This window comes from Mycobacterium sp. NPDC003323 (assembly GCF_053589535.1).
Genome location: NZ_JBSFSB010000003.1, coordinates 55,906 through 167,192, shown reverse-complemented (window position 1 = coordinate 167,192; position 111,287 = coordinate 55,906). Strand labels below are relative to the sequence as shown.

Genomic DNA, 111,287 nt, shown 5'->3' with positions numbered 1-111,287 from the left:
ATAGGTGCACAGCCCGTGCAGGATGGGTCGGTCGAACCCGGCGGCCTTGGCGAAGCCGGGATCGGAATGCAGTGGGTTGCGGTCACCACACAACCGGTACAGCAGCGCCTGCTGCGGCAGCGTCGGCAGGGCGATCTCGGCGTCCGGCGCGCGATCTGGCAGTTCCACGGAGGTGGACGGGCCGCGCTCACCGCCGAAACCGCCCTCGCCGCGGGCGAAAATGGAGCGCCTCGTCGTCCACAGCACGGTGCCCGACTCATCGGTGACCGTGGACTCGCTGACGATCACGGCCGCCTTGCCCTTGTCCCAGATCTCGGTGAACCGCTGCTTGGAGAAACCCTTGCCGCTGGTCGGGATCGGGCCCGGGACCGTCACACCCTCGCTGGCGTGCAATACCTTCGACAACTCGATGTCGATACCTGGGAACTGCACCGTCGGCGCCTCGGTCATGTGGAAGCTGACCGCGACATTGCCGAAGGTCGGCAGCACCTGCGGGGTGTTGTCGGTGAGATAACGCAGTTCGCGCTCGTCCATCGGGTCCGCGCCGGCGCCCAGGCCGAGGTGGTACAGCTGGATATCGCTGCTGTTCCAAGAGAATTCGATGGGATCCAGGTCGGCGGCGAGCGCCTTTTCGACGTCGATGGGCATATCAGGCCTTTCCAGCCAGATGAAGGGCGGCGAGGTAACCGAAGGTCATGGCCGGGCCGATGGTCCCACCCGGACCGGGATAGGTGTGGCCCATCACCGGCGAGCTGACATTACCTGCGGCGTAGAGACCTTCGATCACGGAGTTGTCATCGCGCAGCGCGCGGCCGTGCACGTCGGTGCGGATACCGCCCTTGGTGCCGAGATCACCCGGCACCATCTTCGCCGCGTAGAACGGCCCGTGCTTGATCTCCCCGAGGTTCGGGTTCGGCTTGTTGGTCGGGTCTCCGTAGTAACGGTCATAGGCACTCTCACCGCGATGGAAGTCCTCGTCGATGCCCGAGCGGGCGAAACCGTTGAACCGCTCGACGGTGGCCTGCAGGGCATCGGCGGCCAGACCGGTCTTCTCGGCGAGCTCGGTGAGGCTGTCGGCCTTGACGACCACGCCGGATTCCAGCCACTTCTTCGGGATGCGTTGTCCGGGCTGCAATCCGGCGAAAATGTAGCGGTCGCGGTACTGCTGGTCGAAGACCAGCCAGGCCGGGACGTTCTCACCCGGACCCGGCCCTTGGCCGTACTCACCGCCGTACATGTGGTGGCAGGCCTCCACATAGGGCATCGATTCGTTCATGAATCGCTTGGCGGCCATGTTCACGATGATCGAACCGGGCGAGTTGCGCTCCGACAGGGCGAACCACGGTGCGTCGACCAACGGGACCGTCGGCCCCCACCAGGAATCCTCCATCAGTTCCAGTGCGGCGCCGAGTTTCTCAGCGGCCAGGATGCCGTCGCCGGTGTTGGCGGCCGCACCGACGGTCCATTCGGTGGTGATGGGCTGGCGCTGGTACTTGGTGCGCATCTCCTGATTGTGTTCGAAGCCACCGGAGCCCAGGATCACGCCCTTGCGGGCCCGGATCAGCGTCGGCTCGGCACCCGCAGAGTCACCGGATGCGACCACGTAGATGCCGCGCACCACACCGTCCTCGACATACAGGTCGGTCAGCGCGGTGTTCAGCAGCACCGGCACCCCGGCCTTCTGCAGGCCGATGCGCAGCGGTGCGATGAGCGCGCGGCCCATGCCGACCAGGTTCTTGCCGGTGGCGTTGGCCCACACCGAACGCACGCCAACCTTGATGCTGCGCAGCACACCGCGCGGGTGGCGCTTGAGCTGGTTGAGCCGAACGTAGTCCTGCTGTAGCACCACCATGTTCAGCGGCACCTTGCCATAGGGCGGCTCCAGGCCCTTTTCGTCGGGCCCGAGCTTCTTGGCATTGAACGGCTTGGGTTCCACCGATCGGCCGGTGGCCTTGCCGCCCGGGGTCTCGGGGTAGTAGTCGGAGTACCCGGGCACCCAGCCCAGCTTCAGCGGGGAGTTCTTGAGCACGAACGACAGCATCTCCGGACTGCGGTCCAGGTAGGTGTCGATCTTTTCCGCGGGAACCACGTCGCCGATGATGGCGTGCAGGTACTTCCGCGCCTCGGCGGCCGTGTCCTTGACCCCGTCGCGTTTGAGGACCTCGTTGTTCGGGATCCACACGCCGCCGCCGGAACGCGCCGTCGAACCGCCATAGTGCGCCGCCTTCTCAACGACTACTGTCGAGAGACCCTGGTGAGCAGCGGTTAGGGCGGCGACCATGCCGGCGGCGCCGCTGCCGACCACGATGACGTCGTACACCTGTCCAGTCATGTAGAACACGTTATAGAATTGCGGTGCCTTTCGACAACAGGCCAGCAACTGTGCCGGTCGGAGGCTTAATAAGCTTATGAGGGGAATTCACCAGCATGCTTAGTGACGAGGTCCGCGACGAACTCGCGGCCGACCTGGCTCAGGCCGAGCGCAGCAGGGTTGCGACCACGCCGTTGACAGATCGGTATCCCGACATCGATGTGGTGGATGCCTATGAGATCCAGTTGATCAACATTCGTCAGCGGGTGGCTGAGGGTGCTCGGGTGGTGGGCCACAAGGTGGGTCTGTCCTCGGAGGCGATGCAGAAGATGATGGGTGTCGATGAGCCCGATTACGGTCATCTGCTGGCCGATATGGAGGTTTTCGAGGACAAGCCGGTGACGGCGGGACGGTTTTTGTATCCGCGGGTGGAGGTCGAGGTGGGGTTCATCTTGGCCGATGATCTGCCTGGGGCGGGGTGCACCGAAGATGACGTGTTGGCCGCGACGGCGGCGTATGCGCCCTCGATCGAGTTGATCGATACCCGGATCACCGATTGGAAGATCAAGTTGTGCGACACGATCGCCGACAATGCGTCCTCGGCGGGGTGGGTGTTGGGGCGGGAGCGGGTGTCGCCCAAGGATATAGACATCAAGAACATCAACGCGGTGCTGCGGCGCAACGGTGAGCAGGTCGCCGAAGGCCGCAGTGATGCGGTGTTGGGTAATCCGGTGACGTCGGTGGCGTGGTTGGCGCGCAAGGTCGATCAGTTCGGGGTGCGGTTGCGTGCGGGGGACATCGTGTTGCCCGGTGCGTGCATGCGTGCGATAGATGCAGCCCCGGGTGACGATTTCGTAGCTGAGTTCGACGGGCTAGGTTCGGTCCGTCTTTCTTTCGAGTAGGAGCCTGGTATGGCCGAGAAACTTTCTGTTGCCATTGTCGGGTCGGGCAATATCAGCACCGACCTGTTGTACAAGTTGTTGCGCTCGGACTGGCTGGAGCCTCGGTGGATGATCGGGATCGACCCGGAATCCGAGGGGTTGGCCCGGGCGCGCAAGCTGGGGTTGGAGACCTCCCATGAGGGTGTGGACTGGCTGCTGAATCAGTCGCAGCTGCCCGATGTGGTGTTCGAGGCGACCAGTGCCTATGTGCATCGTGATGCCGCGCCGCGGTATGCCGAGGCCGGGATCACCGCGATCGATCTGACCCCGGCCGCGGTGGGGCCGGGGGTGATCCCGCCGGCGAATCTGCGCGCGCATCTGGATGCGCCGAATGTGAACATGGTGACCTGCGGCGGGCAGGCGACGATCCCGATGGTGTACGCAGTCAGTCGCGTGGTGGATGTGCCGTATGCCGAGATCGTGGCGTCGGTGTCTTCTGCGTCGGCGGGGCCGGGCACGCGCGCGAATATCGATGAGTTCACCAAGACCACCAGCGCCGGGGTGCGCGATATCGGCGGGGCGGCGCGCGGTAAGGCGATCATCATCTTGAATCCGGCCGAGCCGCCGATGATCATGCGTGACACCATTTTCTGCGCGATTCCCGAGGATGCTGACCACGACGCGATCACCGCCTCGATCAAGGAGGTGGTCGCCGAGGTGCAGACGTATGTGCCCGGGTATCGGCTGCTCAACGAGCCGCAGTTCGATGAGCCGTCGGTGGTCAACGGCGGCCAGCATGTGGTGACCACGTTCGTCGAGGTCGAGGGTGCCGGGGACTACCTGCCGCCGTATGCGGGGAATCTGGACATCATGACCGCGGCGGCGACCAAGGTCGGCGAGGAAATCGCCAAGGAACGCGTCGGAGCGGGAGCACAGGCATGAGTGACATTTTCTTCAACCCGGTGTGGGACGTGCGGATGACCGACACGTCGTTGCGCGACGGGTCCCACCACAAGCGCCATCAGTTCTCCGCCGATGAGGTGCGTTCCATCGTTGCCGCGTTGGATACCGCGGGGGTGCCGGTCATCGAGGTGACCCACGGTGACGGCCTGGGTGGCTCGTCGTTCAACTATGGCTTCTCCAAAACCCCTGAGCAGGAGTTGATCAAGCTCGCGGCGCAGACCGCCAAGGACGCCAAGATCGCCTTTTTGATGCTGCCGGGGGTGGGCACCAAGGAGGACATCAAGGAGGCGCAGAACAACGGTGGGGAGATCTGCCGGATCGCCACCCACTGCACCGAGGCCGACGTGTCGATTCAGCATTTCGGGCTGGCCCGCGAACTCGGGCTGGAGACCGTCGGGTTTCTGATGATGAGCCACACCATCTCCCCGGAGAAGCTGGCCGCCCAGGCCCGCATCATGGCCGATGCGGGTTGTCAGTGTGTGTACGTGGTGGATTCGGCGGGTGCATTGGTCCTCGACCAGGTCTCCGATCGGGTAAGTGCCCTGGTGGCCGAACTCGGTGATGATGCGCAGGTCGGTTTCCATGGGCATGAGAACCTCGGGCTCGGGGTCGCCAACAGCATTGAGGCCGTGCGGGCCGGGGCCAAGCAGATCGACGGGTCGTGCCGCCGTTTCGGTGCCGGTGCCGGTAACGCGCCGGTGGAGGCGTTGATCGGGGTGTTCGACAAGATCGGCGTGAAGACCGGGATCGACTTCTTCGATATCGCCGATGCCGCCGAAGAGGTCGTCGCGCCCGCGATGCCGGCCGAGTGCCTGCTCGACCGCAACGCCCTGATCATGGGCTACTCCGGGGTGTACTCCAGCTTCCTCAAGCACGCCATCCGCCAGTCCGAACGCTACGGCGTACCCGCACACCAGCTGCTGCACCGCGCCGGCCAACGCAAACTCATCGGCGGCCAAGAGGACCAACTCATCGACATCGCCCTGGAGATCAAGCGCGAGCAGGAGGCGCAGAACGCCTGACGCGCGGCTAGCTTGTCGGCGTGTAACCGGGTTTGGCCATCAGTTCGCGTAGCCCGGCGTCGATGAAATCGGTGTCGACGGTGTTGGCGCCGCCGCCGGCGAAATGTCCCCAGATGCCCGGGATCACCTTGACCTCACCGTGGGGGATGAACTGGCTTGCCCACTGTTCGTCCTCTGGCGGAAAGTACAGATCCTTTTCGGCGGGCATGGCCAGCAGGGGGCATTTGATCGAGGCCAGTGCCTTTTTCACATCACCGTCGAAACCGGGTGTGTCGCCGACGTTTCCGCTGTGCCAGGTGCCGATCATGGTGATCAGGTTGTTGGGGTCGCGCCCATCCCGGAAGAACGCCTCCCAGAAGCCGTAGAGGAAATCGTCGAACGAGGAGAACCCGAGTTCGCGCCACGTCTCCTCCCAGTAGAACGCCTGCGAGTAACCCCAGCCCGAGTACACACGTGCGAACGCGCGTAAACCCTTGAGCGGCGGCTTCTCGGGGTCGTAGGCGCCTTCGGCGAAGGCGGCATCGGCGGTCAGCGCCGCGACCAGCGACTCCAGGAACACCTTGTTGTGTGGCGCGGTGATGCTGGACCCGCAGAACGGTGCCGCGCGCTGCACCATCTCGGGATGGCTCACCGCCCACTGGTAGGTCTGCCCGGCGCCCATCGACCACCCGGTGACCAGCGCGATCGACGTGACGCCGAACTTCTCGGTGACCAGCCGGTGTTGCGCCCGGACCTGGTCATAAAACGTGACCGCGGGAAAGCGCGGCCCGTCGTAGGGCGCCGGCGTGTTCGACGGTGACGACGACAGCCCGTTGCCCAACATGTTCGGGATGATGATGAACATCTCGGCGGGATCGAGGACGCGACCGGGGCCGATGAGCCATTCGTTGTCGGTGTGCCACCCCGAATACCAGGTGGGATAGACGATCACATTCGACTTGTCGGCGGCCAGCGTGCCGTAGGTCTTGTAGGCCAGCGTGGCGTCCCGCAACGTGGCACCGCTTCGCAGGGTGAAGTCCCCGAGCGCGAAGAACTCGGCATCGGTGGGGGCGGGCATCAGCTGCTCACCGCGCACTGGCCGCGGTCCACCCGCTGCGGTGGGGTGCTGGACGGGCGGACGTCGACATCGAAGATGGCGGTCGGAATGTAGAGCGTTGCACACGAATTCGGCACGTCGACCACTCCGGAAAGGCGACCTTCGACCGGTGCGGCGCCGAGAATCAGATACGCCTGCTCACGGGTCCAGCCGAACTTGGACAGGTACTCGATGGCGTTCAGGCAGGCATTCTGGTAGGCCAGCGTGCTGTCCAGGAAATGCTGGGTGCCGTTCTGGTCGACGGAGAATCCGACGAAGGTGAGGAACTCCGAGTACCGCGGCTCGACGTTGCCGGGCATGAAGATCGGGTTGGTGGTGACGCCGTAGGTCTCCATGCCACCCTTGATGACCTCGACGCGGAGGTCGATGTATCCGCCCATTTCGATTGCGCCGCAGAAGGTTATCTCACCGTCTCCTTGGGAGAAGTGCAGATCGCCCAGGGACAGGTTCGCACCGTCGACGAAAACCGGGTAGAAGATGCGGCTACCCTTGGACAGGTTTTTGATGTCCTGGTTACCGCCGTTCTCCCGCGGTGGGGCGGTGCGGGCGGCCTCGGCGGCCACCCGCTCGTAATCGGCACCGGTCAGGCTGCCGAGCACGGCATTCGACGGTTGAGGCGGCAAAGCCAGCGGCGGCACCCGATCCGGGTCGGTGGCGATCAGCTGAGCTTCGCGGTGATTCCAGCTGGCCAGCAGGTCGGCGCTGGGCGCGGTGCCCATCAGGCCCGGATGGATCAGACCGGTGAACTCCACGCCGGGGACGTGCCGGCTGGTGGCCTTCTGGCCGGTGAAATCCCAGATCGCCTTGTACGCGGCGGGGAACCAGTCGGTGAGGAAGCCGCCGCCGTTCTCCTTGGCGAAGATTCCGGTGTAACCCCAGCCCTGGCCGGCGACCGGTCCGCTCTGTTGGGGAACCGGGCCGACATCGAGGATGTCGACGACCAGCAGATCACCGGGCTGTGCGCCCTCGACGGCGAAGGGCCCGGACAGCTGGTGCACCATCGACAGGTCGCAGTCGCGGATGTCGTCGGCGTCATCGGAGTTGACGATGGTGCCGTCGAACCATTCCTTGGACTCGACGCGGAAGCTGTCTCCGGACTTCACCGTCGCGACGGCCGGGATGTCGGGATGCCACCGGTTGTGGCCGACGATTTGCTGCTCACGGAACGGCTTGCTCTGGTCGACGGGGAAGATCACATCGGGCATCGTCGGCTCCTCGGTTGTCGGAAAAGTGTTTCAGTGCAGAGGATTTCAGGGTTTGGGCAGCATTCGGTGGCGCGGATCGGCGTAGCGGCGGCGGGAAGGATCGGAGGCGCCGGCTGCTCTGCGGACCACGGCCGGTGCGGATTGCGATTGTGCGTGCAGCTGCAGGGCGCGGGTGCCCGCGGGATCCGAAGTCAGGATGGCGCCCGCGGTGAACACCCGTCGACTTGTCGCGCAACATGTTTGGCACTCGGTCGCAGTCGGTGCGGTACCGAGTCCGAAGTGCACGTCGAACAGGCCGTCGACTGGACAGCGATAGCGATAGCGTGGCACAGGACCCTCCGCCGGTCGTCCGAATGTTCCCATTTGGGAATAATGACGAACCTACACCCACTGGCCGCCCCGTCAAGGGACAACTCGGCGACAGCGCGGTCGTTCACACGATTGTCACGGCTGTGGCCGATCGCCCCATCCGCGGGGCCCGATCGATTTACAATGGCGAAACACGCACGTCCTAGATTGGCGTGGGGTCACTTTCCCGGATGAAAAGCATTGGGGCGATTGCTGACTCCGCGGTTCGGAGGAGTTCGGCACCATGCGACGACGCTCGCAGCGTGGCTCGGCGGCGGTCCTGCGGGGAGACGGTCCGATAAACCGCGCCGAGTTCGACCAGCGCATCGATGATGCGTGTCGCCGAGGTGGACGGGATTGCCAATGCCTCGACGATGTCGGACATCGAGCATCCGGGGTGCTGCTGCACAACGTGCAGCGCGCGCCAACGGTCCACGGTGAGATCGGTGCCGGCGAGCGCGTCGTCGATCGTCGCGGCGACGACGGCGGCGCGTCGCAGCAACGCGAGGGTCTCGACGACGTCGTCCATGGCTGGCCTTTGCGATCGGGCTGTTCGCCGGTGCAGGAGATTGCGGGAATCAACAGCATGCCAGATACCGCCGATCGGGTGAAACGGTCCAGGTCGGAATTTCGGGTGGCACTGGCGCTGCCCGGCCGCGGGCCGGCCGGGATCTTCGGGCTGGAGTGCCGCGCGGCCGCCGAGCTGGCGGCCGCCGAGATCGACGCCGCGGGCGGTGTCGCGGGCCGCTCGGTGCACTTCGTGCATGTCGACGCCGGCGGCGAACCGGCCACGGTGGCCGCCACGATCCGGGACCTGGTGGACAGCGGCGCCGTCGATGCCGTCACCGGATGGCATCTGTCCAACGCCCGGCAGGCCATCGCCAAGGTGGTGGGCGGTCGCGTCCCCTATGTGTACGCCGCGGCGTACGAAGGCGGCGAACGCAGCGACGGCGTGCTGTGCAGCGGCGAGGTCCCCGGCGATCAGATCATCGCCTCGCTGCGCTGGTTGCGTACCGAACTGCGATTGCGCCGCTGGTTCATCATCGGCAACGACTATGTCTGGCCGCGAGGGTCGGCGCGGGCCACCCGGGCGGGCCTGCAGGGTTCGGACATCTGCATCGTCGGACAACGGTTCGTCCGCTTGGGCCTCGATGATCCGCAGGGCTGGTCCCGGGTGCTGGCCGAGATCACCGCCGCCGAACCGGACGGCGTCATCACGCTGTTGGTGGGCTCGGATGCGGTGCGGTTCAACCGGGCGTTCGCCGACGCCGGGCTGGACGCCACGATGACCCGCTTCAGCCCGTTCACCGACGAGACCGTCGTGCTGGCCAGCGGAGCCGAGGCGACCGGCAATCTGTTCATCTCGGCGGGGTGGTTCGCCGGACTGGCCTCGGCGGCGGCCGCGGAGTTCAGCACCGGGTTCGCTCGGGCGTTCGACCTGGTCAACGGCACCGGGCCGGCCGGCGAATCGGCCGCACCCGTGCCCGGGACCATGGCCGAGACCACCTACTCCGGGGTGCATCTGCTTGCCGGGATCGCCACGACGGCACTGCCGACGGTGCAGGACGCCAGGCGGGCGTTCGACGACTGGGGTTGGGATTCCCCGCACGGCCCGGTGGACCTGCGGCGCGGCGCGGCCAGGCATCCCGTGCACCTGGCGGTGGCGCGCGGGGTGGATCTGGATGTCATCGCCAGGGTCCGCTGAGCGGGGACGTCGTACCCCATTGGCACGATGGTCCGATGACCACCCGCATCGAGGCGCAGGCGATCCTGGAACAGCTGGCCGGGCCGCACGCGGTGCTGCGCGATGACCAGTGGACGGCCATCGAGGCGCTGGTCGTGCACCGCAGACGTGCGCTGGTGGTGCAGCGCACAGGCTGGGGCAAATCCGCGGTGTACTTCATCGCCGCCAAACTGCTGCGCGCGGCGGGTCGGGGTCCGACCGTGATCGTGTCGCCGCTGCTGGCGCTGATGCGCAACCAGGTGCAGTCCGCGGATCGGGCGGGCGTGTGCGCCGCGACCATCAACTCCAGCAATGTCACCGAGTGGGAGGACGTGCACCGGCGCGTAAGTGCCGGGGACCTCGACGTGCTGCTGGTCAGCCCGGAACGGCTGAATAACCCCGACTTCCGGGACGCGGTGCTGCCCGCTCTGGCGGCCGACGCCGGCCTGGTGGTGGTCGACGAGGCGCACTGTGTCTCGGACTGGGGGCATGATTTCCGGCCCGATTACCGCCGTATCCGCACCCTCATCGCCGAACTGGGCGCCGACATCCCCGTGCTGGCGACCACCGCGACCGCCAACGACCGGGTCGTCGAAGATGTCGCGACACAGCTGGGCGTCGGCGGCTCCGGAGACGGCACGCTCGTGCTGCGCGGCGGACTGGACCGCGAGTCGCTGCGGCTGTCGGTGGTGCAGGCCGGCGGACCTGCGCAGCGGGCGGCTTGGCTTGCCGCACATCTGGATTCGCTGCCGGGATCGGGCATCGTCTACACCCTGACGGTCGCGCAGGCGCGTGATATCGCCACCCTGCTGCGCGAGCAGGGGCACACCGTGGCGGCCTATACCGGCGGCACCGAGGCCGCCGAACGTGAGCAGCTCGAGGACGACCTGCTGAACAACCGGGTCAAGGCCTTGATCGCCACCTCGGCGCTCGGGATGGGATTCGACAAGCCCGATCTCGGGTTCGTCGTCCACCTCGGTGCGCCGTCGTCACCCATCGCCTACTACCAGCAGGTGGGGCGTGCCGGCCGCTCCACCGACAGTGCGGAGGTGATCCTGTTGCCGGGCCGCGAGGACGCCGATGTCTGGCGCTACTTCGCCTCGGTGGCCTTTCCGTCGGAACCCATGGTGCGCAACGTGATCGGCGCGCTGGAGTACGACCGACCGTCGTCCACCGCGGCACTGGAGCCGCTGGTGGACCTCAACCGGTCCCGGTTGGAGATGGTGCTCAAGGTGCTCGACGTCGACGGTGCGGTCCGGCGGGTGAAGGGTGGCTGGATCGCCACCGGGCAGACCTGGGAGTACGACGAACCGCGCTATCGGCGCCTGGACGAGGCACGCAAGCGCGAGCAGCAGGCGATGCTCGATTACCAGAGCACCGGAGAATGCCGAATGGTGTTCCTGCGCAAGCAACTCGATGATCCCGAACTCGGCCCGCAACCCTGCGGACGGTGCGACAACTGCGCCGGCCCGCGCTACCGCGCCGAGGTGGATCCCGGCGCCGCCGAGGCGACCCGCGAACAGCTGATGCGCCCGGGTGTCGAGATCAGCCCGCGCAAGCAATGGCCCACCGGGATGGCCAAGGTCGGCCTGGACCTGTCCGGGCGTATCGGCGACGGGCCGGCACCCGGTCGGGCGATCGGCCGGCTGACCGATCTGGGCTGGGGCGCTCGACTTCGCGCATTGCTCGACACGCCGGATGCGGCCGTGCCCGATGAGGTGTTCGCCGCCGCCGTCTCGGTACTCAAGGCCTGGGACTGGTCGCGGCGACCCACCGCAGTGATGGCGTTGGATTCGGTGCGCCGCCCGGAGCTCATCCGCACCCTGGCCGCCCGACTGGCAGCGGTGGGGAAGCTCAAAGACCTTGGCGTCCTGCGCTATGCGCCGCAGCATCGGCCGGTGACGGCGGCCAACTCGGCGTACCGGGTGGCGGCGCTGCACGACGCATGGGAGCCTGTCGCGCCCATCGACGGGGACGTCGTGCTGCTCGTCGACGACCTCACCGACACCGGCTGGACGTTCACGATGGCGGCCCGCAGCGTGCGAGCGGCCGGCGCGACCGACGTCTTACCGTTCGCGCCGGCCGTCGTGAGCTGACTACGGCAGCGGGATGTTGATGAAGATCCCGTCTCCGACCCACACGCCGAAGGCGTTGTTGCCCGGATTCCACACCACCGGCAACGGGCCGCCCGGCACCGGGTAGCCGACGGGCAGCAATTCGACCGGCGGCAGCCAGAACGGCGGCAGCCCGACCTGGACCGGGTCGCCCCAGTGCCCCGGCGGCGTGCCGTAGAACGGTGTCGGTGCCTTCTTGACCTGCCCCGGCGGACCCCACGGGTTCTGCCCGGGCGGATCACCCGGCAGCCAGATGTCGTCATGTTTCGGATCGGCGCCGACCGCTCCGGCGGACGCGATGGCCCCGAGGCTCAGCGCCGTTGCGGTGACCAGACCCCCCATGAACGTCTTGATCTTCATGTTGAACTCCTGAACTCGGATTTTCTCGAAGACCCCCAGACGCCGTCGAGGTTACCCGCGCCGGCGAGCCGCGAAACGGGCTACCCGTGGCCCTTGCGGCCACCGAGTGCGAGGGTGACCGCGTCGGCCGTTTGAACCAGCGCCGATGCCCGCTCGGTGATCTCGTCATCGGTCAGTGCCGATCCGACCTGCATGGTCGCCACCATCACCTGATGTCGGTGATGGTCATACACCGGGGCGGCGATCACGCTGATGTCCTGGCGGGTGTGCGGCCCGTCCTCTCCGGGCAGATAGACCCGCTCGCCGATATCGGACACCAGCTCACCCAACAGCGCCCGCAGTTCGTCGGGCAGTGTGTTCGACATGCCCGCCATCAGGGCATACAGCCGCCGCCCGCCCGGGGTGAGGCGCTCCACGAGGTAACCGCTGGCCCGGCATCGGGCGACGACCCGGTCGAAACGCGCGGTATCGGTGCGCAGCGGGATCGTCGGCTCCTTGCCCAGCCAATCGGTGACCGCACGGTCGTCCCACAGCACGAACATCAGACCCACCGGTGGGGCGAACGGGTAGCTCTGTCCGACACGCACCGTCACCGGTGTGCCGGGCGGCGCGACGAGTTCCAGCAGGGTGATGCGATCGTCGACCACGCCGGACAATGCGGCGGTGACGCCGAACGCCTCCGACAGCCGGCGCAGTTCGTCGCGCGCGGCCGGGCTGACTCGCAGCGACTCCTGTGCGGTGTGTCCGAGCGTGATAAGGGCCGGTCCCAGCCGGTAGGTCTTGTCGCGCGCGCCATCACCGGCATCGCGCACCAGATAGCCGGCCTCGGTGAGGGTGGTCAGGATGCCAAGGCAGGTCGGCTTGCTCAGCCCGATGCGGCGGGCCAGCTCGGAAAGCCCGAACCGGTCGTGGGGGTGGGCGGCCAGGAAGTCGAGCACCGCGACCACCCGCGCGGTGGGCGGCGAAGCGCGCGTGACGGTCTTGTCCGCTGGCATCGGCCACCTCCACGTTGACGCATTTTAGAACGCGTTCTAGTCTCGGGTCGGAAACTCTACCACTGCGGTCCAATATTGGAACGAAAGGCAGTTGTCCGGTATGTATTCACAACCCTTGGCCGACGCCATCGCCGAGGCGGAGCGCCTCGTGTGCGAGGCCCCGTTCATCGAATCGGAAGCCGACCTGCTCGAAGGTCTGCAATACCTTGCCGGTTGCATCGCCGCATGCACCCACGTGGCGTTCGACTACGATCGCGACCACCCGTTCCTGCACAGCGGCACCGGGCCGTTCACCAAGATGGGCCTGGACAATCCGGACACCATGTACTTCGGCACCCGGGTGCAACCCGGCCACGAGTACGTCGTCACCGGCCGCCGCGGCACCACCACCGATGTCAGCTTCCAACTGCTCGGCGGCGAGTACACCGATGAGGTGGTGCCCGACAGTGAGACGGCCTTCGACGACCGCAAACTCGACATCGCCGCCGACGGCACCTTCGAATGGCGGTTCACCCCGGACACCCCGTCGCAGTTGGTGATTCGCGAGGTCTACAACGATTGGTCGGCTCAGCGCGGATCGTTCGCGATCGCCCGCACCGACACCGCCGGCACCGCACCGCCACCGCTGACCAAGGAGCTCATCGAGAAGCGGTACTCGGTGGCGGGCAAGCAACTGATCCAGCGGGTCAAGACGTGGTTGCAGTTCCCGAAGTGGTTCTACGACAACCTGCCGGTCAACACGTTGACCGCTCCGCGGCTCACGCCGGGCGGACTGGCCACCCAGTACTCGTCGGTCGGGCATTACGACATCACGCCGCAGCAGGCCATCGTCATCACACTCCCGGTCACCGACGCGCCCTACCTCGGATTCCAGCTCGGCAGCCTGTGGTACATCTCCCTGGACTACATCAACCACCAGACCTCGCTGAACGGCACGCAGGCGCAGGCGGATCCGGACGGCAAGATCCGCATCGTCGTCTCCGACGCGAATCCGGGCGTGACCAACTGGTGCGAAACCCTCGGGCACAACAAGGGATATCTGCAGTTCCGCTGGCAGCGGGTGTCGCGTGCGCTCACCGAGGGCGACGGCCCGACGCTGGAGATCGTCGATGTGGCCGATATCGCCGCGGCGTTGCCGCACTACGAGTCGAACAAGATTTCCGATGAGGATTGGCGCGCGCGGATTGCGCTGCGGCAGAGGCAGATCGGCGAGAGGATGGTGGGCTGAACATGCTTGAGGGAAAGGTTGTGGTGATCAGCGGGGTGGGCCCGGCGCTGGGCACCACGCTGGCTCGCCGGTGCGCCGAGGCCGGCGCCGATGTGGTGCTGGCGGCTCGCACCGTGGACCGGTTGCGCGACGTCGCCGACCAGGTGACCGCGCTGGGCCACAAGGCGCTGGCGGTCGGCACCGACATCACCGATGAGGCGCAGGTGGACAACCTGGTGTCGACATCGCTGTCCGAGTTCGGCAAGGTCGACGTGCTGATCAACAACGCGTTCCGGGTGCCGTCGATGAAACCGTTCGCCAAGACCAGCTTCGAGCACATCCGCGAGACGGTGGAACTGACCGTGCTCGGTGCGCTGCGGCTCATCCAGGGTTTCACCCCGGCGCTGGCCGAGGCGAAAGGCTCGGTGGTGAACGTCAATTCGATGGTGGTCCGGCACTCCGATCCCAAGCAGGGCGCCTACAAGTTGGCCAAATCGGCGCTGCTGGCGATGTCGCAGTCGCTGGCCAGTGAACTCGGCGAATCCGGTATCCGGGTGAATTCGGTACTACCGGGCTATATCTGGGGCGGCACGCTGCAGGGCTACTTCGAGCATCAGGCCGGCAAGTACGGCACGACCGTGGACGAGATCTACAAGGCGGCCGCGATCAACAGCGACCTGAAGCGGCTGCCGACCGAGGATGAGGTGGCCTCGGCGATCCTGTTCATGGCCAGCGATCTGTCCAGCGGGATCACCGGGCAGACGCTCGATGTCAACTGCGGGGAGTACAAGTTCTGATGACACGCACCAACGTCGGCACCGTCGAGGACCTGCACGCCTCGGCCACCAAGGCCTGCGGCCTGACCGATTTCGGTGATGACGGCGACAACTACAAGGAAGCGCTGAGCGTCCTATTGGAGGCATATCAGCGTGACGCCGACCTGACCGAGCTCGGCAGCAAGATGCAGCGCTTCTTCGTGCGCAACGCCTTGGTGGCTCGGCTGGTCTCGGAGGCCGCGTTCACGCAGTACCCCCAGCATGCCGACGTCCCGATCGAACGACCGATCTTCGTCACCGGACTGCCGCGCACCGGCACCACCGTCATCCACCGGCTGCTCACCGCGGACCCGCGCCATCAGGGCCTGGAGCTGTGGCTGGCCGAGTTCCCCCAGCCTCGTCCGCCGCGTGAGACCTGGTCGCAGAACCCGGTGTTCCAGCAGCTGGACGCGCAGTTCTCTAAGGCGCATGCCGAGAACCCGGACTACACCGGTCTGCACTACATGACGGCCGACGAGGTCGAGGAGTGCTGGCAGCTGCTGCGGCAGTCGCTGCACTCGGTGTCCTACGAGACGCTGGCGCACATCCCGACGTACTCGCGCTGGCTCGCACAGCAGGACTGGACGAAATCGTATGCGCGGCATCGTCGCAACCTGCAGTTGATCGGGCTGAACGAGCCCGAGAAGCGCTGGGTGCTCAAGAATCCCAGCCACCTGTTCGCCCTGGACGCGCTGTTCGCGACGTATCCGGACGCGCTCGTCGTGCAGTGCCACCGCCCCGTCGAGACCATCATGGCGTCGATGTGCTCGCTGGCCCAGCACACCACCGAGGGCTGGTCGAACACCTTCCGCGGCGAGGTCATCGGTGCCGACTCGATGGAGACCTGGTCGCGCGGGCTGGAGTTGTTCAACGCCGAACGCGCCGAACATGATCCGGCGCAGTTCTGCGATGTCGACTACTTCGAGTTCGTCAAGGACCCGGTGGGCGCGGTGGAGGGCATCTACCGCACTTTCGGTATCGACTTCACCGACGAAGCACGGCAGGCGATCACCGACAGCCATGAGGAGAGCAAGAAGGGGCCGCGCGCACCCAAGCACAGCTACTCGCTCAGCGACTACGGGCTGACCGACGAACAGGTCAAGCAGCGGTTCAAGGGACTGTGATTTCGGTGAGGATACGTGCGGCGCGCGCACGTATCCTCACCGAAACCGCAAGAGAAAACCTAGCCGTCGCCGGGGGAGGGGGCGCTGGAGAACTCCTCCAGGCACCCTTCGGCGATGGCGTGCTTGATGCTGTCGGTGAGCCGGTGACACGACCGGGCCCGGGCCGGGTCGCCACCGGCGGCCCGGATCTCGTCGAACACCGCACACCGCTTGGCCGCCGCGGTATTCCACTGCACCGAGGTGTGTTCGGCGCCCAGCTTCTTGACCTGCACGGTGGCGTGGCAGAACCGGCAGTCGACCTCGACCAGCCCGGAGGTCAGATAGCGCTGCTTGTCCCGCTGGGTGGCCTCGTGGACGGCAGCCGCCCGCTCGGGATCGGAACCGAAATCCGGTGCCTTGGACCAATTGCCGGTACCGGGCCGAGCCGGCGGGTGGTCGTGGTCGTGGTCGTGGTCGTGGTCGTCGTCGTGCCCGCCGTGCAGGAGCAGCATCGAGCGGGCCAGATCATCAACGTCGGCGGGGCCGACATTTCGACCGCCGTCTGGCGTTTCGGTCCGCTCGTCGCTGGTGGTCATCAGCTCGGTTGGGCCGGTTCTTTTTCAGGAGAGCCCTGTTCGGCCGCGTCCCGCTCGGCGGCATCCTGCTGGAGTTTGAGGTTCTCCTCGACCTCGACATGCCACTTCTCGTTGGCGATGGTGGTGTCGACCTCCATCTCGAAGCGGTCCGTCATGTCCGGGGTCACATCGGCCACGTCGACGTAGAATTGCTGATACCAGCGGCGCATCTGGTAGACCGCGCCGTCCTCCTCGACCAGCAGCGGATTGTCGATGCGGGTCTTGTGCTTCCAGATCTCGACGTCCTGCAGGAAGCCCTTGGAGACACCCTCGGTGAACACCCGGGCCAGCTTGTCGGTGGTCTTCTCGTCCAGCCCCTTGGGCTTCTCGACGATGACGCCCCACTGCAGCACGAAGCTGTTCTGGCTGACCGGGTAGTGGCAGTTGATGAGGATCGACTCGGCCTTGAAACCGCCGTAGTTGTTGTGCAGCCAGTTGATCATGAAGGACGGACCGAAGTAGGACGCCTCGGAATCCAGGTGCGCCTCGCCGTAGGTGGTGCCGAGGTCGTTGACGTCGGGCCGACCCACGTTGTGCAGGTACTGGCTGGCGATGTGACCCTCGAAGACATTCTTGAAGTACGTCGGCAACCCGTAGTGGATGTAGAAGAAGTGCGCCATATCGGTGACGTTGTCGATGATCTCGCGGCAGTTGGAACCCTCGATGAGCATCGTGTTCCATCGCCAGTCGGTCCAGCCGTCATCACCGAACTCGGGGATCTCCGGGATCCGGACCTCGGGTTGGGGTGGGTTGCCCTCGTGATCGTGCCAGACGAACAGCAGGCCGCCGCGCACGTCGGTCTCCCAGGCGCGGGTGCGCGCCAGCCGCGGGGTGCGCTTGGCGTAGGGGACCAGCTTGCACTTGCCGTCACCGCCCCAACGCCAGTCGTGGAACGGGCAGGCCACGGTGTCACCCTTGATGCTGCCCTGGGCCAGGTTGCCGCCCATGTGCCGGCAGTAGCCGTCCAGCACCTTGAGATTGCCCTCGGAATCGGCGAAGACCACCAGCATGGTGCCGAAGATCTCGATGCCGTGCGGTTTGCCGTCCAGGAAATCCTTCACCGGTCCCAGGCAGTGCCAACCGCGCGCGAAGCGGTCGGGCAGGTCGCCGGTGTCGATCTCACGAATGCCGGCTGTCTCGGTCGTCACGGCGGGCCTCCCGTATCTGGTCTCTCTAACTAGAACACGTTACAGTTTTGCCCCGCCGTCGCGCAACGCAAACTCGGCTACCTGCAAGGATCACGCGGTATATCCAGACGATGCCGGTTTACTCCTTCGAAGGCCGTATACCCAGGATCGACCGGGAAGCATTCGTGGCGCCGGCGGCGACTTTGATCGGGGATGTCGTGGTCATCGGCGGCACCCAGATCCCCGATGATGTGGTGGTCGCCGGTGCGCCCGCCGAGATCCGCGGGCCGGTGGCCGGCACCGGCGCCGAGAACTGGGTGCGCACGAGCGCGGGGATCTATCAGAACCTGGCGCAGCGGTACCGCGACGGTCTGCAGCAGCTGGACTAGTTGGCGTCGCCCAGCCCGGCGCGCAGCGCGATCTGCTGCATCTTGCCGATATTGGTGACGAACCCGTCGGTGGTGGCGTCACCGCCGGCGCTCTGGAACTCCAATCGGACCAACGCGCGCCCCTGGGTGAACATCAAGACGGTGATGTCCTTGGCCTCGTTCGGGTCGCTGCCCCGGACCATGACGCTGTCGGCCCCGATACCGGCCGGAACGGGAGTCCCGGTCACGCGGGTGTCCAACGTGCCCTGAGCTTGCTTGAGTGCCGTCGCCGCGGTGCCCGGGTTGTCATAGACCAGGATGGTGGAGCTGATCGCCCGGGTGTCCTGCGCGTTGACGAAGAACGCACTGGCTCCCGGCAGACCGCCCGGTGAGCTCTCCTTGTGCCGCTCGGTGAAGGTGTCCTCGGCATCGCTGAGATCGGCCGCGGTCAGCAGCAGCCGGGTGTAGTCGGAGCCCTCCGGGGTCGCGTTGGCGGTCGGTGCCGCGCTGGTGGTGGTGAACGCGGGCAGCGTCGGCGCAGCGCTGCTGGGCGCGCCCGGCTGCGAGGGCGCGCACGCCGTCAGGCCTGCGACGAGCACGGCGGCGGCAACGAAATGTGATCGGGACAACATCGACTACGTTCGGTTCGGGAATGAAATCGGTTCCCAGACTACGCGATCGGGCGGTTCAGATCGGTTGCGCAGTGGCCGCGGCCTGCTCCAACTCCCAGTACGCACGCAGCGCGGCGATCTTTCCGTCGGCGTTCACCCGGTAGGTGAACACGCCCTCGGCCACCACCCGGTAGCCGGCGGCCACGATCACGATGTGGCCGACATTGGCCTCCTCGTCGCCGCAGACATACGTCTTCTCGAAGTGGAATTCCAGTTCGCTGGGCGCGATCGCCTTGTCGAAGAATGCGGCGATCGCCTCCTTCCCGCGATGGCCGTTACCGTCCGGATCGAAATGCGACGGCCCGATCGGATCCTCGACGATGGCGTCATCGGCGAACAGCGCCAGCCAGGCGTCCTTGTCGCGGGCGACGGCCGCTTCGCGCGACCGCCGCCCCGCCAGGGTGACCGGTGCGGTCACTGCTCCGGCTTGTCCGCTCCGACGACCCACATCGAGTAGTACTGCGCGCCACCGCCATAGGCGTGCCCGAGCGCCTTGCGGGCACCGGGCACCTGGTGATCGCCGCCCTTGTTCATCACCTGAATGGCGGACTCCGCGAACCGGATCATGCCCGAGGCGCCGATCGGGTTCGACGACAGCACGCCGCCGGACGGATTGAACGGGATGCGACCGCCGATGGCGGTTTCGCCGGCCTCGGTGAGCTTCCAGCCCTCGCCCTCGGGGGCGAAGCCCAGGCTCTCCAGCCACATCGGCTCGTACCAGGAGAACGGGACGTACACCTCGGCGGCGTCGATCTCGTCGATCGGGCTGGTGATCCCGGCGTCGCGCCACAGCGCGGCCGCGGCGTCGCGGCTGGCCTGCGGGTTCACCTGATCACGCCCGGCGTAGGCCAGCGGTTCGGTGCGCAACGCGGTGGCGTGGATCCAGGCGACCGGATGGCCGTCGGCCAGATGCGCCTCGGCGGCCTCCTCGTTGCCGATCACCAGGGCCGCGGCGCCGTCGGAGGACGGGCAGGTCTCGTCGTAGCGGATGGGGTCCCACAGCATCGGGGACTGCATCACCTTCTCGACGGTGATATCGGGCTGGTGCAGGTGCGCCAACGGGTTCTTGGCGCCGTTGAGCCGGTCCTTGACGGCCACGATGGCACCGATGTGGTTGGGGGCACCGGATCGGCGGATGTAGGCGCGGATGTGCGGGGCGAAGTAGCCGCCCGCGCCCGCGCCGACCGGCTTGGTGAACGGCACCGGAATGCTCAACGCCCACATGGCATTCGATTCCGACTGCTTTTCCCACGCCATCGTCAGCACGCGCTTGTACTTGCCGGACTGCACCAGGCTGGCCGCCACGATGGCCGTCGAGCCACCCACCGAACCGGCGGTGTGCACCCGGATCAGCGGCTTACCCGTGGCTCCGACACAATCGGCCATGAACAGCTCGGGCATCATCACGCCCTCGAAGAAGTCGGGCGCCTTGCCGACCACCACGGCGTCGATATCGTCGAACGTCGAGCCGGAGTCCGCCAGCGCCCGGTCGATGGCCTCACGCACCAGGCCGTTCATCGACACATCGTGGCGCTTGGCGACGTATTTCGTCTGCCCGGTTCCGAGAACCGCTGCGAGCTTGCCCGCCATGACTATTTCCCTTCCAGGACGGCGACGAGATTCTGTTGCAGCGCAGGACCGCTGGTGGCGTGCGCCAGCACCCGCGACGCGGAGCCGTCGAAGATGTGCTGAGCGGCGAAACCGATGCGTTCCAGGCCCGCCGAGAACATCGGGTTGGCGGCCAGCGTGCCGCCGGAGGGGTTGATCTTCGTCTTCGAGCCGAGGCCGATGGCCTCGGTGAGGATGAGCTGCTGATGGGTGAACGGCGCGTAGATCTCGGCGACGTCGATCGAGCCGGCGTCACCGTTGGTCGCCGATGCCGCCGACGCGGCTGTCGACGGGGAGGTGGTCAGGTCGCGGGCACCCAGGATCGGGGTCTCGATGCGGTGCTCGATACCGGTGATCCAGGCCGGGTTCTCGCGTAGCTCGCGGGCCCTGTCACCGGCGGCCAGCACGATCGCCGAGGCGCCGTCGGTGATCGGGGCGATGTCGTGGCGGCGCAGCGGGTCGGCGAAGAACGGCTGGGCCAGCAAGTCCTCGATGCTGCCCGTGACCTCGTGCTTGTCCGTGCGTCCGCCGGCGGCGTAGGCGTCCAGCGCCACCTGAGCCATCTGCTCGGCGGTCCACTTGCCGGCGTCCAGGCCGGCGCGGGCCTGCAGGCCGGCCATCGACACCGAGTCCGGCCACAGCGGCGCCACGGTGTACGGGTCGGTCTGCAGCGACAGCACCCGGCGCAGGGTGCCCGCCGAGGACTTGCCGAAGCCGTACACCAGCGCGGTCTCGACCTGGCCGGTCAGCAGCTTGATATAGGCCTCGTACAGCGCCCAGGCGGCGTCCATCTCGACATGCGATTCGTTGATCGGTGGGATGGCGCCGATCGAGTCGATCGCCGAGATGAACGAAAAGGCCCGGCCGGCAAGGTAATCCGAGGATCCCGAGCACCAGAAGCCGATATCGGTCTGCTTGATGCCGAGCTCTTCGTAGAGCTGGTGGAAACACGGCATCAGCATCTCGACGCCGTTGGTGGTGCCGTCGGTGCGGCGGACGTGGGGCGCGTGCGCGAAGCCCACCACTGCGATATCAGTCATGTGAATGCAGGCCTTTACAGGTGGTGCTTGTAGGAGTCGTAGTCGGCGTCGGGTTCGCCGGTGGGCTTGAAGTAGTCGATGTTGTCGATGCCGAGGCCCCACTCCTCGCGGGGCTTCCACACCGCCTGCACCCGCATGCCCATCCGCACGTCGGCCGGATCGATCTCGGTGACCAGGTGCAGGAAGGGAATATCGGCACCGTCGAGCAGCACGTAGGCGGCCACATACGGCGGTTTGATGCGCTGCCCGGGGAACGGGATGTTGATGACGGCGAACGTGGTGACGGTGCCCTTGTCCGGCAACTCGATGAACTCGTCGAGTTCCAGGCCGGTGGCCGGATCGGCTTCCTTCGGCGGGAAGTAGACCTTGCCCGGCTGCCCGTCGCGACCGTTGCGCGTGCGCCCGCCGAGCAGCTTGCCCTCCTCCAGCGCCTTGAGGAACGTCGTCTCCGGCAGCGAAGCGGTGTGCTGGATCTCGATGAAGCTCGGCGTCACCTGCACGGTGACCGGCTCACGGTCGTCGGGCTGCCCCTCCGGCTCGGCATCCTCGCCCGGCAGGAAGTAGGCGATATCGGTGATCGCGCCGACGGGCTCGTCGACCCAGTGCACATGTACCCGGTCACCGGTCTTGATGGCGCCCTCGGCGGTCTTGACCGCGTGCAGCAACGGGGTGTCGGCACCGTCGAGAAGGATCAGCGCCCAGGCGAACGGCTGGTCCAGCGGCTGGCCCTCCAGCGGCGTGGACTGCCAGGTCCAGGACTGCACCGTACCGACCGCGCTGACGGGCACCACCTCGGTCAACGCCGCGTAGGTGACGGGGTCATACTCAGCGGGAGGGACGTGCACCCGGCCATCGGAACCGCGTACGCCGACGATGCGTCGCTCGCGCAGTGCCGTGAAGAACTGGGACAGGAGCGGTCCGACTGAACGGGTGTAGTCGAATGAGAGCCTCAGCGGCGCCGAGAGGGGCCGCTCATGCTTGTCGATCTGCACCGGGCTGCTTTGGCCTGTGGTCACGGCATCGAGTAGAACAGGTTCTAAGAATGGTTTCAAGGACAGGTCTGGAGAAGCTATGAAGTTGGGTCTGCAGTTGGGTTACTGGGGCGCGCAGCCGCCGGAAAATCATGCGGAACTCGTCGCCGCCGCCGAGGAGGCGAACTTCGACACCGTCTTCACCGCGGAGGCCTGGGGTTCGGATGCCTACACCCCGCTGGCCTGGTGGGGTCGGGAGACCACGCGGATGCGGCTGGGCACCTCGGTGCTGCAGCTGTCCGCCCGCACGCCCACTGCACTGGCGATGGCCGCGCTGACCCTGGACCACCTCTCCGGCGGCAGGCACGTCGTCGGCCTGGGCGTGTCGGGTCCGCAGGTCGTCGAGGGCTGGTACGGCGCGAAGTTCCCCAAGCCGCTGGCCCGCACCCGCGAGTACATCGACATCCTGCGCCAGGTGTGGGCCCGTGAGGCCCCGGTGCGCAGCGACGGCCCGCACTATCCGCTGCCGCTGGCAGGGGAGGGCACCACCGGTCTGGGCAAGCCGCTCAAGCCGATCACCCATCCCTTGCGTGCCGATATCCCGGTGATGCTCGGCGCCGAGGGGCCCAAGAACGTGGCACTGGCCGCCGAGATCGCCGACGGCTGGCTGCCCATCTTCTACTCGCCGCGCATCGCCGGCATGTACAACGAGTGGCTCGACGAGGGCTTCGCCCGTCCCGGTGCCCGGCGCACCCGGGAGACCTTCGAGATCTGCGCGACCGCCCAGGTCGTGGTGACCGATGATCGTCCGGCGATCATGGAGCTGATGAAGCCGCACCTGGCGCTCTACATGGGCGGCATGGGCGCCGAGGACACCAACTTCCACGCCGACGTCTACCGCCGGATGGGTTACGCCGAGGTGGTCGACGACGTCACCAAACTGTTCCGCTCCGATCGCAAAGATGAAGCGGCCAAGATCATCCCGGATGAGCTGGTGGACGACTCGGCGATCGTGGGCAACCTGGATTACGTCAAGGAGCAGATCAAGGCCTGGGAGGCTTCGGGTGTGACGATGATGGTCGTCGGCGCGCGGTCTGTGCAGCAGATCAAGGACCTGGCCGCTCTCGTGTGATCGCCGAGCAGACGCAAAGTTGCGGTTTTCGGCACCGGAATCGGCAGTTTTGCGTTCCCCCGCAAGCGGGAGGTGCCCCCAGCTCGCCGGAAGAAGGCGACCCACGAGTAGACACTTCCTTGCCAGGTGTCTACTCCGCGTCCTAAATTGGGCGGGTGACCCACGCCACATCCCAGTACACGATCGCCGGCGAGACGGTGACCATGCCGGTGCGCATCCGCACCGCCGAGCAACACATGGCCATGTTCTCGGTGGACGCCGACGCCGCCCAACGCATGATCGACTACAGCGGACTGACCGTCTGCCGGTACCGGCCGCGCCGCGCTGTCGTGGTGCTGATGTTGATGCGCTATGTCGACGGCGATCTCGGCCCATACCTGGAATACGGCACCAACGTCATGGTCAATCCGCCCGGTTCGAACGCCACCGGATTCAAGGCCCTCGGCGCGGCCGGCGCCTTCATCCATCACCTGCCGGTGGACGGTGAATTCACCCTGGCGGCCGGCCGACAGATCTGGGGATATCCGAAAGTACTGGCGGACTTCACCGTTCGCGACGGCCACAGCTACTCCTTCGACACCTCGATCGATGGACAGTTCGCGGTCGGGATGGATTTCAAGCCGGGCCTGCCGGTGCAGGCACGTTTCACGGGCACACCACAGGTGCACCCGACCTATTCACACCTGGACGGTGTCACCCGGCTGACGTCGGGGCAGATGACGATGACGGGTGTGCGCTACCGACCCGGCGGTGTCACGGTGCGCCTGGGCGAGCACCCATACGGCCGGGAACTCGCGGCGCTGGGCTTTCCCAAGCGCGCCATGTTCTCCGGCTCCGCCCGCAACGTGGAAATGACCTTCGCCGACGCCGAGGAGATCGCATGACCGAGGTTCTTGCTCAGCCGACGTCCGATACCAGGCCCGATGTGGACCTGGCCGACGGCCGGTTCTACGCCGACCGCAACGCCCGCGATGCCTACCGCTGGATGCGCGCGCACGAACCGGTGTTCCGGGATCGCAATGGGCAGGCCGCCGCCGCCAGTCACGCCGCGGTGCTCGACGCCGAGCGCAACCCGGAGTTGTTCTCCAGCGCCGGGGGCATCCGTCCCGACCAGCCGGGCATGCCGTACATGATCGACATGGACGATCCGGCACATCTGTTGCGGCGCAAGCTCGTCAACGCCGGATTCACCCGCAAGCGGGTGATGGACAAGCTGGGATCCATCGCCGACCTGTGCGACACCCTGGTCGACGCCGTGTGCGAGAAGGGCGAATGCGATTTCGTCCGCGATATCGCCGCCCCGCTGCCGATGGCGGTGATCGGCGACATGCTCGGGGTGTTGCCACAGGAACGCGAACTGCTGCTGAAGTGGTCCGACGATCTGGTGTGCGGGCTGAGCTCACATGTCGACGAGGACACCATCAAACTGCTGATGGACACCTTTGCCGCGTACACGGCGTTCACCATGGACGTGATCGCCAAGCGTCGTGCCGAACCCACCGACGACCTGTTCTCCATCCTGGTCAACTCCGAGGTCGAGGGCTCGCGCATGGAGGACGCAGAGATCGTCATGGAGACACTGCTGATCCTGATCGGCGGTGATGAGACGACCCGGCACACCCTTTCCGGTGGCACCGAACAGCTGCTGCGCCACCGTGATCAGTGGGATCGGACGGTCGCCGATCCCGACAACACGTTGCCCGGTGCCATCGAGGAGATGTTGCGCTGGACCTCACCGGTGAAGAACATGTGCCGCACGCTGACCGCGGACACCGAGTTCCACGGCACGCAGTTGCGCAAGGACGAGAAGATCATGCTGATGTTCGAAGCCGCGAACTTCGACGAGGAGGTCTTCGGCGATCCGGAGAACTTCCGGATCGACCGCAGCCCGAACAACCACGTCGCCTTCGGCTTCGGGACCCACTTCTGCATGGGTAATCAGCTGGCCCGCCTGGAGCTGAAGATCATGCTGTCCAAGGTATTGCAGCGACTTCCGGATCTGCGGCTGGCCGACGAGAACATGCTGCCGCTGCGGCCGGCGAACTTCGTCAGCGGACTGGAATCGATGCCGGTGGTGTTCAGTCCGACGAAGCGGGTTCTGGCCTGACGGTCTCCTCGGCGGAAATGGACAGGGGCCGACCGAGGTCCTCCAAAGCCGTCACTACATGGATTCAGCCGCGCAGGCCATGTCGGCGTGCCGGCTGACGACACGTAGACAGAACGCCCGCGGGAGCTACCTGTTTTCAGCAGCGGCGGGGGTCCGGCGATGGGACTGAACTGACGCAGCCGATCGCTCCGGCGGCGACGCCTTGCGTGACTGTCGTACCTTTGACCCGATGCGCATCGCAGTGGTGGAGGACGACGACGGTGTCGGCGAGGCACTGGTCGACGCCTTGGCCGAAGTGGGCCACGCGCCGGTGCGGATGCGCCGCGGTGCCGACCTGCTGCTCGGCCACCGCGACGTCGACCTGGTGCTGCTGGACCTCGGGCTACCCGACGACGACGGGATGACCATCCTGCGCCGGTTACGCGGCGTCAGCCAGATCCCGGTGGTCGTATTGACCGCGCGTGACGATGAACGGTCCGTGGTGCGCGCGTTGCGTGCGGGCGCCGACGACTATGTGGTCAAACCGGCGCGGCTCGGCGAACTGCGGGCCCGCATCGAGGTCGCCGCCCGCCGGAGGGTCGACCCCGCCGCCACATCCGATGAGGACGTGGTCGAGTCCGGCGATATCGTCGTCGACCTCGGGGCCCGCCGCGTCGAGGTTGCCGGCGCCGAAATCGCGCTGGCCCCCAAGGAATTCGAGGTACTGGCCCACCTCGTGGCCCGCCGCGGCGAGGCCGTCAGCCGCCAGGAGTTGATGGACGCGATATGGGGTGACGCCTACGTCGCGATCTCGCGGAGCCTCGACGTCCACATGACCTCGTTGCGCGCCAAGCTCGGCAGGCCCGATGCCATCGCGACCATCCGCGGGTACGGCTACCGCTGGGGTTGCTGACATGTGGCGGCGCGTTCTGCTGGTCCTCGTCGCCTACTCGACCATCGTGGTCGTCGGGTTGGCGGTGCCGTTGGCGGTGACGCTGGGGCGCGAGCGGATGCAACGGTTCAGCGAGAATCGCTTCGCCGCGGCATCGTTTTTCGCCGATCTGGCTGCCCGCGACGATGATTCGCCCGATCCCGAACTGCAGCGGGCGCTCGATCGTTACCACGACCTCTACGGCGAGCCGGTGGTCGTCGTCGGCCGCGACGGCGCGCCGCGCGCCGCGGCCGGGGTGGACGCCGTCTCCGGTGAGGTCGCCGAGGCCGTCTCCGAGGCGTTGCGCAACCAGCGCAGCCGCGTCCCGGACACCGTCACGCCGTGGTCGCCGCGACGGGTTCTCATCGCCGTACCCGTCGGCACCGGCACCCAGGTCGACGGCGCGGTGGTGCTGGCCGCCACCACCGACGCCGCCCGCGGCGAGATCACCCGCGCCTGGGTGCTGATCGCCGCAGGTGCGCTCGCATTGCTGGCCGTCGCGTCGGCCATCGCCGTCGCGCTGTCGCGCTGGACGGTGCGTCCGCTGACCGAGCTGGCCGACCGGGCGGGATCACTGCGGCGCCGCGTCCGGGACCGGGTGCCTGCGCCACCGGACGACGATCGCGACGAACCGGCACCCGGTCGCTACGCCGGCCCGCACGAGGTGCGCCGGCTCTCCGCCGCCTTCGACGCGATGGCCCGCGATGTCGACGCGGCATCCGATGCGCAGCGCCGGCTGGTCGCCGACTCGGCCCACGCCCTGCGCAATCCGCTCGCCGCGTTGCGCATGCGACTGGACACGTTGGGCATGGTGCTGCCCGAGACGTCGTCGGCCGCCCACCAGAAGGCGACCGTGGAGGTAGACCGGCTGACCGGCATCGTCAACGACCTGCTGGCACTGGCGAGCGCGGAGAGCCGGTCGCAGCGCGACGCCGCCCGGGAAACATCCGACGTGGGTGCCGTGGTCGCCGAGCGGGTCGAGTTCTGGGCCGCCGCATGCGCCGACGCCGGCATCACCGTCACCGCGGACGCTCCGGGCGGCATCCGCGCCGCCCTGTCCGGACGCGATCTCACCCAGATCCTGGACATCGTGCTGAGCAACACCGCCAAGTACGCCGGCGCCGGCGCGCACGCCGAGATCGCCGTTCGCCGGGGCGGTGACGACGTGCTGGTCCTGGTGCAGGACGACGGGCGCGGCGTGCCCGCACAAGACCTGCCGCGCATCGCGACCCGGTTCTTCCGGGCCGCCAACACCGTCGGGCAGGGATCGGGTCTGGGCCTGGCCATCGCTCGCGCCCTGGCCGAACGGGCCGGCGGAGCCGTGGATATCGGCGCCGCTGCGTCCGGAGGCCTCCGCGTGCAGGTCCGCCTCCCCGACGCGGGCAACGGGCCGCTTTCGTCCTAAGGGAGTGTTAGGACTTCCGGTCGCGGCTTCCGAAACGGTTGTGACAGCCTTCACAGTGGGGAGGCGACAACGGCGTCGATGACGGCGGTATCCGTCCGGCGGGTCGCGGACAAGGAGGAACAGACATGACCAGTTCGGCCACCCGGGAGCCTCTCGGGGACGGTCCCGGCGCGCCGGCACCGGTGTCGTCACGGGCCGCCACGCGGCGCGCCGTCTTCAACACCCTGCGAGGCTCGTCGGGCAACCTCGTCGAGTGGTACGACGTCTACGTCTACACCGTGTTCGCCTCGTACTTCGAGAACCAGTTCTTCGACTCGGCGGACAAGAACTCGACCCTCTACGTCTACGCGATCTTCGCGGTCACCTTCCTGATGCGTCCGGTGGGCTCCTGGTTCTTCGGCCGGTTCGCCGACCGGCGGGGCCGGCGCGCGGCCCTCACGTTCAGCGTCTCGCTGATGGCGGCCTGCTCACTGGTGATCGCGCTGACTCCGGGCCGCGAGAGCATCGGGGTGTGGGCCGCGGTGATCCTGGTGCTGTGCCGTCTGGTGCAGGGCTTCGCCACCGGCGGTGAGTACGGGACCTCGGCCACCTACATGTCCGAGGCCGCCACCCGCGAGCGCCGCGGGTTCTTCTCGTCATTCCAATACGTCACGCTGGTCGGCGGGCACGTGCTCGCGCAGCTGACGCTCTTGGTCATGCAGGTGTTCCTCGACCGCGAGCAGATCCAGGAATTCGGTTGGCGGATCGCCTTTCTCATCGGCGGTGTGGCCGCGGTGGTGGTGTTCTGGCTGCGCCGCAGCATGGACGAATCGCTGACCGCAGAGCAGCTGGACGCGGTGCGCCGCGGCGAGGACCACGGCTCGGGATCCATCCGCGAGCTGGTCACCGGGCACTGGCGGGCGCTGCTGACCTGCTTTCTGGTCACCATCGGCGGCACCATCGCGTTCTACACCTACAGCGTCAACGCCCCGGCGATCGTCAAGTCGACCTACGAGGACCACGGCATGACAGCGACGTGGATCAACCTGATCGGTCTGACCTTCCTGATGGCGATCCAACCGATCGGCGGCCTGATCAGCGACAAGGTGGGCCGCAAACCGGTGCTGGTGTTCTTCGGTGTCGGTGCGCTGTTCTACACCTACGTGCTGATCACCTTCCTGCCCCAAACCACCTCGGTGGCAGCGTCTCTGACGCTCGTGTGCGTCGGCTACGTCATCCTGACGGGGTACACCTCGATCAACGCCATCGTGAAGGCCGAGCTGTTTCCGTCGCACATCCGCGCGCTGGGCGTGGGTCTGGGTTACGCCCTGGCCAACTCGGCGTTCGGTGGCACCGCCCCGCTGGTCTACCAGGCGGCCAAGGACGGCGGCCATGTCCCGTGGTTCATCGGCTACGTCACGGTGGTGGTCGCGGTATCGCTCACCGTCTACGTGTTCATGCTGAAGAACAAGTCCGAGACGCCGCTGGACCGGGAACAGGGTCGCGCGTTCGTCTGACGTCCTACGCTGATCGCTTGTGTCGTCTGCGTCGCACGCGCCCCCGGTGCTGGACCGTAGGTCCGCGCTGCGGGGCCTCGCGGCGTTGTCGGCCGCGCTGACGGTCGCCTCGTGCGGCGACGATGACCGCTCCCCGCTACGACTGGCGGCCGGTGAACCCGGGGGCTTCTTCTGGGAGTTCTCGGGACTGTTGGCCGCCGCGGCGCACCGGTCGGGCACCGCGCGGCTGCAACCGCTGCGCAGCGGCGGCTCGGCCCAGAACCTGGACATGCTGCGGACAGGACGCGCCGAGCTGGCAATGAGCCTCAGCGACACCGCCCAGGACAGCGCGGACGCCCGGCGCCTGGCCGCCGTCGGCCGGGTATACGAGAACTACTTCCAGGTGGCTGTGCGCAACGATTCCACCATCATGGCGCCGTCGGACCTGGCGGGTCGCACGGTCAGTGTCGGGGCCGCGGGGTCCGGGGCGACCACACTGTCGGAGCGGGTGCTCACCGCCGCCGGGCTGTCCGCCCCGGATGCCGTGCGCCGGATGATGCAGCCGATGCACGGTGCGGCGGCCGCGCTGGCCGAGGGCACGGTGGACGCCGTCATGTGGGCGGGCGGTCTGCCCACCCCCGCGTTTGCCGATGCCCCCGTCGACATCCGCCTGCTCGACCTGACGACAGTGGTCGGTGCGTTGCGGAGCCGATACGGCACCACCTACGAGCCCGTCGGAGTACCGGCCGATGTGTACGGACGCCATCACGCGGTCACCACCGTCGGCGTGGCGAATCTGCTGCTGGCGCGCAGCGATGTGGCCGACGCGATGGTCGCCACCCTGGTGGATCTGCTGCTCGACGACCCGTCCTCGCTGGTGCCTGCCCAGGCGATCGGCAGCCAGTTCCTCGATGCGCAATCGCTGATCCAGACCGGCAGCGTCGCGCTGCACCCGGGCGCGATCGCGGAATACCGGCGTCGGCACGGCTGACGAATACAACCACCATTTTCGGCAACTGGCTTTTATTTTTTTCTCGGGTATGGTCGGGCCTCGAAGGTATTGCTAGCGCACAGGAGGAAAAATGGCTAGTAAATCTCAGGGGCGAGAGCTCCGAAAAGCAGCCCTGACGCTCAAGGCGAAAAGGGCGGCCAAGCGCGAAAAACTTTCGGCCGAGACGGTGGTTCGCCGCAAAAAGCCATCGCGCTGACCAGTTTTCACTGGGCTCTTTGCCGGATCGAGTCGCGTCCTCTCGAATGAGATGCTGACGCGATCACATGGCGGCGAATTACCAAATCCGCCGCCAACGAAATGGTCGACGAATTCGCTATTCGGTGGCGTACGGATTTGTGATCAACGTTTCGTGGAAAGAACATGAAGGAAAATGCTTCTCGATGAAGGGTGCGCAAAAACGGGTGCCGAACTGCCGGCGGTGATCGCGATGATCACCGCGACGGTTCCCGAACACGACGATCCGGGGTACCGACGCGGCCACGCCTCGGCCACCAGGTACGCGCGGATCTGTGCATTGGACGAGATGGCGAGATCGGCCTCAGGCTTGCACCTCCACGGCGTCGGTGCGGCGCGGCGGGAACACGCGATGATCCGCTCGGCACTCGCGCGGATCCTCGACCGGCTGTCGGTCGCGATGAACCGGGCGGGGGACGTCGGGCCCGGTTACCGCTCCGGTATCGCGCAGGCGCACAGGGTGATCGAGACCGTGTTGGCGGACGTCGAATCCCGGGCAGAGCGCGTGTGATAGGAGAATGTCATGTCCAGCTCAGTGGGGGCGGTGGCCCTCTTCGGGCCGGAATGTGTGCTCGTGGCGAAGGTGGCCGAGCGTGTCACGGCGGCCGGCCGGACTGTCGTGACCGGTCCGTCGCCCTGTGTCGGGCATTCCGCGCATGACGGGCGCAGCGACCCGCCTGCCCTGTCGGAGGGATCGGTTCACACGGTCGTGGTCGTCATCGATCCCGGCTGTGCGACAAAGTCATTGGTGGATGGCAACGGCTGCATCGCATGGCGCCGACGGGGACGCTGTGCGCGTGATACGTCGGATGCGGCCGTCGATGCCGTGCTGGGCGGTGGTGCGCGCCGGCTGGTGGTGGCCTGTCGGCTGCGGGGGCTCGCGCCGAACCGCCGGTCGGCAGCGCAGGCATGGTTGCGCGGCGTCGTTCGCCGGGTGCACTACGAATGCGCGATCAACGGGATGACCGAACTCTCGTCGCACTACGCATGGGTCGATACCGACTCGGACGTCGATCGGGTGGCAGGCGCGGTCGCCACGTGGGGCGTGCGCACCGAGCGCCCAAGGCTCACTTCATCTGGAAGTTCGGTGCCCGCTTCTCCTTGAAGGCCAACGGTCCTTCCTTGGCGTCCTGGCTCAGGAACACCGGGATGCCGTTGGCGGTATCGGGCTTGAACGCCTCGAGTTCGTGCATGCCCTCGGTATCCCGGATGGTCTTCAGGATCGCCTGTACCGCCAGCGGCCCGTTGTTGTTGATGATCTCGGCGATCTCCAGCGCCTTGTCCAGCGCGGTGCCGTCGGGGACGACGTGCCCGATCAACCCGTACTCCAGCGCCTGGGCCGCGGTGATGTGGCGGCCGGTCAGCAGCATGTCGCAGGCGATGGTGTAGGGGATCTGGCGAACCAGTCGCACCGCGGAACCGCCCATCGGGTACAGGCTCCACTTGGCCTCGGAGATGCCGAATTTCGCGCTCTCGCCCGCGACGCGGATATCGGTGCCCTGCAGGATCTCGGTGCCGCCGGCGATGGCCGGGCCCTCGACCGCGGCGATCAGCGGCTTGGTGAGACGACGACCCTTCAGCAGGCCGTCGATGCGTGACGGGTCGTAGCTGCCGTCCTTGAACGAGTCGCCCGGCGGCTTCTTGGTGGCGCCCTTGAGGTCCATGCCTGCGCAGAAGTAGCCGCCGGCCCCGGTGAGGATGCAGCTGCGGATCTCCGGATCGCTGTCGACATGGTCCCAGGCCTCGACCATTATCGAGAGCATCTCGCCGGACAGCGCATTGCGCGCCTCGGGCCGGTTGAGCGTCACGATGAGGGTGTGTCCGCGCTGCTCGATAAGGGCGTCGGGGCCCTTTGTGGTCTCACTCATCGGGTATGGCCTCTCTGCATTCGTGACCCGGACTTGTCTCGAAATGTAACACGTTCTAGTTTAGGTGCCATGGCCCTGAACATCGCCGATCTCGCCGAGCATGCCATCGACGCCGTGCCGGACCGCGTCGCCCTCATCTGCGGTGACGAACAGCTGACCTACGCCCAACTCGAGGAGAAGGCCAACCGACTGGCCCATTACCTCACCGACCAAGGCGTCAAGAAGGACGACAAGGTCGGGCTGTACTGCCGCAACCGCATCGAGATCGTGATCGGGATGCTGGGCATCGTCAAGGCCGGCGCCATCCTGGTCAACGTCAACTTCCGCTATGTCGAGGGCGAACTGAAGTACCTGTTCGACAATTCCGACATGGTCGCGCTGATCCACGAGCGCCGCTACGCCGACCGGGTCGCCAACGTGCTGCCCGAGACGCCGGCGGTCAAGACCGTCCTCGTCGTGGAGGACGGCACAGAAGGTCCAGCCGACGACTACCTCAGATACGGCGGGGTGCCGTTCGAGGATGCCCTGGCGCTCGGCTCACCCGAGCGCGACTTCGGCCCGCGCAGCGAGGACGACATCTACCTGCTCTACACCGGCGGCACCACCGGTTTCCCCAAGGGTGTGATGTGGCGTCACGAGGACATCTACCGAGTGCTGTTCGGCGGCACCGACTTTGCCACCGGCGAGCCGATCGCCGATGAGTACGACCTGTCCAAGCAGGCCAAGGAGAACGCACCGATGGTGCGGCTGCCGATCCCGCCGATGATCCACGGGGCCACCCAGTCGGCGACGTGGATGGCGCTGTTCTCCGGCCAGACCGTGGTGCTGACACCGGAATTCGACGCCGACCAGGTGTGGCGCCTGATCCACGACCACAAGGTCAACCTGCTGTTCTTCACCGGTGACGCAATGGCCCGGCCGCTGCTCGACGCACTGCTGGCCCACCAGGACGAAGGGAACACCTACGACCTGTCGTCGCTCTTCCTGCTCGCCAGCACCGCGGCGCTGTTCTCCACCAGCCTCAAGGAGAAGTTCCTGGAATTGCTGCCCAACCGGGTCATCACCGATTCGATCGGATCCTCGGAGACCGGCTTCGGCGGCACCAGCATCGTGGCCAAGGGGCAGAGCCACACCGGCGGCCCACGGGTCACCATCGACAAGAACACCAAGGTGCTCGACGAGGACGGCAACGAGGTCGTGCCCGGGTCGGGAGTGCGCGGCATCATCGCCAAGTGCGGGCACATCCCGGTCGGCTACTTCAAGGACGAGAAGAAGACGGCCGAGACCTTCCGCACCTATAACGGTGTGCGGTATGCGATTCCGGGTGACTACGCCGAGGTCGAGGCCGACGGCAGCGTGACCATGCTGGGCCGCGGTTCGGTGTCCATCAACTCCGGTGGCGAGAAGATCTACCCCGAAGAGGTCGAGGCCGCCCTCAAGGGCCACCCCGATGTGTTCGATGCCCTGGTCGTCGGCGTGCCCGATGAGCGCTTCGGTCAGCACGTCGCCGCCGTGGTGCAACCCCGCGAGGGCACCCGTCCGACATTGGCCGAACTCGATGCCCATGTGCGCACCGAGATCGCCGGATACAAGGTGCCGCGCAGCCTCTGGCTGGTCGACGAGGTGAAGCGCTCGCCCGCCGGCAAGCCGGATTACCGCTGGGCCAAGGACACCACCGAGGAGCGTGCCGCCGATGATGTGCACGCCAAGCACGCAGGAGCCGCATCGTGAGAACCGAACTCTGCGAACGGTTCGGGATCGAATACCCGATCTTCGTGTTCACCCCGTCGGAGAAGGTGGCCGCCGCGGTCAGCAAGGCCGGTGGTCTCGGCGTACTGGGCTGCGTGCGGTTCAACGATGCCGACGACCTGGAGAACGTCCTGCAGTGGATGGACGCCAACACCGACGGTAAGCCCTACGGCGTCGACATCGTGATGCCGGCCAAGGTACCCACCGAGGGCACCAGCGTCGACATCGACAAGCTGATCCCGCAGGATCACCGCGATTTCGTCGCCAAGACGCTGGCCGATCTGGGTGTGCCGCCGCTGCCGGAGGACGAGGCGAAATCCGAGGGCGTGCTGGGCTGGCTGCACTCGGTGGCCCGCAGCCACGTCGAGGTCGCGCTCAAGCATCCGATCAAGCTCATCGCCAACGCGCTCGGCTCGCCGCCCAAGGACGTCATCGACCAGGCGCACGCCGCCGGGGTTCCGGTGGCGGCCCTGGCCGGCAGCGCCAAACACGCGTTGCGCCATGCCGAGAACGGAGTCGACATCGTCGTCGCGCAGGGCCATGAGGCCGGCGGGCACACCGGGGAGATCGGCTCGGTGGTGCTGTGGCCCGAGATCGTCGACGCCCTCGACGGCAAAGCCCCGGTGCTGGCCGCCGGCGGTATCGGCACCGGCCGCCAGGTCGCCGCCGCACTCGCGCTGGGCGCCCAGGGCGTCTGGATGGGCTCGGCGTTCCTGACCTCGGCCGAGTACGACCTCGGAGTGCGGCAGTCCTCGGGTGTGTCGACCATCCAGCAGGCCATGCTGGACGCCACGTCCGCCGACACCGTGCGACGCAAGATCTACACCGGTAAGCCGGCCCGGCTGCTCAAGAGCCGCTGGACCGACGCCTGGGATGCCGAGGGCGCGCCGGATCCGCTGCCGATGCCGCTGCAGAACATCCTCGTCAGCGAGGCGCATCAGCGGATGAACGAGAACAGCGATCCGACGGCCGTCGCGATGCCGGTGGGCCAGATCGTCGGTCGGATGAACGAGATCCGTCCGGTGGCCGAGATCATCGCCGAACTCGTCAGCGGCTTCGAAGAGGCCACCAAGCGTCTGGACGGGATCGCCGGCAGCTAGCGTCCGGGCAGCTTCTGCACCAACTGGATCATCGGGGTCAGTGCCTTCTGCCACAGCGTCTGCGAAATCCCGAGTGGGGCATCGAGGTTGATGACCCGTGCGGTGGAGACCGTTTGTGATTCGGTGTACTTCAGGATGCCGTCCGCACCGTGTCGGCGGCCCACGCCGGAGGCCTTCATCCCACCCATCGGTGCGGCGGTGCTACCGAATGCCAGGGCGTAGCCCTCGTCCACATTGACGGTGCCGGCCTGCAGACGCGCCGCGATGGCCTCACCCTCGGCCTTGCTGCCCGCCCACACACTGGCGTTCAGCCCGTATTCGGTGTCGTTGGCCCGCTCGATGGCCTCGTCGATATCGGCCACCGGATAGATCGAGACCAGGGGACCGAAGGTCTCGTTGCGTCCACACTCCATCTCATCGGTCACATCGGTCAGCAGCGTCGGCTCATAGAACAGCGGCCCGAGGTCGGGGCGTGCCCTGCCACCGGCAATCACCGTGGCGCCCTTGGCCGTTGCGTCATCGACATGCCGCATCATGGTCTTGACCTGGTCCTCGGACATCAGGCTGCCCATATCGGCGGTGAAGTCGTAGGCCGTGGACAGTCGCATGCCGCGCACCCGATCGCCGAATTTGGTGATGAACTCGTCGGCGACCTCACGCTCGACGTAGATCCGCTCGATGGAGATGCACAGTTGCCCGGCGTTGGAGAAGCAGGCGCGGGTGGCGGCCTTGGCGGCCACGTCGATGTTCGCGTCCTTGGTGACGATCATGGGGTTCTTGCCGCCCAGTTCGGCCGAGAAGCCGATGAGCCGGCGCCCGCATTGTTCGGCCAGGGTGCGCCCGGTCGCCGTGGACCCGGTGAACATCAGATAGTCGCAGTGCTCGACGATCGCGGTGCCCACCACCGATCCCGGCCCGGGCACCACGGCGAACAGATCGCGGGGAACACCTGCGGCATAGAGCAGTTCGGCGTTGGCCAGCGTGCAGTACGGGGTTTGACTGTCGGGCTTGACGACGACCGCGTTTCCGGCCAGCAGCGCCGGGATGGAATCCGAGATCGACAGCGCCATCGGATAGTTCCACGGCGAGATGACACCGATGACGCCCTTGGGCCAGTGGTTGACCACGGTCTTGACCAGGCCGGGCAGCAGACCCTGGACACGTTTGGGAGACAACAGCCTGTTCGCCTCGCGCGCGTAGTAGCGCGCGTTGAGCATCATGTCCAGGATCTCCTCCTGGGCGGCGGCGCGAGCCTTGCCGGTTTCGGCCTGCGCCACGTCCATCAGGAAATCGCGGTGTTCGATGACCAGGCTGCGGAACCGCTCCATGATGGCGGCGCGCTCGTGGACCGGTCGCGCGGCCCAGGCGGCCTGTGCCGCGCGGGCCTTGGTGAAGGCGGCGGAGACGTCCTCGGCGGTGCCGACCGGAATGGTGGTGAGTTCCTTGCCGGTGAACACCTCGTAGATCGCCCGGGACTGGCGGGCATCGATGTCCTCGATGGCGCAGAGAGCCCGCAGACGGGCGAAAGCGGCGGCGGCGGACGGAGCGGGCATGCCGACTCTCCCTACTGGTGAGTAACGTGCTGATATCGGCCCAACCTACCCGGTACCGTCGGTCCGGCCAAGGCGCATGGGGTTGAATCTGGGCATGATCGGACGACCGAGGGATGCCTCGATCGACGACCGCGTGCTCGCCGTGACGCGGGAACTGCTGGTCGAGGTGGGCTGGGATGAGTTGAGCGTGCGGTTGGTGGCTGCCCGCGCCGGGGTGGGACGCTCGAGTCTGAACCGGCGGTGGTCCTCCAAGGCCGAACTGGTGCTGCACGCCATCCTCGGCGAGACGCCCGATATGTCGCCGTTCTCCGGCACCGATCTGACGGGGTGGATCGACTGGGTGGTGCGCGGCAGTCGCCTGTTGTTCGGCCGCGCCGATGTCAGGGAGGCCGTGCCCGGTCTGCTGCTGGCGCTGCGCGAGAACGACGAGATGCGCAGGTCGCTGTGGGCGGGGTTCAGCACGCCGGCGGTCGAGCTGTTCGCCGCCCAGGGTTACGGCTCGGAGGCCGATGCGCGGGCAGCCTTGGCGATGGCGGCCGGCGCCGCGCTGTTCGTTACGACGGTGGCCGTCGAGGACGACTCCGCGCAGTTGCAGGATCGGCTGGTGTCCCTGCTGACCTCAGCGCTGCAGGCAGGCCAGGATGGCGGCGCCGGGTGAGCGCCATTCGCCGATGCCGAGGTCGGTCAGGGTGTGCGCATCATCGGTCGGCGTCGCGGAGGTCAGCAGCAGCGCGGCCTCGTGGCTGATGCCGTCACCCAGCGGCAGGAACCGCGCGGTCAGGTCGGCCATCCGCCCGATGCCCCGAAAAACGCTCGGAGCCAACGGTATCCGCCGGATGTGCTGACCGCGGCCGTGTTCCAGCAGGTCGATCATCTCGTCGAACGCGACGAGTCGGCCGCCGCACACATAGCGCTGCGGTCCGCGGCCCGGTGACATGAGCCGCTGGTGCACGTCGGCCACATCGGCGACATCGATCATCTGCATACCGCCGGACATCCGCGGGGCCAGACCGTATTCGAGGATCGGTGCCCAGCCCCGTTCGGTCACCCCGGGCGCGGTCGCGAGCGCCGGTCCGACCACGCTGGAGGGATAGGTGATCACCACCGGCGCGCCGAGATCCTGCAGTCGGCGCGCGGCCCGGTCGGCATACGCTTTGGTCTGCGCGTACGGGCTGCGCCCGGGTGCCGGCGGAGTGTTCTCGGTGATGACGCCGTCCGGCGCGGGGAACAGGGCGCTGTAACTGCTCACGCAGACCACGGGATCCAGACCGGCCCCGGTGGCTCGCAGCAACAGCGACTCGGTGGCGTAGGCGTTGATCTCCCACATGAGCTGGGCGCGCCTGCGGTCGGTGCCGACGACTCCGGCCGCGTGGACCACCGCGTCGCAGCCGGTCATCAGGTTGTCGAGGCACGCGTTATCGCGAACATCGCCCTCGACGGTCGCCACTTCGCCGTGGCGTCGAAGGTGCGCGATGACCGTTGCGCCGTGCGTCGCGGGCTCGACCAGTAGGCGCACCCGGTGTCCGGCGTCGAGCAGCGCGCGGGTGATGTGTGCGCCGAGATAGCCGGTGCCGCCGGTGATGGCGATGCGCATGCGGACCTCCTGGTATGTTTCGATGCCAATGGTATCGAAATCTTTCACGCCGCATCCGCTCGGCCCGCTGACGTTGAAGAACAGGTTCATCAAGGCGGCCACCTTCGAGGGCGTGATGGCCCGCGGCAACGTCACCGATGAGCTGATCGACTTCCATGCCGAGGTCGCCCGCGGCGGCGCCGCCATGACCACGGTTGCCTACCTGGCCATCTCGCCGGGCGGACGGGTGCACCGGGACACCATCGTGTTGGACAGGGCTCGCGGACGAGACCTGCGCCGGCTGACCGACACCGTGCACGCCGAGGGAGCTCTGGTCGGCGCCCAGATCGGGCATGCCGGACTGGTCGCCAACACGATCTCCAACCGTGCCCCCTCGCTGGCGCCGAGCACCCGGTTCAGTGCACCGGCGATGGGCCGGGTCAGGGGTGCCACCGAGGCCCAGATCGCCTCGGTGATCGACGATTTCGGTGCCGCGGCGCGCCATGCCGTCGAGGCGGGCTTCGATGCCGTCGAGATCCACATGGGCCACGGCTACCTGCTCAGCTCGTTCTTCAGCCCGAACCTCAACAAACGCACCGACGGCTTCGGCGGTGATGTCACCCGGCGTGCCGAGCTGGCACGCCGGGTAGCCGAGCGGGTACGCCGGGAGGTCGGAGAGTCCGTGGCGGTCACCGCCAAGTTCAACATGGACGACGGTGTCCCCGGCGGCTTCTGGTTGACCGACAGTCTGCCCACCGCCGCGCTGCTGCAATCCGACGGACATCTGGACGCCCTGCAACTCACCGGCGGCAGTTCGCTGAGCAACCCGATGTACTACTTCCGCGGGCCGGTCCCGATGGCCGAGTTCATCGAATCCCAGCCGGTGCCGGTTGGCTGGGGACTGCGGATCATAGGGCGCAGGCTGTTTCGGGAGTATCCGTTCGAGGAGGCCTATTTCGCCGCATCGGCGCGGCAGTTCCGCGATGTGCTCACCATGCCGCTGATCATGCTCGGTGGGATCAATCGACTGGCCACCGTCGAGACGGCGCTGGCCGATGGCTTCGAATTCGTCGCGATGGCACGTGCGCTGTTGCGCGAACCCGATCTGGTCAACCGCTTTCGCCGCGGACAGAGTGGCGTCGCGTTGTGCGTGCACTGCATGAAGTGCATGCCCACCGTGTACACCGGTACCCGGTGCGTACTGCGCGGACAGGCCATAATGTCCGGGTGAGTGCAGAGCGGATAGTCCTGGTCAAGTGGGGCCCGGGACTGGCGGTCGGCGCGTTGGTCGCGACCGCCGCGCTCTGGCTGGTACCGCTGGGATATCTGCTGGCGGGTTCTTACACGGGTACCGATCTGGTGCTGCGGTGCCTCGGGATCGCCGTCTTGGCGGTGCCGTTCGGGTGGGTCGCCTGGCGGGTCCCCAAGACGCTGCGCGGTATGGGGTTGATCGTTGATGCCGCAGGCATCCACCCATTCGACGGCGGCGTCGTCGACACCATCGGCTGGCATGAGATCGCCGCCGTCGGATTCGGTTCCTACACCGGCACTTATCGCGGCATGCAGACCAAAACCATGGCGGGGCTGGAGATCTACCTCGCGGACTCGGCGCGGGTCGCCGATCATCCCCGGCTGCGCAACGACTGGCAAGCCGTCGCTGCGCCGACGCCGGGGCTCTCCGACGGCTGTTTCCGCTACACCGTGTCCCCATACGGTGATGCCGGCGCCCGCATCGAAGCTGCGGTGCGCCGGCATCGTCCACAGCAGTGGATGGGACCGTTCCTGCATGCGCGCTAGGGCGTGACGACGGTCTCCGAGTCGATGACATCGGTTGCCGCACCGATGATATCGGCTTGGTTTTCCAAACCGTCGGCGTTGAGCTGCAGCACGTAGAGGCCGTCGGCGGCCTCGATGACCACGGTCTTCTGAGCGACGATCTTGGTCAGCCCATCCTGCTGCCACGTACCGCCCAACTGGAAGGCCGGGAACCCGCTCAGCGTGCTCTCGTCGCCCTCGTTCCAACCTTCATAGCCCGGCAGGTTCTCCAGTTCGCCGGGCGCCAGCTCGATGATCTTGTCCGGGTCGACGTCGCCGGTCAGTTTGGACACCAGCGCCATGATGCTCGGGGTGTACTCGGCGGCCTCCGGACCGGTGTAGACCATTGCGCTGTAGGCCCATTCGGGTGTGTCCGCGCCGGCATCCTCCCAGCCGTCCGGGAACGGCAGCTCGATGACGGGGGAGCCGGGATCACCTGGTTTGACCGGTGTCTCCTCGATGCCGTTGTCCTGGATGTAGCTGGCGATCGTATCGTTGGGCCCGGGGGCGTCCTCGTCACGCGGGGGCACCTCGGACTCTGGGGTTCTGGGCTCCGATTCGCGAGTCGAGGACTCCCGCGAGATGTCCGGCGAAGCCGTCGGCGTGCCCTCGGTGGTCCTGGTGTCCGCGCCACACCCGGACAGGATCAATCCCAATGCCGTGGCCAGCGCCGCGACACCGGCAAGCGCAGATGTCCTCATCGAAAACCCTCCGTCTCAAGGCCGTGCTCATGGCAAACGCTTGCCGTCTCGAAACGTGAGCGTAATGCACCCGTCGCAGCCCGGCGCTGCGTAGAACTACTCGATCACCGCTACGGTGCCCCGGTCGGGCCGAGGACGTACCGGCCGGAATCCGGATGTCGGTACCAGCCGGCGGCGGCGTGGGTGCCGCCGTCGACGTGCAGGGTCTGACCGGTGATGTAGCCGGCCAGGTCCGAGGCCAGGAACACCGCGGCGCCGGCCACCTCGTCGACGTGACCGGCCCGGCCCAGCGGCACCATCCGCGCCGAATTCTCCAGGCGTTGCGGTGTTGCCATCGCCGCCAAGCCCTCGGTCAGGGTGAAGTCCGGGGCCACCGCGTTCACCCGAATACCGTGTTCGGCGAGCTCGAGCGCGGCCGTGCGGGTGTAGTTGATGACGCCGGCCTTGGCCGCGGCGTACGCGGCGTAGCCGGGTGCCGCGCGCACTCCCTCGATCGAGGTGACGTTGATGATGCTCCCGGGATGGCCCGCCGCGACCATCGTGCGGGCGACCCGCTGCGTGCACAGCAGGACGTGCCGGAGATTGGCGCGGTACAACGCATCCCAGGCGTTCTCCGAGGTGTCCAGCAAGGGCGAGGCAAAGGTGCCACCGGCATTGTTGACCAGGATGTGCACCGACCCGAACCGGTCCACCGTGCGGGCCAGCGCATCGTCGACGGCCGCGGCATCCCGGACATCGGTCACCAGGCCCAGGGCACCGATCTCGGCTGCCGCGGCGGCGCAGGTCGGCTCGTCACGCTCCCAGATGGCGACCCGCGCGCCGAACGCGGCCAGCCCGGCGGCCACCCCCCGGCCGATCCCCGCACCGCCGCCGGTGACGACGGCGACCCTGCCGTGCAGTGACGCCGCGGACGGGTCGATGGCCATGGCGAGACTGTAACGCGCCTCATCGCCGTTCGGGGGTGACCGTTGCGGTCCCGACGTACTCGGTGATGGCGTCGGCGGCGAGCTCGGCGCCGTCGGCCCGCCGGATCTGCTCACCCAGGGTGGCGGCGGCCCCGCGGTAGCCGGCGGTGTGCAACACCGTCTCGACCGCTCGGCGGATGCGTTGCGGACCGGCATGTTTGGGCAACGTGATGCCGGCACCGGCCCGGGCGATGGCCTGCCCGACGCCCTTCTGGTCGATCAGCGGATTCGCCGGGATGACAATCACCGGCACACCGAAGGACAGCGCGCGCATCGTCGTGCTGTGCCCGCCGTGGCCGATCACCAGGGATGCCGTGGCCAGCACCTCGTCGTGGTCCAACCAGGCATGCATGGCCGCGTTGGCGGGAACCCGCAGGCCGCGGTCATCGACGGCGGGTCCCACCGTGACGACGGCCTCGACCGTCATCGTGGCGATGGCATCGAGGATGTGCTGCAGCATCCGGCGCTGGCCGGCGAACGCGCAGGTGCTGAGGCTGATCAGGATGCGCGGCGTGGGTTGGGGCGATGCCGCACGTGGCGTGCCCTGCCAGACAACGCCGACGTGGCGCACCGGTGGCTGCCCGCGGACCGGATCGAGGTCGGCGCGGGCGCTGACGACCTGCAGGGCGGTGGTGTGCTCGGCCGCCAGCGGCCGGATCCCCCTGGCGCGCAGCGACCATCCCAACGGACCGGCCGCCATGTCCTGTACCGCGCGATAGAAACAATGGACGAAGACGACGGTCGGGAACTCGGATCCGAGCACCTCGGCGACGGCCGCCGCGAACACCATGTCGACGATCACCGCGTCGACGCCGTGGTGTCGCGCGGCGTCGAGGGCGCAGGCTCCGATGCGGCGATCGCCGGCCACCCTCGCGAAGTCGACCATCATCACCGGCAGCGGACGCTGGTCGACGGGGGAGAACGGCGGGACACCGACGAAGGGCTCGAACGTGAGGCCGGCCTGTGCGGCCTTGTCCCGCACGCCGGTGTGCACGACGGCGCCGCGGCGCTGCAGCGTCCGGGCCACCTTCAGTTGCGGGGGAAGGTTGCCACCACCGTCGAACAGGCAGAACAGCAGCTTCATCACGCGACGCTACGTCCAACCCACCCTCATGTCCATAGACATGGGATCGGGGTCTTGCGCCGCTCAGCGCCGGATTTCGTGCACCGGGTCAGAGCAATCCAGGGCTTGGGCGGACAGTTCGCGTTTGAGCACCTTGAACGTCTCGGTACGCGGCAGTGTCGTCGCGATCCGGACGAACGACGGCCACTGTTTGGTTCCCAGATCGGGCTGCTCGGCCAGGAAGGTGCGGAATCGCTCGGCGTCGAACTGCTTCCCCGGTGCGAGCACCAGCGCGGCCATCACCCGGTCGCCGACCGCCGGATCGGGGATCGGATAGACCGCCACCTCGGCGATATCGTCATGGCGCAGCAGGATTCGCTCGATGGGTGCGGTGCCGAGATTCTCGCCGTCGACGCGCATCCAGTCGCCGAGACGGCCGGCGAAGTAGATGTAGCCGTCCTCGTCCCGGTAGGCGAGGTCCCCCGAGTGGTAGACGCCGCCGGCCATCCGTTCGCTCTCGGCCTCAGGGCAGTTGTAGTAACCGCGGAACCACCCCGGGCCGGTCGGGTTCACGATCTCGCCGACGACGCCGGGCGGGCACGGATCGCCGGTCTCCACGTCGACGATCGCGACCTCGTCGGTCAGCGGTCCCAGCGAACCGTCGGGGGTGTCGGGCGTCCGCGCGATCGCGACGCCGCCCTCGGTCGATCCGAAACCGTCGACGACCCGGACATCGAACCGCGCGGCGAAGCGCTGCAGGTCCCGGGGCGCGCCCTCGTTGCCGTACAGGAACTTCAACGGATTGTCGCTGTCACCCGGTTGCTCGGGGGTGGCCAGGACATAGGACAGCGGTTTGCCGACATAGTTGGCATAGGTGGCGCCGTAACGCCGCACGTCGGGGATGAACTGCGACGCGGAGAACTTGCGGCGCAACGCGATCGAGGCGCCGGCTGCGGTGGCCACCGACCAGCCGGCCATGATGGCGTTGGAGTGGAACAGCGGCATGGACAGGTAGCAGGTGTCGGCGGGGCCGAGCCCGAAGCGTTCGGCGAGCATCCGGCCGGGGAAGGCGACCTTGTCATGGGTGACCCGGACCGCCTTGGGTTCTCCGCTGGTGCCGGAGGTGAAGATCAGCATGAACAGGTCGTCACCGGACACGTCGGCGAAGTTGACCGGCGTATCGCGCTGCGCCGCGAGTTCGGTTGCCCAGGCAGCCGATTCGACGTCGATGGTCTCGATACCGTCGGGGACCGCGGCATCACTGTCGGCCAGGACGAACTGACAGTCGGCCCGTACCGCGTCGGCCGCCAGCGCCGCCCCGCGCCGGGTCGGGTTCAGTCCGACCGGGACGATCCCGGACAGCCCGGCCGCCACCAGCACGGTCGAGAAGAATGTGGTGTTGCCGAGCAGCACGCCGATGTGCGGTGGTCGTGAAGGGTCCAGCCGGGCCTGCAGGGCGGCCGCCAGGGCCGCCCCGTCGGCCAGGTGTTGGCGCCACGAGGTGAACGAATCCTGCTCGTGGACACCACGATCGACGACGTCGACCAGCGGTGTGAGCAGCTCGGCTACGGTCGGTCCGGCCACCGCTAGACGGGAGTGTCGGCCAGTTCGCGGCCGATGCGCAGCAGCTGACCGGTGGCGCTGCCGACCGCGAACTCGGTCTGCTTGGCGGCCAGGAAGTACCGATGGATCGGATGATCCATGTCGATGCCGACGCCGCCGTGCACGTGCACCACGGTGTGCACGACGCGATGTCCGGCGTCGGCGGCCCAGAACGCGGCACTGGCGACGTCGATATCGGCCGGTAGGTCCTCCGACAGCCGCCACGCGGCCTGGGTCAGCGTCGACCGCAGCGCCTTGACGTCGATGTACCCGTCGGCCAGCCGCGCGGACACCGCCTGGAAGCTGCCGATCGGCCGGTCGAACTGTTCGCGCTCGCGGGCGTACTGTGCGGTGAGTTCCAGCGCCCGCTCCAGTACGCCGAGCTGAAATGCACTGCGGCCCAAGGCATGACGTGTGGTCAACCAGTCGGAAACCTCGGTGCCGCCGACCACGCGTGCGGCGTCCACCGCGGTATCGCTGAGTTCCAAATGGCCGACCGCGCCGTGTCCGGTGGTGTCCAGTGCGGACACCGTGACACCCGGGTCGGCGGCGGTGACCAGGAAGACCTGGGTGCCGTTCCCGGTTTCGGCGGGCACCAGGAACGCATCGGCCACCGGGCCGTAGGAGACCTGGGTGCGTGACCCGGTCAGCCGGAATCCGGTGCCGTCAGCCCGCGCTTGCACCGGGCCCTGACCCATCTCGCCGTCCAGTGCCACCGTGACGATCTTGGTCCCGTTGACGGCCGGGACCGCCCAGTCCTGGTGCAGTGTCTCGGATCCGAACTCGGCCAGTGCGCCGGCGGCCAGCACGGCCGATTCCAGATAGGGCACGGCGGCCAGTTGCCGGCCCAGCGCGGTGAGCACCGCAGCCTGCTCGAGGACCCCAAATCCGCCGCCGCCCAACGACTCCGGCGCTGCGGTGGACAGGATGTCGGCCTCGATCAGCTTGGCCCACAGGTCGCGGTCGAAGCGCTGATCCAGCCCATCGAGCGCGCGCTGGTGTTCGTTGGTGACCACGGATTCGGTGATGGTTCGGACCAGGCCGCCCAGATCGACGGAGGCCTCGGTGGGGGTGAAATCCATTGTCGTTCCTATCGGTTCACTCGGGGCAGGCCGAGCGCGACCATGCCGATGATGTCGCGCTGGATCTCGTTGGTGCCGCCGCCGAAGGTCAGGATCAGGCAGGACCGGTGCATCCGCTCGATCCGACCGCGCAGCAGCGCGCCCGGGGATCCGGACCGCAGGGTCGCCGATGTGCCCAGCACCTCCATCAGCAGGCGGTAGGCCTCGGTGGCCAGTTCGGTGCCGAACACCTTGGCCGCGGACGCATCCGCGGGTGAGGGCGCCGCGTCGGTGGACGAGGCCAGCTCCCAGTTGATCAACTTGAGCACCTCGGCCTTGGCGTGCACGCGAGCCAGGTTCAGCTGCACCCACTCGGAGTCGATGAGGCGCTTGCCGTGAACGTCCTTGGTGTTCTGCGCCCATTCGCGAACACCGCTGAGTGCGACGAAGATCGGCTGTGCCGAGACCAGGGCCACGCGTTCGTGGTTGAGCTGGTTGGTGACCAGCTTCCAGCCCGCATTCTCCTCACCGACCAACGCGGACTTCGGAACCCGGACGTCCTGGTAGTAGGTGGCGCTGGTGTCGACGCCGGACATGGTGTGCACCGGGGTCCAGGAGAACCCTTCGGCGGTGGTGGGCACGATCAGCATCGAGATGCCGCGGTGCTTCTTGGCCTCGGGATTGGTGCGCACCGCCAGCCAGACATAGTCGGCATAGGCGATCAGCGAGGTCCACATCTTCTGGCCGTTTATGACGTAGTCGTCCCCGTCGTGCACCGCGGTGGTGCGCAGCGAGGCCAGGTCGGTGCCTGCGCCCGGCTCGGAATAGCCGATCGAGAAGTGCAGTTGGCCGGCCGCGATCTTGGGCAGGAAGAACTTCTTCTGCTCCTCGGTCCCGAAGTGCATGATGGTCGGCGCCACCGAATTGATGGTCAGGAACGGCACCGGCACATTGGCGATGGCCGCTTCGTCGTTGAAGATCAGGCCGTCCATCGGGGGGCGGGCCTGGCCGCCGTACTCGGTCGGCCAGGACAGCGTCAGCCAGCCGTCCTTGCCCATCTGCTCGACGGTTTCGCGGTACACGTTGCCGCGCCCCATCTCGCCGTCGCTGGCGGCCAGTGCCTCGGCACGCTCCGGGGTCATGAGTTTGGTGAAATACGACCGCAGTTCGCGGCGCAGCTCCTCCTGCTCGGCGGTGTAACCGATCCGCATGGCGACATCCTGTCTGTCTGAGGTTGCGGGGCCACCGACCGGAGATCGGTTGCCCGCCGATATGCTCGTTGTAACACGTTCTAGTCTTGCGGTCCAGGGCGGTACCGTTAGCCTGCACATGGGCACACAGCCCGTGCCCGGAGCGCGAGGAGGTTCACATGCACGTAGAAGTCGACCGTGACCGCTGCGAAGGCAATGCGGTGTGTCTCGGGATTGCTCCCGACCTGTTTGATCTCGATGACGACGACTATGCCGTCGTGAAAGCCGACCCGGTACCCGCCGACCAGGAGGACCTGGCCGAGCAGTCCGTGGCCGAATGCCCCCGGGCAGCCCTGATCCGAAAAGACTAGAGGTATTCATAACCGTGGCCCCAGAAGCAGCGACGAACTCGAACCCGATCGACCTGTCCGGAAAGGTCGCCGTCGTCACCGGCGCGGCGGCCGGCCTGGGTCGGGCCGAAGCGATAGGCCTGGCTCGCGCCGGCGCGACGGTCGTGGTCAACGACATGGCGGGCGCGTTGGACAAATCCGATGTGCTGGCCGAGATCGAGGCCGCCGGGTCCAAGGGCGTCGCCGTGCCCGGTGACATCAGTGCCCGCAGTACCGCCGACGAACTCGTGGAGACCGCGGACCGCCTCGGCGGGCTGGGCATCGTCGTCAACAATGCCGGCATCACCCGGGACAAGATGCTGTTCAACATGTCCGACGAGGACTGGGACGCGGTGATCGCCGTTCATCTGCGCGGGCACTTCCTGCTGACCCGCAACGCGGCGGCGTACTGGAAGGCCAAGGCCAAGGAATCTGCCGATGGTCAGGTGTACGGACGGATTGTCAACACCTCGTCCGAGGCGGGCATCGCCGGCCCGGTCGGACAGGCCAATTACGGTGCCGCCAAGGCCGGTATCACCGCGTTGACGCTGTCGGCGGCCCGCGGGCTCAGCCGGTACGGGGTGCGTGCCAACGCGATCGCCCCGCGGGCCCGCACCGCGATGACCGCCGGTGTGTTCGGCGAAGCACCGGAACTCGGCGACGGCGAGGTCGATGCGTTGTCCCCGGAACACGTCGTCACGCTGGTGACCTATCTGTCCTCGCCGGCGGCCAAGGATGTCAACGGGCAGTTGTTCATCGTGTACGGCCCGACGGTGACGTTGGTCGCCGCACCGGTGGCGGCCGAGCGCTTCGAGGCCGCCGGCGCAGCATGGGACCCGGCCGCACTGAGCGCGACGCTCGGAGACTTCTTTGCTAAGAGGGACCCGAATATCGGATTCTCCGCTACCGAGCTCATGGGTTCTTGATTTCGGAGAATGGTGTTTCCGGCCGTCTTCAGTCGGTTAGAACACGTTCTAGAATGACGTCGATCACAGTGGCGTTGACATGCATAAATAGGATTTTTCCAAGAAGTTTGCCGTTCTTTGACACTGTGAACGTGTTCTAGTTACTATGAGCCCGCTCACTAAGGGCAGCGTGCAAATCAGGGGTGGAAAGCCCGCCGGAGCGAACAGATTCCCGCTATTGTCGGGTACTTCGCCACGACGGGACGACAGCCCCATTCGAGAATGGAGTCGAGGTTGATCGAACAGCTTTCGGCTCCGGCGCGGGCCGTGGGCGGGTTCGTCGAAATGACCATCGACACCTTCGTCAAGATGTGGCGCAGGCCCTTCCAGTTCCGCGAGTTCCTCGACCAGACCTGGATGATCGCGCGGGTGTCACTGGTCCCGACGCTGCTGGTCTCCATCCCGTTCACCGTGCTGGTCGCCTTCACGCTCAACATCCTGCTCCGCGAGATCGGCGCGGCCGACCTGTCCGGTGCCGGTACGGCTTTCGGCACCATCACCCAGCTCGGCCCGGTGGTGACGGTGCTCGTGGTCGCCGGCGCGGGCGCCACCGCCATCTGTGCCGACCTCGGCGCCCGCACCATCCGCGAGGAGATCGACGCGATGCGGGTGCTGGGCATCGACCCGATCCAGCGCCTCGTGGTGCCCCGGGTGCTCGCCTCGACCTTCGTGGCGGTGCTGCTCAACGGGCTGGTCTGCGCCATCGGCCTGTCCGGTGGCTACGTCTTCTCGGTCTTCCTGCAGGGCGTGAACCCGGGTGCGTTCATCAACGGGCTGACCATCCTGACCGGCCTCGGCGAGTTGGTGCTGGCCATGTTCAAGGCCCTGCTGTTCGGTCTGCTGGCCGGTCTGGTCGGCTGCTACCGCGGCCTCACGGTGCAGGGCGGCCCCAAGGGTGTGGGTATCGCGGTGAACGAGACCGTGGTCTACGCCTTCATCTGTCTGTTCGTCGTCAACGTCATCCTGACCGCCGTCGGCGTCCGGGTCCTGGAACGGTAGGGGACCTGGACATGAGTTACGACGCGACACTCCGACTGCGCCGGTTCTTCCGGGGCGTGCCCCGCACGGTGGACAACATCGGCGAACAGGCGCTGTTCTACGGCGAGTCGATGCGCTACATCCCCAACGCCCTCACCCGCTACCGCAAGGAGACCATCCGACTGGTCGCCGAGATGACCATGGGCGCGGGCGCGCTGGTCATGATCGGTGGCACCGTCGGCGTCGCGGCATTCCTCACCCTGGCCTCCGGCGGCGTCATCGCCGTGCAGGGCTACTCCTCGCTGGGCAACATCGGTATCGAGGCGCTGACCGGCTTCCTGTCGGCATTCCTCAACGTGCGCATCGTCGCCCCGGTGATCGCCGGGATCGCGCTGGCCGCCACCATCGGGGCCGGCACCACGGCACAGTTGGGCGCCATGCGTGTCGCCGAGGAGATCGACGCCGTGGAAGCGATGGCGGTGCACGCGGTTTCGTACCTGGTGTCCACCCGCATCATCGCCGGACTGATCGCCATCGTGCCGCTGTACTCGTTGTCGGTGCTGGCGGCGTTCTTCGCCGCGCGGTTCACCACGGTGTTCATCAACGGCCAGAGCGCCGGGCTGTACGACCACTACTTCAACACCTTCCTGATACCCAGCGATCTGCTGTGGTCGTTCCTGCAGGCGATCGTGATGTCGGTCGCCGTCATGCTGGTGCACACCTACTACGGCTACAACGCTTCCGGTGGACCGGTCGGGGTGGGGATCGCGGTCGGCCAGGCGGTGCGTACCTCGTTGATCGTCGTCGTCACCATCACCCTGTTCATCTCACTCGCCGTCTACGGCGCGTCCGGCAACTTCAACCTCTCCGGGTAGGTCAGCCGATGTCCGACGGAACCGCCAAACGCAGCCACGTCCGGATCGCCGCCGCGATCCTGGCCACCATCGTCGTCATCGCCGTGGTGCTCACCTACCTGTTCTTCACCGCAGCCTTCACCGCGACCGACACCGTCACGGTGACCTCGCAACGGGCCGGCCTGGTGATGGAACGCGATGCCAAGGTCAAATACCGTGGCATCCAGATCGGCAAGGTCGCCAACATCGAGTACGCCGGGGACCAGGCCAAGCTGACGTTGTCGATCGAACGCAACCAGATGCGCTTCATCCCGTCCAACGCGGTGGTGAAAATCGGCGGTACCACCGTCTTCGGTGCGAAGTCGGTCGAGTTCCTGCCGCCCGAGCAGCCGCGCGACACCACGCTGCAGGCCGGCACCAACATCCAGGCCTCCGACGTCCAGCTCGAGGTCAACACGCTGTTCCAGACGCTGACCGATGTGCTGCACAAGGTGGACCCGGTCAACCTGAACGCCACCGTCACCGCGCTGGGTGAGGGTCTGCGCGGCAACGGCGAGGACCTCGGCGTGGCCATGTCGGGCCTGAACAGCTATCTGGCCCAACTCAACCCGAAGCTCCCGACGGTTCAGGAGGACCTGCGCAAGACGGCCGTCGTCGCCGACATCTACGGTGACGCGGGACCCGATCTGGCGACCGTCCTGGACAACGCGCCGCGGCTGGCCCAGACCATCGTCGACGAGCAGGACAACTTGAACGCCACCCTGCTGGCCGCGACCGGACTGGCGCAGAACGGCACCGCCACACTGGAACCGGCCGCCGATGACTACATCGCCGCGATCCAGCGGTTGCGGGCCCCGCTCAAGGTCGCCGGGGACTACTCACCGGTGATCGGCTGCCTCCTACAGGGTGTGCGGCAGGCGGTCAACAGATTCGCGCCAATTATTGGCGGTATCCGACCAGGCCTGTTTGTTTCATCTAGCTTCCTACCCGGCGCCCCGGCCTACACCTATCCGGAGAGCCTGCCCATCGTGAACGCCTCCGGCGGGCCGAACTGCCGTGGCCTGCCGAATGTCCCATCGAAGCAATTTGGAGGGAGTTGGTTTCATACGCCGTTCCTGGTCACCGACAACGCCTACGTGCCGTATCAGCCCAACACCGAATTGCAGTTCAACGCGCCTTCCACGCTGCAGTTCCTGTTCAACGGTGCCTTCGCCGAACGGGATGATTTCTGATGAACAGAGAACGCAAGACCCTGATCAACGTCGCCGTGTTCACCATGGCGATGGTGCTGGTGGCCGCCGGTCTGATCGTCGTGTTCGGTCAGTTCCGGTTCGCGTCCAGCAATCAGTATCACGCGACGTTCGCCGAGGCTTCACGGCTCAAGACCGGCCAGGACGTCCGGATCGCCGGTGTGCCGGTCGGATCGGTCAGCGCCGTCACCCTCAACCCGGACAACACCGTCGACGTGGCCTTCGACGTCGACAAGCGCTACCAGCTCTACACCTCCACCCGCGCGGTGGTGCGCTACGAGAACCTGGTGGGCGATCGCTACATGGAGATCACCTCGGGCCCCGGCGAACTGAAGAAGCTGCCCGCCGGGTCCACCATCTCCCACGACAACACCCAGCCTGCGCTGGATCTCGATGCCCTACTCGGTGGCCTGCGCCCGGTGCTCAAGGGCCTCGACGGTGAGAAGGTCAACGAGGTCAGCAACGCCGTCATCGAACTGCTGCAGGGCCAGGGCGGTGCGGTGCAGAACCTGCTGTCGAGCACCAGCGCGTTCAGCCAGAACCTCGCGGCCCGTGACGAATTGATCGGCGAGGTCATCACCAACCTGAACACCGTGCTGGGCACCATCGACGAGAAGGGCGATCAATTCAACGCCAGCGTCGATGAGTTGCAGAAGCTCATCACCGGACTCGCCGAGAATCGCGACCCCATCGCCGGCGCGATCGGCCCGCTCGCCCAGGCCGAGAACGATCTGACCGACATGCTGGAGGCATCGCGGCGACCGCTGCAGGGCGTGATCGAGAATGCCCGACCGCTGATGCAGCGCCTCGACGAACGCAAGGGCGACGTGAACAAGGTGATCGAGCCGCTGGCCGAAAACTACCTGCGGCTGAATGCACTCGGTGCCTACGGCGCGTTCTTCAACATCTACTACTGCTCTATTCGCATGAAGATCAACGGACCGGCGGGCAGCGACATCCTGATCCCGTTCGGTGGCCCACCGGATCCGACGAAGGGCAGGTGCTCGGAGAATGGCTAGCCCAGATCGCAGCAATCCGCTGCGCACCGGCATTCTCGGCATCTTCGTCGTGGCGTGCCTGGTGCTGGTGTCCTTCGGCTACACCGGGTTGCCGTGGTGGCCGCAGGGCCGCAACTACGAGGCCTACTTCACCGACGCCGGCGGTATCACCCCCGGCAACGACGTGAACGTATCCGGCATCACGGTCGGCAAGGTGAACTCCGTGTCGCTGGCCGGTGACCAGGCCAAGGTCGGTTTCACCGTGGACCGGAACATCAAGGTGGGCAACCAGACCCTGGTGGCCATCAAGACCGACACCGTGCTGGGTCAGAAGTCGTTGTCGGTGACCCCCGGTGGCAGTGGCGATTCCACCGTCATCCCGGTCAACCGCACCACCACGCCCTATACGCTGAACTCGGCACTGCAGGATCTCGGCGGCAATGTCAGCGAGCTCGACAAGCCGCGGTTCGAGCAGGCACTGCAGACCCTGACCGACACCCTGCGCGATGCCACCCCGCAATTGCGCGGCGCGCTCGACGGGGTCGCCGACCTGAGCCGCAGCCTCAACAAGCGTGATGCCGCGCTCGAACAGCTGCTGCTGCACGCCAAGAACGTCTCGGACACGCTGGCGCAGCGGTCCGGTCAGGTGAACCAGCTGATCACCGACGGTAATCAGCTCTTCGCCGCACTCGACGAGCGCAGGCAGGCGCTGAGCAGGTTGATCGCCGGCATCGACGATGTCTCCCACCAGCTGTCCGGATTCGTCGCCGACAACAAGCGCGAGTTCCTGCCCGTGCTGCAGCGGCTCGACGCGGTGATGGACAACCTGCTGGAGCGCAAGGAACACATCGGTGCGGCGTTGCGCCGGCTGCCACCGTACGCAACTACTCTCGGCGAGGTGGTCGGGTCTGGGTCTGGATTCCACATCAACCTCTACGGTCTGCCGCCGGCGTCCATTTCCGAGGTGTTGCTGGATACCTACTTCCAGCCGGGCAAGCTGCCCGACAGCCTCGCCGACTATCTGCGCGGCATCATCTCCGAGCGCCTGCTGGTGAGGCCGAAATCCCCATGACACAACCGAAGTTCAACAGAGGCAGGTGGGTGCGCGCCGGTGTCGCGGTCGCACTCGTCGCGCTGCTCGCCGTCGGCGTCTACCTGGTGTGGCCCAACCGCGGCGGTCACAAGATCGTCGCCTACTTCCCGACCGCCGTCGGCCTGTACCCGGGCGACGATGTCCGGGTGGTCGGGGTGCCGGTCGGGCGCATCGACTCGATCCAGCCGCGCGCCAACGACGTCAAGATCACCATGACGGTCTCCGACGACGTGCGGGTGCCCGCCGACGCCCGGGCGATCATCATCGCGCCGAACCTGGTGTCGGCCAGGTTCATCCAGTTGACGCCCGCGTTCACCGGTGGCACCACGATGGCGGACGGCGCCGAGATCGGTATGGACCGCACCGGCGTGCCCGTCGAATGGGACGAGGTCAAGGAACAGCTGACGGCGCTGAGCACCCAACTCGGCCCCCAGGACGGCGGCCTGCAGGGCCCGCTGACCACCTTCGTCAACCAGGCCGCGGACACCTTCGACGGCAACGGCGACTCGTTCCGCCAGGCGTTGCGCGAACTCTCGCAGACCGCAGGCCGGCTGGGGGACTCGCGGTCGGACCTGTTCGGCACCATCCGCAATCTGCAGGTGCTCGTCAACGCGCTGTCCAAAAGCAACGAACAGATCATCCAGTTCACCAACCACGTCGCCTCGGTGTCCCAGGTGCTGGCCGACAGTTCGGCCGATCTGGACAACACCCTCGGCGTGCTCAACACCGCGCTCGGCGATGTCCGGGGTCTGCTCAGCGAGTCGAACTCGTCGTTGATCGAGTCGGTGAGCAGTCTGAGTGAGTTCACCCAGATCCTCACCGACCACAGCGACGACATTGAACAGATCCTGCACGTCACCCCCAACGGGCTGGCCAACTTCTACAACATCTACAACCCGGCACAGGGCACCGTCGGTGGTCTGCTCTCGCTGCCGAACTTCGCCAATCCGGTGCAGTTTATCTGCGGCGGCACCTTCGACGTCGGCGCCTCGCCGGACAACTTCAAACGCGCCGAGATCTGCCGCCAGCGGATGGGGCCGGTGCTCAAGCGCATCACGATGAACTACCCGCCGATCCTGTTCCACCCGATCGACAGCATCACCGCGTACAAGGGACAGATCATCTACGACACCCCGGCGACACAGGCCAAGGCCGAGACCCCGGTGCCGTACCTGCAGTGGCAACCGGCTCCGGGCGTGACCCCGCCGACCGTGCCGCCCGGCGGCAACCTCAGCCAGCTCATCCTGCCGCCGCCGGCCGTGCCCGGTCAGATCTCGCCGGCCGGTCCGGTCCCACCGGCACCGCCGATGGGTACGGGTCCGCTACCCGGGCCGGCGCTGAGGGAAGGAGTGGGCGGATGACCCCGATCCTGTTGCGCGGCAGCGCGCTCGGCGCCGCGGCGCTGCTGCTGGCCGGATGTCAGTTCGGCGGGCTGAACTCGCTGAACATGCCCGGCACCGCCGGGCACGGGTCGGGATCGTTCACGATCACCGCCGAACTGCCCGATGTCGCAACGCTGCCGCAGAACTCGCCGGTGATGCTCGACGACGTCACCGTGGGCAGCGTGTCCGGGATCGAAGCGGTGCAACGCCCCGACGGCACCTTCTACGCCGCGGTGCAGCTGTCCCTCGACAGTGACGTCGACCTGCCCGAGAACTCGACGGCCACCGTCGCGCAGACCTCGCTGCTGGGTTCCCAGCACGTCCAGTTGGCGCCGCCGCCCGACGATCCGGTCGGCAAGCTCAAGCAGGGGTCCAACATCCCGCTGGGCGCCATCGGCCGGTACCCGACCACCGAAGAGGTGCTCTCCGCGCTCGGTGTGGTGGTCAACAAGGGCAATCTCGGTGCGCTGCAGGACATCACCGACGAGGCCTATGCCGCCGTGGCCGGCCGCTCCGGCAGCTTCGCCGAACTGCTGCCGCGGCTGGCAGAGCTGACCTCGTCCCTGGATCGCCAGACCGACGACATCATCGCCGCGGCCGACGGCCTCAACCGGTTCGCCTCGATCCTGGCGCGCAGCAAGGACAACCTGGGCCGCACGCTGGACACCCTGCCCAATGCGCTGCTGGTGCTCAACACCAACCGGCAGAACATCGTGGACGCCTTCACCGCGTTGCGTGGCTTCGCCGAGGTGGGTTCGCGGGTGCTCTCGGAGACCAAGGACGATTTCGCCGCGGACATCAAGGATCTGTTCCCGGTCATCAAGGCGCTCAACGACAATGCCGACGACTTCATCGAGGATCTGACGTTTCTTCCGACCTTCCCGTTCCACTACAAATATCTGCGCAACGCGGTCCGCGGCGACTATTTGAACGTGTTCGTGACGTTCGACCTGACCGTGCGCCGGTTGGGTGAGTCGGTGTTCACCACCTCGTTCTTCGATCCGAACATGAAGCGCCTCAACGAGGTGGTCAACCCGCCGGACTTCCTGACCGGGGCGCTGGCCAACCTGTCCGGGCAGGCCGCCGACCCGTTCAAGATCCCGCCGGGCACCGCCACGCAGCACGGGGAGGCACCGTAATGCTGACTCGTCTGACGCGCCTGCAGTTGTCGATCTTCGCCGTCGTCACGGTGTTGACCGTCACCGCGATCTCCGCGTTCTATCTGCACGTGCCCGCGGCGCTGGGCATCGGAACCTACAACGTCACCGCGAAGTTCGTGGCCGGCGGTGGGCTGTACCAGAACGCCAACGTCACCTACCGCGGTGTCACCATCGGGCGGGTCGAAGAGGTCGGGCTGACCGATGACGGTGTGATCGCCAAGATGCGGCTGAACACCGACACCGATGTGCCGGCCAACGTCACGGCCACTGTCAAGAGCGTGTCGGCGGTCGGCGAGCAGTACATCGACCTGGTTCCGCCCGAGGGTTCGGCCGATGCGCAATTGCTGCGAAACGGATCGAACATCGGCGTCGACCGCACTGCCATCGGACAGGACATCGCGGGCCTGCTCAAGCAGGCCGACGATCTGGTCAGCAGTGTCGGCGACGCGCAAATTCAGGATCTGCTGTCCGAGACCTTCAAGGCCTTCAACGGATCCGGCCCCGAGCTGGCCCGGCTGATCCAGTCCGGCCGCGATCTGGTCGACGAGGCCAACGCCGCCTACCCGGAGACCGCGCAGCTCATCGATCAGGCCGGGCCGTTCCTGGACGCCCAGATCGAGGCCGGTGACGACATCCGTTCGACCGCGGACGGTCTGGCCCGGCTGACCGCCGAGGTGGCCAACGCCGATCCGCAGCTGCGCTCGGTGCTGCAGACGGTGCCCGGTGCCGCTGCCGAGGCCAACACCACCTTCGAGGGCATCCGGCCGACGTTCCCGGTGCTGGCCGCCAACCTGGCCAACTTCGGGCGGATCGGCGTCATCTACAACAAGTCGATCGAGCAGGCGCTGGTCATCTTCCCAGCTCTGATCGCGGCCCTCAACACAGTCGCTGGTGGCGTTCCCGCCGACGAGGGCGGCAAGTTGGACTTCAAGGTCGACCTCGGCGACTCACCGCCGTGTCTTACCGGATTCATTCCATCGACGGAGATTCGCTCGCCAGCCGACACCACGCTGCGCGAACTGCCCACCGATCTGTATTGCAAGACCGCCCAGAACGATCCGGCCGTCGTGCGCGGTGCCCGCAACTACCCGTGCCAGGAATTCCCCGGCAAGCGCGCACCCACCGTGCAGCTGTGCCGCGATCCGGTCGGCTACGTCCCGATCGGCAGCAACCCGTGGCGCGGCCCGCCGGTGCCCTATGACACCCCGATCACGGATCCGCGGAACATCACCCCGCCGAACAAGTTCCCGAACATCCCGCCGGAGGCGGACTACGACCCGGGTGCGCCCGCGGTGCAGCTGCCCCCGGGTGTGCAACCGGGCCCGGGTCCTGCTCCGAATGCACCCTTCCCGAATCCGGTGCCGCCCAACAACAATGCCCCGGCGCCACCGTGGCCGTTCTATGCACCGCCGGATCAAGTGCTGCCACCGTACGGCAGGCAGGTGCCCGCGCCGCCGCTGCCACCGGGCACGCCCATCGAGCGGCCTCCGGGATCGCCGGAAGCGGCGATCCTGCCCCCGCCCGGCGGCTTCCCGCCACCGGCACCGGTGCCGCCGGCTTCTCCGGCACCCGCGCCGGGTCCGCTGCCCGCCGAACAACCCCTCGCCAGCGCTTCCCTGACGACCACCTACGATCCGAAGACGGGTGTGTTCGCCGATCCGACGAACGGCGACACCGGGGTCTTCGCACCCGGTGGTGATGTGTTCACACCCGCCGAGAATTGGGTGGATCTGATGATGGCGCCAAGGCAGATGTAGATGGCTGACGGAGATACGACCGAAACCGTCGCGCAGCGCAGTGATCACAAGACGGGTCGCCGCCGCGCGTCGCGGCCCGCCGGGCCAGCCGCCGGGACGGTCACCGAGTCGCCTGCGGCCGTTCAGGTGTCCGCACCGACCATCACGGTGCCGACACCGGTGATGATGGCGCCGCTGCCCGCGAGGCGGCCGCATCGCGCCCTGGTGGCGGCGGTGTCCGCGGTCGCCGCACTGCTCGCCGCGGCGGTCCTGGTGACCGTGGTGGTCGTGCTGACGGTGCAGAATCGCGAGGCTGCCGATGCGCAGGCGCGGGAACAACGTTTCGTCGCCACCGCCGAGCAGACGGTGATGAACATGTTCAGCTACGACCAGAATTCGATCGACGACAGTGTGAACCGATTCGTCGACGGCACCAGTGGGCCGCTGCGCGACATGCTCAGCCAGGACAACAACGTCGAGAACCTGAAGGCGATCTTCCGGGACACCAACGCGACTTCCGAGGCCGTCATCAGCGGTGCGGCGCTGGAGAAGATCGACGAGATCGGCGGCAACGCCTCGGTTCTGGTGTCGGTGCGGGTCACCGTCACCGATATAGACGGTGTGAACAAGCCGTCGCAGCCGTACCGGATGCGGGTGATCGTGCACGAGGACGGCAACGGTCACATGACCGGTTATGACTTGAAGTATCCCGAGGGCGGCAACTGATGCGCACCAGACTGATCCAGGCGGCCGTCGTGGTGTTTGCGCTCGGCCTGGTGGCGCTGGCCGCGGTCGCCGGCGGGCTGTACTGGGACCGGGTGCAGGCGCGTGCGGCGCAGGCCGCCGAGGCCGAATTGCCCGATCTGGCCATCCAACAGATCCCGCTGGTCTTCGGCTATGACTTCCAGACGGTGGAGCGCAGCCTCACCGAGGCGGCGACACTGCTGACACCGGAGTATCGGCGCGAATTCGAGGAGCGCGCCACCAAGGACATCATCCCGCAGGCACGCGAACGTCAGGTGGTCAGTCAGGCCCATGCCGTCGGTGCCGGAATGCTCAGCGCCGAGCGGGATTCCGCGTCGGTGCTGGTGTTCATGAACCGCACCGTCACCGACAAATCCAAGCAGTCGGTGTACGACGGCAGCCGCCTGAAGGTCGACTACCGCAAGGTCGACGGTCGCTGGCTGATCAGCTACATCACGCCGATCTAATCGGTCTTGGCCCCCGCCAGCGCATCCAGGAACGACCGGGCCCAGCGGTCCACATCGTGGGCCAGGACCTGTCGGCGCAGTGCACGCATCCGGCGCTTGCCCTCTTCGACGGACTGGTTCAGCGCCTGCTCTATCGCATCGCGAACACCGTCGGTGTGGTGCGGGTTGCACAGATAGGCCTGGCGCAGTTCGGCTGCGGCACCGGTGAATTCGGACAGCACCAGGGCGCCGCCGAGGTCGCTGCGGCAGGCCACGTACTCCTTGGCCACCAGATTCATCCCATCGCGCAGTGGGGTCACCAACATGACGTCGGCCGCCACGAAGAACGCGATCAGGTCGTCGCGGGGGACCGGGCGGTGCAGGTAGTGCACGACCGGATGCCCGACCTCGCCGTACTCGCCGTTGATGTGGCCGACCTGACGTTCGATGTCCTCGCGCATCTCGATATAGCTTTCCACCCGCTCGCGGCTCGGGGTGGCCAGCTGCACCAGCACGGTGTCGGTGCGGTCGGCACGGTCGGCTTCCAGCAGTTCGGAGAACGCCTTTAGGCGGACATCGATGCCCTTGGTGTAATCCAGGCGGTCCACGCCCAGCAGCAGCTTGCGCGGGTTGCCCAGTTCGGCGCGGATCTGCCGGGCGCGTTGCCTGATGGCCTTGTCCCGGGCCTTGCGGTCCAGTTCGGCCGAGTCGATGGAGATCGGGAAGGCGCCCACCTTGACGGTGCGGAAGCCGACCTGCACCTCACCGAAGCGGGCCCGCACCCCGACCGAGGCGCGGGAGGTGTTCGCGCCGATCAGCCGCCGCGCCAGGATAAGGAAATTCTGGGCGCCGCCGGCGAGGTGGAAGCCGACCAGATCGGCGCCGAGCAACCCCTCGATGATCTCGGTGCGCCACGGCATCTGCATGAACAGCTCGACCGGCGGAAAGGGAATGTGCAGGAAGAAGCCGATGGTCAGATCGGGACGCAGCATCCGCAACATCTTGGGCACCAGCTGCAGCTGATAGTCCTGGATCCACACCGTCGCACCGGGTGCCGCGGCGCGCGAGGTGGCCTCGGCGAATCGTCGGTTCACCTCGACGTAGCGGTCCCACCAGTGCCGGTGATACAGCGGCTTGACGATGACGTCGTGGTACAGCGGCCACAGCGTCGCGTTCGAGAACCCCTCGTAGTACAGCGCGACATCCTCGGCGGACAATCGCACCGGGTACAGCTGCAGATCGTCCTGGACGATCGGTTCCTCGTCCCCGTCGGCGACACCGGGCCAGCCGATCCAGGCGCCGCGCTGCTTGCGCAGGATGGGTTCCAGGGCGGTGACCAGACCGCCGGGGCTGCGCTTCCAGGTCGTGCTGCCGTCGGGTTGCCGCACCTGGTCGATGGGCAGCCGGTTGGCCACCACGACGAAGTCGGCGCTCCCTTCGGTGGCGCCCGGTGGGGGCGTGGAGTCGGTCGAGGAACCGCCTCCCGCAGCCACCTAGGCCTCGGGCTTCGCGGGTCCGATACCCAGCATGGACAGGAACGTCCGACACTCGTCGGCATCGTTGGCGTAGGCGGCGACCACGCGGCGCGCCTGGCTGGCAGTGTCGTCGGCTACGGGCTCGACTTCGCCGATCTCGGCGCTATCTGTTTTTGCAGGCATCCTTCAATGCTATGCGACCCGCGCGGCAGCCGGACTGCCAGGGACGATTCTGCCCGGTCGGCGCGAAAGTCGTCGCGATCGGAGCGCCGGTGACGTATAACTGAAACCTGTTCTAGTTAGTCGATCTTCTTTTCCCGGAGGTAAGACCCATGCTGCTGTCGCTGGCTGATCGCACCTATCTGGTCACCGGTGGTGGCAGCGGAATCGGCAAGGGAGCGGCGGCGGCCATCGTGGCCTCCGGCGGCCGCGTCGTACTCGCCGGCCGCAACGCCGACAAGCTGGCCGCCGCGGCCGAGGAGATCCGCGCGCAGACCCCCGACGGCCAGGTCCGCTACGAACCGGCCGATGTGACCGACGAGGACGAGGCGACCCGGCTGGTGGAGGCCGCCACCGGCTGGCACGGCAGGCTGGACGGCGTCGTGCACAGCGCCGGTGGTTCGGAGACCATCGGCCCGCTCACCCAGATCGACTCCGCGGCTTGGCGCAACACCGTCGACCTCAACATCAACGGCACCATGTACGTGCTCAAGCACGCGGCACGCGAGATGGTCCGCGGCGGTGGCGGGTCCTTCATCGGGATCTCGTCGATCGCCTCGAGCAACACGCACCGGTGGTTCGGCGCCTACGGACCGAGCAAGGCGGCGCTCGATCATCTGATGATGGTGGCCGCCGACGAGCTGGGACCCTCCTCGGTCCGCGTCAACGGCATCCGGCCCGGTCTGACCCGTACCGACATGGTCGCCCCGATCATCGACACGCCGGCGCTCAGCGAGGACTACGCGGCCTGTACGCCGCTTCCGCGGGTGGGGGAGGTGGCCGATGTCGCGAACCTGGCGGTGTTCCTGCTCAGCGACGCCGCGAGCTTCATCACCGGGCAGATCATCAACGTCGACGGCGGCCACGGGCTGCGCCGCGGTCCGGACCTGTCCGGCATGCTCGAGCCGATGTTCGGTGCCGACGGGCTGCGCGGGGTGGTGCCGAACTAGTTTCGGCGGGAGCGCAGCGACCGGGGGATCAGCTTCGGCGGGCTGGAGCGCAGCGACCGGGGGATCAGCTCGGCAGCGCGTCGGGGCAGTACACCCGGGCGGCGATCCCGGCGAACGTGGTGATGCCCTCGTTCTCCAGGTTCGAGTGGTCCTTGATGTAGTAGACGGCCTTCTCGATCTTCTCTTCGCTGCCGTTGCCGAGGATGCGGCACATGCGCTCGGCGAGCTTGATGGCCTCCTCGTCGCTGCCGACCTGCACACCGTGTTCGGCGATCGCGGCCAAAAACTGTTCCTGGGTGAGTTCCTCGGCGGCGGCGGGGGCGGCCAGCGCGGTCGCGCCGACGGCGGGAGCGGCGGCCAGCAGAGTCGCGGCCAGCGTGCGCTTGAAGGTCATGTCTTCTCCTGTCCCCGTCGCCGACGCAGGTGCACGCCGGTAAACGCTGTGATGCCTATCGACGGAGTCGACCTCGACGTTACCGAACGGCGTCGTCGGCCATCAGTTCCTGAGCGCGTTTGACCGCGTTGACGATGCCCTGATATCCGGTGCAGCGGCAGAAATTGCCCGACAGTCCCTCGCGGATCTCGGCGTCGGTGGGCTCCGGATTGTCGCGCAGCAGGGCGGTGATGGAGGTGACGAAGCCGGGCGTGCAGAAGCCGCATTGCAACCCGTGGCATTCCCGCATGGCGGTCTGTACCGCCGACAGCGTGCCGTCGGCATCGGCAATGCCCTCCACGGTGGTGACCTCCTGGCCGTCGGCCTGGACGGCCAGCACCAGGCATGAACGCACCGCCTGCCCGTCGAGCAGCACGGTGCACGCCCCGCACGCGCCGTGTTCGCAGCCCAGGTGGGTGCCGGTCAGGCCGCAGTCCTCGCGCAGGTGGTCGGCCAGCGTGACACGCGGTTCCACCGTCCCCTGGTAGCGGCGGCCGTTGACGGTGATTCCGACGGGTAGGTCATGCATCGAGCGCCTCCGTGATCGCATCGGTCCAGGCGCGCGCGGCCATCGCCGCGCCGACCCGGGTGCGGTAGGCCGCCGAGCCTTGCAGATCGGCGGGTACGTCCGGCAGTTCGGACATGGCCAGCCTGCCGAACTCCTCGGCCGTGATGTCGGTGACCGGACCACCCAGCACGGCCTGCTCGGCCGGGGTGCCGCGTTGCGGGGTGGAACCCAGCCCCAGCAGGCCGACGGCGCAGCGCCGCACCCGGTCCTCGGCGTCGAGCTCTACGGCTACGGTCGCCCCGGCGATCGCGAAATCACCGTGTCTGCGCGCGAATTCGTGAACGGAGAAGCCGCAGCGGCCCGACCAGACCGGAAACCGCACGGCCCGCAGCAGCTCGTCGTCGGCCAGCGCGTTCTCCCACAGCCCGGTGAAGAAGTCGGCCGCGGCGATCCGGCGGTCCCCGCGGGTGGATGCCGCCTCGATGGTGGCGTCCAAAGTCAATGCGACGGCGGCGAACTCGGCGGCCGGATCGGCGTGGGCGATCGCGCCGCCGAGCGTGCCGCGGTTGCGGATCTGGAAGTGTCCGATGTGCGGGGCGGCCAGCGACAGCAGCGGCACCGAATCGGCCACCTCGTCGTCCATGCCCACCAGCGCGTGCGAGGTCCCCGCGCCGATGACGACCTGTCCGTCGACCAGATCGATGCCCTGGAGTTCGGGCACCCGCGAGATGTCGACCAGGTTCTCGAAGTGGGTCAGCCGCATCGCCAGCAGCGGGATCAGACTCTGCCCGCCGGCGAGTACTTTGGCCTCGTCACCGAATTCCGCGAGCGCCGTCACGGCCTCGGAAACCGAGCCCGGCCGGTGATAGGCGAACGGGGCGGGCTTCACGCGAGCAACTTCGACAGTGCGGCGATCAACTCGTCGGTCTTGGCGGCCGCCGGATGCACGGCCTTGCGCCGGCGACCCACGGCGAATCCGAGGGCACCGGCGGCCAGCGCGGCACCGAGCACCGGGCCGTAACGCTTGGCCACCGGCACCGCGACGACCTTGAGCAGGTCGACCGAGTCGGCGGCGGGCTGGGCCGCCACCGCCGCGGTCTCGGCCGTCGGAGCCGAGGTGGCTGCCGAGGTGGCCGCTGCCGTTGTCCCGCCGGTCAATTCGGCCTCCAGGCTGCGTGCGAACTGCGCGATCAGATTGCTCGACACATCGGCCAGCACGCCGCGACCGAACTGGGCGGCCTTGCCGGAGATGGCCAGATCGGTGCTGATCCCCACATAGGTGGACTCACCCTCGTCCTTGAGTTGCGCGGTGACGGTGGCGGCGGCGGTGCCGTTACCGCGGGTCTCCTTGCCCTCGGCGCGCAGCACCAGTCGCCGCGACGACGCGTCCTTCTCCTGGTAGCTGGCCGTGCCCTTGTAGGACACGGTGATCGGACCGACCTTGACCTTGACGGCGCCGGTGAAATCGTCCCCGTCGACGCTCAGCAGCGTGGCGCCGGGCAGGCAGGGTGCGACGCGCTCGACATCGGTGAACACCTCCCATACCTTGTCGGAGGGGACGGCGACCCGGAATTCGTTGGTGAGTTCCACGTTTCAGCTTTCTGCTTGTGCTGACTGCGCTGCTTGTTCGATCAGTTCGACGATCTTGGCCGGGGTGGCGGGCATCTCGGTGACGGTGACGCCCAATGGAGCCAGGGCGTCGTTGATGGCATTGATGACAGCGGGCGGGGAGCCGATGGCCCCGCCCTCGCCGGCTCCCTTGTATCCACCGACGCCGGGGCCGGGGATCTCGACATGCCCGAACTCGATGGGCGGTACCTCGGTGGCGGTCGGCAACAGGTAGTCCACGAAGGTCGAGGCGACGGGATTGCCGGCCTCGTCGTAGGCCAGGTGTTCCAGCAGGGCGCCGCCGATGCCCTGCACGGTGCCACCGGCCACCTGCCCCTCGACGACATTGGGGTTGATCATCGGTCCGACATCCTCGCTGACGATATAGCGGGTCAGCGACACCTGGCCGGTGACGGTGTCGACCTCGCAGGTGCACACATGGGTGGCGTTGGCCCAGTGGATCATCGCCTGCGAGTTGAACCGCGCGGTCGCCTCCAGGGTCGGGGACACGCCGCCCAGCTGGGCCGGGTCGTAGTAGGCGCGGTAGGCGATATCGGCGAAGCCGACGCTCTTGTCGGGATCGGCGCCGACGGTGGCGACGGAATCGCCGAGTTCGATGTCGCCGGCCTCGACGCCGAGCATCTGGGCGGCGATGGCGGTGATCTGCCCGCGCAGGATGGTGCCTGCCTCGTGCACCGCCCCGGCGGTCATGGGACCGCTGCGGCTGCCCTGGGTGCCCGCCCCGTACGGGGTCACCGCGGTGTCGCCCTGGATGGTGGAGACGTCATCGATCTTGGCGCCCAACGCATCCGCGGTGAGCTGCACGACGGTCGTCTCGATGCTGTTGCCGCTGGACCCGCCGTTGACGTAGACGTTGATCTTGCCGGTCGGCTCCATCCGGATGGTGGCGCCCTCGGTGGCCAGGTGGCCGGTGGCCGCGCCGGTGGGCTCGATATAGGCCGAGAAGCCCAGTCCGATATAGCGTCCCTGGGCCAGCGCCTCGGCCTGTTCCTTGCGGAATCCCTCGTGGTCGAGGATCTTGACGGCCTGTTCGAAGGTGTCCGCCGGAGCGCAGTTGTCATACGGCATGCCGTTGGGATTGAAGAACGGCATCTCGTCACCGCGCAGGATGTTGATGCGGCGCAGTTCCACCGGGTCCATCCCGATCTTGCGGGCGGCGATGTCGAGAAGCATTTCGCGAGTCAGGGTTTCGTACTGCCACGGCCCGCGGTAGGCATGCAGACCCGGGGTGTTGGAGAACACCGTCTTGTAGTTGAAGCTGGCCTTGGGGACCCGGTACGGGCCGGGGAAGAACATGCCGATCGCGGCGGTGGTGAGCACCGGGTACGGCGTCGGGTAGGCGCCGATGTCCTGGACGAAGTCGATATCGGCGGCCAGGATCTTGCCGTCCTCGTCGAAGGCCATCCGCACGGTGCCGTCGACGTGGCGGGACTGGCCGGCCGACATCAGGTTCTCTCGACGGTCCTCGATCCATTTCAGCGGGCCGGCGACCTTGCGGGCGGCCAGCATGATGCACATGTCCTCGCGCATCGGGACGACCTTCTGGCCGAATCCGCCGCCGGTGTCGCGGACGATGACGCGCACCCCCTGTGCCGGGATGCCCAGCAGTCGGGCGGCGAAGGCGCGCAACTCGTGTGGGGTCTGGGTCGAGCCCCAGATGGTGAGCTCGGATGTGCCCGCAGTCCATTCGACGACCAGGCCGCGGGTCTCCATCGGTACCGGCACGTACATCTGCTGATAGATGCGTTCGGTGACGACATGCGCGGCGTTGGCGAAGACCTCCTCATCCGGTGGCATCCCGGCCATGCCGCCGGCCACATTGTCGGGATAGGCGTCATGCACGACGACGTCGGACCCGACGGCCCGCCGGAAATCGGCGACGGCCGCAAGCGGGCTGTAGTCCACGTCCACCAGATCCACCGCGTCCTCGGCAATCCGGCGGCTCTCGGCGATCACGATGGCGACCGGGTCACCGACGAACTTGGTCTGGGCCTCGGCCAGCGGCGGGCGCGGGGTGTCGGCAACGTCCTTGCCGGCGACCGCGTGCCAGGCCTCCCGCACTTCGGGGTTGATATCGGCGGCGGTGAACACGGCGTGTACCCCGGCCAGTTGGAGCGCTGCGGCGGTGTCGATGCCGTTGATGGTGGCGCGGGCGAACGGGCTGCGCACGAAGCACGCATGCAGCATCCCCGGACGCTGGACATCGTCGACGAAGGTTCCCTTGCCGGTCAGCAGGCGGGTGTCCTCGACACGGGGCACACGGGTGCCGGCATAGCGGGTGGCGACGGTTCCCGTCACGGAGCGGCTCCTGTCATCCGGCACTTTCGCGCGAAAGTGGTCTGGATCACGCACGATTGCAAGTGTGGTTATCGTACACAGAGAGGCGACGTTCCAGAAAGGGAGAGTCGCGTTATCGCACGTCGGAGACGCGCTCGTGATGGATCCGGCCGTCGACGGCGGCCAGCGGTCGACCGCCGCCGCCCCACCGGCGGGCGATGATCTCGGCCACGATCGACACCGCGGTCTCCTCGGGGGTGCGCGCACCCAGGTCCAGCCCGATGGGGCTGGACAGCCGACTCAACTCGGCGGTCCCGAGACCGGCCTCGGTGAGTCGCCGCAGCCGGTCGACGTGGGTGCGCCGCGACCCCATGGCGCCGACGTAGCCAACCTGCGGCAGGCGCAGGGCCACCTCTAGGGCGGGGACGTCGAATTTCGGGTCATGGGTCAGCACGCAGACGGCGGTCCGTGTGTCGATGGCGTCGAGGTCGCGCTGGGCCCGCAGGTAGCGGTCGGGCCAGTCGACCACCACCTCGTCGGCGGCCGGGAACCGGGCGGTGGTGGCGAACACGGGGCGGGCATCGCACACGGTCACCCGGTAGCCCAGGAAGTCGGCCTGTCGGGCCAGCGCGGCGGCGAAGTCGATGGCCCCGATGATCAGCATCCGGGGTCGGGGCGCGTAGCTGGCGACGAAGACCTCCATGCCGCGCTCGGCCGTCTCGTCGAGGCGTTGCCCGTCGGGGCCGTAGGACAGCACGGCGGTCTGGCCCGCGAGCAGCAGTCCGCGGGCGTCGTCGGAAACCGCGTCATCGGCGCGTGAGGATCCTAGCGAGCCGTCGACGCGGTCGGGTTCGATCACCATGCGGCGACCGATCCGGTCGGCGTCGGGGTGGGTGATCACGGTGGCGACGGCGATCGGTCGGTGCGTGTCGATCGCATCGGCGACGGCCGCCAGTTGCGGAAACGTCTGTCGGGAAACCGGTTCGACGAAGACGTCGAGGATCCCGCCGCAGGTCAGTCCGACCGCGAAGGCATCGTCATCGCTGATTCCGTAGCGCTGCTGGACCGGTGTCCCGGAGGTCATCACCTCGGAGGCCAACTCGTAGACCGCGCCCTCCACGCAGCCGCCGGACACCGATCCGGCGACGCTGCCATCGGGCGCGACCACCAGCGCCGCGCCCGCCGGGCGCGGCGCCGAGCGGATGGTGCGCACGACGGTCGCCAGCCCGGCGGTACCGCCGGACCGCCAGGTGGCCATCAGGTCGTCGAGAACCTCGCGCACGGCGCAAGTCTATGCAGCCCTGTTGATTAGTCGTGCTAAGTTGGGGCACGTGGCGAGCCCGCGGTGGTGGGCGGCCTCGGATGACAGGGTCGGGGGACTTGGTTGTCAGCTGTGCTTGTGTGGGAGATGGTCGTGAGTTTTGTGAAGATCGATATGAAGAAGCTTGTGCGGCAGACGGGAATTGCCGGCGCGGTCTGCGCCGGATCGGTCGGGATGTTTCTCGGAATCGGTCCCGGTGTGGCCGACGCCGCTCCGCCGTCGCCCGCGGGTAGCGGTATGGACCCGGCGCAGGATCGCGGACGAGGCCACGGGTGGCATGACGACCGTGGGTGGCGCGGTCACGACCGGGATTGGAACAACGACGGCCGCCCGTCGGGCCTGTACATCAATCTGCCGTGCGTCACCGGGCCCTACGGGGTCGTCACCTGGTGTCCCTAGGGCTCGCGCACCCACAGGCAATGCCCGGTCATCGCGATATCGAACAGCCGAGGCGCCACCTCTAGCGAAAGCGGCTGTCCCGCAGCGCCTTCAGCGGTCATCGGTGCGCCGACAACCCCCGCGCTCAGCACGGCTTGCTGGCTGGCTGCGCAACGGGCATCAGGGGCCAGCGGGGTCGCTGTCCAGGATCCCGAGCGCAGGTTCGGGTTTCGCAGGCCCTCCCCGTGCAGCGCCATGGTCGGGCCGAAGCTGACCCAGCGATCGCTGGGCGCGGCCGGCGCCGGTACCGGCTGCCAGCGCCCGTCCCGGCAGACCAGTGGGGTGGATTGGCCGGCAAGCATGGTGGTCACGTCGGTGAGATCGACCGAGCAGGAGCTGCCCGGTTGTGGCACAACGGGTTCGGCGTAGGCGGGTGCGGCGGTAAGCAGGGCGAGCGTCACCGCCGGTGCGATGCGCAGCATGCTCAGAGCTTGGTGAGGTCGGTCTTCACCAGCCACACGTTGTAGTCGTTCCACACCGACAGGTTGAAGTACAGGTCGGTGCCGGTGCCCAGGGTCGACGGCGACCACGGGTGCATCATCGGGGCGTAGATGCCGCCGCCCTGTTGCCCCATCAGCACCGTCGGGGCCGACCAGCCGCCTTCCGGCCGGTCCGAGGTGCGCAGGATGACGTTGTTGAACTGATCACCATGCAGCGCAACATATTTACCGAGGGTCTTGTTGTACTGCACCGACATCTCGCTGACTTGATTGCCGGCCTTGCCGACACCACACGCGCCGGTCTCGCGACCGAAGATGGCCGATGCCTTGGCCGGATCGTTGCGGTACCAGCCGGCCTTGTAGGCGCCGATGCCAAAGAACCCGCCCTTGCTGCCCTTGCTGTAGTACTCGTATTTGGTCACATCGAGGATGTCGGCCTCGGCGACCCGGGAGATGTAGGCCTGTCCCTGCCGGCCGTTCGGGGTGCCGTAGGAGTACACGAAACCGTCGCCGGGCCGGATCAGGGCGGCCTGTTGGAACTTCGAATTACCGCCGAAGTTGTTCCGGACGCTGGTCGGTGAGATGTACCAGTTCTCGCCGTTGTCCTCGGAATAGGCGATCGCCGAATAGTTCGTGGACCAGGACCCGGCCGCACCCCACTGCTTGACCGACATGAAGCTGACGTACTGGGTTGCACCGAACTGGGTGCCCGGGGTGGGCACCGAGATGCCCGCGGTGGGGATCAGCGTGACGCCGGTCGGCAAACCGCGCGGCAGCCGTTCGGGCAGGATGATCTGGCGCGCATAGTGTTCCTCCCACAGCGGTGAACCACCGAACATGTTGCCGTTCAACCACTGTCCGCCCGGCACGGCCATACCGTCGGCCAGATTGCGGTCCGGGCTGCGGAACAACGTGTTCAACCGCCAGGTGCCGGTCATGTTCGGTCCGCCGAAGGTGTCTCCGAAGGCGATCAGCACCTGGTTCTCGTTGATCGGGGTGTTGGGATCGTCGGGAATGCCGTTGTCCCACATGGTGCCGATGTCGGTACCCCAGATGCCGTACCGGTTGAAGGTGTCGTTGGGGGCGAAGTTGCCGGTCACCCAGTCCACAAAGCTGGTCGACGAGCTGAACTGGTAGCCGCGCGGCGGGAAGTTGGGCCGCGGATTGAGCGCGGCGGCCGCCAAGGCCCGGGCCGAGGTGTCGGTCGCGCTGTTGTTGACGATGTGCGACGGGTCCAGACGGGCCAGCAGGCTGTCCACCTCGCGGCGGGCGAAGGCCAGCAATGTCCAGGCCAGGGTCGGGCTGGCCGGTGACCCGGGCACCACACCGGCCGCCCAGTCCAGAACGTTGGAGACCACCTTGACCACACCGGTGAGCGGGTGTGCCGACTGCCTGGCGGCCGGCCGTGTCGGGTTCTCGGTCACCGTGGCGGTGGCCAGCGTGCGCGCCGCCGCGAACACGGCGACGGTGTCCGCGGTGGCCAGGGTGTCGCTGGGATCGGCCGCCTTCAGCGTCGGCTCGGTGACCGGTGTTGCGGTCTGCGCCGCAGGGGTGGCGGCGGGTGCCGGTTCGGGTTCGGCGACCGGGGTCCGTGGTTCGGACGGTGTCGCGGTGGTGGGCCGGCCGGCCTGGCGGACACCGCGCGGCTTCTTGGTCACCGTCTGCTGCGGCCGTCCGGCGGTGTCATCGGAGTCCTGGGCCGTGTCGGCCGGTTCGGCGATACCGCTGTCGGAATCGGTGTCGTCCGGGTCTTCGGAGTCATCCGAGGCATCGTCGGTGTCTTTGTCGGTACCTATGTCGGTGTCGCGGGTGTCGGCTCCGCTGGGCGACGAGTCGCCATCGGCGGCGGTGCCCGCCGTGGAACTCGCCGAGTCGGTCGACCCGGTGCTGCTGCTGGAGCTGCTTGAGGACCCCGAGGAGTCGGTGCCCTCTGCGGTGGCGATGCCGTGTCCGGTGGCTATCGCGGTGCCCACGCCCAGCGCCACCGCCAGACCCCCGACCCGACCGATATAAGCCGCTGAGCCCATGAAGAAGCCTCCGTGCTGTCCGCCCCCGGCCAAACAAGTTCGGTCTATTAGAACCTCGGCACCGCCGATAGCGGAAGAGGGAAGTACCCCATGGGTCACAACCGTCGCAACTGACCAGGGGATTCAGTCGATCAGGCCGGCCTCGCGCAGCGCCTCGATGTAGAGATCGGTGGCCTCGTCGATTCCGTTACCGACCCACGCGTCCACCACCGCCACCCGGTCGGCCACCAGTTGCACCCGGTTGGCCCATCGCTCGAAGTCCGGGTCCCGGCGCAACTGGTCGATCTGTTCACGGCTGCCTTGGATCAGGAAGAACCCGCCGAGTTCAGAGGTCTGCGGACGCAGGATGGTCACGTCGAAGCGTTCGATCCGTCCACTGTCGGTGAGCTCGGTGAGGAACGCCCGCGAGGCCTTCAGCGTCTCGAGCGCCTGCGGCTCGCGGCCCTGTGTGGGCAGCCCCCACGCCACCCAGAATCCGGCGTCCGCCATCGGTGCACCTCCTTCTCCGACAAGCTACACAGCGTCAGGGTGCGATCGCGGTGCGCAGCGCCGGTGATGGCGGCGGGCGCAAGGCATCGGACAGTCGGCTCAGCGGCAGCGGCGCGGTGACCAGTGAGGTCCACGGGTGCCGGTCGCGGGTGCGATCCAGTAAGTCCACCGCCTGATGCAGATGGTGCGGCTCGTAGTTGTGCACACCGGTGATGGTCAGCCAGCGGCGCACCACGATCTCCGGGTCGACCGGCAGGCTCGGTGCGGGCAGGACCGAACCCGCGAGCACCAGCCGGCCGCCGATGTCGAGGCGCGCCAGCGCACCGGCGATCACCTCGGTGGACCCGGTGTAGTCGATCGCGATGTCGACCGGGCCTCCGTCATCGGGGTGGCCGCCGAAATCCCCGGTCTGTCTGACCCGTTCGGGGTTACGGTCGATGACCGTGACGCGGGCCCCGGCGTCATTGCCGGCGGCGACCGCGGTGAGCCCGAGCATGCCGGCACCCAGCACCAGCAGGCGCCTGTCCCGCAGCGGGCCCGCCGCCTCCAACGTCGCCATCACGGTGGCGGTGGCGCAGGCGGCCGGCGCGGCCACCGCGTCGGGCATCCGTTCGGGGACCGCGGCGATGGTGGTGCCCCGGGGCAGCACGATGTGCTGGGCGTAGGAACCCGACAGCGGCCAGCTGCCCGCGAACGGCTCGTGACCGATCTTGCGGACCGCCGTGCACTTGGCGGTGCGCCCGGCGCGGCACCGGGCGCACACACCGCAGCTGACGGTCACCGACCAGACAATGCGTTGTCCCACCGGCATACCCGGCCCGGACACCACCTCGCCGACGGCCTCGTGGCCGAGGATGGACGGGTGTGGCGCCGGTCGGCGACCCGACACGGTGTGCAGATCGCTGCCGCACACGGTGGCCAGCCGCACCCGGGCCAGCACGTCGCCGTCGTTCAGACGCGGGACGGTCACCTCTTGCAGCGAGATGTCCGACCCGCCGGTCCATATCGCGGCCCGGGTCACACCAGGCGTGAGCGTATCCACCCGGACAGCCTTTCGATCGAGTAGACGATGACGAAGATGATCAGCACGATGGCGCCTGCCACATCGAAGTTCAGGGTGCGGATCGACTCGAACAACAGGAAACCGATACCGCCGGCGCCGACGATGCCCAGCACGGTCGAGGTCCGCACGTTGACGTCGAACAGATACAGACTGGACCCCACGAGGGCGGGCATCGCCTGCGGCAGTACCGCGGACAGCAGGGTCTTCCACCAACCGCCGCCAACCGAACGGACCGCCTCCAACGGCCCTGGGTCGATCTCCTCGACGGCGTCGGCGACCAGTTTGGCCAGGAACCCGATGGACCCGATGGCCAGTGCGCAGGTACCCGCGATGGGGCCGAGACCCAGCGCGGCGACGAACACGACGGCCAGGATGAGTTCGGGGACGGCACGCACCACCAGGATCCAACCGCGGGCCAGCCAGTACAGCGTCGGGTTCGGGGCGATGTTGCGGGCGGCCAGGATGCCGACCGGAATGGACAGCACCACACCGATGGCGGTGGCCACCACGCCGATGGCGACCGTCTGGGCCGCGGCCACGAACAATTCGCTGCCCAGCGCGTCGAAGTTGGGCGGGATCATCCGGGTGAACACCTCCAGCGAGGGGACCACCCAGGTGAACAGCGACACCGGGTTGATCTCCAGCACCACGAAGGAGGCCAGCGTGGTACCGATCAGCAGGCCGGCGAACGAGAATCGGATGGAGCGGTCGCGTCGCGGGTTCATGCCGTCGGAGGTCAGCAACATCCGCCGGATGAAGATGGCCAGCAGTTCCATCGCGACGATGATGACCAAGATGACGCCGACGATGCCGAGGGCGCGGGGATAGATGAGGCCACGCAGGGCGTCCTGCAGTGCGAAACCGATGCCACCGGCGCCGACGAAGCCGAGCACCACCGACATCCGCAGGTTGATGTCGATCCGGTAGACGAAGGTGCCGATCCAGGACGGGATGACCTGCGGGACCACCGCATTGAGCATCTCGCGGATATAGCCGACGCCGGTGCTGCGCACCGCTTCACGCGGTCCCGGATCGCTCTGCTCGATGGCATCGGCGAACAGTTTGCCGAGCATGCCGATCGAGTGCAGTGCCAGGGCCAGGATGCCGGGCAGCACCCCGATGCCAAGTGCGCGCACGAACAGCACCGCGAACAGCAGGTCCGGCATCGCGCGGCAGAACGTGATGAACCCGCGGGCGACGGCGTAGACCGCGGGATGCGGAGTCGTGTTGCGCGCGGCCATGAAGGCCAGTGGAACCGAAGCGATGGCGGCCAGGACGGTGCCCAGCACCGCCATCAGCAGGGTCTCGAACGCCAGGCCGGCGATGCGCCCCGGATCGTCGAGCCGTGGCGGGAGCATGCGCTCGACGAGCGCGACGATCTTGTCGAAATCGGAGATGAGTTCGGCGGGAACGAATTCGATGTACCAGGCCGAGGCCAGGGTGGCCACCAGTGCGGCCACCGCGATCAGGTGCAGCAGGTTCGGCAGCGGTGGCCGGTTGCGCCCGGGTGTGGGCCGGGTGACGGTGGCGGTCATGAGCGTTGTCTGGTGGACTGCTCGGCGGAGGGGTCCACGCGCTGGTAGATGGCCATGACATCGTCGCGGGTCATGCCGACGGCGGGCCGGTCCAGCACCTTGCGGCCGTTGCGCAGACCGACGAGTCGGTGGGCCCACCCGAGTGCCAGGTCGACCTGATGCAGGGTGCACACCACCGTCAGTTTCTGCTCGACGCAGACCTGGAACAGAAGATCCATGACGATGCTTGCGTTTTCGGGGTCCAGCGAGGCGACGGGCTCGTCGGCCAACAGCAGGGCGGGCCGCTGCATGAGGGTGCGGGCGATCGCGATGCGCTGCTGCTGCCCACCCGAGAGGGTGTCGGCGCGGCGTTCGGCGAAGTCGGCCAGTCCCACTCGGTCGAGGTGTGCCAGGGCGGCCGCGCGCATGTGCTTGGGGTAGGTCAGTGCGCCGTAGCGGGGCAGGGTTAGGGCACCGAGACCGCCGATGAGGACGTTCTCCAAACAGCTGAGCCGGCCGACCAGGTTGAAGTGCTGGAACACGAAGCCGACCCGCGTGCGCAGGGCGCGTAGTTGTTTGGATGACGCCTGATCCACCCGGGTGCCGCCGACGTCGATGTGACCCGATGTCACCGGGTGCAGACCGTTGAAACACCGCAGCAGGGTGGACTTCCCGGAGCCGGACAGGCCGAGCAGAACCAACAGCTCGCTGCGCCGCACGTCGAGGGAGACGTTGTCCAAGGCCACGGTGTCACCGAAGCGTTTGGTCACATCGCGGGCAACGATCACAAGATCGTCGCCCGCGACGGGATGGCCGGGGCCGGCCGAGTCGGTCATATCAGCCCTTGCACTTCTCGGAACCGGTGACATCGCAGACATGCCGGACACCGTCGTAGTCGGTATCGGCGGCGGGCACGACGCCCCAGGCTCGTTCGTCGGTGACGCGGCAGGCGTCGCCCTCACAGAAGCCGGCCTCCTGCAGGCTTGCCACATTGATCTTCTCGGTGAAGATGTTCTTGAGCTTGTCGATGGCCTCGGTGCCCAGCGCATCGTTGGCCGCGAACACCGAACCGGCGATCATCTCGGACTTCCAGACGGTTTTGAGTTGACCGGGCTGCAGGTCCCCCTTCTCGATCATGGTCGTATCGACCATGGTGTCGAATGCGAACCCGGCGTCGCAGTCGCCGTTGGCGATCGACAGTGCCGAGGAGTCGTGCCCGCCGGCGAAGACCGGTGACATGGCGGCCGAGACATCGGCCTCCGAGCCCGATGTGATGACGCCCTCCTCGATCAGCCCTGCGGTCGGGTACAGGTATCCCGATGTCGAACCAGGGTCGACGAAGCAGACCTTCTTACCCGCGAAGTCGGCGAGCGCGTTGATATCGGCCGAGTCCGAACGGGCCAGGCCGTAGGACTGGTAGCCCGGCTTCTCGCCCTCTTCGCCGATCACCGCGCCCAGCGGGGTGATCTTGGCGCCGTTGACCTTTGCGACCACGTAGGCGAACGGGCCGAAGAAGGCCAGGTCGACGTTGTCGGCGATCATGCCCTCGACCACACCGGCGTAGTCGGAGGCCTGCACGAATTCCACCGTGGAGCCGGTTTCGCGCTCCAGCATCTTGATCAGCGGGTCGTAGCTGGCCTTCAGGTCCGAGGAGTTCTCGGCCGGGATGGCGGCCAGGGTGAGGGTTTCTGGGAAGCCCTGCGCGTTGGGCGCCGCGGATCCGGAGTCACTGCTCGAACAACCGGCCAGGGCGAGGGCGGCCGCTGCGGCCACGCTGATGAAGCGAATATTCATGCGAGGTAAGCCTTTCAGTGATCAGGGAGGACGAGCTCGGGAAAGTCGGCGACGGTGGCCACCACATGGGTGGCTCCAGCGGAGTTCAGGGTGGCGGCGTCGTGGGCGCCGGTGAGGGTGCCTGCCACGAGGGAGGCACCGGCGCGCAGGCCCGATGCGATATCGCTGGAGGTGTCACCGAGTACGGCGACCTTGGCCACATCGTCGATTCCGGTGCGCAGCAAGGCATTCAACACCATGTCGGGGTAGGGGCGGCCGCGTCCGCCGGCCCCGGGTGCCAAGACCAGATCGGCGATCTCGGACCAACCGAGGGCGTCGATGATGGCCTGTTGGGTGGCGACGCTGAATCCGGTGGTGAGCGCGACCTTGACGCCGGCGGCGCGCAGTTTGGCGATGGCTTCTTCGGCGCCCGGGATGGCGCTGACGCCGCTTTCGATGTGGGCGGTGTAGGCGTGTTCGAAGGTGGTGTTGGCCTGCTGGGCGCGGTCCTCGCCTGCGAAGAGGTGGCGGAACACCTCGATCTTGGACTGTCCCATGGTGGCGCGGACATAGTCACGGGCGGCTTCGCGCTCCTGGCCCGTGGCCGGGACGCCGACGGCGGTGGCCGCCTCGTCGAAGGCGTGCAGCACCAGGCCGTCGTCGGCGACGGTGGTGCCGGCCATGTCCAGAACTGTTAGTTCGATCGGTTGCATGCGGACACCCTGACAGTTGGTCTATACCAAGTCGTGTATCGAAGTCGAACGATCGATGAACACATGGTGGCCATTTGGTCTAGACCATGGTCTATGCCAGTGTTTGCTATGGTCAGAAGGGTGATCAGCAGCGCGCATCCGCGGGTTCTCAAGCACCAGATCGTTCGCGAACAACTCGATCGCATGCTCGACGGCATGCAGGTGGGCGATCCCTTTCCGGCCGAACGCGAGATCGCGGAGATGTTCGACGTCGCCCGCGAGACGGTGCGCCAGGCGGTGCGCGAACTGCTGCTGGCCGGCCGCGTCGAACGCCGCGGTCGCACCACGGTGGTCGCCGCCCCCAAGCTGCTGCAGCCACTGGGCATGGGTTCCTATACCGAGGCCGCCCGCGAGGAGGGCCACAGCGTCGACCGGTTCCTGGTGGGCTGGACGACCTTCGATGCCGATGACGGCCTTGCCGCTGTGCTGGAGATCGAGCCGGGCGCACCCATCCTGCAACTGGAGCGTGTGTTCACCACCGACGGCGTGCGGGTCGGCTTGGAGACAAGCCGGCTACCGGCTGTCCGTTATCCGGGCCTACAGCAGAACTTCGACTACCGGACCTCGCTGTACGCCGAGATCCGCAGGCGCGGAATCGCATTCGCCAAGACCGTGGACACGATCGATGCCGCGCTGCCCGATGCGCGCGAGTCCGCGCTGCTGACCGTCGATGCGCGCACCCCGATGTTCCTGCTCAACCGGGTGTCCTACGACCAGGACGGCGTGCCGATCGAGCAGCGGCGCTCGCTGTACCGCGGCGACCGCATGACGTTCAGCATCGTCATGCAGGACCGCGTTTAGCTTTCCGTCGTGGTGGAGAACCCGCAGACATGGAACCGCAGAACGACCCGACACCGAAGGACGCCACCAAGGCCACCGACGAGCAGCGGGAGATGCAAGACCAACTCGAGCACCAACATGAGGATCCGGACGGGCCGGGCCTGCACAACAGCCGGCGCCAGATCGCCGACGAGACCTAGTAGGACTTTCCCTCGGCGTAACGCTGCCTGCGGAAGCTGCGGCCGTTGCCGCGGTTGCGGCTCTTGTAGGTCGGCAGTTGGGAGTCGCAGTTGGGGCAGACCAGGCGCAGGTTCTCGCGGCGATTGTTTTCGGGGTTACCGTCGATGTGGTCGAGGATGAGCGCGAGCGGGAGCCCTTGCCAGGTGCTGGCGCCGCCGCAGAGCGCGCAGCAGCCGGACTGGGCGGCAGCAAGGAAGTCGCGGATGTAATGGCCCTGATGGCTACCGGTTCTGGCCACGCCTGACTCAAGCCACAACGTGGTCGCGGTTCGGCGTCGAACAGCGGCCTGGCATGCGTTGCCGCAGTAGACCTTCTGGCTGCGCCGTGTGAGCTCGATACCGCAGCTCTGACACCGTCTCATGACCGCACTTTACGAACGCGGTCCGACAAGTTCGTCACGGTGATCGGCCGCACAACGCTAGTAGGACTTTCCGTCGGCGTAGCGCTGTCTGCGGAAGCTGCGGCCGTTGCCGCGGTTGCGGCTCTTGTAGGTCGGCAGTTGGGAGTCGCAGTTGGGGCAGACCAGGCGCAGGTTCTCGCGGCGGTTGTTTTCGGGGTTGCCGTCGATGTGGTCGAGGATGAGCGCGAGCGGGAGCCCCTGCCAGGTGCTGGCGCCCCCGCAGAGCGCGCAGCAGCCGGACTGGGCGGCGGAGATGTAGGCACGGATGTAATGCCCGCGCCTAGGGTCGACCCACGCGTCGCCGGACTCAAGCCAGAGTCGTGTACTCGCGTCGCGGCGGACCGCTGCCTGACAGGCATTACTGCAATAGATTTTCTGGCTACGCTTGGAAAGTACTGTGCCGCAGCCTTGGCAGAGCCTCATGTACGGAACCTACCGGTCGACACCGACAAGTCAGGTGCCGTGTGGAGCCCCCTATCGGGATTGAACCGATGACCTACATATTACAAGTATGTCGCTCTACCACTGAGCTAAGGAGGCGGATGGAACCGCTACAGCTTAACCTTTCTCGTCGATGACCCGTTCGGAGACCACCGCGCGCGGCATGGTGCTGGTACGCCGGCTGCGCTGACGGCCCAGCGGGATGCGTCCGGCAATGTTCGACAGCGGGTTGACCACCTGCGACAGCGTGATGACGGCCTCGTGCAGGGCGTCGATCGTCGGGGCCAGCGCCTCCAGGCCAGGCGCCAACCGGTTGAGAGTGTCGGCCACATCGGCGAGCTTGAGCAGCGGGCCGTCGGGGTCGGTCAGGGTGTCGAGCAGGCCGCCCTCGGACAGCAGGGTGTCGGCGACGCCATCCTCGCGCAGGATGCGTTCGATCAGGCCGTCGTCGGCCAGTAGCTGATCCGCCAGACCGCCGGGAGCGATGACCCGCGACAGGGCTCCGCTGTCGGTGGTCAGTCGGTCGATGAGGCCGCCCTCGGCGGTGATCTGATCGACCAGGCCACCCTTGGCGAGCGCGCGGCCGACGGGGCCGTTCTCGGAAAGCAGTTGTTCGGCCACGCCGTCCTCGCGCAGCGCTCGTTCCACCAGGCCTTCGTCAGAAAGCAGTCGGTCGGCCAATCCGCCGGGCGCGATCACCCGCGAGACGACGCCGCCATCGGCGGTCAACCGATCCACCAGGCCGCCCTCGGCGGTGATCTGGTCGATCAGCCCGTCCTCGGCCAGCGCACGCGCCACCGGACCGCTCTGGTTGTTCAGTCGGTCCAGCAGGCCGCCCGGGGCGGTGAGTTGATCGACCAACCCGCCGGGGCGGAGCAACTGGTTGAGCGGGCCCTCAGGAGCCAGGGCGCGTCCGAGCGGGGCATCGTCGTCCATCAGCCGGGCGAGGCGGTTGGCGCGCTCCACCGCGTCGTCGATGCCGAGCATGGCGGCAAAGCCGGTGCTGGTGGTCGACGGAGCCGCCTCGTTGAGCGACCGCTGGACCACCTTGAGGGTGCCACCTGCGATGTTGAGGCCGATATCGGCAACCGCGAGCCCGACCCGGACCGGGGCCGTGGCAACCTGCACGATGGTGTTGCCGAGGTTCATGTGGTCAGTCTAGGGCGGGCGTCCGGCGACACCACCGCGATCGCATTCTCAGCCACTTCACAGCCAGTCCGCAGCCTCGCCTCAACCAGGGAGAGGACTGTGAACTCCATGGCAATGGCAGCGATGTCCGAATCCCACAACATCCCCGAGGCGCGAGTGCTCGTCGTCGACGACGAGACCAACATCGTCGAGTTGCTCTCGGTGAGCCTGAAGTTCCAGGGGTTCGAGGTGCACACCGCGGCCAGCGGCCCCGATGCCCTGGCCAAGGCCCGCGAGATCAAACCGGATGCGGTGATATTGGACGTGATGATGCCCGGGATGGACGGTTTCGGCGTGCTGCGCCGGATGCGGGCCGACGGTATCGACGCGCCGGCGCTGTTCCTCACCGCGCGCGACAACCTGCAGGACAAGATCACCGGGTTGACCCTCGGCGGCGACGACTACGTCACCAAGCCGTTCAGCCTGGAGGAGGTGGTGGCACGCCTGCGGGTCATCCTGCGCCGGGTCGGCCGCGGCGTCGAGGAAACCAAGAACGCCCGGCTGAGCTTCGCCGATATCGAACTCGACGAGGAGACCCACGAGGTGTGGAAGGCGGGCGAACCCGTCTCGCTGTCGCCGACCGAATTCACACTGCTGCGCTACTTCATCATCAACGCCGGCACGGTGCTGTCCAAGCCCAAGATTCTCGATCATGTGTGGCGCTACGACTTCGGCGGTGACGTCAACGTCGTCGAGTCCTACGTGTCCTATCTGCGCCGCAAGATCGACACCGGCGACAAACGGCTGCTGCACACGCTGCGCGGTGTGGGTTACGTGCTGCGCGAACCGCGCCAGTAGTCCGCGGAATCCATGATCGAACGACACCGGCGGGGGGTGCCGCTGCGAGTCGGGCTGGTGGCTGCCACCCTGGTTCTGGTGGCCATCGGTCTGCTGGCCTCCGGTGTGGCGGTCACCTCGATCATGCGGCACACCGAGATCGAACGCATCGACGACACCTTGCTGGAGGCGTCCGGCGGCTGGGCCCGCGCGCCGATGGCCTTCACCGCACCACTACAGGATCCCAACCCGGCACACCCGCCCACCAACTTCTACGTCCGCGGCACCGACGGTGATGGCCGGGTTCAATTGGCAATCAACGACAGTCCGTCCGAACCGGTGCTGCCCGCGAACAATGACGTCGGCCCCGAACCGGTGACCGTCGCCTCGGTGGACGGATCCGATGTGCAGTGGCGTGCGGTCACCGTGCGTGGTCCCGACGGCGAGCTGACGACCGTCGCGATCGATCTGACCGATGTGGAATCCAGTGTGCGGGCGCTCATCTGGTCCCAGGTGGGAATCGGCGGCGCGGTGCTGCTGGTGCTCGGGGTGGTCGGCTACGCCGTCGTGCACCGCAGTCTGCGGCCGCTCACCGAGGTGGAGGAGACGGCCGCCGCGATCGCCGACGGTGAATTGGATCGCCGGGTGCCGCAACGTGATCCGCGTACCGAGGTGGGAAGGCTCTCGCTGGCGCTGAACGGGATGCTCGCCCAGATCCAGCGGGCCATGGCGTCCTCCGAACAATCGGCCGAACTGGCCCGCCGATCCGAGGAGCGGATGCGTCGCTTCATCGCCGACGCCAGCCACGACCTGCGGACTCCGCTGACCACCATCCGTGGCTACGCCGAGTTGTACCGCCAGGGTGCGGCCCGCGATACCGGCATGCTGATGGGCCGCATCGAAAGTGAGGCCGGGCGGATGGGTCTGCTGGTGGAAGATCTGTTGCTGCTGGCGCGACTGGACGAACAACGACCGCTCGATCAGCGCCGGGTCGACCTGCTGGCGCTGGCCAGCGATGCCGTGCACGACGCGCAGACGGTCGCGCCCTCACGCCCGATCGGCATGCAGGTCATCGACGGCCCCGGAACGCCCGAGGTTCTCGGTGACGAGGCCCGGTTGCGTCAGGTGCTCAGCAATCTGATGGCCAACGCGCTGCAGCACACCCCCGAACAGGCGCGTGTGACAGTGCGGGTCGGCACCGAAGGGGACAGCGCGGTGATCGAGGTGTGCGACGAGGGACCCGGTATGAAGACCGAAGACGCACAACGCGTTTTCGAGCGTTTCTACCGCGCCGACTCATCGCGGACCCGCACCAGCGGCGGGTCCGGCCTGGGATTGTCCATCGTCGACTCGCTGGTGTTGGCGCACGGGGGCACGGTGTCGCTGGACACGGCGCCCGGCCGCGGCTGCCGGTTCCGGGTGGAACTGCCCAGGATCGTGGACGTGGCGGCTCAGCCGAGCTGAGCCAACGCCGCCTTGATCTTGGCCTGCGCCTCGTCGAGGGACTCCGGCGACGGGTTGCGGTCCACGGCGGCGAATCCGAAATCGCTGAGGTTGCGGGCCGGGAATACGTGCACGTGCAGGTGCGGCACCTCCAGTCCGGCGATGATGACGCCGGCCCGTTCGGTCTCGAATGCCGCGCAGACCGCCTTGCCGATCTTCTGCGACACCGCCATCACCCGGGCGAACACGTCGGGGTCGAGGTCCTGCCAGTTGTCGACCTCGGCACGCGGAACCACCAGGGTGTGGCCCTGCGTCATCGGTTCGATGGTAAGGAACGCGACGATCTCATCGTCCTCGTAGACGAATCGGCCGGGCAGGTCTCCGTTGATGATCATGGTGAACACAGACGCCATGGGATCGAGGTTAGTCTTTCGATCCACGAGTGGGGTCGGCAGTGGCTAGCCTGTCCAGATGCTGGGCTTGATGCAGGATCGGCCGCTGATGATCTCGTCGCTGATCGAACACGCGGCCACCTTCCACGGCGACACCGAAATCGTCTCCCGGTTACCCGAGGGGCCGGTCCGACGGACCACCTGGGCGGCGGTCCGGGACCATTCGAAACAGGTGGCGAACGCGCTGACCCGACTCGGTGTGCAGCCCGGCGACCGGGTGGGCACCCTGGCCTGGAACAGTGACCGGCACCTGTCGCTGTACTACGGGGTCTCGGGATCGGGTGCGGTGCTGCACACCGTCAACCCGCGGCTGTTCGCCGAGCAGATCGTGTACATCATCGACCACGCCGAAGACCAGGTGCTGTTCTTCGACGTGACGTTCGCTGAGCTCGTCGAACAGATTGCGCCACAATTGAAGACCGTGCGCACCTATATCGCGATGACCGATCGCGAGCACATGCCCGATATAGGCGTCGGCGGCGATCTGCTGTGCTTCGACGAACTGGTCGGGCAACAGTCCAGCGTCTACGAATGGCCCGAGTTCGACGAGCGCAGTGCGTCCTCGCTGTGCTACACCTCGGGAACCACCGGCAACCCCAAGGGCGTGCTGTACTCACATCGTTCGACGGTGCTGCACGCCCTGGGCGCAATCCCGCGCGACGGTTTCGACGTGCACAGCGGATCGGTCATCCTGGTGGTGGTGCCGATGTTCCACGCCAACGCCTGGGGCACGCCGTACACCGGGCCGATGGTCGGTGCGAAACTGGTGCTGCCGGGCCCGCATCTGGACGGGGAGAGTCTGTACCGGCTCATGCGTGATGAAGGTGTCAACTTCACCCAGGGTGTCCCGACGGTGTGGATGATGCTGTTCTCCTACCTGGACGAGCATCCCGAGATCGACCCGCACGAGCTGAAGTTGGAGTTCGCGGGCACCGGCGGGGCGGCGCTGCCGCAGTCGATGATCGAGCGCTTCGAGCGAGACTTCGGCTCCGAGGTGGTGCAGGGCTGGGGGATGACCGAGACCAGCCCGCTGTGCGTCATCGGCAAGCTGCAACCGCGGCACGCCGCGCTGTCCGCGGAAGACAAGATGCAGCTCAAACTGAAGCAGGGGCACGGCATCTGGGGCGTCGACATCAAGATCGTCGATGATGACGGGCACCGGCTGCCCTGGGACGGCAAGGCCTTCGGCGAGGTCTACGTGCGTGGACCGTGGATCGCCAGCGGATACTTCAAGGGCGAGGGCGGCGACAAGCTCGACGCCGAGGGATTCTTCCCGACCGGCGACGTCGCCACCATCGATCCCGACGGCTACCTGCACCTGGTGGACCGCGCCAAGGATGTCATCAAGTCCGGTGGTGAGTGGATCAGTTCCATCGACCTGGAGAACGCCGCGACGGGGCATCCGGCCGTTGCCGAGGCCGCGGTCATCGGTGTGCCACACCCGAAATGGCAGGAACGGCCGCTGCTGCTGGTGGTGCGCCGACCGGGCCACGACGCGACGCGCGAGGAGATCCTGGATCACCTGGCCGAGCGGGTCGCCAAGTGGTGGCTGCCCAACGATGTCATCTTCGTGGCGGAGCTACCCCACACCGCGACCGGCAAGCTGCTGAAGGTGCAGTTGCGCAACGATTATCGCGACCATCAGTTGCCCGACACGGTCAGCTGACGGCAGCCGCAATCTCGGCGACCGTCCACGGCGGTGAGTCGTGATGATCCCGGTATGCGAGGAACGCCGGCTGCTGGCGCGCGAACTCGCCGATGAAACCACCGGCGGCGACGAAGATCCGGCCGGTCACCTCCTTGGCGAGATCACCGGCGAGGTAGGCGTAGGTCGGCGCGACGTACTCCGGCGGCGCGGCATCGAGCGCCCCCTGCATGCTGACATCGTCGAGTAGCCCGCGCCGGTTCAGTTCGGTGATGTGTTGTTCGTAGTCGGCGCCGGTCGACAATCGGGTGCGTGCGCCGGGGCACACCACATTGGCGCGCACGCCGTGTTCGGCGAGTTCGGCGGCGATGGCCAGGGTCAGGCTGTTGACACCGCCCTTGCCCGCCGGATACCCGGTGCCGCCGTAATCACCGAGGAAGGCAAACGAACTCGTGTTCACGATGGCCCCGGATCCCTGTCGCACCATGTGGGGGACAGCGGCACGGCACGTCTCGAACGTCGTCAGCAGATGAGCGTCGAGCAGATCGCGGAATTGCGCCGATGTCACGTTCAGGATCGAGGATCCGGTCGGCTCGGCGGTACCCGCGCAATTTATCAGGATGTCGATGCGGCCGAACCGGCGAAGGCAGGCATCCACCAGTGCGTCGGCAACCTGCGGGTCGGCCGGTGACCCGGCGAACCCGGCACCCGAAACGCGCTCGGCTGCACCGGCCACCGCGTCCGGATCGCGGCCGTTGACCAGCACCCCGGCTCCGGCCGATGCGAGCAGCTGAGCGACCGCGAGGCCGACGCCGCGGGTGCCACCCACGACGACGGCGCTGCGGTCGCTCAGCGGCAGCGCCGTCCCGTCACTGATCGGAGGCCGCCTCGGCGAACGTCATCGCATCCATGTTCCAGTAGCCGCGCAGGTTGGTGATCAGTCCCGCCTCGTCCACCTTGTAGGTGAACACCCCGCGCACCGTCGCCACGAACCCGTTCGGGAACGTCGTCTCCAGGACCAGGATGTAGGCGATCTCGTGTGGGCTGCTCGACGGGAACGTCGCCTCGCACGTGACGCGCAGCTGGTTCGGCCCGATGTTGGTGTCGTAGAACGCGGCCAGCGCCTCTTTGCCGTGCACGCCGGTCCCGTCGGGATTGGTGACGGCCGCACCGATCGGATCCTCGACGACGATGTCATCCGACATCAGCGCCAGCCAGCCCTCCCGGTCGCCGGATTGCACGCAGCGCCACGAGTTCCGGGACGCCGCGACAACCGGTGTCACGTCTTCCACCGTCTCGGTCATGATCTAGCGGTCCGCGTCGGTGTAGCGGATGACACCGCGGATGTTGCGGCCTTCCAGCATGTCCTTGTAGCCGTCGTTGATCTGCTCCAGCTGATACTGCCGGGTGACCATGTCGTCGAGGTTGAGTCGGCCCGCCTTGTACATCGACAGCAGCTGCGGAATGTCGTGATGGGGATTGCCGCCGCCGAAGATGGTGCCCTGCAGACGCTTCTGGAGCAGGGTCAGCATGGACAGGTTGAGCTTGACATCGTTCTCGGCCATGTTCGCCACCGCGGTGGCCACCACCGTGCCACCCTTGGCGGTGATGTTCATGTAGTGATCGATGTCCTCGCCCTTGAGCTCACCGACGGTGACGATGGTCTTGTGCGCCATCCGGCCCTGGGTCACCTCGGCCACCCCCGCCATGGCGCTGAAGATGTCCGGGTAGGCATGGGTGGCACCGAACTTCAGCGCATTGTCCCGCTTGAACTCGACCGGGTCCACGGCGAAGATGTTTCGCGCGCCGGCGTTGAGTGCGCCCTGCAGCGCACCGGTGCCGACACCGCCGACGCCCACGATCACGACATCGTCACCCGGGCGCACGTCGCCGCTGCGCACGGCCGACCCGTACCCGGTGGTGACACCACAGCCGACCAGGCAGGCCACCTCGAACGGGATGGACGGGTCGATCTTCACCACCGAACTCTTGTGCACCACCATGTACGGGCTGAAGGTGCCCAGCAGGGTCATCGGGATGACGGGTTCGCCGGTCTTGACCGAGTGGATGCGGTGCGTGCCGTCGGAGACGGCGGTGCCCGCGAGCAGGCCGGCACCGAGGTCGCACAGGTTGCGCAGACCTTCCTGACAGGCCGGGCACTCGCCGCAGGACGGGATGAACGACAGCACCACATGGTCGCCGGGGGCGATGTGCTCGACACCGGGTCCGACCTCGGTGACGACACCGGCGCCCTCGTGGCCGCCGAGCACCGGGAAGCCGGCCATCGGGATGTCGCCGGTCACCAGATGGTGATCGGAGTGGCACATGCCGGAGGCTTCCATCTGGATCTTGACCTCGTCCTTGACGGGGTCACCGATCTCGATCTCCTCGATCGACCACGGCTGGTTGAACTCGTAGATGAGAGCGCCTTTTGTCTTCATGCGCATGTGCCTTCCACTAGAACCGGTGCCCACAGACTAGAGGCATTAGTTACGTGCGTCACACCCACCCCCAATCAACTGCTTGGCCGGGTGTGTCACCAGATGGGGACGGGTGCCTGGCCGAGGGGGTAGTACCCGGGCAGCTTCTCGCCGGCGAGCGAGCGCTCGATGCGCTTCTGCATGGTCGGGGTGAGATCGCCGGACTCGATGAGCTTCATGAACGCCTTCTGCACGTGCCCGAAGTCGAAGAAATCGCGCTGCCACTCGATGAGCAGGTCGTCATTCAGCCGGAACCAGCTGCCGCCGATGCCGTAGATCTCGTCGCGGGTGCCGTCGGACTTGTTGGCGATCTGCTTCCAGAAGCCGACGATCTCGTTCTGCTTCTCGTCGATCAAGGTCTTCTGGTATTCGTAGACCCAGTTCTCCAGGCCCTCCATCTCCAGACCGAGTGCGACGTCGCGGATCTCGGCCCTGTTGATGCACATGACGTCCTCCTTGGGGCCGATGTTCCAACCATAGGTCGCGTCCTCGGTGTAGAACTCCGCCAGCGGCTTCCAGTCGCCGGCCGCCTCGGCATCGGCGTTGGCCTTCAGCCAGCGCTGGACCCAGTCTTCCAATGCTTCACGTGACGCCATGTGGTTCAGTCCTTTTCTACTATTGAGAGTGCACGGGTGGGACACATGTCGACGGCCAGCTCCACGGCTTCGCGGAGCTCATCGGGTGGTTCGGGGTCGAGGATCTCGACGGCGCCGCGCTTGGGCACCTGGAAGACATCCGGCGCCTCCAACTCGCACATGGCGTGGCCCTGGCACAGGTCCTCGTCGAGTTCGATTCGGTAGCAGCCCATCTCACACCTTGCTACGCCTGCGGTAGCGCACCTTGGCCGGCTGCGCGAGCTGCACGACCATCTTCGAGTGGTCGTTCTGATAAGTCTCGGCGGGTTGTGACATCTCGAACTCATACTCGCGCAGCAGGACCGAGAAGATGGCCTTGATCTGCATCTGCGCGAACGCGGCACCCACACAACGATGTTTGCCCGCGCCGAAGGGAATCCAGGTCCACCGGTTGATGAGATCTTCCTGGCGCGGCTTCTGGTAGCGGTCGGGATCGAAGGTATCCGGGTCCGGGAAGTCCTCGGGGATGCGGTTGGAGATGGCCGGCGAGGCGGCCACCATCTGTCCCTTGTGGATCGGGTACCCGGCGACCTCGAACTCGTCCTGCGCGACGCGCATCAGGATGATCAGCGGCGGATGCAGGCGCAGCGTCTCCTTCAGTGAGTTGTCCAGCTTCGGGATCTGGCGCAGCGCATGGAAACTCACCTCCTGACCGTCGGCGTAGAGCTCGTCGAGCTCTGCCTGCACCTGTGCGTACACCTGCGGGTTGCGCAGCAGTTCGATCAGCGTCCACGACGACGTGCCCGAACTGGTGTGGTGCCCGGCGAACATCAGCGAGATGAACATGCCGGTGACCTCGTTGGCGGTGAACCGGGGATTGCCCTGGTCATCTTTGATCGAGACCAGCACGTCGAGCAGGTCACGATCCTCCTTGCCCTTGGGCGGGTTGTCGATCCTGCCGTTCATGATCTCCTGCACCAGCGCAACGAGTTTGACGCGGGACTCGTCGCGGATGCGGAAGCTCTCGATGTCGAGATAGGGGTCGACGTAGCAGAGCGGATCGGTTCCGCGTTCGAGCTGGTGGTAGTAGTGGGCGAAGCGGCTGTCGAGTTGCTCGCGAAACTTCAGTCCGATCAGGCAGGCCGTCGAGGTGTAGATGGTCAGTTCGGAGAAGAAGTCGAGCAGTTCGATCTCTCCTTCATCGCCCCAGTCGGCGATGATCTTCTTGACTTCGTTCTCGATGGTGGCCGCGTGGCCCTTCATCTGCTCACCGCGCAGGGCGGTGTTGTGCAGCATCTCCGCGCGCCGTTCGGGGTCGGCGTCGAACACGACCCCCTCGCCGAAGATCGGCGTCATGAACGGGTAGGCCTCGGCCTGGTTGAGCTCGTTGTCGCTGGACCGGAAGAAGAATTCGTTGGCCTCCGCGCCGGACAGCATCACGACCTGCTTGTCGACGAGTTGGAACCATCCCACGTCGCCGCATTCAGAGCGGACGCGCTGCATCAGGCCGATCGGATCGGTGCGAAACTCCTCGAGGTGGCCGTGCTCTTCCTCGCCACCTGAAACGCGTTCTACTTCCTTGAGGGTGGTCATTGCTGCGGCATCCCTTCTTCGCCCAGCGCGAGCTTCTGGCGGTCCTTGGTCTCGGCCAGCGGCGCCTCGGGCTGGAGCTCCATGTTCGCGATGAAGCCGCCGCGCGGTGTCTCGGCGACGAACGTGATGGCGCGCGCGAGGTCGTCGGCGCGCAGGAAGTAGTCGTGGCGGGCCTGGCCCCACTTGGCCCAGTCCTCCAAGGCCGGGCCGATCAGCTCGGCGGGCAGGCTCCAGCCCATGGACGTCTTCGTCGGTCCCGGGTGCACGATCGAGGCGCGCACCCCGGTGCCCTCGAGCTCCATCTGGTAGTTGTTCACCATCGCGACCAGGGCTGCCTTGGCTGCGCCGTAGGCGCCCATGTGCGGACGCTGGCGTAGCGACACGTCGGAGCCGACGAAGATCAGGTCACCGCGCTGACGTTCGATCATGCCCGGCAGCACCGCACCGGCCACCCGGTTGGCGCCGATGAGGTGGATCTGCACCTGGGATTCGAACTGCTCGGTGCTGATCGAATCCAGCTTGCCGAAGTACGTGTCACCGGCACCGGCCACCAGCACCTCGATATCGCCGAGTTCGGATGTCGTCTGCTCGACGGCGGCCTTCACCGAGTCGGGATCGGTGACATCGAGGTGCACGGCGATGGCCTCGCCGCCGTCGGCGCGGATCCTGCCGACGATCTCGTCGAGCTTCTCCACCCGGCGGGCACCGAGTGCGACGGGGAACCCGTTGCGGGCGAGCCTGATTGCGGTCGCCTCACCGATCCCGGAGGAGGCGCCGGCGACCAGCGCGGGTCGACGCTCGGGCAGGGGTGCAAAACGCGGCATGCAGGTGCCTTTCAGCGGTGCTGGACTGTGATGGGTAGGTGGGCGAATCCGCGGACGCTGCTGGAGTGGACGCGGACGGCGTTGGCCTCATCGACCTCGTATCCGCGGATTCGCTTGAACAACTCGGTCAGCGCCACCCGGGCCTCCATGCGCGCCAGGTGCGCGCCGAGGCAGAAGTGGGCGCCGCTACCGAAACTCACTGTTTTCGAGCCGATTTCCCGGTCGATGCGGTACTCATCGGGCTTCTCGAAGACCCGCTCGTCACGGTTGGCCGAACCGATCAGCAGGACCAGCACATCGCCGGCCGGGACGGTCTTGTCGTAAAAGGTGAGGTCCTCGACGACGGCGCGGGCCAGGATCTGGCTGGACGCGTCGTAGCGAAGCGTCTCCTCCACCCACGGGGTGACGAGGTCGTGATTGTCGAAGACCGGCGCCAACTGCGCGGGGTTCTTGTGGCCCCAGTACGCGGCGTTGGCAAGCAGTTTGGTGGTGGTCTCGTTGCCGGCCACCACCATCAGGAACAGGAACGCCATGATCTCGTCGTCGGTGAGCCGGTCACCGTCGATCTCGGCCTCGACCAGCGCCGAGGTCAGGTCGTCGGTGGGACGCTTGCGCCGCTGTTTGACCATGTCGGCGTAGTACATCAGCAGTTCGCCGGAGGCCGCGATGGCAGAATCGGGGACGTCGGCCACCCCGTCCTCGCGGTGCATCACGGCGTCTGCCTGGGCCCGGATGCGGACCCGGTCCTCGTCGGGCACACCCATCAGCTCCGAGATGACGTCCATCGGCAGCTTGCCCGCGAATTCGTCCACATAGTCGAAATAGTCGGCCTGCAGCGCGGTATCGAGATGCTGATGCGCGATCTCGGTGACCCGGCCCTCCAGTTCCCGGATGCGCCGCGGGGTGAACCCCTTCGACACCAGGGTGCGCAGTCGCAGATGGCCGGGATCATCGAGCGCCAGGAAGGACATCACCCGGTGTGCCTCGTCATTGCGCGAGATCGGGTCCAGGGACACGCCGTGCTTGTTGGACAGCGCGACGCTGTTGCGGAATCCTGCGACGACGTCTTGATGGCGCGACAACGCCCAGAAGTTGAGATCCGCGTTGTGGTACAGCGGCGCCTCGTCGCGCAACCGCTTGTAATACGGATACGGGTCTTCGTGGAAGTTGTAACTGTACGGGTCGAGGATCAGGTCGACCGTGGGTGAGCTCATCGATGTTCTCCCAGGATGAGGCCGACCACATAGCTGAGTCGGTCGGCGATCTGGTGGTAGGTGAAGGCGCCGCTGCCGGCGTTGACGAGCGCACCGAAGAACGTCATCTCCAGCGCCGAGACGATGCGCGGATCCGCGTCGGGGCCGACCGCCGAACGGATGCGCTTGTGGATCTCGACACCGATGCGGTCCCGCACGGTCCGAACCGCGGGATCGCTGCTGCCGCTGAGCAACGCGGTGGTGCACGCCGCGGCGAGATCGGGTTCGTCGGCGACGACCAACGTCAACGCGCGCACCGCCTTGTCGACCCGGGTGGACATCGAATCGTTGACGTCGGTGAAGTAGGGAACCTGTCTGACCAAATCGAGGTAGACCTCGGCGATCAGGTGATTCTTCGAGGAGAAATAGGTGTAGGCGGTGGCCGGGGCGACCTTGGCGCGCGCGGCGACGGCGCGGACCGTCAGGTCGGCGTAGGAGGTCTCGCGCAGCATCTCCATGCCGGCCGTCATGACCTTGCGGAAGGTCTCTTCCTGCCGCCGGTTACGCGTCGTTTCCGCCGGTCCGCCTTCCGTGCCGTCTGTGACGGCCACCACCGAATCGCTGGACACATGTCCAAGTTATCCGACGGGGTGGTCGATCGGCAAGTACTCAACATGGATATTGCGTATGAGCAGGTAATAATCGACCATCCAACCACTGCCGGTGTGTTCACCCTTGCCACTGCCGCAACCGTGCGGCTATCGTTCGGGAAAACAATGTCGGACACTTGTCCAGAAACAATCTAGGGAGTGGGATGTCGATTCTGGCGGATCGCGAGAGCCGATTGCTCATCGACGGCAAGCTCGTCGCCGGAAGTGGCGGCACCTTCGAGACCGTCAATCCGGCCACCGAGGAGGTGCTGGGTGTGGCCGCCAACGCCGACGAGGCCGATATGGGGGCCGCGATCGATGCGGCGCGCACCGCCTTCGATCAGACCGACTGGTCGACGAACACCGAACTGCGGGTGCGCTGCCTGCGCCAGTTGCGCGAGGCCCTGCAGGCCAATATCGAGGACCTTCGCGAATTGACCATCTCCGAGGTCGGCGCTCCGCGGATGCTGACCTCCGGCGCCCAACTGGAGGGCCCGGTCGACGATCTGGGTTTCTCGGCCGATACCGCGGAGAGCTACCAATGGCGCACCGATCTGGGACATGCGACACCGCAGGGCATTCCGACCAACCGCGTCATCGCCCGCGAGGCGGTCGGCGTCGTCGGGGCCATCACGCCGTGGAACTTCCCGCATCAGATCAACCTGGCCAAGATCGGTCCGGCGCTGGCCGCGGGCAACACGCTGATCCTCAAGCCGGCACCCGACACCCCCTGGGCGGCAGCGGTGCTCGGCGAGATCATCACCGAGCACACCGATTTTCCGCCGGGAGTGATCAACATCGTCACCTCCGATGATCACGGAGTGGGCGCGCTGCTGTCCAAGGATCCGCGGGTGGACATGGTGTCGTTCACCGGATCGACCAATACCGGCCGCGCGGTGATGACCGACGCCGCGGTGACCATCAAGAAGGTGTTCCTGGAACTCGGCGGCAAGTCGGCATTCCTGGTGCTCGACGACGCCGATCTGAACGGCGCCTGCGCCATGGCGGCGTTCACCGTGGCGATGCACGCGGGCCAGGGGTGCGCGATCACCACCCGCTTGGTCGTGCCGCGCGCGACGTACGACGAGGCGGTCGAGGCCGCCGCGGCGACGCTGGGCGGCATCAAGCCCGGCGATCCGAACAGCAAGCGCACCGTCTGCGGGCCGGTGATCTCGGCCCGTCAGCGCGACCGCATCCAAGGCTACCTGGACTCGGCGATCGCCGAGGGCGGCCGCTTTGCCTGTGGTGGGGGACGTCCGGCCGACCTGGATCGCGGCTTCTTCATCGAGCCGACGGTCATTGCCGGACTGGACAATTCGGCCAAAGTGTCCCGCGAGGAGATCTTCGGCCCGGTGCTGACGGTCATCGCCCACGATGGTGACGACGACGCGGTGCGCATCGCCAATGACTCGCCCTACGGGCTGTCGGGCACCGTGTTCTCCGGTGACGACGCCCGCGCCCAGGCGGTGGCATCGCGACTGCGGGTCGGCACCGTCAACGTCAACGGCGGCATCTGGTACTCGGCGGATGCGCCGTTCGGCGGCTACAAGCAATCCGGTGTCGGCCGCGAGATGGGTGTGGCCGGCTTCGAGGAGTACCTGGAGACCAAACTCATCGCCACGCTGGCGAGTTAAGGAGAACAACCATGGCGCAGTATGCGGAATTCAAGGACAAGGTCGGCATCGTCACCGGGGCCGGCGGTGGTATCGGGCAGGCCTATGCCGAGGCACTGGCCCGCGAGGGTGCGGCCGTCGTGGTTGCCGATATCAATCTCGAAGGCGCGCAGAAGGTTGCCGACGCCATCTTGGGCGAGGGCGGCAACGCGCTGGCCGTCCGGGTGGACGTCTCCGACCCGGAGTCCGCGCGCGAGATGGCAGCCCAGACGCTCTCGGAGTTCGGCGGGATCGACTACCTGGTCAACAACGCCGCCATCTTCGGCGGGATGAAACTGGACTTCCTGATCACCGTCGACCCGGAATACTACAAGAAGTTCATGAGCGTGAACCTCGACGGTGCGCTGTGGTGTACCCGCGCGGTGTACAAGAAGATGGCCAAGCGCGGTGGCGGCGCTATTGTCAACCAATCCTCCACGGCCGCATGGCTGTACGCGAACTTCTACGGTTTGGCCAAGGTCGGCGTCAACGGTCTGACCCAGCAGCTCTCGCGCGAACTCGGGGGCCAGAACATCCGGATCAACGCGATCGCCCCGGGACCGATCGACACCGAGGCCAACCGCACCACCACCCCGCAGGAGATGGTCGCCGATATCGTCAAGGGGATCCCGCTGTCGCGCATGGGGCAACCGGAGGATCTGGTCGGGATGTGCCTCTTCCTGCTCAGTGATCAGGCCAAGTGGATCACCGGGCAGATCTTCAACGTCGACGGCGGACAGATCATCCGCTCATGAAACTGGGATATATCGGGCTGGGCAACCAGGGTGCGCCGATGGCCAAGCGGCTCGCCGATTGGCCGGACGGGTTGGTCGTCTACGACGTGCGCACCGAGGCGATGACGCCGTTGGTGGAGCTGGGTGCCCAGCTGGCCGACAGCGTCGCCGATGTCGCCAAGGCCGATGTCATCAGCGTGACGGTGCTCAACGACACGCAGGTGCGCGAGGTGGTGGGACAGCTGGGCGAGCACGCCGCACCCGGCACCGTCATCGCCATCCACTCCACCATCGAGCCGGGTACCGCCCCGGAGTTGGCCGAGCAGTTGGCGGGCAGAGGAATTCACATCGTCGATGCGCCCGTCTCCGGCGGGGCCGGCGCCGCGGACAAGGGTGAGCTGGCCGTCATGGTGGGCGCCTCCGAAGAGGCCTACGCCGCGGTCAAACCGGTGTTCAAGAAGTGGGCATCGTTGGTGGTCCGGGCGGGCGAGCCGGGTGCGGGTACCCGGATGAAGTTGGCGCGCAACATGTTGACGTTCATCGGATTCGCCGCCTCGTGTGAGGCCATGTCGCTGGCCGAGGCGGCCGGCATCGATCTGCAGAAGCTGGGCCGGGTGGTCCGGCACAGCGACGCGCAGAGCGGCGGGCCCGGCGCGATCATCCTGCGTGATGACACCAGGCCGCTGGACCCCGAGCACTGGCTGTTCGACATGTTCACCCACACCCGTGGCCTCGGCGAGAAGGATCTGGCGCTGGCGCTGGGTCTGGGTGAGGCTGTGGGAGTGGATCTACCGTTGGCGCAGGTGGCGTTGCAGCGCCTGGCCGACGGTCTTGGCGTACCGCACACGAAGGAGTGAGATGACCGACGATCGCCGCACGCAGGGTCTGCAGAAGATGAACGAGGTCTACGGCTGGGAGATGCCCGATATCCAGGGCGACCCGTACTTCGACCTCACCGTCGAGCACCTGTTCGGCAGCATCTGGACCCGACCCGGACTGTCGATGCGCGACAAGCGTCTGCTGACGCTGGCGGCGGTGACCGCGGTGGGCAACTCCGATCTGGCCGAGATCCAGATCAATGCCGCGCTGCACAATGAGGAACTCACAGCCGAGGAACTCAAGGAAGTGGCCGTGTTCATCACCCACTACCTCGGATTTCCGTTGGGCTCCAAACTCGATGGTGCGGTCAGCAAGGTGGTGAGGCAACGCAAGAAGGCCGCCGAGAAGGGATCCGGTGAAGACAAGCGCGCCAATGTCGACGCCGCGGTGAAGATGCACTCCGGGAAGTCGCTCGATGATGAGTAGGTATGCCGCGCTCTCGCGCGAGGAACTCGCCACCCTGGTTCCCGAGCTGCTGCTCATCGGCCAGTTGATCGACCGCTCCGGAATGGCCTGGTGTATCAGCAACTTCGGGCGCGAGGAGATGCTTCAGATCGCCATCGAGGAGTGGGCGGCGTCCAGCCCGCTGTACACCAGGCGGATGCAGAAGGCGCTGAAGTACGAGGGCAACGACATCTTCACGCTCTTCAAGGGCCTGCAACTCGATATCGGTGCGCCCCCGCAGTTCATGGACTTCCGCTATATCGTGCACGACCGCTGGCACGGCGAGTTCTACCTGGATCATTGCGGCGCCTTGCTCGATGTCGAACCGATGGGCCCGGATTACGTCAAGGGCATGTGCCACGACATCGAGGACCCCACCTTCGACGCCACCGCCCTGGCCACCAACCGAAAAGCGCAGGTCCGGCCCATCCACCGGCCGCCGCGCACCCCGGCCGATCAGCACCCGCACTGCCGGTGGACGGTCATCATCGACGAGTCTTATCCGGAGGTTCCGTTCATCCCCGAGATGGACCTCGTCGCCGCCACCTACGCGCACGCGTGTGAATTGGACCCCATCGACCCGGATGACGAAGGCGCGGCGGACTATTCGGGCGAGTTGCTCGCCGATGTCGACTTCGCCGCCTTCTCGCATTCGGCGCTGGTGCGGATCGCCGACGAGGTGTGCATCCAGATGCACCTGTTGGTCAAGTCTTTTCAGATCGCCGTGGAGAAGCGGGCCGGCGGAGACACCGAACTCGCCCGATCGATCCGCACCAAGCAGCTCATCGGAATCGCCGGCGTGGCCGCCGAGCGGATTCACAAGGCACTCAGGTTGTCCGCTGATGCCGCCGGCGCCCTGCGGGTGCTGGAATTGCATCCGTTGCTCAATCCCGCGGCGTATGTGTCCGCCGATATCGACCCGGGTTTCGTGCACGTGCGGCGCTCACCGGCCCACGAGGACGGCTCGTGGATCTCGCTGATCTCCCCGGTCGCCGACGCACCGCTGCAGGCCATCGTGGCGGCGGTCGATCCTTACCTGCGGGCCGAGCTGTCGGGCACCGAAACCGACTGGACCGTGCGCGTCATCAAGACCGACACGCCGGCCAAGAAGCTGCCCGAGGTAGAGGTGTGCGAATTCAGCGGCGGCGCGTCCTGGGTCTTCGAGGAGCGCAAGTCGCTGCCGCTCACCGTCGTGTAGCAGCTTGTTCTGTAGATATTTTGAGCAAGTTTCAGGGGCGATGTGTGCGGGGCGGATCTTCGGGATCCAATGGATGCGGCGATGTTGGCCGCATGTCGTTCGTCCAGCTCGGGCTGACTAGTGGATCGGCACGTCCATCCCGGATTCGCCGGAAATAGCGCAGCGTTGCCCAGATGAAGAGCGCCATAAGCGTTAAGGACGCAACCGCAATCAGCGCCTCCGTCATCGTCGGACTCCCGGGCAAATCGTTTCGATCCGGTGTAACAACTCGCCACGTTGCGCTGTGTAAAGCGAGTAGGCACGGATGAATTCAGAGGTCTCTTGGTCGGAATCAGCGTTCGTCGGCTCGGCGGTGATCGTCCATGCTCGAATCAAGTCGGAGTCCAGTTCGTTGAGAGACTCGGCGTCCCGCCGCAGTCCTTGGTCGCTGATTCGCGGAGGGAACTCGTCCAAGCGAGCAATCCGCTGCCGGTAGTCACCAATCAGCCTTTCAGGGCTTGTCAACAGATCGCTCATTGCGTCCTTGGTCTCTTCGGACTGTGACTCCGAGTACTCGAGCATTTCGTCGATCACCGCACAGTCAGACCTCTCAGGATCGCCTGCGTAGTACCAAAATCCAATACCCAGAGAAATCAACGCGCCGACCGACAGAGCGACGATCACGATCCTAATTGCCACGACGCATCTCCGGGATCACAGGTGTTGAAGTCTGGAAAGCTCCGCCTACCACGGGGATAGATCCGCCTGTGCCATCAGGCAGGTACAACGTGCCGGTAGGATACTTGGTTGACTCGACTTGAATGCGATCGATAGTGACGGGCTCCCAGTCGTCGGCTTCGCTCATGATCGGCAACGTCAAGGCACCGAGGTCGCCAGAGCCTTGAATGACCGGAATTTTGTTCATTTCATACTGGTAGGACTGCCACTGCGCCTGATACCAGGTGCCCTCGATCTGGACCATCTTCGTTTCGCCGGTGAATTCGGTGCCGGAAATCCTGAAGCGGTACGTGTTTTGAAGGTCGAACCCGAGGGCTTCGTTCTTCAATGAACTGTCCCCGCCGACCGTCATGACGCCAGAAGTCGGGCCGGTGGCGTCGTTCGTTGTGCATGGCGGGCCAGATCTATACGGTGGCGGCGCCGGCAGTGGCGCGGAGGTCTCTGATGGACGGGTCAGGTCGACGGCCCAGTAGCCGGTGCCAGGCACCTCACCTGCGGGTGCGGGACCTGACCATCGACCCGCGGGTGGCGTCGTGGGCGGTTCAATAGAGTCGGCAACTGCAGGGCCTTCCGGCAAATCCGCGTGGTTGCTGACCAAACGGATTTCGGGTTCTTGACGACCGCCTTCGTCGGGCTTCGGCTCACCGCTCAAAGCGCGGTATTCGTCGCCCAAGGCCCGCATACGGTTCGCGATCGTTTCGAGATCGCTATTCGAACGTTCGACAATGGTAACCACCGCCCCCGCGCCCCTGCTGATTACGGGCACCAACATGCGTTCGCCTGCGACATTCTTGGGCACCGTCCTCGCTGCATCCACCACCCAATCCCGCACCGCGTCGAGGTCTCTTTTTCCTGCTTTCACGACTTCTGCGGACCGGTCGATTTCTGCGCCTAGACGTCGGTCCAGATCTGCCAATGCGCCGAGCGTGCGTGCTTGTTTGTCGTTGGCATCCGCGTAAGCATCGGCACCGGCACCCGTCCACTGTGCACCGGGCGCGGCGGACTGTACCCGGCCCTGTAAATCCTGAAGTTGTGTACTGGCGTCAAATTGTTCGCCGCTTTCCGGCGTTCCTTCACCGAATGTGGCGCGCGCGTTCGACCAGATCCCCATGAACCCGTCGACCAACCCCACGCGATTAGTCTAGAGCCACCGCAGTGGGCCGCTAGCCGCTTATTCGCAAGGCAGGCGCTACCCAACGCCGCAGGTAGGCGCGCAGTTGCGCACCCGTCCGTGGCGGTCTGCCGGGGTCGATGACGAACGACTGGATGACCCGCAGCAGATGCTCGGCGAGCTCATCGAGATCGTCATCGGTCAATCCCGTTGCCGCCCAATCCACATCGAAGCGCCGCACCATCGCCTGGGCGAACTGCAGCGCCACGTCGGAGGTCACCGATTCGGTGAGCGCCCCGGCCCGCTCGGGCGCGAGCAACAACCCGATGTGCTTGTCCTTCGGGATCCATTCCAGCGCGGTCGCGATCGCCTCGGTCGCGGCGTCGGCCGGGTCGTGGAGCCCGTGCACGTGGGTGGCGAGTCGCTCCAGGAATTCGGTGGCGGCGACCACGCCGGCCTGCATCAGCAGGGCATCGGTGCTGGGGAAGTAGCGGTACACGGTCTGGCGGGTGACCCCGAGAGTGCGTGCCACGTCGGCAATGGAGAAGTCGGCCCCGCGCTCGTCGATCGCCTTACCTGCGGCGGCCAGGATGCGCGCGACGGCCTCTTCGTCGCTTGCCGGCGCGGCGCCGGACCATCCGTGGGTTCGCACGCCGGAATTGTAGCGATCTAGTGGTAGGACACCTGCAGGTCCTTGACGCCGTTGATCCAGCCGGACCGCAGGCGTTGCGGCTCCGCCACTTTCGTGATGTCGGGAATCTGGTCGGCGATCTCGTTGAACATCAGCTTGATCTCCATGCGGGCCAGGTTCGCGCCGATGCAGAAATGTGCGCCGTTTCCGCCGAAGGCCAGGTGCGGGTTGGGGTTGCGCAGGATGTCGAAGCGGAACGGATCGGTGAACACCGACTCGTCGTAATTGGCCGAACTGTAGAACAGGCCGACCCGCTGGCCCTGGCCGATGGTGACGCCGCCGACTTCGGTGTCGACCAGCGCGGTGCGCTGGAAGCAGTGCACGGGACTGGCCCACCGGATGATCTCCTCGATCGCGCTGTCGGGGCGCTCGCGTTTGAAAAGCTCCCATTGGTCGGGGTTTTCCAGGAACGCGTTCATGCCGTGCGTCATGGCGTTGCGGGTGGTCTCGTTGCCCGCGACGGCCAGCAGGATCACGAAGAAGGCGAATTCCACCTCGCCGAGTGATTCCCCATCGACGTCGGCCTGCACCAGCCGGGTGACGATGTCGTCGGCGGGGCACTTCCGGCGCTGCTCGGCCATGGTGTACGCGTAGCCCATCAGCTCGGCGTTGGCTGTCGTCGGATCGCTGTCGAAATCCGGGTCGTCGGTGTTCATGATGCAGTTGGACCAGTGGAAGATCTTCTCGCGGTCCTCCTCGGGGACGCCGATCAGATCGGCGATGGCCTGCAGCGGCAGCGGCATCGCGATGTCATCGACGAAATTGCCGGACTTTCGAGTCTTTGCGGCCGCCACGATCTCCCGGGCGGCCACCGCGAGCTTGTCCTCCAGGGCGGCCACCGAGCGCGGGGTGAACAGCCGCGACACCAGCTTGCGCAGCCGGGTGTGCTCGGGCGCGTCATGGTTGATCAGCAGCGCCTTGGTCAGCTCGAGCTGGTCGGCGGTGATGCCGTCGGGCAGCCGCATCACCGCACCCTTGGCATTGGTGGACCAGACGTCGCCGGTGTTGCGCGAGATGGTCTTGACGTCCTCGTGCCGGCTGATCACCCAGTAGCCGCCGTCGCCGAAGATCGACTCCTCCTGCCCGTTCCACCAGATCGGCGCGGTTGCGCGCAGGTGAGCGAACTCGGTCACGGGTATGCCCTGCAGCAGCACCTCGGGATCGGTGAAGTCATACCCCGGTGGCAGGAGCGGAGCGACCCGGGGGGAGGCTCGGTCCGGGCCGAACGGACACGCATCCATCGTCGTCATCGGCATCCCTTCGCATGTGACATACGGCACTCGATCAACCGACCATACACCTGATTCATAACTGTATGGCCGCGGACCTGGCGCGGTGACGGCGCCGGTGCGGATAGGCTTGCTGTCCGTGCGCGTCCTCGTCATCGGATCCGGAGCCCGTGAACACGCCCTGCTGCTGGCACTGCGGCGCGACCCGCAGGTCGACTGGTTGGGCATAGCGCCGGGTAATGCCGGCACCGCCGCCATCGCCGACCAGTACGAAGTCGACATCACCGCAGGTGCCGCCGTGGTGAAGCTCGCGCAGAAGGTCGAGGCCGATCTGGTGGTGGTGGGGCCGGAGGTGCCGCTGGTGCTGGGTGTCGCCGACGCGCTGCGTGCCGCCGGGATCGCCTGCTTCGGACCGTCCAAGGATGCCGCCCGCATCGAGGGTTCCAAGGCGTTCGCCAAGGACGTCATGACCGCCGCCGGGGTGCGCACGGCCCGCAGCGAGATCGTCGACACTCCCGCTCACCTCGACGCGGCGCTGGACCGCTTCGGGCCGCCGGCGGGTGAGGCCGCCTGGGTGGTCAAGGACGACGGCCTGGCCGCCGGTAAGGGCGTGGTCGTCACCGCCGACCGCGGTGCCGCGCGCGCACACGCCGCGGCACTGCTCGATTCCGGACACCCGGTGCTGCTCGAATCCTTCCTGGACGGGCCCGAAGTGTCGCTGTTCTGCGTCGTCGACGGTGAAACCGTCGTCCCGCTGCTGCCCGCCCAGGACTTCAAGCGGGTCGGCGACAACGACACCGGTCCCAACACCGGCGGCATGGGTGCCTACACCCCGCTGCCGTGGCTGCCGGCCGAGACCGTCACCCGGATCGTCGATGAGATCGTCAAACCCGTTGCCGCCGAACTCGTTTCCCGCGGAAGCTCGTTTTCCGGGCTGCTCTATGCCGGGCTGGCCATCACCTCGGCGGGGCCGGCGGTGGTGGAATTCAACTGCCGATTCGGCGATCCCGAGACCCAGGCGGTGCTGGCGATGCTGGCGTCACCGCTGGGTGGCCTGCTCAACGCCGCGGCCACCGGCACGCTGGCCTCCTTCGAGCACCTGCAGTGGCGCGACGGCGCCGCCGTCACCGTCGTGCTCGCGGCGGAGAACTATCCGGGGCGGCCGCGCACCGGTGATGTCATCGGCGGCAGTGAGGCCGACGGCGTGCTGCACGCCGGCACCGCGCGGCGCGAGGACGGCGCGGTGGTCTCCACCGGCGGACGGGTGCTCTCGGTGGTCGGTACCGGCGCAGACCTGCATGACGCCCGCGCGGCCGCCTACCAGTTGCTCGGCTCGATCAAGTTGCCGGGCAGCCACTTCCGCAAGGATATCGGGGAGGCCGCTGCCGAAGGCCGTCTCAGCCTCTGACGACCAGTGGTGCCAGCCACGAGATCTCGGCGGGCAACTGCGCACTCCAGAAACCGCCGTCGTGTCCACCCGGCGAGAACCCGCCGGCCGGTGGGGTCGGCAGCTGCGCGATGAACTGGCGTGTCGCCGCTGCGAACGGATCACTGTTCCCGCAATCGATACGTAGCGGGATGGCGCCCAGTTCCGGCAACCCCCACACGCTGTTGGCGGCGTAGTCCTGCGGCCCGTCGAACGCTCCGGGTGCGGCGGCCCCCGGCGAGGTCCACAGTGCGGGACTCACCGCGCAGATCGCCGCGGTGCGGGCCGGCCCCAGCCGCGCACCGAGCAACAGCGCGCCGTAGCCACCCATCGACCAACCGATGAAACCGACGCGCGACGTGTCCAGGCCCTGCTCGCCGAGCATCGGCAGCAACTCCTCGAGCACCATGGCGCCGGCGTCGTCACCGGAGGCGCGGGTGTGCCAGTACCCGCCACCGCCGTCCACCGCCACCACCGCGATCGGCGGCAACCCTGCGGCCACCGTGTCGGCCAGGCCTTGCTCCACACCGCCGGCCATCACCGTGGCAGCATCACTGCCCTTGCCGTGCAACGCGATGACGGGTCGTAACGGCGCGGTCTGTCCGGGCGGGCGGGCGATGGCCCAGTTGGTCTGCAGGCCCCCGCGAGCGGCCGAGCGAAACGTTCCCGACTGATACGTCGGTGCCGGTTCGGCGCGGCCGACGGCCGGTGCCGCCACCGCGCCGAGCGCACACCCCGCAGCGGCGCCCAGACCCATCCGCAACACCATTCGACGATTCGGGGCAGGCATGCGCGCAATCTTGCCACCGCTGCTCTCGGGCCTGCGGGCCGATACATGTGTACTGCTCTAATGATTGCCGAAAACCCCCAAATTGCTGGGGCTTTGCTGGCACCATGCAAGGCGTGACGGCGGCGGTGACCCCCAAGGGAGAGCGGCGGCGGTGCGCTCTGGTCAGCGCTGCTGCCGACCTGCTGTGCGAGGGTGGCATCGACGCGGTTCGCCATCGCGCGGTGGCGCGCCGCGCCGGACTGCCGCTCGCCTCGACGACGTACTACTTCTCCTCGCTGGACGATCTGATCGCCAAGGCCGTCGAATACGTCGGGTTGCGTGAGGCCGAGCAACTGCAGCTGCAGGTGGCCGCGCTGTCGCGCCGGCGGCGTGGCGCCGAGTCGACCGCGGACCTGTTGGTGGATCTTCTGGTCGGTGATGATCCCGGTGTGCGCGTGTCCGAGCAGCTGATCTCGCGCTACGAGCGCTATATCGCCTGCGCGCGACAACCCGAGCTGCGCGATATCCAGCGCCGCATCCTGCGCCAGCGCACCGCCGCCGTGCTGGAGGTCGTCGAACGATCCGGCCGCGCGGTGCGGGCCGAACTCGTCACCGCTCTGGTGTGCGCGGTCGACGGAGCTGTGGTTGCCTCATTGGTGGACGAAGGGGATGGTCCGCGGGCGACCGCCCGGGCGACGCTGATCGATGTGATCGACGTGCTGGCACCCGTCGACGAACGGGCGGTGCACGTCTGACCGAGGAAGGGGGGCGGGCATGACGCAGCCGGAAACCAAGGAACAACCGCAACTTCGCCGGGTGATGGGGCCCGGCCTGCTGCTGTTGTTCGTCGTTGGCGACATCCTCGGCACGGGCGTTTACGCGCTGACCGGACAGGTGGCCAAGGAAGTCGGTGGGGCGGCGTGGCTTCCGTTCCTGCTCGCGTTCGCGATCGCCACCATCACCGCGTTCAGCTATCTGGAACTGGTGACCAAGTATCCGCAGGCGGCCGGCGCTGCGCTCTACGCCCACAAGGCTTTCGGGATCCACTTCGTGACATTCCTGGTGGCCTTCGTGGTGATGTGCTCCGGAATCACTTCGGCCTCAACGGCTTCGCGATTTTTCGCTGCGAACTTCGACGTGGCGTTCGGCTTGGACTGGGGCAAGGCCGGCGTGGTCGCGGTGGCACTGCTGTTCATGGCGCTCATCGCCGCGGTCAACTACCGCGGGGTCAGCGAGAGCGTCAAGCTGAACGTCGTCCTGACCGTCATCGAGATCACCGGTCTGTTGATCGTGATCCTGGTCGGGATGTGGGCCTTCACCGGCGGCGGCGATGTCGACTTCTCCCGGGTGGTCGCCTTCGACACCCCGGAAGACAAGGGCACCTTCCTGGCGATCACCGCGGCGACATCGCTGGCCTTCTTCGCCATGGTCGGGTTCGAGGACTCGGTCAACATGGCCGAGGAGACCAAGGACCCGGTGCGTACCTTCCCGAAAGTCCTGCTGTCCGGGCTCGGGATCGCCGGTGTGGTCTATGTGATCGTGGCGATCGTCGCCGTGGCGCTGGTACCCGTCGGCGAACTGGCGGCCAGCAAGACCCCGTTGATCGACGTCGTCAAGGCCGGTGCCCCGAACCTGCCGATCGACGACATCTTCCCGTTCATCTCGATGTTCGCCGTGGCCAACACCGCGCTGATCAACATGCTCATGGCCAGCCGGCTCATCTACGGGATGGCCCGTCAACACGTGCTCCCACCGATCCTGGGCGCGGTACACCCGACGCGGCGCACACCGTGGGCGGCCATCGCCTTCACCACGCTGGTCGCGTTCGGTTTGATCTTCTACGTCTCGGCCGTCGCCGATGACAACGCGATCTCCATCCTCGGCGGCACCACATCGCTGCTGCTGCTCATGGTCTTCGCCATGGTCAATGTGGCGGTGCTGGTGCTGCGTCGCGACGTCCGCGCCACCGGCGGGCATTTCCGGACACCGACCGCGCTGCCGGTCATCGGCTTCATCGCCTCGGCGTATCTGGTGTTGCCGTTCTCGGGCCGGCCCGGTCAGCAGTACGTGCTGGCCGGGGCGCTCATCGTCACCGGCATCGTGCTGTTCTTCCTCACCACGCTGATCAACCGGCAGCTCGGCATCCGCGGGCCGGGCATCACCGATCCCACGCACCTGGGCGACGCGCCCTAGCCGGCTCGTAAGCTGTGTGTTCGTGACTATTCCGAATGTTCTGGCCAACCGCTACGCCAGCGATGAGATGGCCGCTATCTGGTCACCCGAAAACAAGATCATCGCCGAGCGCCGACTGTGGCTGGCGGTCCTACGCGCCCAGGCCGAACTGGGCATTCCGGTGCCCGACGGAGTTGTCGAGGACTACGAGCGGGTGCTGGAGAACGTCGACCTGGCCTCCATCGCCGAACGCGAGCGGGTGACCCGCCACGACGTCAAGGCGCGCATCGAGGAGTTCAACGCGCTGGCCGGTCACGAGCACGTCCACAAGGGCATGACCAGCCGCGACCTGACCGAGAACGTCGAACAACTGCAGATCCGGCAGTCACTCGAGCTGGTCTTCAGCCACGGCGTCGCCATCGTCGCGCGACTGGCCGAACGCGCCGCGCTCTACCGCGACGTGGTGATGGCCGGGCGCAGCCACAACGTTGCCGCCCAGGCCACCACGCTGGGCAAGCGATTCGCGTCGGCGGCCGAGGAGACGCTGGTGGCGCTGACCCGGCTGCGCGAACTCATCGACCGCTATCCGCTGCGCGGGGTGAAGGGTCCGATGGGCACCGCGCAGGACATGCTCGACCTGTTCGACGGTGATGCCGCCAAGCTGGCCGACCTGGAGCGCCGGGTCGCCGAGTTCCTCGGTTTCACAGACGTTTTCACCAGCGTGGGTCAGGTGTATCCGCGGTCGCTGGACCATGACGTCGTCTCGGCGTTGGTGCAACTGGGCGCCGGCCCGTCCTCATTCGCCCACACCATCCGGCTGATGGCCGGCCACGAGCTGGTCACCGAGGGCTTCGCTCCCGGCCAGGTCGGGTCCTCGGCCATGCCGCACAAGATGAACACCCGGTCCTGCGAACGGGTCAACGGGCTGCAGGTGGTACTGCGCGGGTACGCATCCATGGCCGCCGAACTGGCCGGGGCGCAGTGGAACGAGGGCGACGTGTTCTGCTCGGTGGTGCGCCGGGTCGCGCTGCCCGACGCGTTCTTCGCCATCGACGGCCAGACCGAGACCTTTCTGACCGTGCTCGACGAATTCGGTGCCTACCCGGCCGTCATCCAGCGCGAACTGGACCGCTACCTGCCCTTCCTGGCGACCACCCGCATCCTGATCGCCGCGGTGCGCGCCGGCGTCGGCCGCGAGTCCGCGCACGAGGTCATCAAGGAACACGCGGTGGCGGTCGCGCTGGCCATGCGCGAGAAAGGCCAGGAGCCCGACCTGCTGGACCGGCTGGCCGCCGACCCGCGACTGCCGTTGGACCGGATCGCGTTGGATGCGGCGCTCGCCGACAAGGCGGCGTTCAGCGGTGCGGCCGGCGATCAGGTCGACGCGGTGGTGGCCGCCGTCGACGAACTGGTCGGCCGTCACCCGGAGGCGGCCAAGTACACCTCGGGTGCCATCTTGTGACCTTGGCCGACCTGACCGACCTGGACAATTTCGCCGCGGGGTTCCCGCACGAGTTGTTCCGGTCGCACCGTCGGCAGGCGCCGGTGTACTGGCACGAGCCGACCGAACACACACCCGACGGTGAGGGGTTCTGGTCGGTGGCGACCTACGCCGAAACGCTTGCTGTGCTGCGTGATCCGGTGACCTACTCATCGGTGACCGGCGGCCGGCGTCCCTGCGGCGGGACCCTGCTGCAGGATCTGGCCGTGGCCGGTCAGGTGCTCAACATGATGGACGACCCGCGGCACGCGCAGATCCGCCGACTGGTCAGCTCCGGGCTGACGCCGCGAATGATCACCCGCGTCGAGCAGGACCTGCGCACGCGCACCCGCGCGCTGCTCGACAATGTCGAACCCGATGTCCCGCTGGACTTCCTGGTCGACGTCGCGGCCGAACTGCCGATGCAGATGATCTGCATCCTGCTCGGAATCCCGGACTCGGAACGGCATTGGCTGTTCGAGGCCATCGAGCCGCAGTTCGATTTCGGTTCCGGCCGCAGCGCCCGGGTGGGGCAGTTGACGGCCGAGGAGGCCGGGTCGCGGATGTACACCTACGGCATGGAACTGATCGCCGCCAAGCGGGCACAACCCGGTGACGACATGCTCTCGGTGGTCGCCAACGCCGGCGATGCGGCCATGTCCGACCTGGAGCTGTATCTGTTCTTCAGCCTGTTGTTCAGTGCCGGAGCCGAAACCACCCGCAATGCTGTCGCCGGCGGACTGCTGGCCCTGATCGAGCACCCCGATCAGATGCGTCTGCTGCGCGCCGATCCGAGCCTGTTGCCGACCGCGATCGAGGAGATGGTGCGCTGGACGACGCCGTCACCGTCCAAGCGCCGCACCGCGACCGCCCCGGTGACACTGCGCGGCTGTGCCATCGAACCCGGACAGAAGGTCCAGATCTGGGAGGGCTCGGCCAACCGCGACGAGGCGGTGTTCGCCGACCCCGACACCTTCGACATCACTCGGAAACCCAATCCACACTTGGGTTTCGGGCAGGGCGTGCACTACTGCCTGGGCGCCAATCTGGCCCGGTTGGAGCTGCGGGTGATGTTCGAGGAACTGCTCACGCGATTCGGTACCGCTCGGCTGGTCGCACCGGTCGAATGGACCAGAAGCAATCGGCACACCGGCATGCGGCACATGCTGGTCGAGCTCGGCTGATCGTTACCCTGTGAGCCATGGGCCCCGACGACCACGTACGAGTCTCCGATGCCGACCGCGCGCGGGTGAACGGTCTGCTGGAACGCGCCGTATCGGAGGGCATGCTGTCGCTCGACGAGTTCGCCGACCGGACCGACTCGGTGCTGGCCGCGCGGACCCGGGGCGAGCTGCGTTCAGTGCTGGCCGACCTGCCCGCCCAGCAACTCGGCGTGCCGGCGCGCCCGCAACTGCCCCCGGAACAACTGCGCGGCTGGATGACCTCGATCGTGCGCCGCGGCCAGTGGACGGCGGCGCCGGTGCTCAACCTGAACACCCGGATGTGCAGTACGACCTTGGACTTCAGCTCGGCCACGCTGCCCGGGCCGGTCGTCGAGATCATGATCGACGACTACTGCAGTTCCACGGAGCTGATCGTGCCGCCGGGGAGCACCGCGGACCTCAACGGCATCGACACCGTCGCCGCCAGCGCGACCCTGAAGGTGCGCGGGGCGCCGCGCTCGGATCAATTGCACGTCATCGTGCGCGGCCGAGTGCGGCTGGGTTCGGTCACCGTGCGTCACCCCTTCGGAAGCTGGCTGCGCCGCCTGCACGGAGGGTGATGGCCGCCGCGATCTCGGCGATCACCCGGTCCGGGTACTCGGTGAGGTCCAGCCAGGTGAATCGCAGGACCTGATAACCCATCAGGGCGAGTTCGTTCTGCTTGAGCCGGTCCCGTTGGAAATCCTCGTCGTCGGTGTGGAAGGCGATTCCGTCGACCTCGACGGCGATCTTCAGATCTCCGAAGACGACGTCGACTTCCCAGCGCCCGACACGCCGATTGGCCTTCCACCCGATGATGCGCGCCTGTCGCAGCAGCTTGACCAAGATCCGCTCGGCCTCGGAATGCGCGCCGCTCTCGGCGGCTCGTAACAAAGCGCGTGCGGCAGGGGAACCGTGACGACCCGCATTGCGCAGGTGGGCGTTCCAGAGTTCACGCAGGTGCACCAGATGACGCTGCAGGGCGGTGTCGATGACGCGCATACCACCGCCGGGCCGTGCGGCGGCCTCGACGATCGTCAGTGCCATCGAAGTCAGTCTCAGTCCGTTGCGCGTCACGCAGTCGGCGGGGTCCAGGTCGCGGCGTCGGGTGCGGACCCCGTAGTGCGGGCGCGGATTGCTCACCGCAGGCACGGTCACCTCCACGATCTCGGGTGGATATTTCGTCAGGCCCAGCCACCAGGCCGCCGACATTCCACTGGCCGTCGCGCGTGATCCATATCCCCACACGGCTGCGCGGACACGGGCATGGTCGGTGAACGGCCGGTCGTCGACGAAGTAGACCCCGCGTGAGCAGCGCAACCAATGCCCGGAGCGGACCCGCCGGGAGATCGCCTGCCTGCTCAGGCCGGCCTCGGCCGCCTGCGCGATCGTGATGACGCCGTCATGGTCGCGCAGATAGTCGTCGAGCATGTCTTGTTGGACGCGGTGACGGCCCGCACGGTTCCGGGCCCTTCGATTTGCGCACCGTTTGTCACGCTAGACGTGACAAGCGGTGCGCAAATCACGAGAGGCGAACCCCGGCGGCGTGTAGTTCCAGCAGTGCCAGGCCGCGGATGGCCGGTCGGTCGTCGCGGCGCCAGGCACCGATCGGATCGGGATCCACCGCGGTCAGCTTGGCCAACGGCCGGTTGGCCAGCGCCCGCATGGCCAGCAGTTCCTGACCGGCATGCGTCGAGGCCAGCGTCAACACCGTGAGCTTGCGCCGGAAGAACCGGATCCGCAGGAACAGCCAGGGCAGCCCGACGGTGACGATCGGGGTGGCCGCGACGGCGATCGCCAGTACCCAGGCCAGCCAGGTGGCGGTGCTGTCGAGATTCTGACCCGCACCGGCGATCTCGGCGGCGGCCTCGGCGGCAGCCCGCAGCGGCCCGCTGAGACCGTCACCGACCAGCGGGACGTCGTCGACGCTGTCACCGGCGGACCCCAGACTGCCCGACACCCCGTCGGCACCCTCTTGGACCTGCCTGCCGACCTCGGCGATGGTGGCGACCGCCGCGTACACCACGCTGCCGACCATCACCCACGCGACGGTCCAGGCGATGACCATGACATCGCTGATGATCTGGGCCAGCAGCCGACCGGGTCTGGTGGCGTAGGGCAGGTACCGCAGTCTCATGGGACCGATCCCAGCACATAGGGTGTGTCAATGCGCCCAGCTCTGACCGACTACCAGCATCTGGCCAGCGGCAAGGTCCGCGAGTTGTATCGCATCGACGCCGACCACCTGCTGTTCGTCGCCTCCGACCGCATCTCGGCATACGACTACATCCTGGACACCGAGATCCCGGACAAGGGCCGGATCCTGACCGCGATGAGCGTGTTCTTCTTCGACCATCTCGGGGTGCCCAATCACCTGGCCGGACCGGCCGATGACGAGCGCATTCCCGCCGACGTGCTGGGCCGGGCCCTGGTGGTCCGGGCCCTGGAGATGCTGCCGGTCGAATGCGTCGCCCGCGGTTACCTCACCGGTTCCGGCCTGCTCGACTACCAGCGCACCGGAGCGGTCTGCGGTATCGAGCTCCCGACCGGTCTGGAGGAGGCAAGCAAGTTCGACGAGCCGCTGTTCACCCCGGCCACCAAGGCCGAATTGGGTGAGCACGACGAGAACGTCACCTTCGACGCGGTGGTCGACCTGGTGGGCGCCGAGCGGGCCGCGCAGCTGCGCGACGCGACGTTGAACATCTACTCCCGCGCCGCCGAGCACGCGCTGAGCAAGGGCATCATCGTCGCCGACACCAAGTTCGAGTTCGGCATCGATGCCGCCGGTGAGCTGGTGCTCGCCGATGAGGTGCTCACCCCCGACTCGTCGCGGTACTGGCCCGCCGATTCCTATCAGGTCGGCGTCGTGCAACCCAGCTACGACAAGCAATTCGTGCGCAACTGGCTGACCGGGCCGGACTCCGGCTGGGACCGACACAGCGGCACCGAGCCGCCACCGCTGCCGGCCGAGATCGCCGCGGCGACCCGGGCCCGCTATATCGAGGCCTACGAACGGATCTCGGGCCTCAGCTTCGCCGATTGGATCGGCGCATGAGCGCGCCGGTGGCCAAGCGCGTCGAACGCCGCCGCGAACACCACGGCGACGTGTTCGTCGACCATTACGAATGGTTGCGCGACAAGGAGAACCCGGAGGTCATCGCCCACCTCGAGGCGGAGAACGCGCACACCGAGGCCGTGACCGCGCCGCTGGCCCCGCTGCGGCAGCGCATCTTCGACGAGATCAAGGCGCGCACCAAGGAGACCGACCTGTCGGTCCCGACCCGCCGGGACAACTGGTGGTACTACGCACGCAGCTTCGAGGGCAAGCAGTACGGGGTGCACTGCCGTTGTCCCATCAGCGATCCCGATGACTGGACGCCGCCGCAGCTCGACGAGAACACCGCCGTTCCCGGTGAGCAGATCCTGCTCGATGAGAACGTCGAGGCCCACGGGCACGAGTTCTTCTCCCTGGGCGCGGTGAGTGTCAGCGTCGACGGCAACATCTTGGCCTACTCGGTCGATGTCCTGGGCGATGAGCGATACACCCTGCGGTTCAAGGATCTGCGCACCGGTGAGCTCTATGAGGACACCATCGTCGGGATCGGCGCCGGGGTCACCTGGGGCGCGGACAACCACTCGGTCTACTACGTCACCGTCGACGACGCCTGGCGTCCGGACACCGTGTGGCGGCACCGGCTCGGCGCCGGACTGCCCGCGCAGAAGGTGTATCACGAAGCCGACGAACGGTATTGGCTCGGTGTCGGGCGCACCCGCAGCGACAAGTACGTCATCATCGCGGCCGGCAGCGCCATCACCTCCGAGATCCGCTATGCCGACGCCGCCGATCCCGAGGCCGATTTCACCGTGGTGCTGCCGCGCCGAGACGGTGTCGAGTACTCCGTCGAGCACGCGGTCGTCGACGGACAGGACCGCTTCCTGATCCTGCACAACGACGGTGCGGTGAACTTCACCCTGGTCGAGGCGCCGGTCAGCGATCCGACGGCGTTTCGCACCCTGATCGAACACCGCGACGATGTCCGCCTCGACGGTGTCGACGCCTTCTCCACGCACCTGGTGGTCAGCTACCGGCGCGGGGCGCTGCCGCGTATTCAGCTGTGGCCCATCGGATCCGACGGCGGTTACGGGACACCGCAGGAGATCGAGTTCGAGTCCGAACTGATGTCGGCCGGCCTGAGCGGCAACCCGAACTGGTCTTCGCCCAAGCTGCGCGTCGGCGCGGTGTCCTGGGTGATCCCGGTACGCATCTACGACCTGGACCTGATCACCGGCGAACGCACGCTGCTGCGTGAGCAACCGGTCCTCGGCGACTACCGGCCCGAGGACTATGTCGAACGCCGCGACTGGGCCACCGCGCCCGACGGGGCGCGGATCCCGATCTCGATCGTGCACCGCGTCGGCCTGGCGTTCCCGGCACCGACCCTGCTCTACGGCTACGGCGCCTACGAATCCTGTGAGGATCCCCGCTTCTCGATCGCGCGGTTGTCGCTGCTGGACCGCGGC

115 protein-coding genes and 1 tRNA gene (2 of these 116 only partly in view) are annotated in these 111,287 nt (G+C 67.0%); 55 read left to right on the top strand and 61 right to left on the bottom strand.

Annotated elements, in window-relative coordinates; genetic code table 11:
* Together ACWDUN_RS10400 and kstD are read right to left on the bottom strand one after the other, a co-directional pair.
* On the bottom strand, positions 1-648 hold the 5' portion of the coding sequence (locus ACWDUN_RS10400; protein ID WP_449928140.1) for a MaoC/PaaZ C-terminal domain-containing protein. The gene continues 213 nt to the left of window position 1, outside the view; the window shows 648 of its 861 coding nt (coding positions 1-648); the start codon lies at positions 646-648; its stop codon lies off the left edge, out of view.
* A gap of 1 nt (position 649) precedes the next feature.
* Positions 650-2,332, bottom strand: a complete 1,683-nt coding sequence (gene kstD / locus ACWDUN_RS10395; protein ID WP_449928138.1) for a 3-oxosteroid 1-dehydrogenase — start codon at positions 2,330-2,332, stop codon at positions 650-652.
* A gap of 95 nt (positions 2,333-2,427) precedes the next feature.
* Here kstD and ACWDUN_RS10390 point away from each other — a divergent pair, with 95 nt between their 5' ends.
* Genes ACWDUN_RS10390 through dmpG form a run of 3 tightly spaced genes read left to right on the top strand, consistent with a single transcriptional unit; the run spans position 2,428 to position 5,177 of the window.
* The gene (locus ACWDUN_RS10390; protein WP_449928136.1) at positions 2,428-3,213 is read left to right on the top strand and encodes a 2-keto-4-pentenoate hydratase; all 786 of its coding nucleotides are present in this window, start codon (positions 2,428-2,430) and stop codon (positions 3,211-3,213) included.
* A 9-nt stretch (positions 3,214-3,222) separates the two neighbouring features.
* On the top strand, positions 3,223-4,134 hold the full coding sequence (locus ACWDUN_RS10385) for an acetaldehyde dehydrogenase (acetylating) (RefSeq protein ID WP_449928134.1): 912 nt from the start codon (positions 3,223-3,225) through the stop codon (positions 4,132-4,134).
* On the top strand, positions 4,131-5,177 hold the full coding sequence (gene dmpG / locus ACWDUN_RS10380) for a 4-hydroxy-2-oxovalerate aldolase (RefSeq protein ID WP_449928132.1): 1,047 nt from the start codon (positions 4,131-4,133) through the stop codon (positions 5,175-5,177). Before ACWDUN_RS10385 ends, dmpG begins: the two co-directional genes overlap by 4 nt.
* 7 nt (positions 5,178-5,184) lie before the next feature.
* Here the strand turns inward: dmpG and ACWDUN_RS10375 are convergent, their stop codons facing one another.
* From ACWDUN_RS10375 to ACWDUN_RS10360, 4 genes are all read right to left on the bottom strand, one after another.
* Positions 5,185-6,234, bottom strand: a complete 1,050-nt coding sequence (locus ACWDUN_RS10375) for an alpha/beta fold hydrolase (RefSeq protein WP_449928130.1) — start codon at positions 6,232-6,234, stop codon at positions 5,185-5,187.
* Positions 6,234-7,478, bottom strand: a complete 1,245-nt coding sequence (fmdA, locus tag ACWDUN_RS10370; protein ID WP_449928128.1) for a formamidase — start codon at positions 7,476-7,478, stop codon at positions 6,234-6,236. Before fmdA ends, ACWDUN_RS10375 begins: the two co-directional genes overlap by 1 nt.
* A gap of 45 nt (positions 7,479-7,523) precedes the next feature.
* Positions 7,524-7,694: a hypothetical protein gene (locus ACWDUN_RS10365; RefSeq protein ID WP_449928126.1), complete on the bottom strand. Its 171-nt coding sequence runs from the start codon at positions 7,692-7,694 to the stop codon at positions 7,524-7,526.
* A 295-nt stretch (positions 7,695-7,989) separates the two neighbouring features.
* A complete protein-coding gene (locus ACWDUN_RS10360; protein ID WP_449928124.1) occupies positions 7,990-8,355 on the bottom strand; it encodes a MarR family winged helix-turn-helix transcriptional regulator in 366 nt (121 codons plus the stop codon).
* Positions 8,356-8,433: 78 nt separating this feature from the next.
* Here ACWDUN_RS10360 and ACWDUN_RS10355 point away from each other — a divergent pair, with 78 nt between their 5' ends.
* Both ACWDUN_RS10355 and ACWDUN_RS10350 read left to right on the top strand, forming a co-directional pair.
* Positions 8,434-9,531, top strand: a complete 1,098-nt coding sequence (locus ACWDUN_RS10355) for a substrate-binding domain-containing protein (protein WP_449928122.1) — start codon at positions 8,434-8,436, stop codon at positions 9,529-9,531.
* A 35-nt stretch (positions 9,532-9,566) separates the two neighbouring features.
* A complete protein-coding gene (locus ACWDUN_RS10350; protein WP_449928120.1) occupies positions 9,567-11,645 on the top strand; it encodes a RecQ family ATP-dependent DNA helicase in 2,079 nt (692 codons plus the stop codon).
* Here the strand turns inward: ACWDUN_RS10350 and ACWDUN_RS10345 are convergent, their stop codons facing one another.
* Both ACWDUN_RS10345 and ACWDUN_RS10340 read right to left on the bottom strand, forming a co-directional pair.
* Complete coding sequence (locus ACWDUN_RS10345; RefSeq protein ID WP_449928118.1) at positions 11,646-12,023, bottom strand: hypothetical protein; 378 nt, start codon at positions 12,021-12,023, stop codon at positions 11,646-11,648. It abuts the gene before it with no gap.
* An 80-nt stretch (positions 12,024-12,103) separates the two neighbouring features.
* Positions 12,104-13,018 carry an IclR family transcriptional regulator gene (locus ACWDUN_RS10340; protein ID WP_449928116.1) on the bottom strand — a complete coding sequence of 305 codons (915 nt, stop codon included), beginning with the start codon at positions 13,016-13,018 and terminating at the stop codon, positions 12,104-12,106.
* A 100-nt stretch (positions 13,019-13,118) separates the two neighbouring features.
* On the opposite strand from ACWDUN_RS10340, the gene ACWDUN_RS10335 reads away from it, so the two are divergent.
* Genes ACWDUN_RS10335 through ACWDUN_RS10325 form a run of 3 tightly spaced genes read left to right on the top strand, consistent with a single transcriptional unit; the run spans position 13,119 to position 16,164 of the window.
* Positions 13,119-14,246 carry a hypothetical protein gene (locus ACWDUN_RS10335; protein ID WP_449928114.1) on the top strand — a complete coding sequence of 376 codons (1,128 nt, stop codon included), beginning with the start codon at positions 13,119-13,121 and terminating at the stop codon, positions 14,244-14,246.
* Positions 14,247-14,248: 2 nt separating this feature from the next.
* Positions 14,249-15,022, top strand: a complete 774-nt coding sequence (locus ACWDUN_RS10330) for an SDR family oxidoreductase (protein WP_449928112.1) — start codon at positions 14,249-14,251, stop codon at positions 15,020-15,022.
* Entirely contained in the window at positions 15,022-16,164 is a 1,143-nt protein-coding gene (locus ACWDUN_RS10325; RefSeq protein ID WP_449928110.1) for a sulfotransferase family protein, read from the top strand. The genes ACWDUN_RS10330 and ACWDUN_RS10325 overlap by 1 nt, the downstream gene beginning before the upstream one ends.
* Before the next feature lie 59 nt (positions 16,165-16,223).
* Here the strand turns inward: ACWDUN_RS10325 and ACWDUN_RS10320 are convergent, their stop codons facing one another.
* Positions 16,224-16,739, bottom strand: a complete 516-nt coding sequence (locus tag ACWDUN_RS10320; RefSeq protein WP_449928108.1) for a hypothetical protein — start codon at positions 16,737-16,739, stop codon at positions 16,224-16,226.
* A complete protein-coding gene (locus ACWDUN_RS10315) occupies positions 16,739-17,926 on the bottom strand; it encodes a Rieske 2Fe-2S domain-containing protein (protein WP_449928106.1) in 1,188 nt (395 codons plus the stop codon). Before ACWDUN_RS10315 ends, ACWDUN_RS10320 begins: the two co-directional genes overlap by 1 nt.
* A 110-nt stretch (positions 17,927-18,036) precedes the next feature.
* Here ACWDUN_RS10315 and ACWDUN_RS10310 point away from each other — a divergent pair, with 110 nt between their 5' ends.
* Positions 18,037-18,294, top strand: coding sequence for a hypothetical protein (locus ACWDUN_RS10310; protein ID WP_449928104.1), 258 nt, complete (start codon positions 18,037-18,039; stop codon positions 18,292-18,294).
* Here the strand turns inward: ACWDUN_RS10310 and ACWDUN_RS10305 are convergent.
* The 5 genes from ACWDUN_RS10305 to ACWDUN_RS10285 are packed head-to-tail and all read right to left on the bottom strand — an operon-like array spanning position 18,291 to position 22,608.
* Complete coding sequence (locus ACWDUN_RS10305; protein ID WP_449928102.1) at positions 18,291-18,905, bottom strand: hypothetical protein; 615 nt, start codon at positions 18,903-18,905, stop codon at positions 18,291-18,293. The genes ACWDUN_RS10310 and ACWDUN_RS10305 overlap by 4 nt on opposite strands.
* A 55-nt stretch (positions 18,906-18,960) precedes the next feature.
* Positions 18,961-19,362: a nuclear transport factor 2 family protein gene (locus ACWDUN_RS10300; RefSeq protein ID WP_449928100.1), complete on the bottom strand. Its 402-nt coding sequence runs from the start codon at positions 19,360-19,362 to the stop codon at positions 18,961-18,963.
* Positions 19,359-20,534, bottom strand: coding sequence for a thiolase domain-containing protein (locus ACWDUN_RS10295; RefSeq protein WP_449928098.1), 1,176 nt, complete (start codon positions 20,532-20,534; stop codon positions 19,359-19,361). Before ACWDUN_RS10295 ends, ACWDUN_RS10300 begins: the two co-directional genes overlap by 4 nt.
* Positions 20,535-20,536: 2 nt before the next feature.
* Positions 20,537-21,598, bottom strand: coding sequence for a thiolase domain-containing protein (locus ACWDUN_RS10290; protein ID WP_449928803.1), 1,062 nt, complete (start codon positions 21,596-21,598; stop codon positions 20,537-20,539).
* An 8-nt stretch (positions 21,599-21,606) separates the two neighbouring features.
* Entirely contained in the window at positions 21,607-22,608 is a 1,002-nt protein-coding gene (locus tag ACWDUN_RS10285; protein WP_449928096.1) for a Zn-ribbon domain-containing OB-fold protein, read from the bottom strand.
* A gap of 55 nt (positions 22,609-22,663) precedes the next feature.
* Here ACWDUN_RS10285 and ACWDUN_RS10280 point away from each other — a divergent pair, with 55 nt between their 5' ends.
* From ACWDUN_RS10280 to ACWDUN_RS10240, 9 genes are all read left to right on the top strand, one after another.
* A complete protein-coding gene (locus ACWDUN_RS10280; protein ID WP_449928094.1) occupies positions 22,664-23,695 on the top strand; it encodes an LLM class F420-dependent oxidoreductase in 1,032 nt (343 codons plus the stop codon).
* 203 nt (positions 23,696-23,898) lie between these two features.
* The gene (locus tag ACWDUN_RS10275; protein ID WP_449928801.1) at positions 23,899-24,579 is read left to right on the top strand and encodes an acetoacetate decarboxylase family protein; all 681 of its coding nucleotides are present in this window, start codon (positions 23,899-23,901) and stop codon (positions 24,577-24,579) included.
* Positions 24,576-25,802, top strand: a complete 1,227-nt coding sequence (locus ACWDUN_RS10270; protein ID WP_449928092.1) for a cytochrome P450 — start codon at positions 24,576-24,578, stop codon at positions 25,800-25,802. Before ACWDUN_RS10275 ends, ACWDUN_RS10270 begins: the two co-directional genes overlap by 4 nt.
* 229 nt (positions 25,803-26,031) lie before the next feature.
* On the top strand, positions 26,032-26,694 hold the full coding sequence (locus ACWDUN_RS10265) for a response regulator transcription factor (RefSeq protein WP_449928090.1): 663 nt from the start codon (positions 26,032-26,034) through the stop codon (positions 26,692-26,694).
* A gap of 1 nt (position 26,695) precedes the next feature.
* Complete coding sequence (locus tag ACWDUN_RS10260; RefSeq protein WP_449928088.1) at positions 26,696-28,117, top strand: sensor histidine kinase; 1,422 nt, start codon at positions 26,696-26,698, stop codon at positions 28,115-28,117.
* A gap of 125 nt (positions 28,118-28,242) precedes the next feature.
* Positions 28,243-29,613, top strand: a complete 1,371-nt coding sequence (locus ACWDUN_RS10255; protein ID WP_449928086.1) for an MFS transporter — start codon at positions 28,243-28,245, stop codon at positions 29,611-29,613.
* 46 nt (positions 29,614-29,659) lie between these two features.
* Positions 29,660-30,583, top strand: a complete 924-nt coding sequence (locus tag ACWDUN_RS10250; RefSeq protein WP_449928799.1) for a TAXI family TRAP transporter solute-binding subunit — start codon at positions 29,660-29,662, stop codon at positions 30,581-30,583.
* Between the two features lie 391 nt (positions 30,584-30,974).
* Positions 30,975-31,349 carry a hypothetical protein gene (locus tag ACWDUN_RS10245; RefSeq protein WP_449928084.1) on the top strand — a complete coding sequence of 125 codons (375 nt, stop codon included), beginning with the start codon at positions 30,975-30,977 and terminating at the stop codon, positions 31,347-31,349.
* Positions 31,350-31,361: 12 nt separating this feature from the next.
* Positions 31,362-31,943, top strand: a complete 582-nt coding sequence (locus tag ACWDUN_RS10240) for a hypothetical protein (protein WP_449928082.1) — start codon at positions 31,362-31,364, stop codon at positions 31,941-31,943.
* Here the strand turns inward: ACWDUN_RS10240 and ACWDUN_RS10235 are convergent.
* On the bottom strand, positions 31,906-32,706 hold the full coding sequence (locus tag ACWDUN_RS10235; protein ID WP_449928080.1) for a crotonase/enoyl-CoA hydratase family protein: 801 nt from the start codon (positions 32,704-32,706) through the stop codon (positions 31,906-31,908). The genes ACWDUN_RS10240 and ACWDUN_RS10235 overlap by 38 nt on opposite strands.
* Before the next feature lie 69 nt (positions 32,707-32,775).
* On the opposite strand from ACWDUN_RS10235, the gene ACWDUN_RS10230 reads away from it, so the two are divergent.
* Both ACWDUN_RS10230 and ACWDUN_RS10225 read left to right on the top strand, forming a co-directional pair.
* On the top strand, positions 32,776-34,437 hold the full coding sequence (locus ACWDUN_RS10230) for an acyl-CoA synthetase (RefSeq protein ID WP_449928078.1): 1,662 nt from the start codon (positions 32,776-32,778) through the stop codon (positions 34,435-34,437).
* Positions 34,434-35,555 carry an NAD(P)H-dependent flavin oxidoreductase gene (locus ACWDUN_RS10225; protein ID WP_449928076.1) on the top strand — a complete coding sequence of 374 codons (1,122 nt, stop codon included), beginning with the start codon at positions 34,434-34,436 and terminating at the stop codon, positions 35,553-35,555. Before ACWDUN_RS10230 ends, ACWDUN_RS10225 begins: the two co-directional genes overlap by 4 nt.
* Here the strand turns inward: ACWDUN_RS10225 and ACWDUN_RS10220 are convergent.
* Entirely contained in the window at positions 35,552-37,108 is a 1,557-nt protein-coding gene (locus tag ACWDUN_RS10220; RefSeq protein ID WP_449928074.1) for a succinic semialdehyde dehydrogenase, read from the bottom strand. The two genes, ACWDUN_RS10225 and ACWDUN_RS10220, sit on opposite strands and share 4 nt — an antisense overlap.
* A 94-nt stretch (positions 37,109-37,202) precedes the next feature.
* On the opposite strand from ACWDUN_RS10220, the gene ACWDUN_RS10215 reads away from it, so the two are divergent.
* Positions 37,203-37,766, top strand: coding sequence for a helix-turn-helix domain-containing protein (locus ACWDUN_RS10215; RefSeq protein ID WP_449928072.1), 564 nt, complete (start codon positions 37,203-37,205; stop codon positions 37,764-37,766).
* On the opposite strand, the gene ACWDUN_RS10210 is transcribed toward ACWDUN_RS10215, so the two are convergent.
* Positions 37,728-38,702: an NAD-dependent epimerase/dehydratase family protein gene (locus tag ACWDUN_RS10210; protein ID WP_449928070.1), complete on the bottom strand. Its 975-nt coding sequence runs from the start codon at positions 38,700-38,702 to the stop codon at positions 37,728-37,730. The two genes, ACWDUN_RS10215 and ACWDUN_RS10210, sit on opposite strands and share 39 nt — an antisense overlap.
* A 28-nt stretch (positions 38,703-38,730) precedes the next feature.
* Here ACWDUN_RS10210 and ACWDUN_RS10205 point away from each other — a divergent pair, with 28 nt between their 5' ends.
* Both ACWDUN_RS10205 and ACWDUN_RS10200 read left to right on the top strand, forming a co-directional pair.
* Complete coding sequence (locus ACWDUN_RS10205; protein ID WP_449928068.1) at positions 38,731-39,912, top strand: NADH:flavin oxidoreductase; 1,182 nt, start codon at positions 38,731-38,733, stop codon at positions 39,910-39,912.
* The gene (locus tag ACWDUN_RS10200; RefSeq protein ID WP_449928066.1) at positions 39,909-40,478 is read left to right on the top strand and encodes a hypothetical protein; all 570 of its coding nucleotides are present in this window, start codon (positions 39,909-39,911) and stop codon (positions 40,476-40,478) included. Before ACWDUN_RS10205 ends, ACWDUN_RS10200 begins: the two co-directional genes overlap by 4 nt.
* Here ACWDUN_RS10200 and ACWDUN_RS10195 read toward each other — a convergent pair.
* The 6 genes from ACWDUN_RS10195 to ACWDUN_RS10170 form a co-directional block, all read right to left on the bottom strand.
* Positions 40,475-41,197 carry an LpqN/LpqT family lipoprotein gene (locus tag ACWDUN_RS10195; protein ID WP_449928064.1) on the bottom strand — a complete coding sequence of 241 codons (723 nt, stop codon included), beginning with the start codon at positions 41,195-41,197 and terminating at the stop codon, positions 40,475-40,477. The two genes, ACWDUN_RS10200 and ACWDUN_RS10195, sit on opposite strands and share 4 nt — an antisense overlap.
* Positions 41,198-41,307: 110 nt before the next feature.
* Positions 41,308-42,123, bottom strand: coding sequence for an SDR family NAD(P)-dependent oxidoreductase (locus tag ACWDUN_RS10190; protein WP_449928062.1), 816 nt, complete (start codon positions 42,121-42,123; stop codon positions 41,308-41,310).
* 19 nt (positions 42,124-42,142) lie between these two features.
* A complete protein-coding gene (locus tag ACWDUN_RS10185) occupies positions 42,143-43,246 on the bottom strand; it encodes a glycosyltransferase (protein ID WP_449928060.1) in 1,104 nt (367 codons plus the stop codon).
* 63 nt (positions 43,247-43,309) lie between these two features.
* Positions 43,310-44,809 carry a long-chain-fatty-acid--CoA ligase FadD17 gene (fadD17, locus tag ACWDUN_RS10180; RefSeq protein WP_449928058.1) on the bottom strand — a complete coding sequence of 500 codons (1,500 nt, stop codon included), beginning with the start codon at positions 44,807-44,809 and terminating at the stop codon, positions 43,310-43,312.
* A 2-nt stretch (positions 44,810-44,811) separates the two neighbouring features.
* Positions 44,812-45,909, bottom strand: coding sequence for an acyl-CoA dehydrogenase family protein (locus ACWDUN_RS10175; RefSeq protein WP_449928056.1), 1,098 nt, complete (start codon positions 45,907-45,909; stop codon positions 44,812-44,814).
* Between the two features lie 8 nt (positions 45,910-45,917).
* On the bottom strand, positions 45,918-47,099 hold the full coding sequence (locus ACWDUN_RS10170; protein WP_449928054.1) for an acyl-CoA dehydrogenase family protein: 1,182 nt from the start codon (positions 47,097-47,099) through the stop codon (positions 45,918-45,920).
* A 158-nt stretch (positions 47,100-47,257) separates the two neighbouring features.
* On the opposite strand from ACWDUN_RS10170, the gene ACWDUN_RS10165 reads away from it, so the two are divergent.
* The 12 genes from ACWDUN_RS10165 (at position 47,258) to ACWDUN_RS10110 (ending at position 59,094) form a co-directional block, all read left to right on the top strand.
* Positions 47,258-47,449 carry a ferredoxin gene (locus tag ACWDUN_RS10165; RefSeq protein WP_057167820.1) on the top strand — a complete coding sequence of 64 codons (192 nt, stop codon included), beginning with the start codon at positions 47,258-47,260 and terminating at the stop codon, positions 47,447-47,449.
* A 14-nt stretch (positions 47,450-47,463) separates the two neighbouring features.
* Positions 47,464-48,393: a 3-oxoacyl-ACP reductase gene (locus ACWDUN_RS10160; RefSeq protein WP_449928051.1), complete on the top strand. Its 930-nt coding sequence runs from the start codon at positions 47,464-47,466 to the stop codon at positions 48,391-48,393.
* Between the two features lie 273 nt (positions 48,394-48,666).
* Positions 48,667-49,431 carry an MlaE family ABC transporter permease gene (locus ACWDUN_RS10155; RefSeq protein ID WP_083059606.1) on the top strand — a complete coding sequence of 255 codons (765 nt, stop codon included), beginning with the start codon at positions 48,667-48,669 and terminating at the stop codon, positions 49,429-49,431.
* An 11-nt stretch (positions 49,432-49,442) separates the two neighbouring features.
* The gene (locus ACWDUN_RS10150; protein WP_083059530.1) at positions 49,443-50,285 is read left to right on the top strand and encodes an MlaE family ABC transporter permease; all 843 of its coding nucleotides are present in this window, start codon (positions 49,443-49,445) and stop codon (positions 50,283-50,285) included.
* A gap of 8 nt (positions 50,286-50,293) precedes the next feature.
* The gene (locus tag ACWDUN_RS10145) at positions 50,294-51,496 is read left to right on the top strand and encodes an MCE family protein (RefSeq protein ID WP_083059529.1); all 1,203 of its coding nucleotides are present in this window, start codon (positions 50,294-50,296) and stop codon (positions 51,494-51,496) included.
* Positions 51,496-52,533, top strand: coding sequence for an MCE family protein (locus ACWDUN_RS10140; protein WP_449928048.1), 1,038 nt, complete (start codon positions 51,496-51,498; stop codon positions 52,531-52,533). Before ACWDUN_RS10145 ends, ACWDUN_RS10140 begins: the two co-directional genes overlap by 1 nt.
* Complete coding sequence (locus ACWDUN_RS10135; protein ID WP_449928046.1) at positions 52,526-53,584, top strand: MCE family protein; 1,059 nt, start codon at positions 52,526-52,528, stop codon at positions 53,582-53,584. The genes ACWDUN_RS10140 and ACWDUN_RS10135 overlap by 8 nt, the downstream gene beginning before the upstream one ends.
* Positions 53,581-54,966 (top strand): MCE family protein, encoded by a 1,386-nt coding sequence (locus tag ACWDUN_RS10130; protein ID WP_449928044.1) that lies wholly within the window; start codon positions 53,581-53,583, stop codon positions 54,964-54,966. Before ACWDUN_RS10135 ends, ACWDUN_RS10130 begins: the two co-directional genes overlap by 4 nt.
* The gene (locus ACWDUN_RS10125) at positions 54,963-56,126 is read left to right on the top strand and encodes an MCE family protein (RefSeq protein WP_449928043.1); all 1,164 of its coding nucleotides are present in this window, start codon (positions 54,963-54,965) and stop codon (positions 56,124-56,126) included. Before ACWDUN_RS10130 ends, ACWDUN_RS10125 begins: the two co-directional genes overlap by 4 nt.
* Positions 56,126-57,904 carry an MCE family protein gene (locus ACWDUN_RS10120; protein WP_449928041.1) on the top strand — a complete coding sequence of 593 codons (1,779 nt, stop codon included), beginning with the start codon at positions 56,126-56,128 and terminating at the stop codon, positions 57,902-57,904. The genes ACWDUN_RS10125 and ACWDUN_RS10120 overlap by 1 nt, the downstream gene beginning before the upstream one ends.
* Complete coding sequence (locus ACWDUN_RS10115) at positions 57,905-58,609, top strand: mammalian cell entry protein (RefSeq protein WP_449928039.1); 705 nt, start codon at positions 57,905-57,907, stop codon at positions 58,607-58,609.
* Positions 58,609-59,094, top strand: coding sequence for a mammalian cell entry protein (locus tag ACWDUN_RS10110; RefSeq protein ID WP_449928037.1), 486 nt, complete (start codon positions 58,609-58,611; stop codon positions 59,092-59,094). Before ACWDUN_RS10115 ends, ACWDUN_RS10110 begins: the two co-directional genes overlap by 1 nt.
* Here the strand turns inward: ACWDUN_RS10110 and ACWDUN_RS10105 are convergent.
* Positions 59,091-60,566: an alpha,alpha-trehalose-phosphate synthase (UDP-forming) gene (locus ACWDUN_RS10105; protein WP_449928035.1), complete on the bottom strand. Its 1,476-nt coding sequence runs from the start codon at positions 60,564-60,566 to the stop codon at positions 59,091-59,093. The two genes, ACWDUN_RS10110 and ACWDUN_RS10105, sit on opposite strands and share 4 nt — an antisense overlap.
* Positions 60,567-60,731 carry a hypothetical protein gene (locus ACWDUN_RS10100; protein WP_449928033.1) on the bottom strand — a complete coding sequence of 55 codons (165 nt, stop codon included), beginning with the start codon at positions 60,729-60,731 and terminating at the stop codon, positions 60,567-60,569.
* Positions 60,732-60,880: 149 nt separating this feature from the next.
* Between ACWDUN_RS10100 and ACWDUN_RS10095 the strand changes: the two genes are divergently transcribed.
* Entirely contained in the window at positions 60,881-61,717 is an 837-nt protein-coding gene (locus tag ACWDUN_RS10095) for an SDR family oxidoreductase (RefSeq protein WP_449928031.1), read from the top strand.
* 64 nt (positions 61,718-61,781) lie between these two features.
* On the opposite strand, the gene ACWDUN_RS10090 is transcribed toward ACWDUN_RS10095, so the two are convergent.
* The 6 genes from ACWDUN_RS10090 to ACWDUN_RS10065 all read right to left on the bottom strand — a co-directional run bounded on the left by ACWDUN_RS10090 (position 61,782) and on the right by ACWDUN_RS10065 (position 67,846).
* A complete protein-coding gene (locus ACWDUN_RS10090; protein WP_449928029.1) occupies positions 61,782-62,111 on the bottom strand; it encodes a DUF732 domain-containing protein in 330 nt (109 codons plus the stop codon).
* Positions 62,112-62,190: 79 nt separating this feature from the next.
* Positions 62,191-62,679: a (2Fe-2S)-binding protein gene (locus tag ACWDUN_RS10085; protein ID WP_449928027.1), complete on the bottom strand. Its 489-nt coding sequence runs from the start codon at positions 62,677-62,679 to the stop codon at positions 62,191-62,193.
* Positions 62,672-63,547, bottom strand: coding sequence for an FAD binding domain-containing protein (locus tag ACWDUN_RS10080; protein WP_449928025.1), 876 nt, complete (start codon positions 63,545-63,547; stop codon positions 62,672-62,674). The genes ACWDUN_RS10085 and ACWDUN_RS10080 overlap by 8 nt, the downstream gene beginning before the upstream one ends.
* Complete coding sequence (locus ACWDUN_RS10075; RefSeq protein WP_449928024.1) at positions 63,544-64,248, bottom strand: SRPBCC family protein; 705 nt, start codon at positions 64,246-64,248, stop codon at positions 63,544-63,546. The genes ACWDUN_RS10080 and ACWDUN_RS10075 overlap by 4 nt, the downstream gene beginning before the upstream one ends.
* A 3-nt stretch (positions 64,249-64,251) precedes the next feature.
* Positions 64,252-66,585 (bottom strand): xanthine dehydrogenase family protein molybdopterin-binding subunit, encoded by a 2,334-nt coding sequence (locus tag ACWDUN_RS10070; protein ID WP_449928022.1) that lies wholly within the window; start codon positions 66,583-66,585, stop codon positions 64,252-64,254.
* A 112-nt stretch (positions 66,586-66,697) separates the two neighbouring features.
* Entirely contained in the window at positions 66,698-67,846 is a 1,149-nt protein-coding gene (locus tag ACWDUN_RS10065; protein ID WP_449928020.1) for an XdhC family protein, read from the bottom strand.
* Between the two features lie 153 nt (positions 67,847-67,999).
* Here ACWDUN_RS10065 and ACWDUN_RS10060 point away from each other — a divergent pair, with 153 nt between their 5' ends.
* A complete protein-coding gene (locus ACWDUN_RS10060) occupies positions 68,000-68,284 on the top strand; it encodes a hypothetical protein (RefSeq protein WP_449928018.1) in 285 nt (94 codons plus the stop codon).
* Here the strand turns inward: ACWDUN_RS10060 and ACWDUN_RS10055 are convergent.
* The 8 genes from ACWDUN_RS10055 to ACWDUN_RS10020 all read right to left on the bottom strand — a co-directional run bounded on the left by ACWDUN_RS10055 (position 68,281) and on the right by ACWDUN_RS10020 (position 76,342).
* A complete protein-coding gene (locus ACWDUN_RS10055) occupies positions 68,281-68,745 on the bottom strand; it encodes a hypothetical protein (protein WP_449928016.1) in 465 nt (154 codons plus the stop codon). The genes ACWDUN_RS10060 and ACWDUN_RS10055 overlap by 4 nt on opposite strands.
* Positions 68,746-68,747: 2 nt before the next feature.
* A complete protein-coding gene (locus ACWDUN_RS10050; RefSeq protein WP_449928014.1) occupies positions 68,748-70,790 on the bottom strand; it encodes a DUF4185 domain-containing protein in 2,043 nt (680 codons plus the stop codon).
* A gap of 123 nt (positions 70,791-70,913) precedes the next feature.
* Entirely contained in the window at positions 70,914-71,279 is a 366-nt protein-coding gene (locus ACWDUN_RS10045; RefSeq protein ID WP_449928012.1) for a hypothetical protein, read from the bottom strand.
* A 34-nt stretch (positions 71,280-71,313) separates the two neighbouring features.
* Entirely contained in the window at positions 71,314-72,321 is a 1,008-nt protein-coding gene (locus tag ACWDUN_RS10040; RefSeq protein WP_449928010.1) for a zinc-binding dehydrogenase, read from the bottom strand.
* Positions 72,297-73,877 (bottom strand): phosphonate ABC transporter, permease protein PhnE, encoded by a 1,581-nt coding sequence (gene phnE / locus ACWDUN_RS10035; RefSeq protein WP_449928008.1) that lies wholly within the window; start codon positions 73,875-73,877, stop codon positions 72,297-72,299. The genes ACWDUN_RS10040 and phnE overlap by 25 nt, the downstream gene beginning before the upstream one ends.
* Positions 73,874-74,692: a phosphonate ABC transporter ATP-binding protein gene (gene phnC, locus ACWDUN_RS10030; RefSeq protein WP_449928006.1), complete on the bottom strand. Its 819-nt coding sequence runs from the start codon at positions 74,690-74,692 to the stop codon at positions 73,874-73,876. The genes phnE and phnC overlap by 4 nt, the downstream gene beginning before the upstream one ends.
* Before the next feature lies 1 nt (position 74,693).
* Positions 74,694-75,650: a phosphate/phosphite/phosphonate ABC transporter substrate-binding protein gene (locus tag ACWDUN_RS10025; protein WP_449928004.1), complete on the bottom strand. Its 957-nt coding sequence runs from the start codon at positions 75,648-75,650 to the stop codon at positions 74,694-74,696.
* 14 nt (positions 75,651-75,664) lie between these two features.
* A complete protein-coding gene (locus ACWDUN_RS10020; protein ID WP_449928002.1) occupies positions 75,665-76,342 on the bottom strand; it encodes a phosphonatase-like hydrolase in 678 nt (225 codons plus the stop codon).
* A 108-nt stretch (positions 76,343-76,450) separates the two neighbouring features.
* On the opposite strand from ACWDUN_RS10020, the gene ACWDUN_RS10015 reads away from it, so the two are divergent.
* Both ACWDUN_RS10015 and ACWDUN_RS10010 read left to right on the top strand, forming a co-directional pair.
* Positions 76,451-77,182 (top strand): GntR family transcriptional regulator, encoded by a 732-nt coding sequence (locus tag ACWDUN_RS10015; protein WP_449928000.1) that lies wholly within the window; start codon positions 76,451-76,453, stop codon positions 77,180-77,182.
* Between the two features lie 29 nt (positions 77,183-77,211).
* A complete protein-coding gene (locus ACWDUN_RS10010) occupies positions 77,212-77,361 on the top strand; it encodes a hypothetical protein (RefSeq protein WP_449927998.1) in 150 nt (49 codons plus the stop codon).
* On the opposite strand, the gene ACWDUN_RS10005 is transcribed toward ACWDUN_RS10010, so the two are convergent.
* From ACWDUN_RS10005 to ACWDUN_RS09990, 4 genes are all read right to left on the bottom strand, one after another.
* Positions 77,358-77,762, bottom strand: coding sequence for an HNH endonuclease (locus ACWDUN_RS10005; protein WP_449927996.1), 405 nt, complete (start codon positions 77,760-77,762; stop codon positions 77,358-77,360). The two genes, ACWDUN_RS10010 and ACWDUN_RS10005, sit on opposite strands and share 4 nt — an antisense overlap.
* 57 nt (positions 77,763-77,819) lie before the next feature.
* Positions 77,820-78,224 carry an HNH endonuclease gene (locus ACWDUN_RS10000; protein ID WP_449927994.1) on the bottom strand — a complete coding sequence of 135 codons (405 nt, stop codon included), beginning with the start codon at positions 78,222-78,224 and terminating at the stop codon, positions 77,820-77,822.
* A 42-nt stretch (positions 78,225-78,266) separates the two neighbouring features.
* Positions 78,267-78,341, bottom strand: a tRNA-Thr gene (locus ACWDUN_RS09995).
* 18 nt (positions 78,342-78,359) lie between these two features.
* On the bottom strand, positions 78,360-79,391 hold the full coding sequence (locus tag ACWDUN_RS09990; RefSeq protein WP_449927992.1) for a hypothetical protein: 1,032 nt from the start codon (positions 79,389-79,391) through the stop codon (positions 78,360-78,362).
* 108 nt (positions 79,392-79,499) lie between these two features.
* On the opposite strand from ACWDUN_RS09990, the gene ACWDUN_RS09985 reads away from it, so the two are divergent.
* Together ACWDUN_RS09985 and ACWDUN_RS09980 are read left to right on the top strand one after the other, a co-directional pair.
* Entirely contained in the window at positions 79,500-80,228 is a 729-nt protein-coding gene (locus tag ACWDUN_RS09985) for a response regulator transcription factor (protein WP_449928797.1), read from the top strand.
* 12 nt (positions 80,229-80,240) lie between these two features.
* A complete protein-coding gene (locus tag ACWDUN_RS09980; protein WP_449927990.1) occupies positions 80,241-81,671 on the top strand; it encodes a sensor histidine kinase in 1,431 nt (476 codons plus the stop codon).
* Here the strand turns inward: ACWDUN_RS09980 and ACWDUN_RS09975 are convergent.
* A complete protein-coding gene (locus ACWDUN_RS09975) occupies positions 81,659-82,063 on the bottom strand; it encodes an HIT family protein (protein WP_449927988.1) in 405 nt (134 codons plus the stop codon). The genes ACWDUN_RS09980 and ACWDUN_RS09975 overlap by 13 nt on opposite strands.
* Before the next feature lie 58 nt (positions 82,064-82,121).
* Between ACWDUN_RS09975 and ACWDUN_RS09970 the strand changes: the two genes are divergently transcribed.
* Positions 82,122-83,768 carry a long-chain-fatty-acid--CoA ligase gene (locus ACWDUN_RS09970; RefSeq protein ID WP_449927986.1) on the top strand — a complete coding sequence of 549 codons (1,647 nt, stop codon included), beginning with the start codon at positions 82,122-82,124 and terminating at the stop codon, positions 83,766-83,768.
* On the opposite strand, the gene ACWDUN_RS09965 is transcribed toward ACWDUN_RS09970, so the two are convergent.
* The 9 genes from ACWDUN_RS09965 to ACWDUN_RS09925 form a co-directional block, all read right to left on the bottom strand.
* Positions 83,761-84,576 (bottom strand): SDR family NAD(P)-dependent oxidoreductase, encoded by an 816-nt coding sequence (locus tag ACWDUN_RS09965; protein WP_449927984.1) that lies wholly within the window; start codon positions 84,574-84,576, stop codon positions 83,761-83,763. The genes ACWDUN_RS09970 and ACWDUN_RS09965 overlap by 8 nt on opposite strands.
* A 40-nt stretch (positions 84,577-84,616) precedes the next feature.
* Entirely contained in the window at positions 84,617-85,051 is a 435-nt protein-coding gene (locus tag ACWDUN_RS09960) for a nuclear transport factor 2 family protein (protein ID WP_449927982.1), read from the bottom strand.
* A gap of 3 nt (positions 85,052-85,054) precedes the next feature.
* A complete protein-coding gene (locus ACWDUN_RS09955; protein WP_449927980.1) occupies positions 85,055-86,188 on the bottom strand; it encodes an NDMA-dependent alcohol dehydrogenase in 1,134 nt (377 codons plus the stop codon).
* Positions 86,189-86,283: 95 nt separating this feature from the next.
* A complete protein-coding gene (locus tag ACWDUN_RS09950) occupies positions 86,284-86,823 on the bottom strand; it encodes a nuclear transport factor 2 family protein (protein WP_449927978.1) in 540 nt (179 codons plus the stop codon).
* A gap of 5 nt (positions 86,824-86,828) precedes the next feature.
* A complete protein-coding gene (locus ACWDUN_RS09945) occupies positions 86,829-87,035 on the bottom strand; it encodes a ferredoxin (protein WP_449927977.1) in 207 nt (68 codons plus the stop codon).
* A 1-nt stretch (position 87,036) separates the two neighbouring features.
* Complete coding sequence (locus tag ACWDUN_RS09940; RefSeq protein WP_449927975.1) at positions 87,037-88,395, bottom strand: cytochrome P450; 1,359 nt, start codon at positions 88,393-88,395, stop codon at positions 87,037-87,039.
* A complete protein-coding gene (locus ACWDUN_RS09935) occupies positions 88,392-89,219 on the bottom strand; it encodes an SDR family oxidoreductase (RefSeq protein ID WP_449927973.1) in 828 nt (275 codons plus the stop codon). The genes ACWDUN_RS09940 and ACWDUN_RS09935 overlap by 4 nt, the downstream gene beginning before the upstream one ends.
* An 11-nt stretch (positions 89,220-89,230) precedes the next feature.
* Entirely contained in the window at positions 89,231-90,433 is a 1,203-nt protein-coding gene (locus ACWDUN_RS09930) for a cytochrome P450 (protein WP_449927971.1), read from the bottom strand.
* Complete coding sequence (locus tag ACWDUN_RS09925; RefSeq protein WP_449927969.1) at positions 90,430-91,041, bottom strand: TetR family transcriptional regulator; 612 nt, start codon at positions 91,039-91,041, stop codon at positions 90,430-90,432. The genes ACWDUN_RS09930 and ACWDUN_RS09925 overlap by 4 nt, the downstream gene beginning before the upstream one ends.
* A gap of 185 nt (positions 91,042-91,226) precedes the next feature.
* On the opposite strand from ACWDUN_RS09925, the gene ACWDUN_RS09920 reads away from it, so the two are divergent.
* From ACWDUN_RS09920 to ACWDUN_RS09900, 5 genes are read left to right on the top strand one after another with little or no spacing between them, the layout of a single operon-like run.
* Complete coding sequence (locus tag ACWDUN_RS09920; protein ID WP_449927967.1) at positions 91,227-92,696, top strand: aldehyde dehydrogenase; 1,470 nt, start codon at positions 91,227-91,229, stop codon at positions 92,694-92,696.
* 11 nt (positions 92,697-92,707) lie between these two features.
* Complete coding sequence (locus ACWDUN_RS09915) at positions 92,708-93,469, top strand: SDR family oxidoreductase (protein ID WP_449927965.1); 762 nt, start codon at positions 92,708-92,710, stop codon at positions 93,467-93,469.
* Entirely contained in the window at positions 93,466-94,305 is an 840-nt protein-coding gene (locus ACWDUN_RS09910) for an NAD(P)-dependent oxidoreductase (RefSeq protein WP_449927963.1), read from the top strand. The genes ACWDUN_RS09915 and ACWDUN_RS09910 overlap by 4 nt, the downstream gene beginning before the upstream one ends.
* A 1-nt stretch (position 94,306) precedes the next feature.
* Entirely contained in the window at positions 94,307-94,753 is a 447-nt protein-coding gene (locus ACWDUN_RS09905) for a carboxymuconolactone decarboxylase family protein (RefSeq protein ID WP_449927961.1), read from the top strand.
* Positions 94,743-95,969, top strand: a complete 1,227-nt coding sequence (locus ACWDUN_RS09900; protein WP_449927959.1) for a hypothetical protein — start codon at positions 94,743-94,745, stop codon at positions 95,967-95,969. The genes ACWDUN_RS09905 and ACWDUN_RS09900 overlap by 11 nt, the downstream gene beginning before the upstream one ends.
* Before the next feature lie 222 nt (positions 95,970-96,191).
* Here the strand turns inward: ACWDUN_RS09900 and ACWDUN_RS09895 are convergent, their stop codons facing one another.
* From ACWDUN_RS09895 to ACWDUN_RS09880, 4 genes are read right to left on the bottom strand one after another with little or no spacing between them, the layout of a single operon-like run.
* Positions 96,192-96,632 (bottom strand): hypothetical protein, encoded by a 441-nt coding sequence (locus ACWDUN_RS09895; protein ID WP_449927957.1) that lies wholly within the window; start codon positions 96,630-96,632, stop codon positions 96,192-96,194.
* Between the two features lie 4 nt (positions 96,633-96,636).
* A complete protein-coding gene (locus ACWDUN_RS09890; RefSeq protein ID WP_449927955.1) occupies positions 96,637-97,818 on the bottom strand; it encodes an EspA/EspE family type VII secretion system effector in 1,182 nt (393 codons plus the stop codon).
* A 31-nt stretch (positions 97,819-97,849) separates the two neighbouring features.
* A complete protein-coding gene (locus ACWDUN_RS09885; RefSeq protein ID WP_449927953.1) occupies positions 97,850-98,449 on the bottom strand; it encodes a TetR/AcrR family transcriptional regulator in 600 nt (199 codons plus the stop codon).
* Positions 98,450-98,466: 17 nt separating this feature from the next.
* Positions 98,467-99,738: a cytochrome P450 gene (locus ACWDUN_RS09880; RefSeq protein ID WP_449927951.1), complete on the bottom strand. Its 1,272-nt coding sequence runs from the start codon at positions 99,736-99,738 to the stop codon at positions 98,467-98,469.
* Between the two features lie 118 nt (positions 99,739-99,856).
* On the opposite strand from ACWDUN_RS09880, the gene purD reads away from it, so the two are divergent.
* Complete coding sequence (gene purD, locus ACWDUN_RS09875) at positions 99,857-101,125, top strand: phosphoribosylamine--glycine ligase (RefSeq protein ID WP_449927949.1); 1,269 nt, start codon at positions 99,857-99,859, stop codon at positions 101,123-101,125.
* On the opposite strand, the gene ACWDUN_RS09870 is transcribed toward purD, so the two are convergent.
* Positions 101,115-101,933 (bottom strand): alpha/beta hydrolase, encoded by an 819-nt coding sequence (locus tag ACWDUN_RS09870; protein ID WP_449927947.1) that lies wholly within the window; start codon positions 101,931-101,933, stop codon positions 101,115-101,117. The genes purD and ACWDUN_RS09870 overlap by 11 nt on opposite strands.
* Positions 101,934-102,037: 104 nt before the next feature.
* Here ACWDUN_RS09870 and ACWDUN_RS09865 point away from each other — a divergent pair, with 104 nt between their 5' ends.
* From ACWDUN_RS09865 to ACWDUN_RS09845, 5 genes are read left to right on the top strand one after another with little or no spacing between them, the layout of a single operon-like run.
* The gene (locus tag ACWDUN_RS09865) at positions 102,038-102,667 is read left to right on the top strand and encodes a TetR/AcrR family transcriptional regulator (RefSeq protein ID WP_449927945.1); all 630 of its coding nucleotides are present in this window, start codon (positions 102,038-102,040) and stop codon (positions 102,665-102,667) included.
* A 19-nt stretch (positions 102,668-102,686) separates the two neighbouring features.
* On the top strand, positions 102,687-104,105 hold the full coding sequence (locus ACWDUN_RS09860) for an APC family permease (RefSeq protein WP_449927944.1): 1,419 nt from the start codon (positions 102,687-102,689) through the stop codon (positions 104,103-104,105).
* A 22-nt stretch (positions 104,106-104,127) separates the two neighbouring features.
* A complete protein-coding gene (gene purB, locus ACWDUN_RS09855) occupies positions 104,128-105,546 on the top strand; it encodes an adenylosuccinate lyase (RefSeq protein ID WP_449927942.1) in 1,419 nt (472 codons plus the stop codon).
* A complete protein-coding gene (locus tag ACWDUN_RS09850) occupies positions 105,543-106,748 on the top strand; it encodes a cytochrome P450 (RefSeq protein WP_449927940.1) in 1,206 nt (401 codons plus the stop codon). Before purB ends, ACWDUN_RS09850 begins: the two co-directional genes overlap by 4 nt.
* 17 nt (positions 106,749-106,765) lie before the next feature.
* Positions 106,766-107,347: a DUF1707 SHOCT-like domain-containing protein gene (locus ACWDUN_RS09845; protein ID WP_449927939.1), complete on the top strand. Its 582-nt coding sequence runs from the start codon at positions 106,766-106,768 to the stop codon at positions 107,345-107,347.
* On the opposite strand, the gene ACWDUN_RS09840 is transcribed toward ACWDUN_RS09845, so the two are convergent.
* Entirely contained in the window at positions 107,295-108,197 is a 903-nt protein-coding gene (locus ACWDUN_RS09840; protein ID WP_449927937.1) for a type IV toxin-antitoxin system AbiEi family antitoxin domain-containing protein, read from the bottom strand. The genes ACWDUN_RS09845 and ACWDUN_RS09840 overlap by 53 nt on opposite strands.
* 91 nt (positions 108,198-108,288) lie before the next feature.
* Positions 108,289-108,903 (bottom strand): hypothetical protein, encoded by a 615-nt coding sequence (locus tag ACWDUN_RS09835; protein ID WP_449927935.1) that lies wholly within the window; start codon positions 108,901-108,903, stop codon positions 108,289-108,291.
* 30 nt (positions 108,904-108,933) lie between these two features.
* Between ACWDUN_RS09835 and ACWDUN_RS09830 the strand changes: the two genes are divergently transcribed.
* Positions 108,934-109,821 (top strand): phosphoribosylaminoimidazolesuccinocarboxamide synthase, encoded by an 888-nt coding sequence (locus ACWDUN_RS09830; RefSeq protein WP_449927933.1) that lies wholly within the window; start codon positions 108,934-108,936, stop codon positions 109,819-109,821.
* Positions 109,818-111,287 carry the 5' portion of a S9 family peptidase gene (locus ACWDUN_RS09825; RefSeq protein ID WP_449927932.1) on the top strand. Its footprint extends 675 nt past the window's final position, so the window shows 1,470 of its 2,145 coding nt (coding positions 1-1,470); the start codon lies at positions 109,818-109,820; the stop codon falls past the right edge of the window. The genes ACWDUN_RS09830 and ACWDUN_RS09825 overlap by 4 nt, the downstream gene beginning before the upstream one ends.

Coding starts and splice junctions, on each gene's coding strand:
- kstD (WP_449928138.1), bottom strand. CDS start 2,332: ATGACTGGACAGGTGTACGACGTCATCGTGGTCGGCAGCGGCGCCGCC.
- ACWDUN_RS10390 (WP_449928136.1), top strand. CDS start 2,428: ATGCTTAGTGACGAGGTCCGCGACGAACTCGCGGCCGACCTGGCTCAG.
- ACWDUN_RS10385 (WP_449928134.1), top strand. CDS start 3,223: ATGGCCGAGAAACTTTCTGTTGCCATTGTCGGGTCGGGCAATATCAGC.
- dmpG (WP_449928132.1), top strand. CDS start 4,131: ATGAGTGACATTTTCTTCAACCCGGTGTGGGACGTGCGGATGACCGAC.
- ACWDUN_RS10375 (WP_449928130.1), bottom strand. CDS start 6,234: ATGCCCGCCCCCACCGATGCCGAGTTCTTCGCGCTCGGGGACTTCACC.
- fmdA (WP_449928128.1), bottom strand. CDS start 7,478: ATGCCCGATGTGATCTTCCCCGTCGACCAGAGCAAGCCGTTCCGTGAG.
- ACWDUN_RS10360 (WP_449928124.1), bottom strand. CDS start 8,355: ATGGACGACGTCGTCGAGACCCTCGCGTTGCTGCGACGCGCCGCCGTC.
- ACWDUN_RS10350 (WP_449928120.1), top strand. CDS start 9,567: ATGACCACCCGCATCGAGGCGCAGGCGATCCTGGAACAGCTGGCCGGG.
- ACWDUN_RS10345 (WP_449928118.1), bottom strand. CDS start 12,023: ATGAAGATCAAGACGTTCATGGGGGGTCTGGTCACCGCAACGGCGCTG.
- ACWDUN_RS10340 (WP_449928116.1), bottom strand. CDS start 13,018: ATGCCAGCGGACAAGACCGTCACGCGCGCTTCGCCGCCCACCGCGCGG.
- ACWDUN_RS10335 (WP_449928114.1), top strand. CDS start 13,119: ATGTATTCACAACCCTTGGCCGACGCCATCGCCGAGGCGGAGCGCCTC.
- ACWDUN_RS10330 (WP_449928112.1), top strand. CDS start 14,249: ATGCTTGAGGGAAAGGTTGTGGTGATCAGCGGGGTGGGCCCGGCGCTG.
- ACWDUN_RS10325 (WP_449928110.1), top strand. CDS start 15,022: ATGACACGCACCAACGTCGGCACCGTCGAGGACCTGCACGCCTCGGCC.
- ACWDUN_RS10320 (WP_449928108.1), bottom strand. CDS start 16,739: ATGACCACCAGCGACGAGCGGACCGAAACGCCAGACGGCGGTCGAAAT.
- ACWDUN_RS10310 (WP_449928104.1), top strand. CDS start 18,037: ATGCCGGTTTACTCCTTCGAAGGCCGTATACCCAGGATCGACCGGGAA.
- ACWDUN_RS10305 (WP_449928102.1), bottom strand. CDS start 18,905: ATGTTGTCCCGATCACATTTCGTTGCCGCCGCCGTGCTCGTCGCAGGC.
- ACWDUN_RS10295 (WP_449928098.1), bottom strand. CDS start 20,534: ATGGCGGGCAAGCTCGCAGCGGTTCTCGGAACCGGGCAGACGAAATAC.
- ACWDUN_RS10280 (WP_449928094.1), top strand. CDS start 22,664: ATGAAGTTGGGTCTGCAGTTGGGTTACTGGGGCGCGCAGCCGCCGGAA.
- ACWDUN_RS10275 (WP_449928801.1), top strand. CDS start 23,899: ATGCCGGTGCGCATCCGCACCGCCGAGCAACACATGGCCATGTTCTCG.
- ACWDUN_RS10270 (WP_449928092.1), top strand. CDS start 24,576: ATGACCGAGGTTCTTGCTCAGCCGACGTCCGATACCAGGCCCGATGTG.
- ACWDUN_RS10265 (WP_449928090.1), top strand. CDS start 26,032: ATGCGCATCGCAGTGGTGGAGGACGACGACGGTGTCGGCGAGGCACTG.
- ACWDUN_RS10260 (WP_449928088.1), top strand. CDS start 26,696: ATGTGGCGGCGCGTTCTGCTGGTCCTCGTCGCCTACTCGACCATCGTG.
- ACWDUN_RS10255 (WP_449928086.1), top strand. CDS start 28,243: ATGACCAGTTCGGCCACCCGGGAGCCTCTCGGGGACGGTCCCGGCGCG.
- ACWDUN_RS10245 (WP_449928084.1), top strand. CDS start 30,975: ATGCTTCTCGATGAAGGGTGCGCAAAAACGGGTGCCGAACTGCCGGCG.
- ACWDUN_RS10240 (WP_449928082.1), top strand. CDS start 31,362: ATGTCCAGCTCAGTGGGGGCGGTGGCCCTCTTCGGGCCGGAATGTGTG.
- ACWDUN_RS10235 (WP_449928080.1), bottom strand. CDS start 32,706: ATGAGTGAGACCACAAAGGGCCCCGACGCCCTTATCGAGCAGCGCGGA.
- ACWDUN_RS10230 (WP_449928078.1), top strand. CDS start 32,776: ATGGCCCTGAACATCGCCGATCTCGCCGAGCATGCCATCGACGCCGTG.
- ACWDUN_RS10220 (WP_449928074.1), bottom strand. CDS start 37,108: ATGCCCGCTCCGTCCGCCGCCGCCGCTTTCGCCCGTCTGCGGGCTCTC.
- ACWDUN_RS10215 (WP_449928072.1), top strand. CDS start 37,203: ATGATCGGACGACCGAGGGATGCCTCGATCGACGACCGCGTGCTCGCC.
- ACWDUN_RS10210 (WP_449928070.1), bottom strand. CDS start 38,702: ATGCGCATCGCCATCACCGGCGGCACCGGCTATCTCGGCGCACACATC.
- ACWDUN_RS10205 (WP_449928068.1), top strand. CDS start 38,731: ATGGTATCGAAATCTTTCACGCCGCATCCGCTCGGCCCGCTGACGTTG.
- ACWDUN_RS10195 (WP_449928064.1), bottom strand. CDS start 41,197: ATGAGGACATCTGCGCTTGCCGGTGTCGCGGCGCTGGCCACGGCATTG.
- ACWDUN_RS10190 (WP_449928062.1), bottom strand. CDS start 42,123: ATGGCCATCGACCCGTCCGCGGCGTCACTGCACGGCAGGGTCGCCGTC.
- ACWDUN_RS10185 (WP_449928060.1), bottom strand. CDS start 43,246: ATGAAGCTGCTGTTCTGCCTGTTCGACGGTGGTGGCAACCTTCCCCCG.
- ACWDUN_RS10175 (WP_449928056.1), bottom strand. CDS start 45,909: ATGGATTTCACCCCCACCGAGGCCTCCGTCGATCTGGGCGGCCTGGTC.
- ACWDUN_RS10170 (WP_449928054.1), bottom strand. CDS start 47,099: ATGCGGATCGGTTACACCGCCGAGCAGGAGGAGCTGCGCCGCGAACTG.
- ACWDUN_RS10165 (WP_057167820.1), top strand. CDS start 47,258: ATGCACGTAGAAGTCGACCGTGACCGCTGCGAAGGCAATGCGGTGTGT.
- ACWDUN_RS10150 (WP_083059530.1), top strand. CDS start 49,443: ATGAGTTACGACGCGACACTCCGACTGCGCCGGTTCTTCCGGGGCGTG.
- ACWDUN_RS10145 (WP_083059529.1), top strand. CDS start 50,294: ATGTCCGACGGAACCGCCAAACGCAGCCACGTCCGGATCGCCGCCGCG.
- ACWDUN_RS10140 (WP_449928048.1), top strand. CDS start 51,496: ATGAACAGAGAACGCAAGACCCTGATCAACGTCGCCGTGTTCACCATG.
- ACWDUN_RS10135 (WP_449928046.1), top strand. CDS start 52,526: ATGGCTAGCCCAGATCGCAGCAATCCGCTGCGCACCGGCATTCTCGGC.
- ACWDUN_RS10130 (WP_449928044.1), top strand. CDS start 53,581: ATGACACAACCGAAGTTCAACAGAGGCAGGTGGGTGCGCGCCGGTGTC.
- ACWDUN_RS10125 (WP_449928043.1), top strand. CDS start 54,963: ATGACCCCGATCCTGTTGCGCGGCAGCGCGCTCGGCGCCGCGGCGCTG.
- ACWDUN_RS10120 (WP_449928041.1), top strand. CDS start 56,126: ATGCTGACTCGTCTGACGCGCCTGCAGTTGTCGATCTTCGCCGTCGTC.
- ACWDUN_RS10115 (WP_449928039.1), top strand. CDS start 57,905: ATGGCTGACGGAGATACGACCGAAACCGTCGCGCAGCGCAGTGATCAC.
- ACWDUN_RS10110 (WP_449928037.1), top strand. CDS start 58,609: ATGCGCACCAGACTGATCCAGGCGGCCGTCGTGGTGTTTGCGCTCGGC.
- ACWDUN_RS10100 (WP_449928033.1), bottom strand. CDS start 60,731: ATGCCTGCAAAAACAGATAGCGCCGAGATCGGCGAAGTCGAGCCCGTA.
- ACWDUN_RS10095 (WP_449928031.1), top strand. CDS start 60,881: ATGCTGCTGTCGCTGGCTGATCGCACCTATCTGGTCACCGGTGGTGGC.
- ACWDUN_RS10090 (WP_449928029.1), bottom strand. CDS start 62,111: ATGACCTTCAAGCGCACGCTGGCCGCGACTCTGCTGGCCGCCGCTCCC.
- ACWDUN_RS10085 (WP_449928027.1), bottom strand. CDS start 62,679: ATGCATGACCTACCCGTCGGAATCACCGTCAACGGCCGCCGCTACCAG.
- ACWDUN_RS10060 (WP_449928018.1), top strand. CDS start 68,000: ATGAAGAAGCTTGTGCGGCAGACGGGAATTGCCGGCGCGGTCTGCGCC.
- ACWDUN_RS10055 (WP_449928016.1), bottom strand. CDS start 68,745: ATGCTGCGCATCGCACCGGCGGTGACGCTCGCCCTGCTTACCGCCGCA.
- ACWDUN_RS10050 (WP_449928014.1), bottom strand. CDS start 70,790: ATGGGCTCAGCGGCTTATATCGGTCGGGTCGGGGGTCTGGCGGTGGCG.
- ACWDUN_RS10045 (WP_449928012.1), bottom strand. CDS start 71,279: ATGGCGGACGCCGGATTCTGGGTGGCGTGGGGGCTGCCCACACAGGGC.
- phnE (WP_449928008.1), bottom strand. CDS start 73,877: ATGACCGCCACCGTCACCCGGCCCACACCCGGGCGCAACCGGCCACCG.
- phnC (WP_449928006.1), bottom strand. CDS start 74,692: ATGACCGACTCGGCCGGCCCCGGCCATCCCGTCGCGGGCGACGATCTT.
- ACWDUN_RS10025 (WP_449928004.1), bottom strand. CDS start 75,650: ATGAATATTCGCTTCATCAGCGTGGCCGCAGCGGCCGCCCTCGCCCTG.
- ACWDUN_RS10020 (WP_449928002.1), bottom strand. CDS start 76,342: ATGCAACCGATCGAACTAACAGTTCTGGACATGGCCGGCACCACCGTC.
- ACWDUN_RS10015 (WP_449928000.1), top strand. CDS start 76,451: ATGGTCAGAAGGGTGATCAGCAGCGCGCATCCGCGGGTTCTCAAGCAC.
- ACWDUN_RS10010 (WP_449927998.1), top strand. CDS start 77,212: ATGGAACCGCAGAACGACCCGACACCGAAGGACGCCACCAAGGCCACC.
- ACWDUN_RS10005 (WP_449927996.1), bottom strand. CDS start 77,762: ATGAGACGGTGTCAGAGCTGCGGTATCGAGCTCACACGGCGCAGCCAG.
- ACWDUN_RS10000 (WP_449927994.1), bottom strand. CDS start 78,224: ATGAGGCTCTGCCAAGGCTGCGGCACAGTACTTTCCAAGCGTAGCCAG.
- ACWDUN_RS09990 (WP_449927992.1), bottom strand. CDS start 79,391: ATGAACCTCGGCAACACCATCGTGCAGGTTGCCACGGCCCCGGTCCGG.
- ACWDUN_RS09985 (WP_449928797.1), top strand. CDS start 79,500: ATGGCAATGGCAGCGATGTCCGAATCCCACAACATCCCCGAGGCGCGA.
- ACWDUN_RS09980 (WP_449927990.1), top strand. CDS start 80,241: ATGATCGAACGACACCGGCGGGGGGTGCCGCTGCGAGTCGGGCTGGTG.
- ACWDUN_RS09975 (WP_449927988.1), bottom strand. CDS start 82,063: ATGGCGTCTGTGTTCACCATGATCATCAACGGAGACCTGCCCGGCCGA.
- ACWDUN_RS09970 (WP_449927986.1), top strand. CDS start 82,122: ATGCTGGGCTTGATGCAGGATCGGCCGCTGATGATCTCGTCGCTGATC.
- ACWDUN_RS09960 (WP_449927982.1), bottom strand. CDS start 85,051: ATGACCGAGACGGTGGAAGACGTGACACCGGTTGTCGCGGCGTCCCGG.
- ACWDUN_RS09955 (WP_449927980.1), bottom strand. CDS start 86,188: ATGAAGACAAAAGGCGCTCTCATCTACGAGTTCAACCAGCCGTGGTCG.
- ACWDUN_RS09950 (WP_449927978.1), bottom strand. CDS start 86,823: ATGGCGTCACGTGAAGCATTGGAAGACTGGGTCCAGCGCTGGCTGAAG.
- ACWDUN_RS09945 (WP_449927977.1), bottom strand. CDS start 87,035: ATGGGCTGCTACCGAATCGAACTCGACGAGGACCTGTGCCAGGGCCAC.
- ACWDUN_RS09940 (WP_449927975.1), bottom strand. CDS start 88,395: ATGACCACCCTCAAGGAAGTAGAACGCGTTTCAGGTGGCGAGGAAGAG.
- ACWDUN_RS09935 (WP_449927973.1), bottom strand. CDS start 89,219: ATGCCGCGTTTTGCACCCCTGCCCGAGCGTCGACCCGCGCTGGTCGCC.
- ACWDUN_RS09930 (WP_449927971.1), bottom strand. CDS start 90,433: ATGAGCTCACCCACGGTCGACCTGATCCTCGACCCGTACAGTTACAAC.
- ACWDUN_RS09920 (WP_449927967.1), top strand. CDS start 91,227: ATGTCGATTCTGGCGGATCGCGAGAGCCGATTGCTCATCGACGGCAAG.
- ACWDUN_RS09915 (WP_449927965.1), top strand. CDS start 92,708: ATGGCGCAGTATGCGGAATTCAAGGACAAGGTCGGCATCGTCACCGGG.
- ACWDUN_RS09910 (WP_449927963.1), top strand. CDS start 93,466: ATGAAACTGGGATATATCGGGCTGGGCAACCAGGGTGCGCCGATGGCC.
- ACWDUN_RS09905 (WP_449927961.1), top strand. CDS start 94,307: ATGACCGACGATCGCCGCACGCAGGGTCTGCAGAAGATGAACGAGGTC.
- ACWDUN_RS09900 (WP_449927959.1), top strand. CDS start 94,743: ATGATGAGTAGGTATGCCGCGCTCTCGCGCGAGGAACTCGCCACCCTG.
- ACWDUN_RS09880 (WP_449927951.1), bottom strand. CDS start 99,738: ATGACGACGATGGATGCGTGTCCGTTCGGCCCGGACCGAGCCTCCCCC.
- ACWDUN_RS09870 (WP_449927947.1), bottom strand. CDS start 101,933: ATGCCTGCCCCGAATCGTCGAATGGTGTTGCGGATGGGTCTGGGCGCC.
- ACWDUN_RS09865 (WP_449927945.1), top strand. CDS start 102,038: ATGCAAGGCGTGACGGCGGCGGTGACCCCCAAGGGAGAGCGGCGGCGG.
- ACWDUN_RS09860 (WP_449927944.1), top strand. CDS start 102,687: ATGACGCAGCCGGAAACCAAGGAACAACCGCAACTTCGCCGGGTGATG.
- ACWDUN_RS09845 (WP_449927939.1), top strand. CDS start 106,766: ATGGGCCCCGACGACCACGTACGAGTCTCCGATGCCGACCGCGCGCGG.
- ACWDUN_RS09840 (WP_449927937.1), bottom strand. CDS start 108,197: ATGCTCGACGACTATCTGCGCGACCATGACGGCGTCATCACGATCGCG.
- ACWDUN_RS09835 (WP_449927935.1), bottom strand. CDS start 108,903: ATGAGACTGCGGTACCTGCCCTACGCCACCAGACCCGGTCGGCTGCTG.
- ACWDUN_RS09830 (WP_449927933.1), top strand. CDS start 108,934: ATGCGCCCAGCTCTGACCGACTACCAGCATCTGGCCAGCGGCAAGGTC.